Source organism: Mycobacterium sp. NPDC004974 (assembly GCF_053600815.1).
In genome coordinates, this window is the sequence record NZ_JBSGAQ010000012.1 from 109,344 (window position 1) to 204,944 (window position 95,601).

93 protein-coding genes, 2 pseudogenes and 1 riboswitch are annotated in these 95,601 nt (G+C 66.6%); of the genes and pseudogenes, 57 read left to right on the top strand and 38 right to left on the bottom strand.

What is annotated here, in order from left to right:
* The first annotated feature begins 115 nt into the window (after positions 1-115).
* Positions 116-2,044 (top strand): peptidase, encoded by a 1,929-nt coding sequence (locus ACWEFV_RS24020; RefSeq protein WP_450072010.1) that lies wholly within the window; start codon positions 116-118, stop codon positions 2,042-2,044.
* Positions 2,045-2,047: 3 nt separating this feature from the next.
* Here ACWEFV_RS24020 and ACWEFV_RS24025 read toward each other — a convergent pair whose 3' ends face one another.
* The 5 genes from ACWEFV_RS24025 to ACWEFV_RS24045 form a co-directional block, all read right to left on the bottom strand.
* A complete protein-coding gene (locus ACWEFV_RS24025; protein WP_450072011.1) occupies positions 2,048-2,893 on the bottom strand; it encodes a hypothetical protein in 846 nt (281 codons plus the stop codon).
* Positions 2,894-2,930: 37 nt separating this feature from the next.
* The gene (ppk2, locus tag ACWEFV_RS24030) at positions 2,931-3,788 is read right to left on the bottom strand and encodes a polyphosphate kinase 2 (protein ID WP_450072012.1); all 858 of its coding nucleotides are present in this window, start codon (positions 3,786-3,788) and stop codon (positions 2,931-2,933) included.
* Between the two features lie 73 nt (positions 3,789-3,861).
* Positions 3,862-5,391, bottom strand: a complete 1,530-nt coding sequence (locus ACWEFV_RS24035) for an aldehyde dehydrogenase family protein (protein WP_450072013.1) — start codon at positions 5,389-5,391, stop codon at positions 3,862-3,864.
* Between the two features lie 215 nt (positions 5,392-5,606).
* Positions 5,607-6,194, bottom strand: a complete 588-nt coding sequence (locus ACWEFV_RS24040; RefSeq protein WP_450072014.1) for a PA-phosphatase — start codon at positions 6,192-6,194, stop codon at positions 5,607-5,609.
* Complete coding sequence (locus ACWEFV_RS24045; protein WP_450072015.1) at positions 6,176-6,694, bottom strand: mycothiol transferase; 519 nt, start codon at positions 6,692-6,694, stop codon at positions 6,176-6,178. The genes ACWEFV_RS24040 and ACWEFV_RS24045 overlap by 19 nt, the downstream gene beginning before the upstream one ends.
* A gap of 55 nt (positions 6,695-6,749) precedes the next feature.
* On the opposite strand from ACWEFV_RS24045, the gene ACWEFV_RS24050 reads away from it, so the two are divergent.
* Both ACWEFV_RS24050 and ACWEFV_RS24055 read left to right on the top strand, forming a co-directional pair.
* Positions 6,750-8,273: a serine/threonine-protein kinase gene (locus tag ACWEFV_RS24050; RefSeq protein ID WP_450072016.1), complete on the top strand. Its 1,524-nt coding sequence runs from the start codon at positions 6,750-6,752 to the stop codon at positions 8,271-8,273.
* Complete coding sequence (locus ACWEFV_RS24055; RefSeq protein WP_450072017.1) at positions 8,273-8,764, top strand: hypothetical protein; 492 nt, start codon at positions 8,273-8,275, stop codon at positions 8,762-8,764. The genes ACWEFV_RS24050 and ACWEFV_RS24055 overlap by 1 nt, the downstream gene beginning before the upstream one ends.
* A 3-nt stretch (positions 8,765-8,767) precedes the next feature.
* On the opposite strand, the gene ACWEFV_RS24060 is transcribed toward ACWEFV_RS24055, so the two are convergent.
* Positions 8,768-9,160: a VOC family protein gene (locus ACWEFV_RS24060; protein WP_450072018.1), complete on the bottom strand. Its 393-nt coding sequence runs from the start codon at positions 9,158-9,160 to the stop codon at positions 8,768-8,770.
* A gap of 87 nt (positions 9,161-9,247) precedes the next feature.
* On the opposite strand from ACWEFV_RS24060, the gene ACWEFV_RS24065 reads away from it, so the two are divergent.
* Together ACWEFV_RS24065 and ACWEFV_RS24070 are read left to right on the top strand one after the other, a co-directional pair.
* The gene (locus ACWEFV_RS24065) at positions 9,248-10,981 is read left to right on the top strand and encodes an N-acyl-D-amino-acid deacylase family protein (protein WP_450072019.1); all 1,734 of its coding nucleotides are present in this window, start codon (positions 9,248-9,250) and stop codon (positions 10,979-10,981) included.
* 43 nt (positions 10,982-11,024) lie between these two features.
* Complete coding sequence (locus ACWEFV_RS24070; RefSeq protein WP_090516059.1) at positions 11,025-11,405, top strand: hypothetical protein; 381 nt, start codon at positions 11,025-11,027, stop codon at positions 11,403-11,405.
* Between the two features lie 136 nt (positions 11,406-11,541).
* Here ACWEFV_RS24070 and groL read toward each other — a convergent pair whose 3' ends face one another.
* Positions 11,542-13,164 carry a chaperonin GroEL gene (gene groL, locus ACWEFV_RS24075; protein ID WP_135458564.1) on the bottom strand — a complete coding sequence of 541 codons (1,623 nt, stop codon included), beginning with the start codon at positions 13,162-13,164 and terminating at the stop codon, positions 11,542-11,544.
* Between the two features lie 435 nt (positions 13,165-13,599).
* On the opposite strand from groL, the gene ACWEFV_RS24080 reads away from it, so the two are divergent.
* Entirely contained in the window at positions 13,600-15,351 is a 1,752-nt protein-coding gene (locus tag ACWEFV_RS24080) for an outer membrane protein assembly factor BamB family protein (RefSeq protein ID WP_450072020.1), read from the top strand.
* 5 nt (positions 15,352-15,356) lie between these two features.
* Here ACWEFV_RS24080 and ACWEFV_RS24085 read toward each other — a convergent pair whose 3' ends face one another.
* The 6 genes from ACWEFV_RS24085 to ACWEFV_RS24110 form a co-directional block, all read right to left on the bottom strand.
* Entirely contained in the window at positions 15,357-17,150 is a 1,794-nt protein-coding gene (locus tag ACWEFV_RS24085; protein ID WP_450072021.1) for an outer membrane protein assembly factor BamB family protein, read from the bottom strand.
* Positions 17,151-17,200: 50 nt separating this feature from the next.
* The gene (locus ACWEFV_RS24090; RefSeq protein ID WP_450072022.1) at positions 17,201-19,027 is read right to left on the bottom strand and encodes an outer membrane protein assembly factor BamB family protein; all 1,827 of its coding nucleotides are present in this window, start codon (positions 19,025-19,027) and stop codon (positions 17,201-17,203) included.
* 119 nt (positions 19,028-19,146) lie between these two features.
* Positions 19,147-19,947, bottom strand: a complete 801-nt coding sequence (locus tag ACWEFV_RS24095) for a polysaccharide deacetylase family protein (protein ID WP_450072023.1) — start codon at positions 19,945-19,947, stop codon at positions 19,147-19,149.
* Between the two features lie 72 nt (positions 19,948-20,019).
* A complete protein-coding gene (locus tag ACWEFV_RS24100) occupies positions 20,020-20,550 on the bottom strand; it encodes a hypothetical protein (protein ID WP_450072024.1) in 531 nt (176 codons plus the stop codon).
* Between the two features lie 10 nt (positions 20,551-20,560).
* Positions 20,561-21,391 carry an LLM class F420-dependent oxidoreductase gene (locus ACWEFV_RS24105; protein ID WP_135458578.1) on the bottom strand — a complete coding sequence of 277 codons (831 nt, stop codon included), beginning with the start codon at positions 21,389-21,391 and terminating at the stop codon, positions 20,561-20,563.
* The gene (locus tag ACWEFV_RS24110) at positions 21,388-21,945 is read right to left on the bottom strand and encodes a TetR/AcrR family transcriptional regulator (RefSeq protein ID WP_135458580.1); all 558 of its coding nucleotides are present in this window, start codon (positions 21,943-21,945) and stop codon (positions 21,388-21,390) included. The genes ACWEFV_RS24105 and ACWEFV_RS24110 overlap by 4 nt, the downstream gene beginning before the upstream one ends.
* Positions 21,946-22,061: 116 nt before the next feature.
* Here ACWEFV_RS24110 and ACWEFV_RS24115 point away from each other — a divergent pair, with 116 nt between their 5' ends.
* The 4 genes from ACWEFV_RS24115 (at position 22,062) to ACWEFV_RS24130 (ending at position 27,732) form a co-directional block, all read left to right on the top strand.
* Positions 22,062-22,979 (top strand): SDR family NAD(P)-dependent oxidoreductase, encoded by a 918-nt coding sequence (locus tag ACWEFV_RS24115; RefSeq protein WP_450072025.1) that lies wholly within the window; start codon positions 22,062-22,064, stop codon positions 22,977-22,979.
* A gap of 103 nt (positions 22,980-23,082) precedes the next feature.
* Positions 23,083-23,589 carry a cupin domain-containing protein gene (locus ACWEFV_RS24120; protein ID WP_450072026.1) on the top strand — a complete coding sequence of 169 codons (507 nt, stop codon included), beginning with the start codon at positions 23,083-23,085 and terminating at the stop codon, positions 23,587-23,589.
* A gap of 84 nt (positions 23,590-23,673) precedes the next feature.
* Entirely contained in the window at positions 23,674-25,380 is a 1,707-nt protein-coding gene (locus ACWEFV_RS24125; RefSeq protein WP_450072027.1) for a DEAD/DEAH box helicase, read from the top strand.
* A gap of 117 nt (positions 25,381-25,497) precedes the next feature.
* Positions 25,498-27,732: a DUF1214 domain-containing protein gene (locus tag ACWEFV_RS24130; protein ID WP_450072028.1), complete on the top strand. Its 2,235-nt coding sequence runs from the start codon at positions 25,498-25,500 to the stop codon at positions 27,730-27,732.
* A gap of 145 nt (positions 27,733-27,877) precedes the next feature.
* Here ACWEFV_RS24130 and ACWEFV_RS24135 read toward each other — a convergent pair whose 3' ends face one another.
* From ACWEFV_RS24135 to ACWEFV_RS24145, 3 genes are read right to left on the bottom strand one after another with little or no spacing between them, the layout of a single operon-like run.
* Positions 27,878-28,693, bottom strand: a complete 816-nt coding sequence (locus tag ACWEFV_RS24135; protein ID WP_135458591.1) for an HAD-IIA family hydrolase — start codon at positions 28,691-28,693, stop codon at positions 27,878-27,880.
* Positions 28,694-28,718: 25 nt separating this feature from the next.
* Positions 28,719-29,990 (bottom strand): amidohydrolase family protein, encoded by a 1,272-nt coding sequence (locus ACWEFV_RS24140; protein WP_450072029.1) that lies wholly within the window; start codon positions 29,988-29,990, stop codon positions 28,719-28,721.
* The gene (locus ACWEFV_RS24145) at positions 29,980-31,173 is read right to left on the bottom strand and encodes a diaminopropionate ammonia-lyase (RefSeq protein ID WP_450072030.1); all 1,194 of its coding nucleotides are present in this window, start codon (positions 31,171-31,173) and stop codon (positions 29,980-29,982) included. The genes ACWEFV_RS24140 and ACWEFV_RS24145 overlap by 11 nt, the downstream gene beginning before the upstream one ends.
* 87 nt (positions 31,174-31,260) lie before the next feature.
* Here ACWEFV_RS24145 and ACWEFV_RS24150 point away from each other — a divergent pair, with 87 nt between their 5' ends.
* The 3 genes from ACWEFV_RS24150 to ACWEFV_RS24160 all read left to right on the top strand — a co-directional run bounded on the left by ACWEFV_RS24150 (position 31,261) and on the right by ACWEFV_RS24160 (position 34,218).
* Positions 31,261-31,893: a GntR family transcriptional regulator gene (locus ACWEFV_RS24150; protein WP_450072031.1), complete on the top strand. Its 633-nt coding sequence runs from the start codon at positions 31,261-31,263 to the stop codon at positions 31,891-31,893.
* Positions 31,890-33,029 carry a histidinol-phosphate transaminase gene (gene hisC / locus ACWEFV_RS24155; protein WP_450072032.1) on the top strand — a complete coding sequence of 380 codons (1,140 nt, stop codon included), beginning with the start codon at positions 31,890-31,892 and terminating at the stop codon, positions 33,027-33,029. The genes ACWEFV_RS24150 and hisC overlap by 4 nt, the downstream gene beginning before the upstream one ends.
* A gap of 70 nt (positions 33,030-33,099) precedes the next feature.
* The gene (locus ACWEFV_RS24160) at positions 33,100-34,218 is read left to right on the top strand and encodes a pyridoxal phosphate-dependent aminotransferase (RefSeq protein ID WP_450072033.1); all 1,119 of its coding nucleotides are present in this window, start codon (positions 33,100-33,102) and stop codon (positions 34,216-34,218) included.
* A 24-nt stretch (positions 34,219-34,242) separates the two neighbouring features.
* Here the strand turns inward: ACWEFV_RS24160 and ACWEFV_RS24165 are convergent, their stop codons facing one another.
* Entirely contained in the window at positions 34,243-35,295 is a 1,053-nt protein-coding gene (locus tag ACWEFV_RS24165; protein ID WP_135458603.1) for an alpha/beta hydrolase family protein, read from the bottom strand.
* A gap of 246 nt (positions 35,296-35,541) precedes the next feature.
* Between ACWEFV_RS24165 and ACWEFV_RS24170 the strand changes: the two genes are divergently transcribed.
* Genes ACWEFV_RS24170 through ACWEFV_RS24195 form a run of 6 tightly spaced genes read left to right on the top strand, consistent with a single transcriptional unit; the run spans position 35,542 to position 42,128 of the window.
* The gene (locus ACWEFV_RS24170) at positions 35,542-37,023 is read left to right on the top strand and encodes a peptide ABC transporter substrate-binding protein (protein WP_450072034.1); all 1,482 of its coding nucleotides are present in this window, start codon (positions 35,542-35,544) and stop codon (positions 37,021-37,023) included.
* Positions 37,024-37,025: 2 nt separating this feature from the next.
* The gene (locus ACWEFV_RS24175; protein WP_124713630.1) at positions 37,026-37,949 is read left to right on the top strand and encodes an ABC transporter permease; all 924 of its coding nucleotides are present in this window, start codon (positions 37,026-37,028) and stop codon (positions 37,947-37,949) included.
* Positions 37,942-38,829, top strand: coding sequence for an ABC transporter permease (locus ACWEFV_RS24180; RefSeq protein ID WP_135458609.1), 888 nt, complete (start codon positions 37,942-37,944; stop codon positions 38,827-38,829). Before ACWEFV_RS24175 ends, ACWEFV_RS24180 begins: the two co-directional genes overlap by 8 nt.
* A complete protein-coding gene (locus ACWEFV_RS24185) occupies positions 38,826-39,830 on the top strand; it encodes an ABC transporter ATP-binding protein (protein ID WP_450072035.1) in 1,005 nt (334 codons plus the stop codon). Before ACWEFV_RS24180 ends, ACWEFV_RS24185 begins: the two co-directional genes overlap by 4 nt.
* Positions 39,820-40,872 carry an ABC transporter ATP-binding protein gene (locus tag ACWEFV_RS24190; RefSeq protein ID WP_450072036.1) on the top strand — a complete coding sequence of 351 codons (1,053 nt, stop codon included), beginning with the start codon at positions 39,820-39,822 and terminating at the stop codon, positions 40,870-40,872. The genes ACWEFV_RS24185 and ACWEFV_RS24190 overlap by 11 nt, the downstream gene beginning before the upstream one ends.
* The gene (locus ACWEFV_RS24195; RefSeq protein WP_135458615.1) at positions 40,869-42,128 is read left to right on the top strand and encodes a metal-dependent hydrolase family protein; all 1,260 of its coding nucleotides are present in this window, start codon (positions 40,869-40,871) and stop codon (positions 42,126-42,128) included. Before ACWEFV_RS24190 ends, ACWEFV_RS24195 begins: the two co-directional genes overlap by 4 nt.
* A gap of 49 nt (positions 42,129-42,177) precedes the next feature.
* Here the strand turns inward: ACWEFV_RS24195 and ACWEFV_RS24200 are convergent, their stop codons facing one another.
* A complete protein-coding gene (locus tag ACWEFV_RS24200; RefSeq protein WP_450072085.1) occupies positions 42,178-43,572 on the bottom strand; it encodes a PH domain-containing protein in 1,395 nt (464 codons plus the stop codon).
* Positions 43,573-43,652: 80 nt separating this feature from the next.
* Positions 43,653-44,147, bottom strand: a complete 495-nt coding sequence (locus tag ACWEFV_RS24205) for a PH domain-containing protein (protein ID WP_167857998.1) — start codon at positions 44,145-44,147, stop codon at positions 43,653-43,655.
* Between the two features lie 149 nt (positions 44,148-44,296).
* On the opposite strand from ACWEFV_RS24205, the gene ACWEFV_RS24210 reads away from it, so the two are divergent.
* The 5 genes from ACWEFV_RS24210 to ACWEFV_RS24230 are packed head-to-tail and all read left to right on the top strand — an operon-like array spanning position 44,297 to position 50,234.
* On the top strand, positions 44,297-45,220 hold the full coding sequence (locus ACWEFV_RS24210; protein ID WP_450072037.1) for an SDR family NAD(P)-dependent oxidoreductase: 924 nt from the start codon (positions 44,297-44,299) through the stop codon (positions 45,218-45,220).
* Positions 45,221-45,222: 2 nt separating this feature from the next.
* Positions 45,223-46,410 (top strand): molybdopterin molybdotransferase MoeA, encoded by a 1,188-nt coding sequence (gene moeA, locus ACWEFV_RS24215; RefSeq protein ID WP_450072038.1) that lies wholly within the window; start codon positions 45,223-45,225, stop codon positions 46,408-46,410.
* A 35-nt stretch (positions 46,411-46,445) separates the two neighbouring features.
* The gene (locus ACWEFV_RS24220; RefSeq protein ID WP_450072039.1) at positions 46,446-47,144 is read left to right on the top strand and encodes a phosphatidylserine decarboxylase; all 699 of its coding nucleotides are present in this window, start codon (positions 46,446-46,448) and stop codon (positions 47,142-47,144) included.
* On the top strand, positions 47,141-48,022 hold the full coding sequence (gene pssA / locus ACWEFV_RS24225; RefSeq protein WP_286175169.1) for a CDP-diacylglycerol--serine O-phosphatidyltransferase: 882 nt from the start codon (positions 47,141-47,143) through the stop codon (positions 48,020-48,022). The genes ACWEFV_RS24220 and pssA overlap by 4 nt, the downstream gene beginning before the upstream one ends.
* Position 48,023: 1 nt before the next feature.
* A complete protein-coding gene (locus tag ACWEFV_RS24230) occupies positions 48,024-50,234 on the top strand; it encodes an AAA family ATPase (RefSeq protein ID WP_450072040.1) in 2,211 nt (736 codons plus the stop codon).
* A gap of 409 nt (positions 50,235-50,643) precedes the next feature.
* On the opposite strand, the gene ACWEFV_RS24235 is transcribed toward ACWEFV_RS24230, so the two are convergent.
* On the bottom strand, positions 50,644-51,096 hold the full coding sequence (locus tag ACWEFV_RS24235) for an SRPBCC family protein (protein ID WP_450072041.1): 453 nt from the start codon (positions 51,094-51,096) through the stop codon (positions 50,644-50,646).
* A gap of 143 nt (positions 51,097-51,239) precedes the next feature.
* A complete protein-coding gene (locus ACWEFV_RS24240; protein WP_450072042.1) occupies positions 51,240-51,821 on the bottom strand; it encodes a TetR/AcrR family transcriptional regulator in 582 nt (193 codons plus the stop codon).
* Positions 51,822-51,842: 21 nt separating this feature from the next.
* Here ACWEFV_RS24240 and ACWEFV_RS24245 point away from each other — a divergent pair, with 21 nt between their 5' ends.
* From ACWEFV_RS24245 to ACWEFV_RS24255, 3 genes are read left to right on the top strand one after another with little or no spacing between them, the layout of a single operon-like run.
* On the top strand, positions 51,843-52,232 hold the full coding sequence (locus ACWEFV_RS24245; protein ID WP_450072043.1) for a hypothetical protein: 390 nt from the start codon (positions 51,843-51,845) through the stop codon (positions 52,230-52,232).
* The gene (locus tag ACWEFV_RS24250; protein WP_450072044.1) at positions 52,229-52,723 is read left to right on the top strand and encodes a hypothetical protein; all 495 of its coding nucleotides are present in this window, start codon (positions 52,229-52,231) and stop codon (positions 52,721-52,723) included. The genes ACWEFV_RS24245 and ACWEFV_RS24250 overlap by 4 nt, the downstream gene beginning before the upstream one ends.
* Before the next feature lie 60 nt (positions 52,724-52,783).
* Positions 52,784-53,233 carry a DUF1707 domain-containing protein gene (locus ACWEFV_RS24255; protein ID WP_450072045.1) on the top strand — a complete coding sequence of 150 codons (450 nt, stop codon included), beginning with the start codon at positions 52,784-52,786 and terminating at the stop codon, positions 53,231-53,233.
* Here the strand turns inward: ACWEFV_RS24255 and ACWEFV_RS24260 are convergent.
* The 3 genes and pseudogenes from ACWEFV_RS24260 to ACWEFV_RS24270 form a co-directional block, all read right to left on the bottom strand.
* Positions 53,200-53,765 (bottom strand): annotated as a pseudogene (locus ACWEFV_RS24260) (response regulator); the annotation flags it as partial. The gene ACWEFV_RS24255 and the pseudogene ACWEFV_RS24260 overlap by 34 nt on opposite strands.
* A 79-nt stretch (positions 53,766-53,844) precedes the next feature.
* Positions 53,845-54,714: a hypothetical protein gene (locus ACWEFV_RS24265; RefSeq protein ID WP_450072046.1), complete on the bottom strand. Its 870-nt coding sequence runs from the start codon at positions 54,712-54,714 to the stop codon at positions 53,845-53,847.
* 114 nt (positions 54,715-54,828) lie between these two features.
* Positions 54,829-56,253, bottom strand: coding sequence for an FAD-dependent oxidoreductase (locus tag ACWEFV_RS24270; RefSeq protein ID WP_450072047.1), 1,425 nt, complete (start codon positions 56,251-56,253; stop codon positions 54,829-54,831).
* A gap of 97 nt (positions 56,254-56,350) precedes the next feature.
* Here ACWEFV_RS24270 and ACWEFV_RS24275 point away from each other — a divergent pair, with 97 nt between their 5' ends.
* Genes ACWEFV_RS24275 through ACWEFV_RS24305 form a run of 7 tightly spaced genes read left to right on the top strand, consistent with a single transcriptional unit; the run spans position 56,351 to position 63,318 of the window.
* The gene (locus ACWEFV_RS24275; RefSeq protein ID WP_450072048.1) at positions 56,351-59,203 is read left to right on the top strand and encodes a Na+/H+ antiporter subunit A; all 2,853 of its coding nucleotides are present in this window, start codon (positions 56,351-56,353) and stop codon (positions 59,201-59,203) included.
* Complete coding sequence (locus tag ACWEFV_RS24280) at positions 59,200-59,661, top strand: Na(+)/H(+) antiporter subunit C (protein ID WP_135452265.1); 462 nt, start codon at positions 59,200-59,202, stop codon at positions 59,659-59,661. The genes ACWEFV_RS24275 and ACWEFV_RS24280 overlap by 4 nt, the downstream gene beginning before the upstream one ends.
* Positions 59,658-61,256, top strand: coding sequence for a Na+/H+ antiporter subunit D (locus ACWEFV_RS24285; RefSeq protein WP_450072049.1), 1,599 nt, complete (start codon positions 59,658-59,660; stop codon positions 61,254-61,256). The genes ACWEFV_RS24280 and ACWEFV_RS24285 overlap by 4 nt, the downstream gene beginning before the upstream one ends.
* Complete coding sequence (locus ACWEFV_RS24290) at positions 61,253-61,786, top strand: Na+/H+ antiporter subunit E (RefSeq protein WP_135452261.1); 534 nt, start codon at positions 61,253-61,255, stop codon at positions 61,784-61,786. Before ACWEFV_RS24285 ends, ACWEFV_RS24290 begins: the two co-directional genes overlap by 4 nt.
* Entirely contained in the window at positions 61,783-62,067 is a 285-nt protein-coding gene (locus ACWEFV_RS24295; protein WP_036442168.1) for a monovalent cation/H+ antiporter complex subunit F, read from the top strand. The genes ACWEFV_RS24290 and ACWEFV_RS24295 overlap by 4 nt, the downstream gene beginning before the upstream one ends.
* The gene (locus ACWEFV_RS24300) at positions 62,064-62,417 is read left to right on the top strand and encodes a monovalent cation/H(+) antiporter subunit G (RefSeq protein WP_135452259.1); all 354 of its coding nucleotides are present in this window, start codon (positions 62,064-62,066) and stop codon (positions 62,415-62,417) included. Before ACWEFV_RS24295 ends, ACWEFV_RS24300 begins: the two co-directional genes overlap by 4 nt.
* Positions 62,404-63,318 carry an SAM-dependent methyltransferase gene (locus ACWEFV_RS24305; RefSeq protein WP_450072050.1) on the top strand — a complete coding sequence of 305 codons (915 nt, stop codon included), beginning with the start codon at positions 62,404-62,406 and terminating at the stop codon, positions 63,316-63,318. Before ACWEFV_RS24300 ends, ACWEFV_RS24305 begins: the two co-directional genes overlap by 14 nt.
* Before the next feature lie 101 nt (positions 63,319-63,419).
* On the opposite strand, the gene ACWEFV_RS24310 is transcribed toward ACWEFV_RS24305, so the two are convergent.
* Positions 63,420-63,641 carry a hypothetical protein gene (locus ACWEFV_RS24310; protein ID WP_450072051.1) on the bottom strand — a complete coding sequence of 74 codons (222 nt, stop codon included), beginning with the start codon at positions 63,639-63,641 and terminating at the stop codon, positions 63,420-63,422.
* Positions 63,642-63,793: 152 nt separating this feature from the next.
* Here ACWEFV_RS24310 and ACWEFV_RS24315 point away from each other — a divergent pair, with 152 nt between their 5' ends.
* A complete protein-coding gene (locus ACWEFV_RS24315; protein ID WP_450072052.1) occupies positions 63,794-64,459 on the top strand; it encodes a phosphatase PAP2 family protein in 666 nt (221 codons plus the stop codon).
* Entirely contained in the window at positions 64,456-65,868 is a 1,413-nt protein-coding gene (locus tag ACWEFV_RS24320; protein WP_450072053.1) for an ATP-binding protein, read from the top strand. Before ACWEFV_RS24315 ends, ACWEFV_RS24320 begins: the two co-directional genes overlap by 4 nt.
* Here the strand turns inward: ACWEFV_RS24320 and ACWEFV_RS24325 are convergent.
* Together ACWEFV_RS24325 and ACWEFV_RS24330 are read right to left on the bottom strand one after the other, a co-directional pair.
* Positions 65,832-66,518: a response regulator transcription factor gene (locus ACWEFV_RS24325; protein ID WP_450072054.1), complete on the bottom strand. Its 687-nt coding sequence runs from the start codon at positions 66,516-66,518 to the stop codon at positions 65,832-65,834. The two genes, ACWEFV_RS24320 and ACWEFV_RS24325, sit on opposite strands and share 37 nt — an antisense overlap.
* 22 nt (positions 66,519-66,540) lie before the next feature.
* Positions 66,541-67,167 carry an LON peptidase substrate-binding domain-containing protein gene (locus tag ACWEFV_RS24330; protein ID WP_135452249.1) on the bottom strand — a complete coding sequence of 209 codons (627 nt, stop codon included), beginning with the start codon at positions 67,165-67,167 and terminating at the stop codon, positions 66,541-66,543.
* A gap of 61 nt (positions 67,168-67,228) precedes the next feature.
* Between ACWEFV_RS24330 and ACWEFV_RS24335 the strand changes: the two genes are divergently transcribed.
* Entirely contained in the window at positions 67,229-68,230 is a 1,002-nt protein-coding gene (locus tag ACWEFV_RS24335; RefSeq protein ID WP_450072055.1) for an Lrp/AsnC family transcriptional regulator, read from the top strand.
* On the opposite strand, the gene ACWEFV_RS24340 is transcribed toward ACWEFV_RS24335, so the two are convergent.
* Genes ACWEFV_RS24340 through ACWEFV_RS24360 form a run of 5 tightly spaced genes read right to left on the bottom strand, consistent with a single transcriptional unit; the run spans position 68,208 to position 71,311 of the window.
* The gene (locus ACWEFV_RS24340; RefSeq protein WP_450072056.1) at positions 68,208-68,636 is read right to left on the bottom strand and encodes a hypothetical protein; all 429 of its coding nucleotides are present in this window, start codon (positions 68,634-68,636) and stop codon (positions 68,208-68,210) included. The two genes, ACWEFV_RS24335 and ACWEFV_RS24340, sit on opposite strands and share 23 nt — an antisense overlap.
* A gap of 11 nt (positions 68,637-68,647) precedes the next feature.
* Positions 68,648-69,802, bottom strand: a complete 1,155-nt coding sequence (locus ACWEFV_RS24345) for a glutamate--cysteine ligase (RefSeq protein ID WP_167857708.1) — start codon at positions 69,800-69,802, stop codon at positions 68,648-68,650.
* Entirely contained in the window at positions 69,759-70,469 is a 711-nt protein-coding gene (sodC, locus tag ACWEFV_RS24350; RefSeq protein WP_135452242.1) for a superoxide dismutase[Cu-Zn], read from the bottom strand. The genes ACWEFV_RS24345 and sodC overlap by 44 nt, the downstream gene beginning before the upstream one ends.
* Positions 70,470-70,479: 10 nt before the next feature.
* The gene (locus ACWEFV_RS24355; protein WP_210115462.1) at positions 70,480-70,950 is read right to left on the bottom strand and encodes a LytR C-terminal domain-containing protein; all 471 of its coding nucleotides are present in this window, start codon (positions 70,948-70,950) and stop codon (positions 70,480-70,482) included.
* A gap of 49 nt (positions 70,951-70,999) precedes the next feature.
* A complete protein-coding gene (locus tag ACWEFV_RS24360; protein ID WP_036442184.1) occupies positions 71,000-71,311 on the bottom strand; it encodes a DUF3263 domain-containing protein in 312 nt (103 codons plus the stop codon).
* A gap of 138 nt (positions 71,312-71,449) precedes the next feature.
* On the opposite strand from ACWEFV_RS24360, the gene ACWEFV_RS24365 reads away from it, so the two are divergent.
* Genes ACWEFV_RS24365 through ACWEFV_RS24400 form a run of 8 tightly spaced genes read left to right on the top strand, consistent with a single transcriptional unit; the run spans position 71,450 to position 79,805 of the window.
* Positions 71,450-72,043, top strand: coding sequence for a peptide deformylase (locus ACWEFV_RS24365; protein ID WP_135452237.1), 594 nt, complete (start codon positions 71,450-71,452; stop codon positions 72,041-72,043).
* Positions 72,043-72,948 (top strand): N-acetylglutamate synthase, CG3035 family, encoded by a 906-nt coding sequence (locus ACWEFV_RS24370; RefSeq protein WP_450072057.1) that lies wholly within the window; start codon positions 72,043-72,045, stop codon positions 72,946-72,948. The genes ACWEFV_RS24365 and ACWEFV_RS24370 overlap by 1 nt, the downstream gene beginning before the upstream one ends.
* 17 nt (positions 72,949-72,965) lie before the next feature.
* Positions 72,966-73,778, top strand: a complete 813-nt coding sequence (locus tag ACWEFV_RS24375; protein ID WP_450072058.1) for an exodeoxyribonuclease III — start codon at positions 72,966-72,968, stop codon at positions 73,776-73,778.
* A gap of 45 nt (positions 73,779-73,823) precedes the next feature.
* The gene (locus tag ACWEFV_RS24380) at positions 73,824-75,392 is read left to right on the top strand and encodes an AAA family ATPase (protein WP_450072059.1); all 1,569 of its coding nucleotides are present in this window, start codon (positions 73,824-73,826) and stop codon (positions 75,390-75,392) included.
* A complete protein-coding gene (locus ACWEFV_RS24385) occupies positions 75,389-76,006 on the top strand; it encodes a hypothetical protein (RefSeq protein ID WP_450072060.1) in 618 nt (205 codons plus the stop codon). The genes ACWEFV_RS24380 and ACWEFV_RS24385 overlap by 4 nt, the downstream gene beginning before the upstream one ends.
* Entirely contained in the window at positions 76,003-77,868 is a 1,866-nt protein-coding gene (locus tag ACWEFV_RS24390; protein WP_450072061.1) for a hypothetical protein, read from the top strand. Before ACWEFV_RS24385 ends, ACWEFV_RS24390 begins: the two co-directional genes overlap by 4 nt.
* Complete coding sequence (locus tag ACWEFV_RS24395; RefSeq protein ID WP_450072062.1) at positions 77,858-78,496, top strand: hypothetical protein; 639 nt, start codon at positions 77,858-77,860, stop codon at positions 78,494-78,496. The genes ACWEFV_RS24390 and ACWEFV_RS24395 overlap by 11 nt, the downstream gene beginning before the upstream one ends.
* Positions 78,489-79,805: a CoF synthetase gene (locus ACWEFV_RS24400; protein WP_450072063.1), complete on the top strand. Its 1,317-nt coding sequence runs from the start codon at positions 78,489-78,491 to the stop codon at positions 79,803-79,805. Before ACWEFV_RS24395 ends, ACWEFV_RS24400 begins: the two co-directional genes overlap by 8 nt.
* Here ACWEFV_RS24400 and ACWEFV_RS24405 read toward each other — a convergent pair.
* Genes ACWEFV_RS24405 through ACWEFV_RS24420 form a run of 4 tightly spaced genes read right to left on the bottom strand, consistent with a single transcriptional unit; the run spans position 79,783 to position 83,864 of the window.
* Positions 79,783-80,520, bottom strand: a complete 738-nt coding sequence (locus ACWEFV_RS24405; RefSeq protein WP_135452220.1) for an LOG family protein — start codon at positions 80,518-80,520, stop codon at positions 79,783-79,785. The two genes, ACWEFV_RS24400 and ACWEFV_RS24405, sit on opposite strands and share 23 nt — an antisense overlap.
* The gene (locus tag ACWEFV_RS24410) at positions 80,517-81,158 is read right to left on the bottom strand and encodes a class I SAM-dependent methyltransferase (protein ID WP_450072064.1); all 642 of its coding nucleotides are present in this window, start codon (positions 81,156-81,158) and stop codon (positions 80,517-80,519) included. Before ACWEFV_RS24410 ends, ACWEFV_RS24405 begins: the two co-directional genes overlap by 4 nt.
* Positions 81,159-81,177: 19 nt before the next feature.
* Positions 81,178-82,053, bottom strand: a complete 876-nt coding sequence (locus ACWEFV_RS24415; protein WP_450072065.1) for an LppU/SCO3897 family protein — start codon at positions 82,051-82,053, stop codon at positions 81,178-81,180.
* A 53-nt stretch (positions 82,054-82,106) separates the two neighbouring features.
* The gene (locus ACWEFV_RS24420; protein ID WP_450072066.1) at positions 82,107-83,864 is read right to left on the bottom strand and encodes an MFS transporter; all 1,758 of its coding nucleotides are present in this window, start codon (positions 83,862-83,864) and stop codon (positions 82,107-82,109) included.
* Between the two features lie 205 nt (positions 83,865-84,069).
* Positions 84,070-84,179, top strand: a riboswitch (TPP riboswitch).
* Here ACWEFV_RS24420 and thiC point away from each other — a divergent pair.
* The 7 genes from thiC to ACWEFV_RS24455 all read left to right on the top strand — a co-directional run bounded on the left by thiC (position 84,170) and on the right by ACWEFV_RS24455 (position 90,536).
* Complete coding sequence (thiC, locus tag ACWEFV_RS24425) at positions 84,170-85,792, top strand: phosphomethylpyrimidine synthase ThiC (RefSeq protein WP_450072067.1); 1,623 nt, start codon at positions 84,170-84,172, stop codon at positions 85,790-85,792. It overlaps the preceding riboswitch by 10 nt.
* Before the next feature lie 7 nt (positions 85,793-85,799).
* Positions 85,800-86,636: a bifunctional hydroxymethylpyrimidine kinase/phosphomethylpyrimidine kinase gene (gene thiD, locus ACWEFV_RS24430; protein WP_450072068.1), complete on the top strand. Its 837-nt coding sequence runs from the start codon at positions 85,800-85,802 to the stop codon at positions 86,634-86,636.
* On the top strand, positions 86,633-87,259 hold the full coding sequence (locus ACWEFV_RS24435; protein ID WP_450072069.1) for an alpha/beta hydrolase family protein: 627 nt from the start codon (positions 86,633-86,635) through the stop codon (positions 87,257-87,259). Before thiD ends, ACWEFV_RS24435 begins: the two co-directional genes overlap by 4 nt.
* The gene (locus ACWEFV_RS24440; RefSeq protein ID WP_450072070.1) at positions 87,256-87,810 is read left to right on the top strand and encodes a septum formation family protein; all 555 of its coding nucleotides are present in this window, start codon (positions 87,256-87,258) and stop codon (positions 87,808-87,810) included. Before ACWEFV_RS24435 ends, ACWEFV_RS24440 begins: the two co-directional genes overlap by 4 nt.
* A gap of 46 nt (positions 87,811-87,856) precedes the next feature.
* Complete coding sequence (locus ACWEFV_RS24445; RefSeq protein ID WP_450072071.1) at positions 87,857-89,236, top strand: cytochrome P450; 1,380 nt, start codon at positions 87,857-87,859, stop codon at positions 89,234-89,236.
* Positions 89,233-89,502, top strand: a complete 270-nt coding sequence (locus tag ACWEFV_RS24450; RefSeq protein WP_135452210.1) for a DUF3303 domain-containing protein — start codon at positions 89,233-89,235, stop codon at positions 89,500-89,502. Before ACWEFV_RS24445 ends, ACWEFV_RS24450 begins: the two co-directional genes overlap by 4 nt.
* 107 nt (positions 89,503-89,609) lie before the next feature.
* Positions 89,610-90,536, top strand: coding sequence for a DUF5996 family protein (locus ACWEFV_RS24455; RefSeq protein WP_450072072.1), 927 nt, complete (start codon positions 89,610-89,612; stop codon positions 90,534-90,536).
* 18 nt (positions 90,537-90,554) lie between these two features.
* On the opposite strand, the gene ACWEFV_RS24460 is transcribed toward ACWEFV_RS24455, so the two are convergent.
* On the bottom strand, positions 90,555-90,845 hold the full coding sequence (locus ACWEFV_RS24460; protein ID WP_450072073.1) for a hypothetical protein: 291 nt from the start codon (positions 90,843-90,845) through the stop codon (positions 90,555-90,557).
* A gap of 164 nt (positions 90,846-91,009) precedes the next feature.
* Between ACWEFV_RS24460 and ACWEFV_RS24465 the strand changes: the two genes are divergently transcribed.
* The gene (locus ACWEFV_RS24465) at positions 91,010-92,494 is read left to right on the top strand and encodes a flavin-containing monooxygenase (protein ID WP_450072074.1); all 1,485 of its coding nucleotides are present in this window, start codon (positions 91,010-91,012) and stop codon (positions 92,492-92,494) included.
* Positions 92,495-92,510: 16 nt separating this feature from the next.
* A complete protein-coding gene (locus tag ACWEFV_RS24470) occupies positions 92,511-92,780 on the top strand; it encodes a hypothetical protein (protein ID WP_135452207.1) in 270 nt (89 codons plus the stop codon).
* Here ACWEFV_RS24470 and ACWEFV_RS24475 read toward each other — a convergent pair.
* On the bottom strand, positions 92,747-93,994 hold the full coding sequence (locus ACWEFV_RS24475) for a TetR/AcrR family transcriptional regulator (protein ID WP_450072075.1): 1,248 nt from the start codon (positions 93,992-93,994) through the stop codon (positions 92,747-92,749). The two genes, ACWEFV_RS24470 and ACWEFV_RS24475, sit on opposite strands and share 34 nt — an antisense overlap.
* Before the next feature lie 96 nt (positions 93,995-94,090).
* Here ACWEFV_RS24475 and ACWEFV_RS24480 point away from each other — a divergent pair.
* From ACWEFV_RS24480 to ACWEFV_RS24490, 3 genes and pseudogenes are all read left to right on the top strand, one after another.
* A pseudogene (locus ACWEFV_RS24480) lies at positions 94,091-94,316 on the top strand (hypothetical protein).
* Positions 94,317-94,327: 11 nt separating this feature from the next.
* Positions 94,328-94,654, top strand: coding sequence for a hypothetical protein (locus ACWEFV_RS24485; protein WP_450072076.1), 327 nt, complete (start codon positions 94,328-94,330; stop codon positions 94,652-94,654).
* Positions 94,655-94,696: 42 nt separating this feature from the next.
* The coding region (locus ACWEFV_RS24490) for a DUF222 domain-containing protein (RefSeq protein ID WP_450072077.1) at positions 94,697-95,601 on the top strand (905 nt) is incomplete at its 3' end.

Genomic DNA, 95,601 nt, shown 5'->3' on the forward strand with positions numbered 1-95,601 from the left:
GCTCACACCGTCGTGGGTAATCTGCCGGTCGGGCAGGAGGGGGTCGGTATGTGCTGCGCATCTGCCTGGTCCGCACTTGGGTAAGAACTCGGGAATCGCTACCAGGAGAAGATCTTTGAAATACCTGTCAGTACTCCTCACAGTTGTGCTGACCGCCCTGAGCGCCGGGCCGGCAATGGGTACGGCCACCGCCGATCCCACGCAGACGCGCTACTCCCTGGTGAACGGCTGCTACATGATCGATACGCCGACGGGCCCGCTGGCCCCAGCCTCCGGGCCGTATCGGATGCAGGCGACGGCGCTCGGCGAATACCTGCTTTACGGCCGGAACCGCGAGATCCTCAATGCTTTGCCGCCACAGTCGGTAGTTACGACGACGACGCCGACATGGACCTCCGTATGGCGCGTAGATGGTTCGGGCGCAACCGGATTCACCCTCACCAATACGGCCACCAGGACCAGTGGGCCCGTCACTTTCGTGCCCGCGACCGGCTGCGCGGACTACCCCGAAGCCAACGACGGAACCTCCGGCGCCCCGGGCCCGAGCGTCGGCCCGGACGGGTCGGTCGTGGGAACGATCGACCCGCATGTGCATGTCACCGCCTACGAATTCATGGGCGGCAATTTCCACTGCGGCCGCCCGTGGCATCCCTTGGGAGCACCGTTCGCGCTACCCGACTGTTCGCGGTACCGGACCGGAACCAATGGCCTGGTCGCCAGTTTCCTCGACTACGGCGAGCCGTTCAAAGCCTATGACAAGCGCGGCTGGCCGACCTTCCGTGACTGGCCGAAGCCGTACGTGCTCTCCACCGAGAACACCTACTGGACCAGTATTCAGCGGACCTGGAAGGCCGGTCTGCGCATGATGACCGTCGACCTGGTCGACAACGAGTCACTGTGCATGCTGATGACTGATCGCCGAAACCGTTGCGACGACATGGCTTCCGTGCGTACCCAGGCCGCAAGCCTGCGCGCCCTGCAGGACTACATCGACGCCCAGGCCGGCGGCCCCGGGCAGGGCTTCTTCCGCATCGTCACGGATCCCGCGACCGCGCGCCAGGTCGCGGCGTCCGGAAAACTCGCGGTGGTGATGGGCATGGAGCTGTCCGACCCCATGGGCTGCGGCGTGATCCTGGGCCAACCGAAATGCGGGCGAGCCAACGTCGACCGCTGGCTCACGGAACTGCGCAACCTCGGCGTCAGCAGCTTCTTCCCCATCCACAAATTCGACAACGCCTTCGGCGGCACCAAGATGGACCCCGAGGCCACCGGCCTGCTGGTGAACGCCGGCAACTTTCTGCAGACCGGCACATTCTGGAATGTCCAGTCCTGCACCGGTCCCGAGTCCGACAGCACTCAACTCTCGGTGCCGCTGGCCGGCAACGTCAACCAGTTCCTGGCCCGCCTCACCGGCCCCCTGACCGGAGGCGCGCCGCTACCGCTCTACGCCGCCGGACCACACTGCAATGTCCGCGGTCTCACCGACCTGGGCAGGTACCTGATCAACGCGATGATCGACCGGGGCTTTCTCCTTGAGGTCGATCACATGGACGAGGTCACCGCTGACCAGGTCATGACGATCGTCGAACAGCGTCAGTATCCCGGCGTCGTGTCCTCCCACAGCTGGGGCTCGACCCGCACCATCCAACGCGTCTATGCCGTAGGCGGTTTCGCCACGCCCTACGCCGGCGGCCCGGGCGGCACCATCGGAGCCTGGCGCCAGGCCCGTGCCATGTACCGGCCGAACGCCGATTTCGGCTTCGGCTTCGGCTCCGATTCGAATGGCCTTGCGCCACAGGGCGGACCGCTCGGCGCCGGCGTCGTCAATTACCCCTTCACCTCGCACGACGGCAAAGTGACCTTCGACCGGGAACGGTGGGGCGACCGCATTTTCGACATCAACGCCGATGGCACCGCGACCTACGGCAGCTACGCCGACTGGCTCGAAGCGATCCGCGTCCTCGCCGGCCCGGAGATGATGACCGACATGTTCCACGGCGCCGAGGTCTACCTGCGGCTGTGGGAACGCGTCCGGGGAGGCTAGACGTCAGTCGCGACGCCGCAATCCACCGAGCAGCGCCACGACGATCCCGAACACCACCAGCGCACCGCCGGCGGCCAGGGTCAGGTTGAGCCATTGGTGCAGGCTGGCGATGGCATGGCCGACCATGGCGTCGGCGATCTGCCGGATGTCCCCGCTGGTGTGGTTGAGCGCCTCGTTGAGATAGCGTCGGCCCACCTCCAAACCGGCCCAGCCGGCCGCACCCACCAGCAACGCGGAAATGCCCAGTGCAGCAAGGGTTTTACCGCGAGCGCGGGCGGCAGCCAACGTCAGCAGGGCGAAGACGCCCGCCAGAACCGTCACCCCGACACTGACCCACGGACCCCACACCGCCAGCGGACGCAAGATTCCGGGCCGCAGACTGTCCGGCGCCGTCGAGGCGATGGGGACCGTAAGCGTTTGCGGCACTTCGACACCGAAATCGGACAGGGATTTGCGGAAGGAGGCATCCGAGAGCATCGGGGCCAGGTCGATCACCCAGCTGCCGTTCTCGTTCCGGGACAACCGGTCGGTGAACATCCAGGTGTGCGCGAGTTGGTTGGCGAGGGCGAACTGCCCGGGGAAGTCCGGGCCGGTGGTGTAGGCCCCTGCCGCAGCGCGGATCCGCCGCGAGTCCACGTCCGCCCCGCTCTGCGCGGCCAGGGACTGCACCTGGGTGGTCAGTTCGCCGGCCACCGCCTGCTGCAGCTGCGGATCCTCGGCCGCGGCCGTGGCGAACGCCGAGTAGCCCTGCTGGTCGATGATGTTCTTCTGGACCCACGCCGACGGCACCGCGGCCGCCAGCAGGATCGTCGTCAGCACCCACAGGAACAGCGTCATGACGAATCGCACGCCGTCCTCCTAGTTCTCAGGCGGCGGCCGGAACTGCTCAGTCCGACAGGGCACGCCCCACGATCAGCGGATCGGCGTGGCCGACCACGTCAAAATCCTTGTTGTCGTAGTCGAACTTACCGAGCACATGACGCATGGCGTTGATGCGGGCGCGTTTCTTGTCGTTGCTCTTGACCACGGTCCAGGGCGCCATTTCGGTGTCGGTCCAGGCGAACATGTCTTCTTTGGCCGCGGTGTAGTCCTCCCACTTGTCCAGCGACGCGAGGTCGGTGGGTGAGAGTTTCCACTGCCGCACCGGGTCGACCTGGCGGATGGTGAACCGGGTGCGCTGTTCGGACTGCGTGACGGAGAACCACAGCTTGGTCAGGCTGATGCCGTCGTTGACCAGCATCTGCTCGAACAACGGGGCCTGGCGGATGAATTCGGCCTGCTGCTTGGGCGAGCAGTAACCCATCACGCGTTCCACCCCGGCGCGGTTGTACCAGGAGCGGTCGAATAGCACGATCTCACCGGCGGCGGGCAGGTGCTGCACGTAGCGCTGGAAGTACCACTGGGTGCGCTCTTTTTCGGTCGGCTTCTCCAAGGCGACGACGCGGGCCCCGCGGGGGTTCAGGTGCTCCATGAACCGCTTGATGGTGCCGCCCTTGCCTGCGGCGTCACGGCCTTCGAAGACGATGACGTGCCGCAACCCGTTGCCCTGACTCCACTTCTGCAGCTTCAGCAGTTCGATCTGCAGCAGGCGCTTCTGCTCCTCGTACTCCTGACGCGACATGCGGTCGGAGTACGGGTAGTTCTCCCGCCAGGTGTCGACGACCTCGCCGCTGGGTTCCAGCAACAACTCAGGGTCGTCATCGTCGTCGTCACGGACCGCGTAACCGGTGATGTCGAGAGTCACCGGCCGACGGTATCCACCCCGGCGAACACGAAGGTGTCGCCGGGGTGAACGCCCGGTAGGTCCTTACCCGGCCTTACTTGGACTTACGGCGCGGACGTGCCAATGCCAGCTTGGTCATCAGCTTGTTCATCCGGGCGGTCGCCTTCTCCGAGTTGTTGTAGTAGCTGCCGCCGGCACCCACGTTGGTGCGCGGCACCACCACGGTCTCCTGCTTGCAGAATTTGCGCACCCCGTCGAGGCCGCCGAAGCGGGCTCCGATGCCCGAGGTCTTCCAGCCGCCCATCGGGGCCGTGGTGCACATCAGGTTGGAGATGACGTCGTTGACGTTGACCGCACCGCAATCCAGCTGCAGCGCAATCGCCTTGGCCCGCTCGACATCCTTGGAGAACACCGCTGCGCTCAGCCCGTACGGGCTGTCGTTGGCCAGCCGGACGGCTTCCTCCACCGAGGACACCTTCATGATCGGCAGCGTCGGCCCGAAGGTCTCTTCGGTCATGCAGGCCATCGAGTGGTCGACGTCGACGAGCACGGTCGGTTCGAAGAAGCTGCCCCCGCCTTCGGTTCGCTTGCCTCCGGTCAGCGCCTTGGCGCCGGCGGCAACGGCCTCATTGACGTGGCGTTCCGTGATCGCCACCTGGCTCTCGTCGATCTGGGAGCCGAAGTGGTAGCCCTCGCCGGTGCCCATCTTGAGGTTCTCCACGGCCTTGACGGTGGCGGCGACGAACTGGTCGTAGACGGGGTCGAGCACATAGACCCGCTCGGTCGACACACAGGTCTGACCGGCGTTGAACATCGCACCCCACACCGCGGCGTTGGCGGCCAGCTCGACGTCGGCGTCTTCCAGCACGATCATCGGATCCTTGCCGCCGAGCTCCAGGCTGACCGGGGTCAGGCGCCGTGCGGCGCGCTCCATCACCTTGGCGCCCGTCGCGCTGGAGCCGGTGAACTGGATGTAGTCGGAGTTGTCGATGACGGCCTCGGACACCGCGCGCGCACCCTGAGCCAGGGCGAACACCTCGGGCGCGCCGGAATCCAGCCAGCCGCGCAGCAGCACCTCGGCGGTCAGCGGGGTGCGCTCCGACGGCTTGAGCAGCACCGCACATCCGGCGGCCAGCGCGCCGATGGCGTCCATCATGGCGTTGGCCACGGGGTAGTTCCACGGCGCGATGATCCCGATGACCGGACGCGGCCGGTAATGCACGGCGATCTTCTTGATGGACAAGAAGGGCAGCGGGGCCGGGCGGGAGTCCGGCGCCATCGCCTTCTCGACGACCTTGATGTAGTACGAGAGGATCATGATCAGCAGCGGGACCTCTTGTGCGGCGTCCATGGCCGACTTGCCGGTCTCGGCGATCAGGAGCTTCTCGATCTCGTCGCGGTGGTCCCCCAGCCACACCGCGTAGCGGGCCAGCACCTTGGCGCGGCCTTTGGCGCCGCGGGCCTCCCACTCCCTCTGAGCTTCCCGCAGCCCGGCCGCGATGCGCGGCACGTCGGCGGCGTCGGTCCAGGTCACCTGGCCCGCGACGGCACCGGTCGCGGGGTTGTGAATGGTGCCGGAACCCGTGAACTCTCCGGTCCGATCTACATCTGGCGTCGCTGTCATGCGGCCTATGTTAATCACCGTTTGTGACCCACGTCGCATTGGGGTTGACACCTGTCAAGTACAGCCTGCGATGGACTTTTCGCCGACCCTGCGCCCGGATCGCCCGAACGCCGGAATTTGCGATCTGAACGCAGGCTCGAGGCGATCTCGACGAGCCGCGCAGTGGGTGGCGGCCCCCATCGTCACCCACTGCGCAGCCCGCGACAGGTGATCGCTCAGCGAAGATCGGGCGAAGCGCCGTTCACCGGGTCGAATTGCCCCTGGCGGGCGAAGATCGCGGCGATACACACCACCGAAGTGCCCAGCAACACGCCGCCGACGGTGTCGGTGAAGTAGTGAAACGTCGTCGCCAAACCGAAGATGCCGAGCAGGACGACGATGACCGCGACCGCCAGCGCCCACAGTCGCATGTACGCCACCAGCACGAGCATCCCCGTCACCGTCACGAGGAACGTGGTGTGGCCGCTGGGATAGGCCAGCGCCCCCTCTTTCTCCCTGCCGAAGAGGGGCTTGATGAACCGCACGATGGTGATCGCCAGCAGCGGGCTCACCACCATGGCGACCGCCAGTCGCTTTCGCTGCTGCCGCACGGCCACGACGATGCCGATCACCAACGCGACAGCCACCAGGGGCGGATCGGTGAACAGGAGGAAGACGATCCTTCGCCGGCCCATCTCATGGCCGAGCGCCTGAAACCACTGGTCGATCGAAACCGGAGCGCCATGAACAGCCCAACCGAGCAGCACCATGCATGCCAGGGCGATCGGTGGCCACCACCGGGCAATCAAGGGATGATGCCGCACAGGTACGCCGCCTGGCCGAGGTGCTGAGCGCAATCGTCGACGATGCTGACCAGGCGCGCGCTCGCCGTCACCGGCGGATCCCACCGCGTATCGACGATGCGGCCGAGCTCCTCGGACGTCACACCGGCGATGTAGGCCAGCGTCACCTTGTGCACGGCGAGGTAGTAGCCCGCCAGCAGTTCGGCCGACGCGTGCACCTTCGCAACGTCTTCGGGGCTGTGCCCGTACCCGATGTCGTCGGCCGGCAGGTCGAGCCCGAAGCGATCCTTCCAGCCATCACGGATCCACACCTGCTCGATCCCGGCGATGTCACACAACTGCAGGTCCTGGCAACGGGCGCTGTGCCAGATGAGCCATGCGATGCTGTTGGCCTGCGGGGTGGGCCGGTAACTAGAGGCCTCCTCGGTCAACCCCTCGGTGAGATCGTCGACGTGCTCGATGAGCCTCGTGAATGCGTCGCGCAGCAATTCTCGGACGGCATCGGAATCAGCGGCAGCCATGGCCTCGACGCTACTCGCGAACCGCCTCGTCACCGTCCCGACTACGATCACGCACATGGCGTTGAATTCCGGCGACGTGTTCGCCGGGTACACGATTCAGCGTCTACTCGGCTCAGGCGGCATGGGCGAGGTGTATCTGGCGCAGCATCCGCGCCTCCCCCGCCAGGACGCCCTCAAAATCATGCCGGCCTCGCTGACCGGTGACGCCCAGTACCGCGACCGGTTCAACCGCGAGGCCGATATCGCCGCCTCGCTCTGGCATCCCCACATCGTCGGCCTGCATGATCGCGGCGAGTACGAGGGGCAGCTGTGGATCGCGATGGATTACGTCGACGGCACCGACGCCGCTCGACACGTGCGTGAGGGGCATCCCGGGGGCATGCCCCTGCCTGAGGCCGTCGAGATCGTCACCGCCATCGCCGAAGCACTCGACTACGCGCACGAGCGCCACCTGCTCCACCGCGATGTCAAGCCCGCCAACATCCTGCTGACCGGACCGGAAGCCGCTCGTCGCCGAATTCTGTTGGCCGACTTCGGCGTTGCCCGCCGGATCGACGACATCAGCGGGATCACCGCCACCAACATGGCCGTGGGCTCCATGGCCTACTCCGCCCCCGAGCAGCTACTGGGGCAGACGATGGACGGTCGGGCCGACCAATATGCCTTGGCCGCCAGCGCATTTCAGCTCCTGGCCGGGCACTCGCCGTTCTATCACTCCAATCCCGCCGTGGTCATCAGCAAGCAACTCAACGAGCTCCCGCCGAGCCTGCGCACCATTCGTCCGGAACTGGCCCACCTGGACGAGGTGATGCTCAAGGGCATGGCCAAGGACCGCGATGCCCGCTATACGCGGTGCAGCGATTTCGCGAAGGCACTCGCCGACGCCCGGGCGACCGCCCCCGTTACGCAGCGGCCTCCCGCGCCACAACCGGTACCACCACAACCGGTTTCGCCGCGGCCGGTCTCCGCCGAGCCCCCACGGATCATCGCCCCGACCTTCACCGCACCCGGCCCCCCGGTGGTCAATGCGCCGCACCACTCCCCCACCTGGTCGGGGCCCAGCCCGATCCCGCAACCGCGCATCCCTCAGAAGCGCAGCGCTGCAAGGGTTGTGGTGCCGACCGTGCTGGCGGTACTGCTGGTGTGCGCCCTCGGCTTCGCGACCAGCCAGTTCGTCCGCGCCACCCCAGCGCCGCGCAGCACGCCGTCGTGGCAGCCGTACGTCGAGGCCGCGCAGACTTTCGCGCTGCACACCGTGACCGTGAGCGCGGACACCGTCGACACCGATCTCGCGGCGATCATGGCCGGCGCCACCGACGAGTTCCGCGCCAACCTGAAGGACCAGGCGCCGCAGATCAAACGCAAGGCTCAGGAATTGGGCGTCAAGACCGACGGAACGGTCACCGGGGCCGGCGTCGAATTGTTGTTCTCCGATGAAGCGGTCGTGCTCGTCACCGTCGACACGAAGGTCACCGTCACGAGCAATCGGGTCGGCGTGGTTTCACTGCAACGGGTGCGGGTCACCGTCGAACATGTCGACGGCAGCTACAAGGCCTCGAAGCTGGAGTTCGTGAACTGATGGGAACTCGCACCCGAGGCTGGACGCTACTGGTCGTCGCCCTCGTCGTCGGCATCGTCGTGACCGTCGGCCTGGGTTCCTGGCAGCTGTCGGTCAAGAGCCGGCCGGCGCCGGCACCCATCGCCGACGACGACCATGCGCGCGAGCAGGTCACCGAGTTCGTGGGCACCAACGTGGTCAAGGTGCTCAGCTACACCCCCACGACCAGCCGGGCCGACATCGACGCGGTCACCGAACTGCTGACCGGCGCAGCGGTCGACGAGTACCGCAAGACGATCCGCACCAAGCCGGACAAGGTCACCCAGACCGCGACGGTCCGCAACACGGGCGTGGAGTCGTTGAAGGCCGACGAGGCCACGGTGGTGGCGTTCGTCGACCAGAAAACCGAGACCGCGGGTGGCGGGCAATCGACCAAGGATGCGTTGGCATACCGGGTCAGCCTCACCCGCGCCCACGGCGACTGGCTGATCTCGGAATTGGAACAGCTCTAGCGGCTACTGCGCTGCGGGTGCCGCCCCATGGAAGACCGCCTCGACATTGTTGCCGTCGGGATCGCGGACGAACGCGCCGAAGTAACCGGGGTGGTATTCGGGCCAGAGCCGCGGCGCATGCAGCGACTCGGCTCCCAGTTTCAGCGCGGCGTCGTAGAACGCCGCGACCGCGTCCACGCCTGCGGCCTGGAATGCCACGTGGATTTCCCGGTTGGGGCCCTTGGCATCGCCGGCGTTGACGTCGGCAATCCAGAAATCCGGCTTGCCGTCCATGCCATAGCCGACGACCATGCCGAAGTCGAGCTGCCGGGTGTAGCCCAGCACGCCCAGCACGGTGTCGTAGAACTCGGCGGACTTGGTGAAATCGGTGCAGTTGATGCCGAAGTGATCGATCACGTCCCGATCCTGGCATGGCCCACCGACATGCAACGAACTTTGGCGTACCCCATAGGCATACGCGCATCGTCGTCGTAAGTTAGTTAGATGAGCTATGACCTGTGCATCCGCGGCGGCACCATCGTCGACGGCCTCGGTGGCGACCCGTATGTGGGTGACGTCGCCGTGCGCGACGGCGTCATCGTCGAAGTGGGATCCGTGACCGGGACTGCCGAACGTGAGATCGACGCCACCGGTCTCTTGGTCACCCCGGGTTTCGTCGACCTGCACACCCACTACGACGGTCAGGCGATCTGGTCGGACCGGCTCAACCCGTCCTCGGCACACGGGGTCACCACGGCCGTGATGGGTAACTGCGGCGTCGGGTTCGCGCCGTGCCGCGCCGACGATCACGACGTACTGGTCGATGTGATGGCCGGCGTGGAGGACATCCCCGGGGTCGTCATGGTCGACGGTCTGCCCTGGACGTGGGAGACGTTCCCCGAATTCCTCGACGCGTTGGGGTCTCGCCAGCTCGATATCGATGTGGCGGCCTTCCTGCCGCACTCCCCGTTGCGGGTGTACGTGATGGGCCAGCGCGGCATAGATCGAGAGCCAGCGAACACGGAAGATCTGGCACTCATGCGCAAGCTTGCCGCCGAGGCCGTGAACTGCGGCGCGCTGGGATTCGCCTCGTCGAGGCTGACGATCCACAAGACCGAGAGCGGCAGGCCGATTCCCAGTTACGACGCCGGCTATGCCGAGATCGAGGCGATCGCCCGGGGCGTCGACGACGCCGGCGGCGGACTGATCCAGTTCGTGCCCGATCTGGTCGCAGGCGACTACGAACCGGCACTGCAGACGGTGTTCGACGTCGCGGCCGACGTGGGACTGCCCGTCACGTTCACGCTGGCGGTCGGCAATGCCGGGCCGCCGTTCTTCGAGGACGCGCTGCGCATGGTGGAGAAGGCCAATACGAACGCTGCTGCACCTGATCCCGTCGTGACCGCCCAGATCTTCCCCCGGCCGATCGGACTGGTCCTCGGTCTTGAGCTGTCCGGCAACCCGTTCGTCCTCTACCCGAGTTATCGCGAGATCGCCCACCTGCCGCTTGCCGAGCGGGTCGCGGAGATGCGTAAACCCGAAGTCCGCCAACGGATTCTGAGTGATTCGGCGGCCAGCGACGGGCATCCGCTGATGTTCGCGGTGCAGGCCTGGGACTACATGTATCCGTTGGGCGAGCAGCCCGACTACGAGCCCGACCCGTCGAACTCGATCGGTGCGCGGGCCCGGGCCCGCGACGTCGACCCTCTCGAGGAGGCTTACGACCGCCTGCTCGACGACGACGGGCACGCCATGCTGCTGGTCACGCTGGCCAATTTCCGCGACAACTCCCTCGACACCGTCGCCGAGTTGATCCGACGCGACGACGTCATACTCGGCCTCGGCGACGGTGGCGCGCATTACGGGATGATCTGCGACGCGAGTTTCCCCACCTACCTACTGACGCACTGGGTACGGGACCGTGGCAACGGCATGCTGAGCGTGGCGGATGCCGTCCGGGAACTGACCTCGGTACCCGCCAGGGTCGCCGGGCTCGCCGATCGCGGTCGAATTGCGTTGGGCTACAAGGCTGATCTCAATGTCATCGATCACGCGGCGCTGCGGTTGCACCGGCCGGTCGTCGCCTACGACCTGCCCGGCGGCGGGCGTCGCCTCGACCAGACCGCAGACGGCTACGTCGCGACTGTCGTGTCCGGTGAGATCATCGCCGAGAACGGTGTGCCGACCGAGGCGCGCCCCGGTCGTCTGGTCCGAGGCAAACAACCCGCACCCATGTGACAGGTCCGCCACGACGCGGCGCCAACAGAACTATTCTCACGTCATGAGCGTGAAAGTGGATCTCAACCAGCTGGCCGACAAGCTGGCGGACTACACGTTCGCCTACCTCGTCACGGTCGACGACAACTACCACGCACACACCGTCGCGGTGGAGCCACACCTGGTCAACGGCGTGATTCACGTCGGCCCGGTCGGAGGGCACACCCGTAGAAACCTCGCGTCCCACGAGCACGCGACGCTGGTCTGTCCGCCGCGTCAGCCCGGTGGGTATTCGTTGATCGTCGACGGGCGCGGGCAAGCGGGTACCGCCGGGGACGAGACGCATCAGATCGTGCCCAGCCGCGCGGTGCTGCATCGCAAGGCAGCGCAGCCCGGCCCGCCCGGTCAGTGCGACAGTGACTGCATCGTCCTCTCGGAGAACTGATCTCGACACAACACGTCGCCGCGCCGAGTGGCCAGTTATCTCACGCAGCTGGCCTCCGAGCGTGCAATAACCGGCCACTGGACACGAAAAGGCCCGACTCGCCAAGCGAGCCGGGCCTTCACGTAAAGAGCAGGACTTAGAAGTCCATACCGCCCATGCCACCGGTCGGGTCGGCCGCGGGGGCCGACTTCTCCGGCTTGTCGGCGACGACGGCCTCGGTGGTGAGGAACAGCGCCGCGATGGACGCCGCGTTCTGCAGCGCCGAGCGGGTGACCTTGACCGGGTCGGCAACGCCGGCGGCCAGCAGGTCCTCGTACTCACCGGTCGCGGCGTTCAGGCCGTGACCCGCGGGCAGGTTCGACACCTTCTCGGCGACGACGCCCGGCTCCAGACCACCGTTGAAGGCGATCTGCTTCAGCGGGGCCGACAGCGAGACGCGCACGATGTTGGCGCCAGTGGCCTCATCACCGGTGAGCGACAGCTCATCCAGAGACGGAGCCGACTGCAGCAGTGCCACGCCACCACCGGCGACGATGCCCTCTTCGACGGCAGCCTTGGCGTTACGCACGGCGTCCTCGATGCGGTGCTTGCGCTCCTTGAGCTCCACCTCGGTGGCAGCGCCGGCCTTGATCACCGCAACACCGCCGGCCAGCTTGGCCAGGCGCTCCTGCAGCTTCTCACGGTCGTAGTCGGAGTCGCTGTTCTCGATCTCGGCGCGGATCTGGGCGACACGGCCCTGGATCGCGTCGGCATCGCCGGCACCCTCGATGATGGTGGTCTCGTCCTTGGTGACGACGACCTTGCGCGCGGTGCCCAGCAGTGCGACATCGGCGGTCTCCAGCGAGAGGCCGACCTCTTCGCTGATGACCTGGCCACCGGTGAGGATGGCGATGTCCTGCAGCATGGCCTTGCGGCGGTCACCGAAGCCCGGAGCCTTGACGGCCACAGACTTGAAGGTGCCACGGATCTTGTTGACCACCAGGGTCGACAGGGCCTCGCCCTCGACGTCCTCGGCGATGATCAGCAGCGGCTTGCCGGACTGGATGACCTTCTCCAGCAGGGGCAGGAGGTCCTTGACGGTCGACACCTTGGAGCTGACCAGCAGGATGTAGGGATCCTCCAGGACGGCTTCCTGACGCTCGGCGTCGGTGACGAAGTAGCCCGAGATGTAGCCCTTGTCGAAGCGCATGCCCTCGGTGAGCTCCAGCTGGAGCCCGAAGGTGTTGCTCTCCTCGACGGTGATGACACCCTCGTTGCCGACCTTGTCCATGGCCTCGGCGATCAGGTCACCGATGGACTGGTCACCGGCGGAGATACCGGCGGTGGCAGCGATCTGCTCCTTGGTCTCCACCTCCTTGGCGCTCTTCAGCAGCGTCTCGGTGACCTTCTCCACGGCCTTCTCGATGCCGCGCTTCAGACCGAGCGGGTTGGCGCCGGCAGCGACGTTGCGCAGACCTTCGCGAACCAGGGCCTGGGCCAGAACGGTGGCGGTGGTGGTGCCGTCGCCAGCGACGTCGTCGGTCTTCTTGGCGACCTCTTTGACCAGCTCAGCGCCGATCTTCTCGTACGGGTCCTCCAGCTCGATCTCCTTGGCGATGGACACACCATCGTTGGTGATCGTGGGGGCGCCCCACTTCTTCTCCAGGACGACGTTGCGACCCTTGGGGCCCAGCGTCACCTTTACCGCGTCGGCGAGGGCGTTCAGACCCCGCTCGAGGCCGCGACGGGCCTCTTCGTCATACGCAATTGTCTTAGCCATTGCGAAGTGATTCCTCCGGATAGGGGATCGCACGTTCATTGGTCGGGTTCAGTGCCCGCGACGGACGACTGGGTGTGCTCCCGCAGGTGCGGCCCCGGTCTCACTGTCCCGACCTAGCACTCACTGATCGAGAGTGCCAACTGCATTCTTAGCACTCGACCAGGGTGAGTGCAAGGTTGTCGGGTGCTTGCTCCGGCTTCCCGCCTACGCCCGTGGCGAAACCCCTGCGGACCGCCCCGTCGCCACCCACATCAGCTACGCGTCGTATGGGCTCCCCGTCGCCGATTTCTACCTCAGGGCCGTTCCCGGCGCAGTCTGGCGACCCCTGGGTAGAAAACGGTGGCAGTCCACCGAGGATGACGTACCGACCGCCGCGATTTCCCGCCCTGATGTGGCCCGACGCTGTGGCAGAGTCTGGCCCGAGGGGGTAGCCGAGTGAGCGACGAGACGAGTACCGGCGACGACGAGCGCAGATCCACGGTGACACGGGTGGGCCGGTTGGCCATCGCACTGAGTGTGGGCCTGGCGTTGGGAGCAGTGGGCCTCGCCATCTATGCCTATGCGGCACGAGTTCCGTCCGGGCAAACCGCGACCTACCTGGCTCCGGCGGGCCACCTACTGCTCGTCTCGATGGTCGCCGCATGCGTTGTCGGCGCCGCCACAATCCTGCTCGGCCTGCGAGCCATCTCTGGCGTCACCGTCGGTGGCCGTTCATCGGCACTGCTCGCGGGAACCGTCGCGGCCGCGGCCTACGGCTTCATCGCCCTACAACCCGCGCAGCTCGCTTTGTTGATCTCGGGGCCGGGCGCGCGTCCCGTCGTATTGATCGCGCAGATCTCCTGGGTGGTCCTTGTGTGTGCGGCCCTGTTCCTGCTCGCCGGTGCCACGTCCGCATCTCCCGACTCTGCGCGCAGGCCCGGCCCGGCCGCGTCCGGCGGACTGGCCGCCACCGGCGTCGCCTTGGCCGCCGTGGCCGGCATCGCGGTGACGTCGGTCAGCGGGGTCGGCACATCCTCGGCGACCACGACCGATCGGGTGGCAATACCCGCCCTGCCCACGTCCGTCGGAACGAATGTGGCCTACACGGTGAAGGTCGACGCGCAGAGGGTCCTTCCGGCCGGGCCCGGATTCGTCAGCACCGCTGATGGCGCCGTCATCGGTTTCGACGGGACAACCGGCGCTCAACGCTGGCGCTTCCCGACCGCGGACCTTCCCAAGCGGTGCGGTGACGTGTCGTTGTGGTCGACCGGGATCGCCGATGACGCGGTGGTGATCGTGCAGTGCACTCGCCCGCCGAATGACCCCGCCCTCGACAGCTACACCAACGAGGGCCGGAATCACGTCGCCTTCCTGGTCGGCCTCGATGCCACGACGGGCGAGCAGCTGTGGATCAACGACAGCGACTGGCGCTTGCAGGGCCGGGCCAATGCCGACGGTGACATCCTGGCGGCGCTGAGTCCCGGCCAGATCGGCGCACTGGATCCGAGGACCGGAAAACCGTTGTGGGTCAAGGACCGTCCCGATGACGACGACTGCAGTCGCAGCAGCTACGACGCCGTGGGCGGCAGACTGATCTTCGTCGACGCCTGCGGCGACAAACTGCACGTGTATGACGCGGATGCCGAGAGCACGATCGACCTCAGTCAACAGCCCGGTTTTCCATCGGGTGACGTATCCACCGAGCTGGTCGCCGTCGACAAAGGCCTCGCCGTCATTCAGGCAGCGGGAGTCAGGATCATGGATGGCATCCTTCTCATCGTCGATACCCAGACGAAGGATGTGCAGATCGTGCCTGGACCCTACGCACGCGGACCAGAGTCCGAGGCACTGATTCCGGGGCCCGTCCTCGAAATCGACAGGGACGGAAGCGCGCAGACAGTCACCCTGTACGTCCCCGCAGAGCGGCGCAGCGTGCACGTCACGGGCTTGGAGCTGTTCAGAGATCCTGCTGCGCAACGCTGGGCTCGGGTCGGCGAGGAGTTCGTGACCGCGTCGGCCTATCAAGGGGATTTCGACGAAAAGGTGGCCACCGTATCGGTGGCCGGTGGGCAAGCCGCGCTGAAACCGAATCCGTGCGGCGACCGCACGAGTAGGGTCGTACCCGTTCCTGGAGCAGTACTGACGTTGTGCGCCAACGAGTCCGGTAACGGGTCGATCATCGGCTATGACGTACTCGGACTGCGCTGAGGGCGTTACCGAACGGCGGCGACGGCATCCGACGTGCCACATTCGACAAGTACCGACCCGGGCACCAGGGAAACCGTCGGGGCGACTTGCATGCGGCCGTCGCACGGGTTGGGCAGCGTTTCGGCCGGCCCCCGCTTGCCGATGATGCGCATCGGGACCGGATCACGCATCGTGCCGGGCGGCAGCGGCGCGAGTGGGGCGTCGGGCAGCAATGTCAGCCACTGGTCCCCGACCCGCGCCATCGCTCCCCAAGCCTCCTCGCGGCCTTGCCACGCCAACAGCAGGCCCGTGTCGATGGTGACGCCATCACGCAGGTCGTGAATTGAAACCGGTTGCAGCTCTTCATGACTCTTGCTCACAGGGGTCAGCATGAGCGATTCCGCATCGATGAATATGGCGTCCCGATGGTCGGGCACCCGGACGATCACCCGGCCCGCTGCGACATCGATGACCAGCGGCGAGCCCGCACCGGACACCAGCACACGGTCGCCTGACGTGGCATCGATCCTCAGGCTGGAGTTCGTCTGGATCTCGCTGGGCTGAATACCGAGCGACGAGGCGGTGATCACGCCACGCTGCTGCCCGGTCTGCGGATCGAGCACCTGTGTCACCACGTCGGGACCGTCATCGCAGGTGCGCATCAGGATGAAATTCTCGGTGGCACGAATCGACGTCTTGCAGTCACGAGCGAATGTCTTGGCCCACAACTCATTTCCGGTTCGTGCCGCCAGGGCGGTCCACTTCATGCCACCGGCCGGGTCTGGGCTGCTGGTCAATAGCACGCTGGACGACAGGGGATAGTCCTCGTCGAACACATCATGATCCACCCGCGTCCACAACAGCGCTCCAGTGGTGGCGTCGAGTGCGATCATCGCATCGGTGGGAATGTAGGCCTTCACCAGAACCACGCTGTCGGGCCCGATTCCAGTCGTCCGCAGTTCGCTGACGTTGAATCGGGGCACGCTGAACGTCCAGCGTCGCTCCCCTGTTGCGCCGTCGAAGCCCACGACGGTTTCCTGTCGGTACTCGGGGCCGTTCTCGACGTGTACCCAACCCGCGCCGCCGGGCCTGGAGTAGGTGGCCAGAGACGACACCTCGGCCCGGTAGGCAACCTTGCCGGTCAGTGTCTTCAGTGTGGGCGGATCGACGCGCTCGGCGGTCTCGTTGTGGAACGGTGAAGCTTTGGCCTGCACCAGCACTGGCACAACGCCGATCGCGGCGACGATGACGGCCGCTGCCGCGGCCACCCATCGGCTCACCGTGAGCGGGCGCGGTGCCGGGTGCGGCGGGTGACCGCGGCAGGCGAGAACGCACAGCAGAGCCAGCGCCGCCAGGGCCAGGCACGCGAACCACCAGGCGGCGCGCGCGACAGTGGTGACGGCGAACGGATCCAGCGCGAGTTGATCCTCTGCGGCGTCGCGGAAGGCGTTGGCGATGGTTCCCCGGCCCTGTGCCATCAATGCCGCCACGACGAGCACGCCGAGCGCCGGGCTGGAATAGGCCACGAACTTGGCCCGCCACCCTGCCGCCTGCCGGTATGCCCGCCCCACCACGAGATATAGGGCGACCAGCAGCACGACGCCCACGACGACGAATGTGGTCCGCCACAACACCGTCGTCAGCGACGAAAAGTCTTCCCCCAACGGCAGTTCCGGTGTGCGGTGCAGCCAACCCAACACAAGGCACACGACAGCGGCGATGAGCAGACCCAGCATCAGCCCGAGCAGCACAGCGGGTTGCCGATATGACTCTTTTTGCGTGCTGTCGATGACAGTTTCGTCGAGCTCCCCCGCGGTCACCTGTCAAACCTAACCCGTCCGGGAGTGGGCCCACCGCAAATGTTCACCGGTCATCGCAGCCCGACCAGTTGCCAACCGCAGTCCACGAGGAGGGCGCCGGGGATGGTCGTCACGGAAGGTGCCGTGTCGGGCAGATCGGGGTCCTCGCACGGATTGGTGAGCGTGCGCACCGCACCGGTGTCATCGATCAGGGTCAGCGGCGCATGGCTGTCGTCGGGTGCAGCCGTGGACGGCAGCAGTGTCGCCAACTCGGGTCCGACCCGTGCCCACTGTCCGCCGATGCCGAGCAGCCTCCGGGTCCCGATCCGGTCGGTGGGCAGCGTTCTTCCGCTCGGAAGATCGACGAGGATTTCAGGCGACGCGCGAGGGTCCGCTGATCTCAACCAGTCCGGAGGTATGAGCGCCGCCGACATGCTCTTGGGAATCGAATAGAAGGGGCGGCCGGACGCCAGATCGACCGCCCGGCCTACGCCGTCACGATGCGGGTCGGCGCTGTGGAAGTACAGGGTGGCGAACGTGCTGTCCGGGTCGGTGTACACCCAGACCTCGCCGTCCAAGCCACTCGCGCGACGATCAATGCCCAACTGCGACGCGGTGATCGAGCCTCGCCGCTGGCCGGTCTGCGGATCGAGCAGGTAGGCGACCTCGTCGTCGTAGGGTCCGGCGTCGCACCGCACCATGACGACGACGTCGCGGGCCACCCGGGGCTGGGCCCGGCAACCTTGCCGAACAGTCGTGGACCACAGGGTTTCCCCGGTCCGCGGTGACAACGCCGTCCAGTCGACTTCCGCGGGATTTCTCCAGCTTGAGATGCCTTCTGCGACCGCCTGTCCCATCAACACGACCTGCTCGGACAGCTGCGGCGTGTCTATCGGTCCGACCTGGAACTTGCGCTCCGTGTCGCCGTGCGAGACCCACAGCAATTCACCCGTCGTGGCATCGAGTCCGATCAGTGCGCCCGCGGTGCGGTATGACGCCTGCAGCACTGCCACGCTGTCGGGCCCGAACCCGGTGACAGCGAGGGCTTGGAGATAACCGTTTCCCGGCAGTTTGAACACCCACCGTCGTTGACCGGTGGCTCCGTCGTAGCCCTCGATCTGGGTATCGAAGCTGCCGCTGTGAATCCGGAGGAAACCGGCGCCGCCGGGGAACACCGTGACATTTCGGGTGTGCGGCAGATCAATCCGGTAGGCCACCTCCCCCGAGATCCGATCCGGCAGAGCGGAATCGATGCGAGCTGCGGTCGTGCTGTCGGGTGCCGCCCTGACCGTGTGCACCGCAAGTCCCACGAGGACGGCGAGGACAGTGACGATCGCGACCGGGAGGACGAGCCTCGGATTGGATGCGAGGGTCATCTCAGGTCGCGGCCGATCCTCGGCAAGTACATGCCCAGCCAGCCAGACGAACGCCAAGCTGAATACCGCCAGGCAGGCGCACCACCAGGCAACCCGCGCCACCGTGGTCACCTGCACAAGATCCAGTCCAGCCTGCTGCCATGAGGCGTCGTCGAAGATCTTCTTCGGCGTGCCCCGGTAGAGGTAGAGCAGGCCACCCAGTGCAACGATCAGCAGACCCGGTGCCACCCACATCCGCCACAGGGCACCGCGACTCGTCGAACGTGTGCGCCCTGATCGCGGCACGAACGTCGCGAGGACGAAACCCACAGCGACGCCGACGGCGATCGTGGTGTGCCACAACATTGCGGTGATCGCGGAGTGGTCTGTTTCGAACGGTGCCTCCGGGATCCGGTTGATCCAGGCATATGCGAGACACAGCGCCCCAGCAGTGGTGAACCCGAAGGTCAGACCGATGGGAACGCTGAAATGCGGATAGGTCTTGCGCCCGTCACCAGATGAATCCGCCCCCTCGATCCCCATGCGCCGAGATTAGTCAACGGCTGGGAACGATTGGCGGCGTTGGCCCTGTGAATGGCCAGTTGTGGCACGCGGAACGTGAAAATCCGTGACATAACTGGCCACTCGACGGGTAATGCTGACTACCCCGCAGCCCGCCCATTCGGCGACACGAACTGCCAGCCCGCCGCCTGCATGGCGGGGATCGCATCGGCGAAGCCGGCGTGGGTACCCGATTGCGGATGGTTCATGTGGGCGATGACGATCGACCCCGGGGCCGCATTCATGACGTTGGACCGCACGGCCGCGGCGGACGCCGTCGCACCGTTGTCCGCGTTGACGGTGAACCCCAATGGTTGCTCGCCGAGTTCGTGCACGATCTCGACGGCCACGTCGTCGTAATGTGCGGTGCCGGGACGGAACCAGGTCGGGGCCCGGCCGGTCAACGCGGTGAGCTTTTGATCGTTGCCCCACACCTCGCTCACCACTTCGTCGGCCGAGCGGGTCCCGGCGATGCCATAGGCAGAACGACCCGTCACCGACAGCGGCACATGCCGGGTGCCATGGTTCCCGATCTCGAACAACGGATTGCCGGCCAACTGCCGCGCCCGGTCCGGATTCCTGTCGATCCATCTCGAGTTGAGCATGAGCACCGCAGGCACACCGTTGCGTTGCAGGGTGTCGAGCAACGCGTCGTCGCAGGCACCGTCACAGGCGTCGAAAGTCAAGGCGATCTGACGGCCGGCCGCGGCGAACGACGTGGTTATTCCGGGCAGGGCCATCCCCCACTGTGTGGGCGCTCGTCGCTTGTTGGTCACCGCGACCGACGGCGGGTCGATCGCGTTCGGGTCGGCCTGAGCTGCGGGCACCCCGACACGCAATGCGTAGCCGGCGGCGATCGAACCGACCGCGGACGCCGCCAGGAACGTACGCCTGGTGATCACTCTGCCGACGGTAGGAGCGCTTCTTGATGATCGGCCGTCGATTAGCTGTGGGCTGGCTGGGGCCCTGCGTCGTCAGTGCCCTTGGGACAGCACGAACAGCTCAGTGCGATCGCCGTTGCGTGCCAACAACACGGTCTCACAGTCGGGAGGCGTACCCGCGTAGTTGTCGGTCAGAACATCAGCACCGTGCAGGGCACGGGTGCTGACCGCAAGCTGGGTTCGGGCATCGCAGTGAAATCTCGGCTTGCCGACGAAGTCCCGGTCCACGATCTCGTCATCGCAGGTGACACCGCGCAATGGCGGGAAATCCGGATTTGCTTGGGCAAGAGCTTGTTTCGCCGAATCGAAGCTCCCGACCACCGAGTACCGGCCTCGATAGAAGTCGGCCCCGGTGAACACTCGGGCCTGAGTCATATCCTCGAAGGCGAAGCCGTCGGGGATTCCGACATGACGCAGTTCCATCGCCTTCGCGGCCCCGTCGGCGTCGAGGTCATGGAGACCGAGATCATCGTCACCGAAGCCGAATACAGCGAAGACAACCACCGATGCCACGATCAACAGGCCCACACCGGATACCAGGACGGCGACCGCGATCAACGCCACCAACCACCAGTTACGCCCGATACTTCTGCACCTGTTCTGCGAACTCATCGAGCAGTCGTAGCGATTCATCCTTGCCGACGGACGGCAGGAACAGCCCTAGCTGGCCGAAGCCGAGATCCTCAGCGGCACGCCAATAGTCGGCCTTGATGGGTGCGCCGAACATCAGCAGCGGCACGTCGTAGTCCGCGCCCGCACGCAGTTGCCCGATTCGCTTGGCCAGCACATCGCGTGGCTGCGCGGTCGAGATCCAGCCCGCGCCGTGGCGGATCACCCGCTTGACGGTGGCGTCGGAGTTACCGCCGATGTAGATGGGCGGGTGCGGTTGCCGGACCGGCTTGGGGCGGCAGTAGGACGAATCGAAGTTGACGTACTTGCCGTGATATTCGGCGGGCTCGGTGGTCCACAGCGCCTTGACCGCCTCGATGCTCTCGTCGAGGCGGGCCCCACGGGTCTTGGGATCCGTGCCGTGGTCGCGCATCTCCTCGAGGTTCCAGCCGGCGCCGACGCCGAAGACGAACCGGCCGCCGGAGAGGAGGTCGATGCTCGCGGTTTCTTTGGCGGTGTGGATCGGATCGCGCTGGATGAGCAGGGCGACTCCGGTGACCAGTTCGATCGTGGTGGTCACCGCCGCCGCGGCGGCCAGCGTCACGAACGGGTCGAGGGTGTTGTAGTACCACGGCGGCAGCTCGCCGCCCTCCGGGTACGGGGACTCCCGGCTCGCCGGGATGTGGCTGTGCTCGGCGATGATGAGCGACGCGAACCCCCGCTCCTCGATCGCACGAGCAAGCGACACGGTGTCGATGGTGTCGTCGTCGACGAAGGTGGCGATGCCGAACTTCACTTGGCCGACGCTACTCCCGCGCGCAGCCCATCGAACACCACTGAGGTAACCCGCTCGGCCACGTCGTCGTTATAGGCCTGCATGGCCTGGCAGCCGACCAGGAGCGCCTTCACTTCGGCGACGGTGACGTCACCTCGTACCGTGCCCGCGCGTTGCGCGGCCGCCAGGAGGTCGCCGAGGACCGCGAGGTACTCGTCCTCGGCCTCGGGTACCACGTTCTTGACGTCGATGCCCAGACCGGCGAGGGCATCGACCAGTCCGCGGTCGGCGGCACCCCACTGCAGCACCATCGACCGCAGGAAGCTGAACAGCGCATCGGCCGGATCGTCCTCGGCCAGCAAGGTTCGCCCCTCCTCGACGACGCCGCGGATCCGCTCGGCGATCACCGCCTGGAACAACGCCTCCTTGGTCGGGAAGTGCCGGTAGACGGTTCCCGCGCCGACGCCCGCCCGACGCGCGATCTCATCGATGGGCACGGACAGTCCGTCGGCCGCGAATGTTTCGTAGGCGACCTCAAGCACCCGGGCCCGGTTCCGGGCCGCATCCGCACGCATTCGTCCACACCTCACAAATCGGTCAGCGGCAAACCATTGACAAAACGGGGCGCACGTTCCGTATATTCGTACACAACCGGAGCGTTCACTCCGTTTAGCCCTCCTAGGAGTCTCTCATGACCAAGTGGACCACCGCCGACATTCCGGACCAAAGCCGCCGCACGGCCGTCGTCACCGGCGCCAATACCGGCCTCGGACTCGAGACCGCCAAGGCCCTCGCCGCCAAGGGCGCCCACGTCGTCCTCGCCGTCCGCAACCTGGACAAGGGCGAGGCCGCCGTCGAGTGGATCTCGCGGTCGGTGCCGCAAGCCGATCTCGAACTGCAACGCCTCGACCTCGGGTCACTGGCGTCAGTGCGTGAGGCCGCCGCCGAGATCAAGGCAAAGCACGACACCATCGACCTGCTGATCAACAACGCCGGCGTCATGTACCCGCCGAAAGAGACCACAGCGGACGGGTTCGAGCTGCAGTTCGGCACCAACCACCTCGGCCACTTCGCACTGACCGGCCTGCTGCTCGACCGCCTACTGCCGGTTACCGGATCCAGGGTGGTCACGGTGAGCAGCATCGGGCATCGCATCCAGGCCGCAATCCATTTCGACGACCTGCAATGGGAACACAGCTACAGCCGCGTGGGCGCCTACGGTCAGTCCAAGTTGGCCAACCTGCTGTTCACCTACGAACTGCAGCGCCGCCTCACCGGCCGACACACCACCGCGCTCGCCGCGCACCCGGGCGGCTCGGACACCGAGTTGATGCGTCACCTGCCCGGCATCCTGCAAAGCGCGATCCCGCTGCTGCGTCCGCTGTTCCAGGACGCCGCGGCCGGCGCACTGCCGACGTTGCGGGCAGTCACCGATCCGGGCGCCCTCGGCGGCCAGTACTTCGGGCCGCACCTCACCACCCGCGGCTACCCGAAGGTCGTGCCGTCCAGTGACCAGTCCCATGACGTGGAGCTGCAGCGTCGACTGTGGGCGGTGTCGGAGGAACTCAGCGGCGTGACGTACCCACAGCTGCAGGACGCGCGCGCCTGAATTCTCGCCGCCGATTTCGACACCACGGCCGCTCCGACGCGACGCGGACGACCCTGGCGTCGATCTCGGCGCGAACAAGCTCGCCGCGGCTAGGCTGGCGCTCGTGTCGTTCTGGGATCCCAAGAATGTGCCCCCATATCCCCCGGCCCGCTACACCAGAGACGAGCCCGAAGTCAGCGCCCGGCTGAGACGGGGCGACGAACCGCCCGACTACGATTCCCTCGGCCTCGTCAAGTACCACTACCTGGCCAACCAGCAGCAGACCAACGGCGATTACGGCCTGTATCGCATCGACATCAGCCCGCAGGGCGGCGGGCCCGGCCCTCATTTTCACCGGGCCATGTCAGAGGCCTTCTTCGTCCTGTCGGGCACCGTCAAGCTCTACGACGGAAACGACTGGGTGGACGGCAACCAGGGCGACTTCCTGTATGTTCCACCGGGCGGAATCCACGGTTTCCGGAATGAGGCCGACGCGCCGACATCCCTGTTGATGTTGTTTGCTCCAGGCGCGCCGCGGGAGGCCTATTTCGAAGGGTTCGCCCAGTTGGCCGACCTCAACGACGAGGAACGCGCCGAGTGGTTCATCAAGAACGACAACTACTTCATCTGAACGACACGCCCGGCGCGCTCCTGCGGATATGCGCTGACGTAACACACTGGCCTAGAATGCTTTCCGACTGAGAGGAGTCCTAGGGTGCGGGCTGATGCAGCGCCCAGCACCCAGGCACTTCGGGGCTGGCAGCGCAAGGCGCTGGTGCGGTATTTGACTGCCAAGCCGCGGGATTACCTGGCGGTCGCCACGCCTGGCGCAGGTAAGACGACGTTTGCGCTGCGGATCGCGGCGGAGCTGCTCAACGACCGCACGGTCGACGCCATCACTGTGGTGGTGCCCACCGAGCATCTCAAGATCCAGTGGGCGGAGTCGGCGGCGCGTAACGGCATCGCGCTGGATCCGAAGTTCAGCAACTCCGACTCCCGGACCTCGGCCGAGTACCACGGCGTCGTCGTCACCTACGCCCAGGTGGCCAGCCACCCCACCCGGCACCGGGTGCGCACCGAGAACCACAAGACGCTCGTCATCTTCGATGAGATCCACCACGGCGGTGATTCGAAGAGCTGGGGCGACGCGATGCGCGAAGCCTTCGATGACGCGACGCGGCGGCTGTCACTCACCGGTACGCCGTTCCGCAGCGATGACAGCCCGATCCCGTTCGTCAACTACGAGCCCGACGAAGCCGGGTTCCAGCGCTCGCAGGCCGACCATGTGTACGGCTATTCCGACGCGCTGGCCGACGGCGTGGTCCGGCCCGTCGTGTTCCTGGCCTATTCGGGTGAGGCCCGCTGGCGTGACAGCGCCGGCGAGGAGCACGCGGCACGCCTCGGCGAGCCGCTGACCGCCGAGCACACCGCGCGGGCCTGGCGCACCGCGCTGAACCCGACGGGCGAGTGGATGCCGGCGGTCATCGCGGCCGCCGACAAGCGGTTGCAGCAGAAGCGTCAGCATGTGCCCGACGCCGGCGGCATGATCATCGCCACCAACCAGACCACCGCCCGCGCCTATGCCGATCTGCTGACGAAGATCACCGGCGAAGTGCCCACCGTGGTGCTCTCCGACGACCCGAGCGCGTCCGACCGGATCAGTCAGTACTCGGCAAGCACCAGCCGTTGGCTGGTCGCGGTCCGCATGGTGTCCGAGGGTGTCGACGTGCCGCGCCTGTCCGTCGGGGTGTACGCGACGAGTGCATCGACACCGCTGTTCTTCGCTCAGGCCATCGGCCGGTTCGTGCGGTCCCGCCGGGCCGGCGAGACGGCCAGCATCTTCTTGCCGTCGGTACCGAATCTGCTCCTGCTGGCCAGCGAGATGGAAGCCCAGCGCAACCACGTGCTGGGCAAGCCGCATCGGGAATCCGACGGGCTGGACGACGAGGCGCTCGAAGCCGCCGAGAAACGCAAGGACGAGAAGGGCGAGCTGGAGAACGGCTTCGAGTCCCTGGGCGCGGACGCCGAGTTGGACCAGGTCATCTTCGACGGCGCCTCGTTCGGCACCGCCACCCCGGCCGGCAGCGACGAGGAAGCCGACTACCTCGGTATCCCCGGTCTGCTCGACGCCTCGCAGATGCGAGACCTGTTGCGGCGCAGGCAGGATGAGCAACTCACCAAACGCACGGCCGAAGCGGCGGCATCGGGTGCTCCCCCACCACCGCGCACCACACACGGGCAGATCCGGGAATTGCGTCGTGAACTCAACACTTTGGTGACCATCGCCCATCACCGCACCGGCAAGCCGCACGGCTGGATCCACAACGAGCTTCGGCGCATCTGCGGCGGGCCGCCGGTGGCCGCGGCGACGACCGATCAGTTGAAGGCCCGTATCGAAGCCGTGCGGGATCTGAAGGCCTGACAGCCGCCCGCACGACAAAAAATCAGAGTCCCCCCAAACTCACCCGAGACCGAACTGGAACTTGTTACAGTCGGCCAATTGCGTTCTGTTGCAGCCAGAACAGTTGGGGGAGACGAGATGACGACGACATCCGCAACCGCTGGAGGCGCGCGATTCATCGGGCGGGTGGGTGCTCTCGCCGTCGCGTTGGGCATCGGTGTGGCGGTTGCCAACGGCAGCGCGATCGCGTCCGCCGGGACCGGTAGCCCGGACTCGTCCGGAACGTCATCAGGGGCGACCAACAATCCGAAATCAGATAGCTCGACCCCGAAGCGAGGTCCCCGCAAGCCGTCGCTCTCGGGCCCGGACAAGCTGGCCAAACGACTCGGCGAGGTGTCCGCCAAAGTGGAGTCGGCCCTTGGTAGCTCGAAGGCCGGTGAGCGCCGAACGTCGACAACGTCAACTGACCGCAAGACCGATGCCAAATCCGCCACGGCCGCCGAAGCCGTCGAGACCGCCATCGGCAATGTCCGGCAGAAGGTCTCCCGGGCCGTCGGCACGCCGGCCGATGCGCCCCGCAAGCGACCGGCCACGCTCGACACCAGGCCACCGGGCTCGATCGAGGACGAGGCCACCACACCCCTGGAATCGCTGACCGTCGTCACCAAGACTGTGACGAATGATGTTGTGAACAAGGTGATTCCGGTGTTGGCACCCCGCATCCAGGCGCCGCCCGCCCAGGCCGTACCCGAGTTGGTGGCTGACGTGACCCAGGGGCTCAAACTCAAACCACGCATCCCGGAATCTCCGGTGAGCCCGGTCCAGGACCTCAGCCTTGCGGCGCTGCTGGGCTGGTCGCGCCGCGACGGCCTGCAGGGCCCGTCGTTCGATCTCCTCGGCCGGTCGCGGGAAGGGCAACAGGTCGAGAGCACCGTCACCACGTCGCAGGTCACCGACGCGGCGACGAGCACGCTGGCCACCGAGGACCAGCTCGAGGCCGAGCGACAGGTCAGCCAGATCGTCAACACGCCATTCGTTCAGCTGGCCAAGGTGGTCCTGATGGCGGCGTGGTACGTCGAGGCGGCCAAGAACTTCGCGACCGTCGGCGGCCCCGACTTCACGAACCTGGCACAGCTCAACGAGGCCGCGACCGAGTACGCCAATCAGTCGGCGACCGAGTTCCTGCTGCTGAATTCGAACGATCCGAAGCTGCTGCTGCAGGTCAACCCGCCGCACAGTTGGAACGGGCAGAACGCCGGCGGCACCCGGATCTGGTACGACAACCCCGACACCGTCTATCGATTCACGGGTATCAACGGAGCCTCGACCTACAAGATCGAGGGGAAGGTCCAGGGATACGACCCGGCCGACCCGAGCACCCACCCCACTTCCGCCAACACCAATTTCAGTGTGCTGACCGGCATCAACGGCGTCACCGCGGCGAATCTCAACGGTGAGGAACTCAGCGTCAGGGACGACGGGACGTTCACCATCGTGGTGAGCCCGGACGCGGCGCCGGCCAACCCCGAGAAGGGGATGAACTACCTCCAGGCGCCGGCCAACTCAACCATCCTCGCCACCCGAAACACCTTGGGGGACTGGAATACCGAGACGCCCATGACACTGACCATCGAGAAGACCGCCGGGCCGCCCAGCAGCTTGTTCAGCCAGATCGGCGGGTTCGCCATCCCGGTCATCGGCGAGACGGTGGTGAAGAACCCGCTTCTGATGAGCCTGGTGTCGATCGTCCCGGCGTTCGACAGGGTGCCGCTGCTGTTGTCGTCCGCCGAGACCGCAATCCTGATGCTGGTCACCGGTATCAGCGGCGAGAACACCTACATGTCGGTTGCGACCGCGACCGGCCAGCCCAACACGCTGTCCCAGCCACAGCACAACGCCCAGTTCCTCTCCACGCAGTTGCAGAGCGCGGGTTACTTCCAGCTCAAAGACGACGAGGCGATGATCATCACCGTGGATCCCGGTGATGCGGAGTACTTCGTGGTGCCGGTGACCAACGACTGGACCATCACCAACGACACCCGCAACCAGCAGACCAGTCTCAACAACAGTCAGGCCATCAAGAACGCGGACGGCACGTACACGATCGTGGTGTCCAAGAACGATCCTGGCGTGGCGAACTGGGTGTCCACCGGCGGGCTGAACCAGGGCACCATCTCGATGCGGTTCCAGGGGGTGGACCCGGATTCCACCAACAACCCGACGGTGACGACGCGTGTGGTGAAGGCTTCTGAGGTCGCGGGCATCGTGAACGACCCGAATGATCCCAACTACAACCCCGAGCAGTTGAACTACGACCGCGCCCAGCAGATCGCCGAACGCCAGGCCGGGTACGACAGGCGCTACACGGTGTAGCGGGGCGCTCCTGCCCCCGACAACGCGCTCGCCGATTTCTACGTGAGCGTCGCGCGCGCCGAAAAGTACTACCCAGGTGTAGAAAACGACGCGGCGCCGACGCCGGGGACGGCTGCCAGGACGACTGCCAGGACTACCGGGACGGCTACAGCTCCAACAGTTCAGGAAGGTCAGCGACCGAATCGATGACGTAGTTGGGTTGCATCGCGAATTCGTCTGCGGCCCAACGGTCCAGCGTGGCCTGACGGAACTTGCCGGTACGCACCAGCACGCCTGCCATCCCCACCACCTGCGCGGCCAGCACGTCGTTGTTGAGGTCGTCGCCGATCATGTACATCTCTTCGGGGTCGACGCCGAGGCGGTTCGCGGCGGCCAGGAACCCTTCCGGGGCCGGCTTGCCGACGGCGGTGGCCTTGCGGCCCGAGGTCTCCTCCATGCCGGCCAGGTACATGCCGGTGTCCACCCGCAGTCCGTCGGTGGTGGTCCACGCGGTGCTGCGATGCATCGCCACGACCGGCACTCCCTGCGCCATCCAGTCGTAGACCCAACTCAGCGTGAGGTGGTTGTACTCCGGCCCGGCCCCGCCGAGCAGCACCACGTCGGGGGTGTCAGGTGCGGCCGGTCCGGTGAAGTCACTCGAGTAGACGACGTCGACGCCGGGCATGTCCTCACCGATCTGCCCGCTGTTGACCAGGAAACATCGGGCGCCGGGATAGCGGTCGCGCACGTACTCGGCGGTCAGCGCTGCCGCGGTGATGACTTCGTCGGCGGCGACGTCCATGCCGGCCGCGGTCAGCAGGTCGGCGATCTGCGCGCGGGTGCGGGTAGTGGTGTTGGTCAGGTAGGACCGGGCGATCTGATTCTCGGCCAGGACCCGCAGTGTCTGCGCCGCGCCGTCGATGGGCTGCCAGGAGGTGACCAGCACACCATCGATGTCGAACAGCACTCCACCGATAGCCATGCAGCGACAGTAAACGCCCGCGATTTCAGCGCAACTCGGGGCTGGCACCTTTCGCCGCGACGCCGCGTACGACGAGTGCGGCTGATTCGAGCACAGTGATGTCCCGGTGCGGATCGGCCGGATAGGCAACCAAGTCGGCGAAGCTCCCGACGGCCAGTCTCCCGCTTACCCCCGGCAGCCGTGCCGCCGCCGCTGCGGTCTCGGTCCCGGCGCGCAGCGCTTCGCCCGCGGACATACCGGACTGGGTGAGGAGGCGTAGTTCGGTGGGCAGGGCGTCGAAGGGTGTCCATCGCCAACCGGCGTCCGTACCCGCCACGATGGTGACACCCGCGTCGATGAGGTCCCGCGTGTCGAGCAGGTCGTTTCGTTGCCGACGGGTCCACACCTCGCGGATGGCGGCCGCGGCGGGAGCTCGGTCCAGCACGTAGTGGCCCACGCTGAGTGTGGATACCACCACTGCCTCATGGTCCACGAGTTCGCGTGCCACCTCGGCACGTATTCCGGCATCGATCCGCCCATCGCCGGGAGAGCGGAATTTCGCGTGCTCGATCACGCGAATGCCGACGGAGAGGACCTGCCGAATTGAGTTGGCACACAGGCAATGAGCAGTCACCGGAAGGTCGGCTGCTCGACTGGCCGCGATGATTCTCTCGAGCTCGGCTGTTGTGAACGCGGCATCCCAGGGATTCGATCCCGTGGTACCGCCACCAGAGGCCATGACCTTGATCTGGGTTGCCCCGGCAGCTGCGAATTTCTCCACGAGTTTCTCCAGTGCGAACCCGCCCGATGCTTCGCCGCCCATCCGCGCTGCGTGCCCTCCCGGCGGTGTCAGCGGCGCACCGGCCGGATAGAGCCGGGCTCGGTCTGACGCCGGCCACGCATCCCGGGCGATCTCGAAGATGAGCGGTGCGGGCCCACCACAATCGCGAGCTGTGGTCACCCCGACGCTGAGAAGCGATTCGAGTGCGTGACGTGCGTGCGCACGGCATTCGCCGTTGTCGACGGGGCCGGCCACGACGTCTGAATCGCCTTGGGCCGGCTCAGTGACGTGCACATGCATGTCGATGAACGACGGACCGGCGACGAGCTCACCGAGGTCGATCGTCGGCGCCGTCGGCCAACTCGACGGAGCACGATCACACCCCGGGCTGACTTCTTCGACAAGGCCGCCCCGCACCAGGATCGCGGCCGGTTCCGGGCGTGGTTGATCATGGCCTAGTCGGATGCGACGGCCGACGACAATGGCTTCCGCTACCGATCGAACCGCCGAACGGCCGTCTGCCGATTCACCCGGCATGGATCGTCTCGCCGCCGGGTTGGACCGTGTCCTCGTCGCCGGCGATGGTGGCGGCGTAGGCATCTGGATCCGCCGCCCCCTCGGTGTTCAAGATCAGGACATGGTCGTACACCTCGCCGGCTTCGGTGGCGCCGTCCCGGTGATGCCGGAAGTACGCCGTCGCGCCGGCAAGCGATGCCGCCCCGCTCTCACCTGACTCGACTCCTACGTCGGCCAACTCCCGCATGGCGATTCGGGCATCGTCGTCGTCGACCGTTATCGCGGCATCGATCGATCCGTAGAGCTCCCCCCATGCCAGCAGCGACGGAACACCGCAGTTGAGCCCCGCCATTATCGAACGATGTGGGCCCGGGACCTCAACCCGCTTGCCTTCGCGTAGCGATTTGGCAATGCAGTCGGCCCCTTGCGGTTCCACGGTCGCCAACAAGGTCCGGGGCCGGGATCGGAAATGGCGGGCGACCGCCGCGGCGAGAGCCCCCACGCCGGCCGGTGCAAAGACTGCGAGTGACTCGGCAGGCTGGACGCCGCCGGCATCGAGCTGCTGTTGGATTTCGGCCATGATGGTCGCGTAGCCCGCGATCACCGCCGCGGGGACATCCTCATAACCCGGCCATGACGTGTCCGAGATCAGCACGTAGTGGGGGTTTCTCTGGGCCTGGTCGGCGACGAACTGCACAGTGTCGTCGTATGAGGCGTACGCCACGACCACGTCGGCGCCTTCAGAGCGAATGGCGTCGATCCTTGGTCTGGAAATGGTGCTGGGCACATAGACGACAGCGCCGAGACCAAGATCGCGCGCTATCCGCGCGACAGCACGGCCATGGTTGCCATCGGTGGCACATGTCAACGTGAATTCGCGTCCGCTCACCCGTCGCCGGAGATGGGCGAAGCTGCCTGCCGGGGGCTTCCCACACAGCGCACTGAGTGTCAGGTTCACCGCCCACGAGGCCCCGAGGATCTTGAACGACGGCAGGCCGAAGCGCTCCTGCTCGTTCTTCACCCAGACGTTCTTGACGCCCATCGATTCCGCAAGCGTGGGGACATGAACCAGCTCAGTCGGCACATAGCCGGGCATTGTCGTGTGCCATCGACGGCAACCAGGCCAGTAGTCGTCCGGCGAAGCAGTCAGCGCCAGCTCGCGGATGACGGATGCCGACCGTGCTATCGGGGTTATCTCGACCACCAAATCCTCCATTGCCTACTGTATTCAGTCTACTGTTGCGGTACAGTACACACCCGAGGAGGGATTGCAATGGTCGTAGAGAGACATTTGCTCCGCGACGCCGTTCAGTCTGCGGTTCTGGACAAGTTGCTTCGCGGCGATTACCCCGTCGGCACGCGGATCAATGAAGTTCATCTGGCGGCAGAGCTCGGCGTAAGTCGCACACCGTTACGCGAGGCACTGTCTGCCCTCGCCAACGATGGCCTGATCGAAGCGCGCCCAAGCCGCGGATTCTGGCTGTCGCCGTTGACTGACACGGAGGTCCGGGAGACCTACCCCATCATCTCCGCGTTGGAGCAGTTCGCGTTGCGGACGTCCGATGCCGCCCAGCTCGCCGCGATCGCACCGCGGCTAGGTGACCACGCTCGCGATATTCAGCAATCGTCGAACGCTGTCGTGGCGCAGGCCGCCGATGACGAGTGGCACGACCTGCTGATGAGCGCCTGCCCGAACGGGCGCCTGAAACGCCTTATCTGCGACCAGAAATTGGTGGTGCACCGCTATGAGCACGCGTACCTCAGTGACCCCTCCGCCCTCGGGGAGTCAGCCGGACAGCACACACGTATCGCGGACGCGATAGCGGCAGGTGACATCGAGGAAGCCTGCCGCGAGCTGGACCGCAATTGGCTGACCGGGATGGAACGACTCATCGAGCGCATCAACGGCGGCGGCGCCGGGTGACAACCATCGGGACATCGCGACGACAGATTTCCATTCGGGACGACTTGGCGGGTTTGGCAACCTACACGGCAGCGTCTGCACTCAGCGGAGTTGTGCACCGTCTCAACAACAATGAGAGCCCGTACCCGCCGCCCGCCGACGTGTTGTCCAACATGCTCGCCGAGCTGAAACAAGCCCTCGAAAACGCGCACAGATACCCCGACACGACCGTTACCGGTCTACGGGAGTCGTTGGCCCGCTACGTTGGCCACGACATACAGCCCGCTGAGGTCTGGGCCGGCAACGGCTCCAACGAGGTGTTGCTTCAGCTGCTCCTCGCCTACGGTGGCCCCGGGCGCCGGATCTTGGGTTTCACCCCTGACTTCGGCATGCACCGGCAGCTGGCAGCCATCACGGGAAGTGAATGGCACGACGGGATGCGAGCAGACGACTTCACGTTGACTGCCGAGCACGCCCGCTCCGTCATCGCACGGGTGCGTCCCGACATCATCATGGTCTCGAATCCGAACAATCCCACCGGAATGCCGCTGCCGCCGGACACCATCGAGCAGCTCGTCGATGCGGCCCGGGACTCGATCGTTGTGATCGATGAGGCATATCACGAGTTCGCCCGCACACGGTCGGTCGTGCCACGCATCCACGAACATCAAAACCTGGTCGTCGCCCGGACACTGTCCAAAGCCTTTGCCCTCGCGGGCGTGCGAATCGGGTACATCGTCGCGGCGGAGGCTCGCATACGCGACCTACGCATGATGTCGTTGCCGTATCCGGTCAGCAGCCTCGCCGCGGCGACAGCGAAAGTCGCTCTCGCCCACGCCCCACGACTACTCGAGCGGATTCCGGCCATCCTCGACGAACGTGACTGGCTACGAGCAGAATTGGAAAGCCGAGGGTTCAGGACGGCCGACAGCGACGCGAACTTCCTTCTGTTCACCGGCATGACGTGCTCCGAGAGCCTTTTCGAAGATCTGGCGGCCGCCAAGATCGCCATCCGCAATGTCGGACCGGCAGGATGGCTGCGCGTCTCGATCGGCACGCCTGCAGACAACCGAGCCTTCCTGGCAGTTCTGGACCGCGCCAACCCCACCAGCGCGTCCTTCACCGATTCTGAGGAGCGCAACGATGATCACCGTTAGCCGCACAGTCAATGCCGTATCGCCTTCGGCCACAATGGTAGTCGCTGCCAGGTCGGCACAACTGCGAGCAATGGGACGACACGTGCTGTCGCTGGCCGCCGGCGAACCCGACTTCACGCCTCCCGATCATGTCCTCGAAGCAGCTACTGAAGCGTGCTCGGCACGCGCGACCCATCGCTACTCCGGATCATCAGGCCTGCCCGAGTTGAGGGCGGCGATGGCGAGCGCCATGGCCGGAGTGGCCGGCCCGGATGAGATCGTGGTGACCAACGGGGCCAAGCAGGCCGTATATATCGCCATGGCAGTGCTTCTCAACCCCGGCGACGAGGTCCTGATACCAACCCCGTACTGGACGACCTACCCAGAGGCCGCACGTCTGGTCGGGGCGGAACCGGTGTTCGTTCCCACCGATCCGGAAGGGAAGGTACTCGTCGAGTCCTTGGAGGCGGCCTGGACGGACCGCAGCCGCATCGTGGTGATCGGCTCGCCGTCCAATCCGACCGGCGCGGTGTACTCCGCCGAAGAACTCGGGGCGATTGCCGAGTGGGCCCTTCGCCGGGGTCTGACCGTGCTCAGTGACGAGGTCTACGAACACCTGATCTTCGATGGCCGCGAGTTTGCGACCATCCGCGAGGTCAGTCCGGAGATCGCGGCGGCCACCGTCACCGTGCACGCAGTCTCGAAGACTTATGGAATGACCGGCTGGCGAGTGGGTTGGCTGCACGCTCCCGGACCAATTGCCGCCGCGGCGGCAAAAGTGCAGTCGCACTTGACATCCAATGTCAGCAACATCGCCCAAGCGGCCGCGCTGGCCGCCCTACGGGGCGGACTTGAGCATGTTCCGGCCGCAGTGGCCGCGTTCACCCGTCGCCGCGACCTCATGCTGCAGGTGCTCGACGGACTGCCCGGTGTCCACACCGCTGAGCCCGCCGGCGCGTTCTACTGCTTCCCGGATGTCTCCGAGGTGCTGAGCAGAGGCGTCAACGGGCGTCAGTTCGCCGACAGCATCGAGTTCGCCACCTACCTTCTCGACGAACTCGGGATCGCCGTGGTCCCCGGCGAGGCCTTCGGCGCACCCGGCCATATTCGGCTCTCGTTCGCCGCCAGCGACCGCGACGTGGTGGACGCCATGTCGGGTCTCCAGCGGCTGCTCGGCGGTTGGAGTGACGAGACAGGCCACACCCACTGAAAGCAGTCCAGCGCACGCGGACTGCTAGACAACGTCTTTCAACCACCGGAGGATAAGGCCGGCGATCTGGTCTGAGTTGTCGTCCCACATGGACATGTGCGTGTTACCGGTGATGCCACTGGCAGGCAGGTCGATCCAGGTGACGTTGCCACCCGCCGCCTGCAGCCGGTCGGTGTACTCGCGGGTCGAGTTCCAGAGATCTCGCCACCCGGCGGCCGGCTCGTCATCGATGCGGTCACCCCAGATCACCAGGTGCGGAATGTGTTTGATCGGACTCAGATCAGTGCCGGCCGGGACCGCTGAACCGCTCGGTTCGACCGCGATGTGCGCGACCACGCGATCAGGGTTCCCCACGACGGTGGCGAATGCGTCCGGCCCGGAGGCACTGTGGGAGAGCAGAATGCCGCGACCGAGCCGCTCGAACAGCGCGTCATAAGCGGGCAACCGCAGATCGTCCGACAGCTTGTACCGCGGAATCACCTGTCGCATCGATTGATCGAACGCGTCGACCGGGAAGCGCGTTCCCGGATACGCCGTGCGGCTCCCCGGGTCCGTCGCGTACCCGCTGCCCGGCCCGATCCGGAAGATATCCCAGATCTCCGCCTTGGTGCGGAACAGGGGCTCGCTCGGATAGACCTCGGGATAGCGGGCCGACGGCGCTCGGCCGCCACCGACCGGGTCGCAGACGACCGTGTCGTATCCATCGCGCAGGAACCGCTCCTGCCAGCCCGCACGCCCGTCGGGCGTGCCTTCGTAGCACACCCCGGATAGTCCGCCGCCGGGCCAGAACACGACCGGGGCCTCGGTGCGCGGGTTGTCGAGTCTCACTTCGTGCGCGTACAGCTGCCCGATTTCGATGTCGCCGTTCGGATCAACGGTCGCCGCGGGCACGCCGGCCGCGGTGAACATCGGCCGGGTCGCCTCGCCGCGCACCGACAGCGATCGTCCGCCGACATGGAAGCCCGACATGCTGCGGACCCGCAGCGTCGCTGCCTCACTTCCGCAACCGGCCGCGGCCAAGGTGGATGCACCCACCATGCCGATCCCAGCGCCTTTCAGGAGCGTACGTCGTTGCATCGGTGCCCTTTCCATCGTTCGACAACCACCACGAATGCAGCCACACGGCCGTCCGCCGACCGGTGATCAAGTTCACCGAATCCCGCTGAAAGCCTTGACACGGGCCAAAATGTAGCACACTGTATTCAGAACACAGTAGCGGGAAAGAGGGCCATGCGACGACTCATAGGACTAGCGATCGCGGCGATCGCCATCAGTGCGACTGCATGTGGAAATGGAGGTTCCGGGGACGCGTCGAGCGGCAAGATGTCGGTCGCCATCCTGGAGCCTTCATCGCTGATGCCAGCAAACTATTCGGAGGTGTACGGCTCGCAGGTCGTGACGTCGCTGTTCACGCCGCTGGTGACGTTCGATCCAGGGAGCAATGAAACGAGACTCGGGGTCGCTTCCGAGATCAAGAGCGCCGACAGCCAGCACTGGGATGTGCGTATCGCCCCCGGCTGGACGTTCCACAACGGCGAACCGGTGACGGCTTCCTCATTCGTCGACGCGTGGAACTTCAACGCCAGCCGCGATGCGGCCCAGCTCAATTCATACGTGTTCAACAACATTCAGGGCTACGACGACGTCTCCGCAGGCTCAGCGACCGCGATGAGTGGTCTTCGCGTGATTGACGACAAGTCATTCCGGATCGACCTGAAAACACCCGACTCGCAGTTCGAGATCATGCTCGGCTACCCCGCCTTCTCACCTCTGCCGACAGCGGCCTTCAAGGATCCGAAAGCATTCGAGCGGGCGCCGATCGGTAACGGCCCCTTCAAGATGAACGGGGAATGGGTCCACGACCAAGAGATCCAGATGACCCGGTTCGACGAGTATGCCGGCACTCCGGCCAAGGCCTCGTCTCTGACCTACCGGATCTACCAGAGCTTCGACACCGCGTACAACGACCTGGTCTCCGGCGGCGTCGACATCGTGCCGGGGATTCCCGCATCGAAGGTCGACGAAGCGCGGCGAATCCTCGGCGGGAACTACGAGGAGTTCGGCAGCGGACGATTGGAGTACCTCGGATTCCCGCTCTCTTCATCGCAATTCGATTCCGCCGACGTTCGGCACGCCGTCTCGATGGCCATTGACCGGCAGACCGTCAGCAACGCCGTATTCGCGGGCACTCGCGAGCCCGCAACCGGCTACGTGCCCAGCCTCGTGCCGGGGGCAGCGGCAGACGCATGCGGCCAGACCTGCACGCACGATCCCGAGGCCGCCAGACGCCTCTTCGATCAAGCCGCGAACAACCGCATCCGTGATGGATTCTCGATCGCGTACAGCACCGACAGCCCCGACAATAAGCCCTGGGTCGAGGCTGTGGCCCGGCAACTGTCGGACAGTCTCGGTATTCAGGTCACGCCGAAGCCGTATCCAACCCTGGCGGTGGTACTCGAAAAGCTGGGCAACGGATCGGTCGACTCCGCGTTCAGAACTGCCTGGACCTTCTACTACCCCAGCATCGGGAACTATCTCGAGCCGGTCTTCGGTGCCAAATCTCCCGAGAACTTCTCCGGCTACCAAAACCCTTCCTTCGAAGAGAAATTGGCGAGCGCCAAAGGCTCCGCGTCGGCAGATCAAGCGCGCGACACCTACCTCCAGGCAGAGCAGATCGTGCTCAAGGACATGCCCTACGTCCCGCTGTGGACACAGCGGGTCCCGGTAGGTAGCTCCGAGCGCGTCACCGACGTGCACATGGACGCCTTCCGCAGGATCCATGTCGAAGACGTCGCGTTCAACTGATCATGGTCAAATACATCCTCGGTCGCGCGCTGCAAACGCTCGGTGTGGTGTTCGGCGGCACAATGGTGATCTTCGCTCTGGCCTTTGCACTGCCGACCAATCCGGCGGCCGCACTCGCCGGTGAACGAGCCGCGGATCCGGCCTTCGTCGCCGCCATCGAGAGCCGTTACCACCTCAACGAGCCGCTGTGGCGCCAGTACCTGTACTACGTGCAAGGGCTTCTGCATGGAGACTTCGGCCAGACCGTCACCGGCCAGCCGATCGCGCCCATGCTGGCCGAACGGCTCAGTGTCAGTGCACAACTCGCCGCCGTTGCGGTACTCATCGCGTGTGTCCTGGGGATCGGTGCCGGCATGCTGGCCAGCCTCAACCGCCACCGCACCATCGACCACATCGTCCGCGCAGCCACCCTGGCCGGATTGTCCATCCCGTTCTTCGTCATCGCGTTCGTTCTCCAACTCGTCGTCGGCGTAAAGCTCCAGTGGCTTCCCGTGTCGGGTCTGGAGGCCGGATGGAAGAGCTTCCTGTTGCCCGGATTCGTTCTGGCAGTTGCCTCGACGGCCTACATCACACGACTTACGCGATCGCAGCTCATCGAGCAGCTGGACGAGGACTACGTGCGGCTCGCCACGGCGAAGGGGCTCGGACGTTGGCGCGTCGTTCGGCATCACGCGTTGCGAAACAGCCTCATCCCGGTGGTGACGTTTGCCGGCATCGAGTTCGGAGCGCTGTTCGGCGGGGCGGTCATCGTCGAACTCATCTTCAACATCCCCGGCCTGGGACAGGCTCTCGCGCGCGCGATCTACCTCGGCGACAAACCGGCGGTGGTGGGCATCGTGACCGCGATCATCTTGGTCTACGCACTGATCAACCTGGCAATAGACGCCATCTACCTCCTCCTAGACCCGAGGATTCGTCATGCATAACCTCGACCTGTCCGCTCCGCCCGTCGAAGAGCCGGCAGGTGGACACCGACAGCGGTCCTGGACCCAGCTACGTCAGTCCCGGCAGGCGCAGATCGGAGCATTCCTCCTTCTGCTGATGATTGCCCTGGCCGTCATGCCCGGGCTGTTCGCGCCGTACAGCAGCAGCGACTGCTCGCTGAGCGAATCCCTGCTCTCCCCAAGTCCACAACATCTGCTCGGTACCGACCTGCAAGGTTGCGACGTTCTGACGCAATCGATCTACGGCACGAGGGCAAGTCTCACCGTCGGTCTGCTCGTCGCTCTGTTCACCGGACTTCTCGGCGGAGCAATTGGGGCCATCGCCGGCTACGCCGGCGGCTGGATCGACACCGTCCTGACCAAGATGACCGAGATCGCTCTGTCGATCCCGCTGCTCCTGAGCGCGAGCGTGCTCCTGACTCTGGTCGGAAACGGCGGCCTGGCCGCAGTGGTGATCGCGCTGACCCTCAGCGGCTGGCCCCCGGTTGCGCGGATCATGCGTGGGGCCGTGCTCGAGGTCCGGCATCGCGACTTCGTGCTGGCTGCCCGCGCGACGGGCGGAACCCACAGCCGGATCCTTGTGCATCACGTTCTGCGAAACAGCCTGGCGCCCTGGTTCGTTGTCGTGACCACGAACCTCGGACTCTTCATCACCTACGAGTCGATCGTCTCGATGCTCGGCGTAGGGCTCCAACCGCCGACCATCTCGTGGGGCCAGCTCATCTACGACGCTCAGAGCCGCTTCCTCGATGCGCCCCTGCCGCTTCTCGCACCAGCCGGATTTCTCACCGCCGCCGTCTTCGCCTTCATCCTGATCGGCGACTCGCTGCGCGACGCACTCGATCCCAAGGATGCGAAATGAACGCCAAATCGTCCAGTACGCCAGTCGTTTCACCCGAACAGCGCGGGAAATCACAACAACCAGCCCTGATCCTCGACAACCTGCGCGTGTCACTGCGCGACGGCACTCCCCTCCTGCGAGGGGTGGATCTCGAGGTCAAGGCCGGCGAGGGGCTTGCACTTCTCGGCGAGTCCGGTTCGGGAAAGAGCCTCACCGCCCAGGCGGTCATGGGGCTTCTGCCCAAAACCTGCACGGTCGAAGGCCGCATCGAATCAGATGGCCTCGACCTTCGCGGCCTCACCCCACGTCAGATGCAGTCCGTGCGTGGCGCTCGGATCGGTCTCGTCTTCCAGGACTCACTGTCGGCACTGAACCCGGTGCACCGTGTCGGTGCACAGATCGGTGAGGCACTTCGCATCCGGCAGGGACTGTCGCGCACACAGGCCCGAGAGCGCGCATTGGAACTCATGCGCCAAGTCCGCATCCCCGACGCAGAAGCCAGGTACCGAAGCTATCCGCACCAGTTCTCCGGCGGGATGCGCCAGCGGGTCGCCATCGCGATTGCCCTGGCGCAGTCGCCGCGGATCCTGATCGCCGACGAGCCCACCACCGCCCTCGACCCGACGGTGCAATTGCAGATTCTGCACCTGTTGAAGTCACTGCAGGAGCAACTCGGCATGGGCCTGATCCTCATCACCCACGACCTCAAAGCGGCGGCAGCGATCGCTGACCGGGTGGCTGTCATGTACGCGGGCCGCATCGTCGAGACTGGACCGACCCGGTCTCTGCTCGCGCGGCCACACCACCCGTACACCGCAGCCTTGCTACGCGCCATCCCCAGCCCGAACCGGCGCGCAGGGCAGCTCGATGTCCTGCCGGGAGGACCACCCGAACTCACCGCAGGGCTCACCGGATGCCCGTTCAGATTCCGCTGCAGCGAGGCCATCGAGATCTGCTCCACAACCGATCCCGAACTGAGTCCACGAGCCTCTGAGGGAGCGTGTGCGTGCCATGTCGAGTGAAACCCTTTCCAAGCCGGCGACAGAGCCGATGCTGAAATTGCGGGCTGTCCGACGCCACTACAAGGTCGCCCGCGGGTTGGGTCGTCACCAACTGCTCCGCGCCGTCGACGGTGTCGATCTCGAAGTGGTGCGCGGCGAGACCCTCGGTCTGGTCGGCGAATCCGGCTGTGGCAAATCAACGTTGAGCCGGCTCATCGTCGGTCTGGACCGCCCCACCGAAGGTGAGATCCATGTCGGCGGTACCGAGGTCGGCCAGGCCGATCGGCGAACCCGGCGGCAGCTGACGAAAACTGTCCAGATCGTCCTGCAGGATCCCTACACCTCGCTCAATCCCCGGATGAGCGTCGGCGCGATCATCGGCGAACCCCTTGTCGTGCACAAGCTCGGAGACAAGCAGTCGATCCATCGCCGGGTCTCGGAGATGCTTGACCTGGTGGGGCTTTCGGCCAAGGTCGCGAGCCGTTATCCACACGAGTTCTCGGGCGGCCAGCTTCAGCGGATCGGCATTGCGCGCGCACTCGCCGTCAATCCGTCGGTACTCGTCTGCGACGAGCCGGTATCGGCATTGGACGTCCTCGTCCAGGCCCAGATACTGAACCTGCTCGCCCTCGTGCGCGACGAACTCGACTTGACCTGTGTCTTCGTCGCCCACGATCTCGATGTCGTCCGCCAGATCAGTGACCGGATCGCGGTGATGTACCTCGGCAAGATCGTAGAGGTAGGTGATGTCGACACAGTCCTGACGACACCGCAGCACCCCTACACCCAGGCGCTGCTCGGTTCGGTCCCGACCTTGGACGCCGCCGGACGCGGACTGCCGACACCAACACTCATCGGTGACCCCCCGAGTCCGATCCAGCCCCCATCCGGCTGCTCGTTCGAGACGCGTTGCCCGGTGGCAGTCGACGAATGTCGGGTCCGGGCACCGTCTCTCGATCCCGTCGACGGTCACGCCCACCGCGTCTCGTGTCACCTCGTACCCAGCACACCTCGGCGCACGCCGACACACTCCCGGACCCATCAACAGGAAGGTAAGGAATGAATACAGTAGAAACCGAAACCCAATATGCGATACGGGCGAAGCGCGTTCTCGATCCGGAGCGGGACACGTATCTGGAGGATGCCGTTGTCGTCTTGAGCGGCGGCAAGATCGAGTCGGTAGTCGACACTCCCCCGCCCGGTGCCGTGGTCGTCGATCTCGGCGATCGCACGCTGCTGCCCGGTCTCATCGACTGCCACACACATATGCTGCTGCGGCCGGAGGACCAGGTATGGCCTCCTGCAATCCTTTTCAAGACCCAGGTGTACCGCATGATCGAAGGAGTGGCGGCCGCGGCGCGCGCGCTGGAGATCGGCATCACCAGCCAGCGCGACACCGACAACGAGCAGGTCTGGCACGGGGATACGGCCCTACGCGACGCGATCGCCGCCGGCACGGTTCCCGGCCCGCGGATGTGGGTTGCCACCGACGCGATCTCCATCACCGGCGGCGACATGAGGATCGACGACAAGGTCAATCCGGAGCTCAATCTGCCTGATGTCGCGGCGATGGCCGACTCACGGGACGCCTACATCGGCGAGGTTCGCCGCCAGATCAAGATCGGCGCCGACTGGATCAAGATCTACTGCACGAGCACTCGCAAAGATGTCGAGCCAGAGACGATGGAGCCGCTGCATCAGTTCGACATCGAGGATGTTCGAGCAATCGTCAAGGAGGCGAAGCGATTCCGTCGTGACGTCGCCGCGCACGCCTATGGCGGACACGGTGCGCAGGCGGCCATTCACGGCGGCGTGCGCACACTCGAGCACGGTCCACTGCTGCTTGAGGAAGACCTGCAGGCGATGCTCCAGATCGGCACCTACTGGGTACCGACGATGCAGACGTATTACAAGCGCCAGAACACCGATTTCGAGAAGCGCTTCGTCAAGCGACACGAAGGTGCGTTCAAACGAGGCCTCGAACTCGGTGTGAAGATCGCGTTCGGCACCGACATCGGGTCGTTCCCGCACGGGGAACAACTCGACGAGTTCGACTTGATGGTCGAATACGGCATGACGCCATTGCAGGCGATTCAGTCTGCCACCACCGTGGCGGCCGAAGTCCTGCGTCAGGACGGCAAGATCGGCTGCCTGCGGGCCGGCGCATATGCGGACCTGGTCGCCGTCGACGGGGATCCACTGCAGAACATCGCCGATCTGAAAGCGACGTGCTTCGTGATGAAGGAGGGGAAGGTCCACCGGGACGACGATCGGGTCACGACCGACGTCAAAGACCTCGCCTGGGTTCCGTCGCGCTAGCGGCAAAGCGGCCGGCACCGGCACGAATTGCGTGCCGGTGCCGGCCGCATCAACTCTCGACCCAACCGTTGTCGGCCACCCAGGGCGTAGCGGCCACCGCCACCGACCATGCCTGTTCGGCCGGCACGTCGAGCACCCGGTAGTGCTTCTCCCCCGCCGCCGTCGCGGCGATCAGGGTGGCCACCCCGGCGCGACGCTGAAAGAACGTCTGCCGCACCGTCCACCCGATGATCCCGGCGGTGTCCAGGTGATCGCGGCGGCGTTCCAGACTTCCGGCGCGAGCCACCAACCAGCCGTCGCGCACCAGGTGGCCGAGGGACCGCGACCGGTCCGCGGCCACCAGCCCCGAACACCCGACCAACAACACCCACAGCACCCAGGCCCACGCCGGCACCCCGACCAGGAGCATCCCCAACCCGACCACCGCGGGCAGCACGAGGGCACGAGTCCAGCGCCGGCGCATCGCCGCCGGTCCGTGGGTAACCAGCGGTGCTTCCACTACGCCGGGGTTGTGGACCAACTCGGCCAGCACTGATCTGGCGGTGGCCGCAGGGCACGGTGGCAGCAGGAGCGAGGACTCCCCCTCGCCACCGACGCCGGTCATCACCGCATCGAGGCGGGCACCACCGAAGGCACGGACCAGCAATGGCTCACGCAGTGTGCCGCCGCGCATCCGCCGCATGTCGTAGGTGTGTTCCCGCAGCCGCAGCAGGCCGTGCTGCAGGTGCAGTACGTCGGAATCTCTGCGCAGCACCAGATTCCCGTAGGTGAGCAAGGACCGCAACACCGAGAGCACCACCGAGGCCACCAGTACGACCACGACGCCGACCGCCACGCTGATCAGGACGCCCAGGCGTTCTGCGACCGCGATACCGGACTGGGCTATCGCCGAGTTTCGCAGTGCCACACCCACTCCGGCTTGATAGATCACCCCCGTCGCGGCGGCGATCATCGCCAGGCCGGTGAGGCTCAGCGGGCTGTAGCGCAGCCAGGACGGCTGCCACCGGGCCAGCTCCCGGCCCGCCGGAGCATCGGCGACCGGGACGGCATCGGCCAGCAGGATCGCGCGCAGCCTCGGCACCTGCTGCGCCTCGACCGCGTCCAGGGCGAACTGGGTGTCGCCCTTGGCTTCCTGGCCGGTGCTGATCCGCAGCACGGTCAGCCCGAGCAGCCGGTGCAGCAGCCGGGCATCAGTGGACACCGACCGGATCCGGTTGCGCGGCACCGAGAGCACCTTGCGCTGCAACAGCCCGGTGCGCAGTTGCACCTCGTCCGGTTCGATGCGGTAGCTGGTGGTGAACCACCGCGCCAGACCGACGGCGACGGTCAGGGCGATGGCCGCGATCGTCCACCCCGAGTTGCCGGTCGCCGAGCCCAGCACCACCGCGCCGATCAGCAGCGGAATCTGCTGCAGCACTTCATGAACCGGGTGGACCAGGAGCATACGCGGGCTCAGCCGGCGCCATGTCGGCTCGGTGGTCCGCTCGGCGGGCGGCGGCCCGATGGCCGGCTCAGCCGGCGGCGTCACGTGGCGTCCTGTTCACCGATCGCCGCGATGTCGGTCAGCTGCGCCACCACCCGCTCGGCGACGTCGTCATCGAGCGCCACGATCCGCACGGCCCCCGCCGAGGACGCCGTCGTCACCGTCACGTTGGCCAGGCCGAACAACCGGTCCAGCGGACCCCGGTAGGTGTCCACGGTCTGCACCCGGGAGATCGGCGCGATACGACGCTCCTGCACCAGCCACCCGGTGCGGGTGTACACCGCCGGCGTCCCGGACCCGACGTTGATGTCCCACCGGTGCACGCGGTAACGCCACATCGGCACCACCGCGATGAACAGCACCGCGCCCAGGACCGTGACGATCGCGGCCGCGCCGTGCAACCACAGCATCCGAGAGTCGATTGCGAACCAGATCAACTGCGCGAATGCCAGCACCGCCCACGGGACAGCTGCGCTCAACGCCCACACCAGTGGTGCCTTACGGCTCGGCGGCTGGGCCGGATCGATCAATTTCACCGGGCGAACACCGTCTTCCAGTCTGTTTCGTTCCACGCGGACAACGGGATCTGCGGCACGGTTGGACCGCCGGCGGGTTCCGCATGGCTCCCAGACTGCTATGGCGCCGGGGTGCCGTCCAGCACCCAGATTCCGTATGTTCAACACTCATGAGCGCCAATTCCAAATGGACCGAGGCCGACGTCCCCGATCAGTCCGGCCGGGTCGCGATCGTCACCGGCTCCAACACCGGTCTGGGCTACGAGACTGCCCGTGTGCTCGCCACCAGAGGCGCGCACGTCGTCATCGCGGTACGCAACCTGGACAAGGGCCGTCAGGCCGTCGACCAGATCACCGCCGCCGTACCGAAGGCCGACCTCAAACTGCAGCAGCTGGATGTGGGCTCGCTGGATTCGGTCCGGACCGCTGCCGACGAGCTCAAGGCCGCCTATCCGCGCATCGACCTGCTGATCAACAACGCAGGCGTGATGTACCCGCCGAAGCAGACCACCGTCGACGGTTTCGAGCTGCAGTTCGGCACGAACCACCTCGGCGCGTTCGCTCTGACCGGACTGCTGCTGGATCACCTGCTCCCGGTGGACGGATCGCGCGTCGTCGCGGTCGCCAGCATCGCCCACGACATCCAGGCCGGCATCCACTTCGACGACCTGCAGTGGGAACGCAGCTACAACCGCGTCGCCGCGTACGGGCAGTCCAAGCTGTCGAACCTGTTGTTCACCTACGAGCTGCAGCGGCGTCTGGCTGCCAAGAACGAGCCGACGATCGCCGTGGCCGCTCATCCTGGGATCTCGGACACCGAACTCACGCGGCACATCCCCGGCGCCGGGCTGCCGGGCGTCAGCAAGATCACCACCCTCCTCGTCAACAGCGCGCTGAAGGGCGCGCTGGCCACCTTGCGCGCCGCAACCGATCCCGGCGTGCGGGGCGGCCAGTACTACGGACCGGACGGGTTCCGGGAACTCCGCGGCTACCCGAAGCTCGTGACCTCCAGCAAGCAGTCGCATGACGAGGAGCTGCAGCGCCGGCTGTGGGCGGTGTCCGAAGAGCTCACCGGCGTCAGCTTCCCGGTGTGATGATGCGGACCGTCGAAGAACACCAGAAGGTGGTCGCGGGTCTGATCAAATCCCGCGCACCGCAAGATCTTCCGCTGAACGACGCGCTCGGACTGGTGCTGGCCACCGATGTCGTCGCCCCGCTCTCCCTGCCCGGCTTCGACAACTCCGCGATGGACGGCTACGCCGTCGTCGCCGATGACGTCGCGGACGCCACCGAGGACACCCCGGTGCGGTTGCCGGTCGCCGAGGACATCCCGGCCGGGCGCACGGACCCGCTGACGCTGCAGCCGGGAACCGCGCACCGCATCATGACCGGGGCTCCGCTGCCGTCCGGTGCCACCGCAGTGGTCCCGGTCGAGGCCACCGACGGGGCGACGGACACGGTGACGATCCGCGCGGCCGCCCGGGGTGGCCAGCACATCCGCCGTGCCGGTGAGGACGTCACCGCGGGGACGGCGGTGCTGCGCGCCGGTCAGGTGATCACCCCGGCCGCTCTCGGACTGGCCGCGGCGCTGGGACTGGCCACCTTGCCCGTGCTGCCGCCGCAACGCGTCATGGTGATGTCCACCGGCACCGAGCTCGTGGCTCCGGGCACCGAACTGCAACCGGGCCAGATCTACGAGTCGAATGCGGTGATGCTGGCCGCGGCGGTCCGCGACGCCGGCGCCCAGGCGACGATCGCCCCGATGTCCGCCGACGACGTCGACGCCTTCCGCGCCGCGCTGACCGCGCACGCCGGCGATGCCGATCTGATCATCACCACCGGCGGGGTGAGCGCGGGCGCGTACGAGGTGGTCAAGGACTCACTGTCGGATCAGGTGGAGTTCGTGAAGGTGGCGATGCAGCCCGGCATGCCGCAGGGCGCGGGCACCGTCGACGGAGTGCCGATCATCACGCTGCCCGGCAACCCGGTCAGCGCGCTGGTTTCTTTCGAGGTGTTCGTCCGTTCACCGTTACGTGCCGCGATGGGCCTCGCCGAACCCGACCGGCCGCGACGCACCGCACAGCTGACCGAAGATCTGACGTCGCCGCGCGGAAAACGGCAGTTCCGGCGGGGTGTGCTGACCGGAGATTCGGTGAGCAGCTACGGTCCGCCGGCCTCGCATCATCTGCGTTGGCTCGCCTCGGCGAACTGTCTGTTGGAGATCGGCGAGGACATCACCGAACTCACGGCCGGGTCGACGGTTCCCGTCTGGGACCTGAGCTAGCAATCCCGACGCCGCCCGCACGTAGAATCCTCCCGATGGCCAGACGCCCCGACCTCCAGTCCGGACCAGAACGCCTTGCGGCGCTGGTGCGATCCAGTGTTCCGCCGATGCATTCGGCGGGCCTACCGTTTGTCGGCGCCAGCCTCGCCGTCGCGGCCCTGGGCCGCAAGCACCGCTGGGTGCGACGGGCCGGCCTGCTGGCCGCCGGGGCGAACGCGGCGTTCTTCCGCCACCCGCCCCGGGTACCGCCGACCCGCCCCGGCGTCGTGGTCGCCCCCGCCGACGGGCTGGTGTGCCTGGTCGAAGAAGCGGCGCCGCCGTCGGAACTCGGCCTGCCCGATACCCCGCGGCCGCGGATCAGCATCTTCCTGTCGGTCCTCGACGCACATGTGCAACGGGCGCCGATCGGCGGTGACGTGGTGGCCGTGCAGCACCGCCCCGGGCGCTTCCATTCGGCCGAGCTCGAAGCCGCGAGCGAGGACAACGAACGCAACAGCGTCGTCATCCGCACCCCTGAGGGTGCCGAGGTGATCGCCGTGCAGATCGCCGGGCTCATCGCCCGGCGCATCGTGTGCGACGCGCACGTCGGCGACAAGCTCGACATCGGCGAGACCTACGGGTTGATCCGGTTCGGCTCCCGGCTGGACACCTACCTGCCTGCTGGTTCGAAACTGCTCGTCACCCGGAGCCAGCGGACGCTGGCCGGAGAAACCGTCCTGGCGGAGTTGCCATGATCAAACCCCGCATGCGACCCCCGTCGTTGATCAAGGGACGCATGAAACCGCCGCCGTTCAGCGTGCGGATGCTGCCCAGTGCCATGACGGTGGCCGCCATCTGCCTGGGCTTGTCGGCGATCAAGATGGCCCTCGACAACCGGCCCACCGAGTCGATGGCGTTCCTGGCGGTCGCAGCGATCCTCGACGCGCTCGACGGCCGGGTCGCGCGGATGCTCAATGCCACCTCCAAGATGGGCGAGGAGATCGACTCCCTGGCCGACGCGGTGAATTTCGGTGTCGCCCCGGCCCTCATCGTCTACGGCACCCTGCTGTCGCACTCGCGGGTCGGGTGGATCGTGGTGCTGCTCTACGCGGTGTGCATCGTGTTGCGGCTGGCCCGGTTCAACGCATTGCTCGACGTGGATCAGCCTGCGTACGAGAAGGAGTACTTCGTCGGGATGCCCGCCCCGGCGGGTGCGCTCGGCGCGATCGGACCGCTGGCGGCCAAGATGCAGTTCGGCGACGGTTGGTGGACCAGCGAGTGGGCCGTGTCGATCTGGATGATCGGCGTCTCGCTGCTGGTGGTCAGCCGGATCCCGATGCGCAAGATCCACACGTTCGCGGTGCCGCCGAACATGGTGGCGCCCTTGCTCGCCCTGGTCGCGATCGGCGTGGCGGCGTCCGTCTTCTACGGCTACATCGTGATCATGGTGATCATCGTGGCCTACGTGATCCACATCCCGTTCGCGGTACGCACCAAGAAGTGGGTGGCCAGCCACCCCGAATCATGGGACGACAAACCGCAACAGCGCCGTGCGACGCGGCGCGCGATTCGCCGGGCACAGCCGCACCGCCGGTCGATGGCCCGCCTGGGACTGCGGAAGCCGGGCCGCTGACATGTCGCAGCTCGAGGTCGATGATGATCACGCGCTCGGGCATCTGCGTCTGACGGCACGGCTGAACACCTCGGCACTCGACTCGCGTCGCGGGGTGGTCCGGCTGCATCCGGAGGCGATCGCCGCCCTGGGAATCCGCGAGTGGGACGCGATCTCGCTGACCGGGTCCCGCACCACCGCCGCAGTCGTCGGCATCGCCCCCGGCGGTACCCCGACCGGAACCGCCCTGCTCGACGACGTCACGTTGTCCAACGCCGGGGTGCGCGAAACCGCCACGGTGATCGTGGCGCCGGTGACGGTGTACGGCGCCAGGGCCGTCACGGTGAGCGGGTCGAGGCTGGCGACCGACTCGATTTCGTCGGCGACGCTGCGCCAGGCGCTGCTGGGCAAGGTGATGACGGTCGGCGACACGGTGTCGCTGCTGCCCCGCGATCTGGGGCCGGGAACGTCGACTTCGGCGGCCACTGCGGCGCTGGCGTCGTCGGTGGGCATCACCTGGACCTCGGAGCTGCTGACGGTAACGGGGGTCGATCCGTCCGGACCCGTGAGCATTCAACCGAATTCGGTGGTGTCGTGGGGATCGGGCCTCGAGCCGAGCACATCGGATTCCACCGGGGCGCACACGATCAGCCCCGCGCGCGCCGAGCCGGCGGTCAGCTTCGATGACCTCAAGGGCTCCCATACCCAGGCCCGCAAGCTCACCGAATGGCTCAAGCTGTCGCTCGATGAACCTCAACTTCTCGAAACCCTGGGCGCCACACCGAATCTCGGTGTTCTGGTAACCGGTCCCGCCGGCGTCGGCAAGGCAACGATGGTGCGGACGGTATGCGCCGAGCGGCGGTTGGTGGAACTCGACGGGCCGCAGGTGGGGGCACTGGCCGCCGACGACCGGTTGCGCCGGATATCCGATGCGGTCGCCACGGTGCGCGACGGTGGTGGGGTGCTGCTGATCTCCGACATCGACGCCCTGCTGCCGGCCTCCACAGACCGGGGCCCCGAACCGGTCGCGGCCCTGATCATCGCCGAACTACGTGAGGCCGTGGGAACCCGCGGCGTGGCGTTCATCGCGACGTCGGCCGTTCCGGTCGGGGTGGACCCCCGACTGCGGGCGCCCGATCTGTGTGACCGTGAGCTCGCCCTGACCCTGCCCGATGCCGCCACCCGCAAGGCGCTGCTGGAGGTGCTGCTGCGCGGCGTTCCGGCCGCCGAGTTGGATCTGGGTCAGATCGCGGACCGCACACCAGGTTTCGTGGTTGCGGATCTCGCCGCCCTGGTCCGAGAGGGCGCGCTGCGGGCCGCATCGCGGGCCAGCGCCGACGGCAACGAACCGGTCCTGTGGCAGGAGGACCTGGCCGGGGCGCTGACCGTGATCCGCCCGCTGTCGAGGTCCGCGACCGAAGAGGTGTCGGTCGGCTCGGTGACGCTCGACGACGTCGGCGACATGGTCGAGACCAAACAGGCCCTCACCGAGGCGGTGTTGTGGCCGCTGCAGCACCCTGACACGTTCCAGCGGCTCGGCGTGCAGCCACCGCGTGGTGTGCTGCTGTACGGCCCGCCCGGCTGTGGCAAGACCTTCGTGGTGCGGGCCCTGGCGAGTTCCGGGAAGCTCTCGGTGCACGCCGTCAAAGGTGCTGAGCTGATGGACAAGTGGGTCGGCTCATCCGAGAAGGCGGTGCGCGAACTGTTCGCCCGGGCGCGTGACTCGGCGCCGTCACTGGTGTTCCTCGACGAGATCGACGCGCTGGCGCCCCGGCGCGGGCAGAGCTTCGATTCCGGGGTGACCGACCGCGTGGTGGCCGCCCTGCTGACCGAACTCGACGGCATCGAACCGATGAACGACGTCGTCGTGCTGGGTGCGACGAACCGCCCCGACCTCATCGACCCCGCGCTGCTGCGGCCGGGACGGTTGGAGAAACTGGTGTTCGTCGAGCCGCCGGATGCCGATGCGCGCCGCGAAATCCTGCGCACCGCAGGCAAATCCATTCCGCTGGCCCCCGATGTCGACCTCGACGCCCTGGCTTCCGAGCTGGATGGCTACAGCGCGGCCGATTGCGCGGCGCTGCTGCGGGAGGCGGCCTTGACGGCGATGCGCCGGTCCATCGATGCCGCGGATGTCACCGCGGCCGATGTCGCCAAGGCTCGCGAGACCGTGCGGCCGTCATTGGATGCAGCGCAGGTGGAGTCCTTGCGGGAGTTCGCCGCGGGGCGCTGACACTGCGGAGCGCGGGTCCCCGCCCGCCTATCCCCACTCGCCCGGCCCCGCCGCGAGTCACGAGTGCCCCAGGCGTCACGGCGCCGAACCGCCCCCTCGATCTGCCCGCCTACGCGCGACAATCGAGCGACAATCGCCTCTTGAGCCGCTCACGCAACACCGTCCACGAATGCGGCAACCTCACCTGGCACTCGTTCCTCTGGAACCACGACAGCCTCACCTGTCCAGCGCCCGACTAAGAGCGACACTGTCGCTGATAGGCGGGCAAGCCGAAATCTGTGGCAGGCGAGGTGGAATGGGATCCGCGTGACGCGAGTAATGATCACTTTCGTGACGGAAGGTGCCACCGTGATGCAGGTGGCGATTGTCGCTCGATTGTCGCTCATAGGCGGGCACATCGACACCCGCTCTACTCGGCGATCGCCGCCAAGCGGTCGATCGATCCCTGCAGCTTGTCCGCGGTGGTCGCGCGTGCGCGCACCAGCCGCTTCTCATCGTTGAGCTGCGTCCAGTCGTAGGTGTGAGTGACCAGAGTTCGGTTGTCGCCCAACGGTTCCAGCTCCCAGCGCCAGAGATGGCCGGGCGGCTCTTTGCCGACTTCCGACGGCTGCCATGCGATACGCCGGCCCTCTTCGAACTCCACGACGCGGTTCTCGCGGTCGCCGCCCTGGCTGATCGTCATGACGAACATGTCGCCGGCCGCACGGACCCGCTGCCCGGAAGGCGCCACCGCCAAATTGTCATTGCCATCCCAGCGAGGCTGTTGGGACGGGTCGGCGATCAGCTCGAAGATCACCTCTGCCGGTGCGGCGATCTCGCGACTTGCTGCGACAACCCTTGAAGCGTCGGCCTTGTCATCCATGGCCCAGACGATACCCAGTTTCCTACGTTGCCGGCGTGACGAGTGTGCAGCCTGTCGCGACGAAATGCCCGAAATCCCCTCAAGAAAACACACATTCGTCACAGTGGCTCGTACAGGAGATCACCGGCGAAGACGAACACAATTCACCGAACCAGCAACTTCCGGATCGCCTCGGCCAGGTCCTCCTCCATCCACACCGGCAACTCGGCATCGTTGGCGTGGCGGCGCACCATCGCATAGGGCAGGTCGACGACGGCGCGTGCCATCGCATCCATCGTGCGCGCATCGTCGTTGCCGTAGATGCCGCGCGCCAGATCACGCAACCGCTCCCCCAGTGGCATGTTCATCGCCGCCAGCGTGGCGGTGAACTCCGCATCGGGGGCGCCGTCGAGCAGGTCACGGGGCCGGATGGTCAGCAGTAAGCGGGCATCTTCGGGGACCTCCCGGGCGAAGTCCACCGCAGCGACGCCCATCGCGACTGCCGCCTCCACCGCGTCGTCCGCGGTGGCCGCCATCGCGCGGGACTGAAACCGCTCCAGCGCCCGCAGCCAGGCCGCGGTCAACACCCCATTGCGATTGCCGAACCGGTGATACAGCGTGCCCGCCGGGGCCCCGCTGACCTTGGCAATCGCCGCAACGCTTGCAGCCCTTGGCCCTTCGGCGAGCACCAACGCCCGCGTGGCATCCAAGATTGCGTCGGTTTCATGCTTCCGCGGAGGCGCCATGATCTAGTACAGTCCTTCTATATGGAACGTTTACCCTATATCGACGAGCATGCCATAACCGTCGACGCCGACGCTGCTACGACATGGGCCGCCGTCCTGCGAACGATGTGCGGTGACCCCGCCGAACCGCGCGCCCCATTCGGATTCGCCATCGGTGAGTGCACGCCGCGCCAACGCCTGGTCCTCAAGGGCCGCCACCCCTTCTCGATCTACGAATGGGTCTTCGAGCTGGATGATCTCGGCCCACATCGCACGCGGGTGCGCTCTCAAACCTGGGCAGCCTTTCCGGGTATCCACGGCAAGATCTACCGCGCCCTGGTGATCGGCTCGGGCGGCCACGCGGTGGCGGTCCGCCATATACTCAAACGCATTGCGGGACAACTACGCCCGCGCCCGGACGTACTGGCGTGATCCTGAATTGGGGCGCCACGACCCAAGAGCGCAACGCCACTCTTCCGTGCGACGCCCTGACCCCGGCCACCGCACTCTCCGCCGACCGGGCGATCAGCATCGACGCGCCGCCGTCGACCGTGTTCGGCTGGCTCTGCCAGTTGCGCGTCGCGCCGTACAGCTACGACCTCATCGACAACTTCGGCCGGCGCAGTCCGCGCACGCGGAACGCCGAACTGACCCAGCTCCGAACCGGCCAACGCTTCATGCAGATTTTCACGCTGCGCTCATTCGCCGAAGACGAGCAAGTGACGTTGCAGTCCGGGAAGGTCGCGGTCACCTATGCCGTGCACCCCGAGGCCGCGGGCACCCGACTGCACGTGCGGGTGCGCTTCGGTGGTCCACGACCCCTGGGCTGGGTGATGGCCGTGGGCGACGTGGTGATGATGCGGAAACAGCTCCTCACCCTGCGCGACCTGGCCGAACAGGAAACAACCGACATTGCATCTTGACGCTGACAAGTTCCAGTGGGATAGTTCAACTTGTCACTGACTAGATTCACGGGAGTTGAGATGGCCGACACCGCCCTACACACCGTTGACACCGCCCGAGCCGGCGACCGGGAGCGTGAACGGACCGCCAACGACCTCGGCCAGGCCCTCACCCAGGGCTACCTGACCATGCCCGAGTACGAGGATCGGCTGCAGTCGACCTTCCAGGCGCAGACCACCCATGAACTGCGCGCGCTCGTCGCCGACCTACCCGTCAACCGCCTGCGGCGTCACGACCCGCGCCGCCGCGCCGCCCAACAGCGGGCAGCCCGGATGAGCGTCGGAATCCACGTGGCCGCCTACCTCGCCGGCTCCCTCCTGATGCTCGGCATCTGGCTGGCCGTCGGACTCGGCGGTGGTGGCTGGTACTTCTGGCCGGTCTGGCCGATCATGGGTTGGGGCATCGGCGTTGTGTCACACGCCATTCCGATTTGGGCTCACGGTTCGATGAGCCCGGCACGGATCGCATAGCGCGTCAGCGCCAGCCGATCCCGGAGGCCGAGTTTGGCCAGGATGTTGGTTCGGTGCCGATCCACTGTCTTGGCGCTGATGGTCAGCGTCGCGGCGATCTCCCGGGTCGAATAGCCCTCGGCGATCAACTTGAGCACCCCTCCTCCCGTGGCGTCAGGATGGTTTCGGGCAACTCGCCGCCCTGGCGTGACCGGTGCAGATAGTCGCGGATCAGCGCCGTCACCGCACCGGCGTACAGGAACGGCTCCCCGCGCATGGTCGCCCGGCAGGCCTCCAACAGGTCGCGGTCGGCCACGGACTTCAGCACATACCCGGACGCCCCGGCCTTGAGTGCCTCGAAAAAGTACTGTTCGTTGTCGTACATCGACAGGATCAGAATCCGCACGTGCGAATGCGTTCGGTTGATCTCACGGGCAGCCTGCAACCCGGTCATCCGCGGCATCGCGATGTCAAGGATCGCCAGGTCGACCGGCGTCGCGTCCAGAGCGGTCAGGGCCTCGTACCCGTCGGCAGCCTCGGTCACCGCGCTCAGTACCGCCCTGGCCTGGGGATACGTCTGGCTGCGGTACTTCTGAGGTGCGATTTCACCGAGGCTGTAGTCAGGGACAAAATCAGGCCGACTTTTGTCCCTCATTACAGTCTCGATGCCAGCCGCGGCTTCGCAGTGCTCGTTCGACTCGGGCGACGACGTCCGCGATGTTGTCCTCGGCGATCACGCGGATAACGATCCACCCCATGGCCTCCAGCTTGCGCAACGTCTTCTGGTCCTGCACATAGCGTTTGCGATCAGACTGATGGAACTTGCCGTCGTAGTTGACGCCGACTTTGAACTGTTCCCAGCCCATGTCCAAGATCGCGACGATGCGGCCCCGCCCCTCGATCACCATGATCTGGGTTTCGTCGGGCGGCATTCCGGCGTCAGTCAGTTGCAGGCGCAGCCATGTTTCCCGCGGCGAATCGGCACCCCGGTCGACCAGTGGCAGCGCGGCTTTCAACGCTCGAATCCCCCGGACGCTTGGATAGCGCTCGATGAGCGGGGTGACGTCGTCGACGGTAACCCGCAGGGTCCAGGCCAGTGCATCGATCCGTGCGACGGCCTCGTCGCGAGGGAAATGACGGCCCAGGTCGAAGACGGTGCGCGCCGGCGTGGTGACCGGCAGGCCCACGACCCGTTTGATCTCGTCGTCGGCAAGGGTCTCGTTGCGCACGACCAAACCCGCCGGCGGCCGGGTGTTGTTCCAGACGAGCTCGATGGGGATATCGGCGTCCACGTACGACGCCCCGTGCAGCGCCGACGCGGCGACGCCGGCAATAACTGCCCGACGGCCCGACCACAGCCACGCACCAATTGTCCGGTCGCGCAGCGTCGGTTCCCCTCGTGCATATACGTCCGGAAACAGCCTCTGGTAGTGGTGTCGAAGCTCGTTGCGCGTGACGAGTTGTTTGGCCAACGCCTCACTGCCGATCAACACCCCACCCATGGCGGAATGTTGGCACGCGGTACCGACACAACCCCGAGGCTGTAGTCAGGGACAAAATCAGGCCGCTTTCTGTCCCCCAATACAGTCTCGGCGCCAGCCCAACCCGTGAGGTGCCTACCCGGCAGCGGACATCCAGTGCGCGATCGCCGTACGCACCTCCGCCGCACGCGGCAACCGCTCACTGGCCCAGGCCACATAGCCGTCGGGCCGGACCAGCACCGCATCGGGAAGATCGGGGCGGTTGTCGATCGCCTGCACCACATCACAACCGGCGACGTCGACCGCCTCAGCCGTGACGAGCACGAACTTGCCGGCGCGAAGCAGCTCGTAGAGCCGGGTTCCGCCGCAGTCCACATCTGCCATCCGGCGTCCGACCAACCAGTCCTCGTCCTTCGACCGTGGATAGGCGATACCGATGCCGCTGAGCCGTTCGGCCACGAAGTGTCGGGCGGGAGGTATGCGCAACACCGTCCCCAACACGAGCACCCGCAGCCGCCGCGACGCCGCCGAACTCAGCACGATCTGGTTGAACGCATCGGTCAACCGAAGCACGCCTGCGCCGACCGGATGGCGCTCACGTTCGTAACTGTCCAACAGCCACGACGGCGCCCGCCCGTGCACCGCCAACGCAATCTTCCAGCCCAGGTTGAACGCATCGCCGAGTCCGGTGTTCATGCCCTGCCCGCCCAGCGGGGAATGCACATGTGCGGCGTCGCCGGCCAGAAACACCCGGCCCGAGCGGTAGTGCTGGGCCTGGCGCCGCTCGCTGAGGAACCGCGAACTCCACCGCATATCGCTCATGCCGAAGTCGTCGCCGGCGATGCGGTTGAACGCGTCGCGCATCTCGTCGAGCGTCACCGGTTCGTCCAGCGGCGCCTGTTCCCGCAGCCGGTCCCACGCGATGGCGCGGAACCAGCCGTCGCCGAACGGGACGAACAACACCACACCCTCGGTCCCGGTCCGGGCGAACAAGGTCTCCTCGGGCGGCGAGGCGAGCCGGACATCGGCCAGCAGGATGTGGGTCTCGTACTGTTTGCCGACGAAGTCGATCCCGACCAGTCGTCGCACCGCGCTGTGGGCCCCGTCGCAGCCGACGACGTACTCGGCGCCGAGGCTCTCCCCGTTTGCCAGCTCGACAGTGACACCGTCGCCGTCCTGTCGCAGTCCCACCACCTCGGCACCGCGGCGCACCTGCACGCCCAGTTCGGCGGCCCTCGCCTCCAGCACGTGCTCGGTGCCGCTCTGGGGAACGATCAACACCATTCCGAACCGGGTCGGCAGTTCCCGCAGATTCAGCGTGGCTCCGCCGGGCGGCGCCACCTCGTGCACCTCGACTCCGCGGCTCAGCAACTCATCGACGAGCCCGCGGCCGTCGAGCAGTTCCAGGGTCCGCGCATGCACGGCGAACGCCCGGGTGATGTTCGGCGTCGAGGTGCGTTCCTCCAGCACGGTGACCGGTGCGCCACCGAGCGCGAGCTCGCACGCCAGCATCAATCCGGTCGGACCGGCGCCGACCACCACGACCTCGCCAGGGGCCATCAGCCGATGCTAGCGATGACCCGCCACGTAGACTGCGTGTTAACCCAAAGCCCTAGCCATAAGGCTGACACCCCGACCCCAACCCGATCGGAGTGCCATGCTCGCCGTTCTGCTCGCCCACGCGGTTGCCACCGCGCTGGCGCCACTTCTGGTGGCCAAATGGGGCCGGCGAGCGTTCTACCCGTTGGCCTTGGTGCCGCTCGGCTCTCTGGCCTGGGTCGGCCTGAACTGGCCGAGCGACGACCGCGTCCCGACCGTGAGCATCCCGTGGGTGCACGAGTTGTCGATGGACATCACGCTGCGATTCGACTCGCTGGCGGCCATCATGAGCGTGCTGGTGCTGGCCATCGGGGCTCTCGTCCTCTTCTACTGCGGCGAGTACTTCCACCACCACGACGGGAAGACCGAGAAGCGGCTGCCCAGCTTCGCGGCCGAGCTCGTCGCCTTCTCCGGGTCCATGTTCGGCCTGGTGGTCAGCGACAACATGCTGGTTCTCTACATCTTCTGGGAAACCACCACGGTCCTGTCCTTCCTGTTGGTCGGCCACTACGCCGAGCGGGCCACCAGCCGGCGGGCGGCCACCCAGGCGTTGCTGGTCACCACGTTCGGCGGCCTGGCGATGCTGGTCGGCATCATCTTGCTGGGCAATCTGGCCGGCACCTATCTGCTGTCGGAGTTGATCGCGACTCCGCCGGGCGGCACCGCGGCCGCGATCGGGGTGGCGCTGATCCTGGTCGGCGCGCTGTCCAAATCGGCGATCGTGCCGATGCACTTCTGGCTGCCCGGCGCGATGGCCGCGCCCACCCCCGTCAGCGCGTATCTGCACGCCGCGGCGATGGTCAAGGCCGGTGTCTATCTGGTGGCGCGGATGACGCCGGGGTTTGCCGATACTCCGCTGTGGCGGCCCATGGTGGTGGGTCTCGGGCTGGCGACCATGCTGCTGGCCGGTTGGCGCGCGGTACGCGAGTACGACCTCAAATTGATCCTGGCGTTCGGCACCGTCAGCCAGCTGGGCCTGATCACCGTGATGGTGGGCGCCGGCGGCAGCGACATGATGCTGGCCGGGCTGGCGATGCTGTGTGCGCACGCGATGTTCAAAGCCGCGTTGTTCATGGTGGTCGGCGTCATCGACCACACCACCGGCACCCGCGACATCCGGCGCCTCGCGGGCTTGGGGCGCCAGAACCGGCCGCTGCTGATCATTGCCGCATGCGCCACCGCGAGCATGGCCGCGCTGCCGCCGTTCTTCGGGTTCGTCGCCAAGGAGGCCGACCTGGAGACCGTGCTGCACAGCCCGGCGCTCGGCTCCGCGGCTCCCTGGGTGCTGACCGGCATCGTGGTGGGCTCGGTGTTCACCACCATCTACAGCCTGCGCTTCATGTGGGGCGCGTTCGCCGCAAAGGGGCGATCGCAGCCCAGTACCCGGGTTGCCGAAATGCACCGTCCTTCAATCACTTTCCTGACCGCACCGGCGATCCTCGCCGCCGGGGGCCTGGTCTTCGGACTGTGGCCCGCCGGGATGGACGCGGTGCTCGACGAATACGCCAACACCATGCCCGGCGGCTCGGGCTACCACCTGGCACTGTGGCACGGGTTCGGCCTGCCGCTGCTGCTCTCGGCCGTCGTACTCGCCGTCGGCACCGTGGTGTTCTTCGGCCGGAACCGGTTGCCCCGCACCCGGTTTGCCTATCGACCACTGGGTAACGCCGACCGCATGTACGACGCGGTGATCCGCGGCCTGGACATCACCTCGGTGCGGCTGACCGGCGAGACCCAGCGAGGCTCGCTGCCGGCCACCCAGTCGGTGATCCTGTCGACGCTGGTGGTGCTGCCCATCGTGATGCTGGCGCTGGGCGCGAGGGACCGCCCGAATTTCGCGCTGTGGGATTCCCCGCTGCAGGTGGTGATCGGGTTGTTGATGCTGGCCGCCGCGATCGGCGCGACGGTGATGCGCAACCGACTGGCCGCGGTGCTGCTGGTCGGGGTGACCGGCTACGGCTGCGGCGCGATCTTCGCCTTCCACGGTGCACCCGATTTGGCGTTGACCCAATTCCTGGTCGAGACACTGGTTTTGGTGATCTTCGTGCTGGTCCTCCGGATCCTGCCGGCCGAGGCCGACGCCACCAACATCAACCGCCACCGGCTGCCGCGTGCCGCCCTGGCACTGGCGGTGGGCGCCGCAGTCACGACACTGGCGGTGTTCGCGATGGCCGCGCGCAACGGTGTGGGCATCGCCGAGCTGATCCCCGATGCGGCGTACTACCGCGGGCACGGCGCCAATGCGGTCAACGTGCTGCTGGTCGACATCCGCGCCTGGGACACCCTGGGCGAGGTGATGGTGTTGCTGGTCGCCGCGACCGGGGTGGCATCGCTGGTGTTCCGGCACCGGCGCTTCGGTGCCGCGCCGCGCGTCAGCACCGCCGTCGGGCAGCCCGACATCGGCCCCATCGGGGCGTACAGCCCGGCCGTCGGCGATGTCACCTGGCTGCGCGGCAGTGAGCTGCGCGATCCTCGACACCGCTCTCTGGTGCTGGAGGTGGCGACGCGCGTCATCTTCCCGCTCATCATGGTGCTCTCGGCGTACTTCTTCTTCGCCGGCCACAACACTCCCGGCGGTGGCTTCGCCGGCGGGTTGACCGCGGGCCTGGCGCTCGTGCTGCGGTACCTGGCCGGTGGCCGCTACGAGCTCGGCGAGACGCTGCCGCTGGACGCGGGCAAGATCCTCGGCACCGGGCTCGGCCTCTCGGCGGGAACGGCGGTCGCCTCAATCTTGTTGGGCGCGCCCGCATTGTCCTCGGCTGTCCTGCAGTTCGACGTGCCGGTGCTGGGTTCGGTCAAGATGGTGACCGCGTTGTTCTTCGATCTGGGGGTGTATCTCATCGTTGTCGGTTTGGTGCTCGACATCTTGCGCAGCCTCGGCGCCCGCGTGGATGCGGAGATGGCCCGATGACGACATTCCTGGTCCCGCTGATCATCATCGGCGGGCTCACCAGCACCGGCGTGTACCTGCTGCTCGAACGCAACCTGACCCGGATGTTGTTGGGGCTGTTGCTGATCGGCAATGCGGTCAACCTGTTGATCCTGACTGTCGGTGGCAAGTCGGGCAATCCACCGATCCGCGGGCGCACCAGCAACGGCGCCACCACCGACGCTGATCCGCTGGCCCAGGGCATGATCCTCACCGCGATCGTGATCAGCATGGGGCTCGCGGCATTCGTACTGGCACTGGCCTACCGCTCGTATCGCCTCACCACGGTCGAAGAGGTCAGCAACGATCCCGAGGACACGCGCGTGTCGCAGCAGTCGGGCACCGAGGAAGAAGAAGAGATTCCGCAACCCGACCCCAACCGCGACACCGACGCGCCCGACGAACTCGATGCGCTGCCGGGATTCGAGGGGTCGAAGTGAACGCCCAGGCTCTGATCCCGTTGCCGGTGCTGATCCCGGCGCTCGCCGCGGCGGCGACGCTCGTGGCCGGGCGCCGTCCCCAGTTGCAGCGCTTCATCACCCAATTCGCACTCACGGCGGTGGTCGCGGTGTGTGCAGCGCTGGTGTACCTGGCCGACCGGGACGGCACCCTGGTCCTGCACGTCGGCGGGTGGGGTCAGAGCGTGCCGGGCATGGGGCCGTTGGGCATCACCCTGGTGGTGGACCGGCTTTCGGCGCTGATGCTCGTGGTGTCGGCCATCGTGTTGCTGGCGGTGGTCGCGTACGCCATCGGGCAGGGTATCCGCGACGGCGACGAACGCCAGCCGGTGTCGATCTTCCTGCCCACCTATCTCGTGCTGTCGGCCGGTGTGTGTACCGCGTTCCTGGCGGGTGATCTGTTCAATCTGTTCGTCGGCTTCGAGGTGCTGCTGGCCGCGAGCTTCGTCCTGCTGACCATCGGCGCCAGCGAGGACCGTGTCCGTGCCGGCATCTCCTACGTGCTGGTGTCGATGGTGTCGTCGCTGATCTTCCTGATCGGCATCGCGCTGGTGTACGCGGCGACCGGGACGCTGAACATGGCCGAGCTGGCGTTACGCCTCGACGACATCCCGTCGGGCACCCGCACCGCGTTGTTCGCGGTGCTGCTGGTGGCGTTCGGCATCAAGGCCGCGGTCTTCCCGCTGTCGACGTGGCTGCCCGACTCCTACCCCACCGCGCCCGCGCCGGTCACCGCGGTGTTCGCCGGCTTGCTGACGAAGGTCGGTGTGTACGCGATCATCCGGGCCCATTCGCTGCTGTTCCCGGGCGGGGCGCTGGACAATGTGCTGCTGGTGGCGGGCCTGCTCACCATGATCATCGGCATCCTCGGTGCGATCGCCCAGAGCGACATCAAACGGCTGCTGTCCTTCACCCTCGTCAGCCACATCGGCTACATGGTGTTCGGTGTCGCACTGGCCAACCAGCTCGGCATGTCCGGCGCGATCTACTACGTGGCCCACCACATCGTCGTGCAGACGACGCTGTTCCTGGTCGTCGGTCTGATCGAACGGCAGGCCGGGGCGTCGACGTTGCAACGGCTGGGCGGGCTGGCCGCGGCCAGCCCGGTGCTGGCGTTCGTGTTCGTGGTGCCCGCGCTGAACCTCGGTGGCATCCCGCCGTTCTCGGGCTTCATCGGCAAGGTGGCGCTGCTCGAGGCGGGCGCCGCGAACGGTTCGCCACTGGCCTGGATCCTGGTGGCCGGCAGCGTGGTGACGAGCCTGCTGACGCTCTACGTGGTGGCACGGGTGTGGACGAAGGCGTTCTGGCGAGCCCGTGCCGACGCACCCGAAGGGCACCTGGCCGGGGCGGCACCGGCGGTGCTGCTCGACGACATCGAGGACATCAAGTTCGCCGATCGCGACAGCGTGGGCCGCATGCCGATGGGAATGTTGGCTCCGACAGGCGCTTTGATCGCGGTTGGGCTGGCGCTGACCGTGGCGGCCGGGCCGATCTTCTCCTACAGCGAGCGCGCCGCGGCCGAAGTGCTGGACCGTGGACAGTACATCTCGGCGGTGCTCGGGGGTGATGGGCGATGAGGTGGCTGCTGCTACGAGCCTGGATCTTGTGCTGGCTGATGCTCGTGTGGGTGCTGCTGTGGGGCAGCATCTCTGCGGCCAACATCGTGTCGGGCCTGGCGGTCGCCGTGGTGATCACGGTGTTGCTGCCGCTGCCCGCCGTCCCGGTGGAGGGGCGGGTACATCTGTTGTCGCTGCTGCGGTTGGTCATTCAGGTCGCCGTTTGGCTGGTGATGTCGTCGTTCCAGATGGCCTGGTTGGCGGTCAGACCGGGGCCGCTGCCGCTCAACGCCGTGTTACGGGCGCATCTGGCGATCAAGTCGGATCTGGTCCTGGCCCTCGGGGTCAACATCATCAACCTGACCCCGGGAACCATCGTGCTGGAGATCGATCAGACCCGGCGGCTGATCTATGTACACGTCGTCGACGTGGGTTCCGACAAGGCGATCAACCGGTTCCACAGCCAGATCACCACCCTGCAGCGGCTTTTGGTGGCGGCTTTCGAGCGCGAGTCGGACTGGCGCCCTGCGGCCAACAAGGAGGGCGCATGACAACCGTGTGGACGATCGCCGCGGTCATGTTGACGGCCGCCGCGGCGATCACGATGTTTCGCCTTTTGGCGGGGCCGAGCACCCTGGATCGGCTGGTCGCGTTGGACACCCTGGTGGCCGTCACGCTGTGCGGTATCGGGACCTGGGCGGCGTACAGCCTTGACACCACGGTGACCTACAGCTTGACGGCGCTGGCGTTGATCAGCTTCGTCGGTTCGGTGAGCGTGGCGCGGTTCCGCGTGCCCGATACCGATGAACCGCGGCGGAAGTGGGTGCCATGAACATCCTCGACATCGTCACCGCCGTCCTGATCCTGGCCGGGTCGACGCTGGCCTTGACCGCCGCGATCGGCATCGTGCGGTTCGGCGACACCATGTCGCGGATGCATTCGGCGACCAAGCCCCAGGTGCTCGGGCTGCTCTTGGTGCTGGCCGGTGCGGCGATCCGGCTCCGGGGCCACGCCGATGTCGGCATGTTGATCCTCACCGGTTTGTTCACGCTGATCACCGCCCCGGTGATCGCCAACCGCGTCGGGCAACTGGCCTACCGCGAGCAGCGCAACCGGGAGAATCTGCTGACCCGCGACGAGATGGCGGAGTTCGGGGAGACTGACAGTGATGGCCAGAACTAACGACGACAGCTGGGACATCACCGAGAGCGTGGGTGCCACCGCGCTCGGGGTGGCGATGGCCCGAGCCGACGAGACCGCCGCTGAATCTCCGTTGTTCACCGACCCGTATGCGCGGATGTTTCTCGACGCCGCGGCCGCACGGGGCTGGCGCCCGCCCACCGGCGCGATGGCCCAGCGGATTCGCGCCATCGGCAATTACGCCGCGTCCCGGACCAAATGGTTCGACGAGTTCTTCCTCGCCGCCGGCGCGTCGGGTATCCGCCAGTCGGTGATCCTGGCGGCCGGCCTGGATGCCCGAGCCTGGCGGTTGCCCTGGATCCACGACAGCGTGGTGTTCGAGATCGACCAACCGCAGGTGCTGCAGTTCAAGGAGGAAGTCCTGGCGGCGCACCGGGCTGCGCCCAAGGCCCGGCATGTCGCCGTCGGGGTCGACCTGCGCCAGGATTGGCCGAAGGCATTGCGGGATGCAGGTTTCGACGCCACCGAGCCGACGGCGTGGTCCGTCGAAGGCTTGCTCCCCTACCTGCCGGCCGAAGCGCAGGACCTGCTGTTCGAGCGCATCACCGAACTGTCGGCACGGGACAGCCGGATCGCGGTCGAGTCGTTCAGCGCCGGGTTCTTCTCCGAAGATCAGCTGGCCCGCCGCCGTGAGCTCATCGAGAAGATGCGTGCCGAGGCCGCCGAGGCCGGCGACGACATGCCGGATCCGGAGCAGCTGTGGTTCATCGAGGATCGCGCCCACGTCCCCGATTGGCTCAGCGAACACTGCTGGGACGTGGCGGCCCTGCCGGCCGACGACCTGATGGCGCGCTACCACCGCACCCTGCCCGCCGATACCACCGAGGGCACCATGTCCACGGAGTTCGTCGAGGGCATCCTGGCCGAAACCTATTCTGGATGACGGAGATTCGACAACCGGAGAACCGCATCGAGCTGATCGACGGCCGTGCGCTCGACCGGCTCGGCAGCGAGGCCTTCGTTCCGGAGTAGCCCCCGACGGCGCTACTTGTGCGGAGCCTTCACCTTCGGGGAGGCGAATGGAGTCTCCGGTGCGGTCGGCGGGGTGGTCACGGTCGTGGTGCTGCTGAACTGCAAGGCGGAGTCAGTTGTACCCGTCTTGGCGCCGTCGATGACGGTTACCGCGCCGAGCAGCGCCATGGCACCTATCCCGGTGACGGCGGCCAACAACTTCATCCGGTGATACGGCTTCTGTAGCGGGGGCATCGAACATCTCCTCGTAAGGTCCGCGGCGTGATCACCGCAGCGATGCCACAGAGTGACAGGTCGTCGATGAGAAAACGCTGATAAAGATCGTGATCACCGTGCTTCTCAGCGCCGCCTCAGCAACGCCTGGGCACCGTGGGACGGTGAATGCGATGCGGCGCGTGACGTGGCAGGTCCAGATGGCGGTTGTTCTGCTCAGCGGATTCGTCGGATTGGGGTTCATCTCCTGGTCGTCCCACTCCGGCACCGCAGTAGACCATCGTGTCCTCGACTGGGTCGTTACGCAGCGCAATGCATGGCTGACCGGCGTTGCCGCGGTGATCACCGATCTGGGTAGTCCCGCCGCTGTCGCGCTGATCGCGGTCGGTGCCGCGGCGCTGATCTGGTTCCGGACGCGCCTGGCCCGACCCGCGATCGTGGTGGTGGCCACCGTTGGGCTCGCATCGGTGGCAAGCACCTTGGGCAAAGCAGTGGTGAGGTCCAACCGGCCGCCGTCCGCAGTTCAACTGCTGGCCGAGACCGACCATTCGTTCCCCTCCGGACACGTCACCGGAACGGCGGCGCTCCTCGGCATCCTCGCGGTTGTCGTCGGCGCACGTACTGGGCACACAGTCGGGTTACTCGTGTGCGGCGCTTTCGCGACGCTCGTGGTCGCGGCGACACGGCTCTACCTGGGCGTGCACTGGCTCGCCGATGTCAGCGGCGGGTTTCTGCTGGGTTCGGCGGCCGTACTGCTCGGCTGGGCTTTCCTGGCGAGGCCGGCCGACGACACCCCGGAGATCGGAGAGGACGCGGTGCAGCTCAGACTGTCGAGATGACGTCGGCTTCGGGTACTGGCCGTCAGCGGCTGCGGATCCGGCCGTGGCCACGACAGTGGGGTATCGCGACCCGGTCGGCCCTCGTCGCGGCCACGGTGGTGCTGATGGCGCTCGTGGTCGCGGGCGCGGGCCTGACGGTGCTGCTGTACCGCTACCTGATCTCGGGGATCGACGAGGCTGCGGCGACGCAGCTGCATGACATCACCACCGCACTCAGGGCCGAGTCCCCCGCCGCCTTCGACAGCTCCCTGCTCGATACCGATCAGCGGGTTGTCGCGATCCAGATAATCGCCAACGACAACACCGTCGTCCTCAGTTCCACCGATGCACCGAGCACGCCGCTGGTGCCGGTGACCGCCGTCGGCGCCAAGCCGACCCGGCTGGCCGGCAATTCGGTTCCCAACGACGATCTCAGGATCATCGGCCGGACGGTCGATACGCCCCACGGGCGTTACACGATCTTGGTTGCCGGCAGCAGTGAACTCGCCGAATCCACGGTCCAGACCGTCGCGCTGCTGTTGTGCGGATCAGCGCCGCTGGTCATCGCCGTCGTGGCGATGGTCACCTACCTGCTGGTGAAGCGGTCTCTGCGATCGGTCGACGCGATCCGCGCCCGGGTCGCCGAGATCAGCACATCCGACCTGGCCGAGCGCGTGCCTCGACCCGACAGCCACGATGAGATCGCCGCGCTCGCCGACACGATGAATGCCATGCTGGCCCGCCTGGAAACCGGCCACAACGCGCAGCGCCAGTTCGTCGGGGATGCTTCCCATGAGCTGCGCAGCCCGTTGACCACGATCATCTCCGCGCTGGACGTCGCCCAGGTACACCCCGGGTTGCTCGACCAGGACCTGCTCGAAACCACACTGATGCCCGAGGCTCAGCGGATGCAGTCGCTGATCGATGATCTGTTGCTGCTGGCCCGAGCCGATGAGCGCGGTCTGAAACTCCGCCTGGAAGAGCTGGACCTCCGGCCGGTCATCCAGGCCGAGGCCGACCGGTTACGGCGCGGAACCCACCTGACCGTGCACACCGACGTTGGTGAAGCCCGGATGTCAGGTGACACCCAGGCTCTCTCACGGGTGCTGCGAAATCTGACCGACAACGCCGCGCGTCACGCGCGTTCATGCATCGACATCGACCTGCACCAGGTGGACAGCACCGTCATGCTGACTGTCGCCGACGACGGGCCGGGCATCCCAGAGGCCGACCGCCTGCGGGTGTTCGCCCGGTTCGTCCGGCTGGACTCCGATCGTTCCCGCAATGGCGGCGGGACGGGACTCGGCTTGGCGATCGTTTCTGAAATCGTTGCCGCACATGGCGGTACGGTCACCGTGGACGACCGGGCCGGAGGCGGCACCGTCGTCCGTGTTCAATTGCCTCGGCTCTCTTCCGATTCGAGCCGGTAGCCGACTCCCCGCACAGTGTGAATGCTGTTGGTACCGAACGGTGCATCGATCTTGAGGCGAACGTATCGCACATAGACTTCGACGACGTTGTGTGGCCCCACGTAGTGGGCATCCCATACGTTCCGCAGGATGTCAGCCTTGGTCACCACCGTGTCCTTGTTCCGCATCAGGTACTGCAACAGGCAGAATTCCTTGGGCGTCAGTTCAATTGGAACATCGCCGCGGGCGACGGTCTTGCGGGCCGGATCGAGCGACAGCGATCCCGCGGTGATGACGGCCGGCCGCTGAGGTGCGCCCCGGCGCTGCAGTGCCCGCATCCTGGCCGCCAGCACATTGAACTTGAACGGTTTGGTGAGGTAGTCATCGGCTCCCAGATCGAACGCGTCGGTCTCGTCGAATTCACCGTCTTTGGCCGTCAGCATCAGCACCGGAGTCCACACCTGCTGCGCCCGGATCCGCCTCAGCACCTCGTAGCCGCTCATGCCCGGGAGCATGATGTCGAGCAGGATCACATCGAAGTCGTCCTCCACGGCCAGATGCGCCCCGTCCACACCGTTGTCCGCCACCACGACCACGCAGCCCTCGGCCCGCAACCCCAGGCTCAGCGTCTTGGTGAGCCCGGGCTCATCGTCGACGATCAACACTCTCATCTCGTGACCAATTGTCCGCTCGCTACTGCGAAAGCTGGAACTCGACCATCGCGGTAACGGTGTCCACGGCCTCGCTGAGCACCTCGAGCCGGGCCGCTTCCGACGGCGCCGCCAGCAGTGAATAACGGTCAGCCTGTCCCATGGGTAACCGACTGGCCAAGGCGTACAAGCGGTTCTCCGGATCGACGCCGGCCGACTCCACGATCTCGCGGCTGCGGATCGACGTGCCGCGAGCCTCCCCGATCCGGTCGAGCAGTGCCACCATCCGGTCTTCGACGTCGCTGATGCGGGCGGCATCCGCCTGGCCGCCGGGTTCGTCGGGCCAGAGTTCGATCTCGGCACGTGGATACGGATCGTCGTCGAGCCAGCGCTGCACCCGGATTCGATCACTCATCACACACAGCAGCCGGTACTTGCCGACACCGAATTCCTGGCAGTCCACGATCAAGGCCCGCGCCCCGACATCGCACCGGCGGTCACCGCCACCCACCTCACGGCCGGCCGAGATCAGCACCACCCCGAACGACGGCTCCGACATGGCCAAACAGTCGCCCACCATCGCCACGTAGCGCGGTTCGAAAATCCGCAGCGGCAGTTCCTGGCCAGGCAGCATGGCCACTTCGAGAGGAAACATCGGTGAGACCGTCATGAGGCCAGGATCGTCCTCGCCCTTGGGTTGGTCAATGCGCATCAGCCGGTAACCTCGGATGATGCCACCGTCAGCGGAGCTTGAGGCAGCCCGCACGCTGCTGTCCGACCCGGGCTACACCGACCTCGACGCGGTCGACCGCCAACTGATCGAATTGCTGCAGGCCGATGGCCGTATTCCCTACGCGGAGCTGGCCCGTCGCGCCGGCATCACGGAAAAGGCTGCGCGCCGCCGTGTTTCGCGACTGTTGGATGAGGGCTACATGACCATCGCCGCCATCACCGATCCGGCGGTGCTGGGGTTCGGCTCGCTGGGCCTGGCTCTGCTGACCGTCGACGGATCCCGCACACCGGTCGAGCTCGCCGCCGAGCTCGCCTTGTTGGGCGAAGCCGATTACGTGACGGCCACGACGGGCCCGTACGGGGTGGTGCTGGAATTGGTCTGCACCGACGCCCGTGAACTTCATGATGTCGCCTTCGGCAAGATCGCGACGCTGCCCGGGGTGCGTTCGGTCGAACTGCTCCCTTACCTGCGGCTGCACTATCAGCAGGCCCGGCTGTCCGGCGTGCTCGCCGACGGCGCGGTGCGGCCGCGCCCGCTCGATGACATCGACCGCGCGATCCTGACGCGCCTCGCCGTCGACGGCCGCGCGGCCTTCCGCGACTTCGCTTCCGCGCTGGGCCTGTCCGAGACCACCATCCGGGTCCGGTACAACCGGATGGTGGAGACGGGCGCGGCCCGGGTGATGTGCATCGCCAATCCGTTGCGGCTCGGCTACCGCCACAGCAGCTGGGTGGCGATCCGCACCGACGGACGGGCCGGCGCCCAGAAGGTGGCCGAGGCGCTGACCCGCGTGGAAACTGTGTCGTACGTGGCGCTGACCGCCGGTCGTTGGGATGTCGTGGCCGAGGTGGTGACCGCCCGCGGTGAAGATCTGCTCGACGTGCTCGACGAGCGCATCCGAGGCCTGGACGGTGTCACCGCGATGCAGGCCTGGCCTTATATCGCAGTGCACTACAAGGCAATTCATCCCAGAGATGTCAGCCAGGCACCTTTTTGTTGATCGCCTCTACCACGGTCGAATTCCGATCGGCCAGCACGCACATGGCTCCGATGAACGAGGTCCACAGGAACGGATTCTTCTGCATGCCCGCGTAGCCGTTCTTCGCCAGCAACTCGACCATGCCGAGCTGGGTGGCCTCGTCCATCGACGCGTACTCCCGGCAGGTGGTCGACATCCCGTTGGGTGGCGGGGTGCTGGCCCCGCCACTGGTCCCGCCACCGGTCCTGGGGGACGGGAAGGCCGGGGCCGAGGGCGCCGCCGTGTAGCTGGGCCGGGTTCTGGTGGTCGTCGTGGTGGAGATCCCGGTCTGATCGGGATCACCCATCGGCGTTCCGGCGGTGACGGTGCTGCAACCCGAGAGGGCGAAGCCCGCCACCACAATCCCCGCCATGATCCGCAGTCGCATAGCGCTCATCCTCACAGTTGGAGTTCGCCGACCAGGGCGTCGACGACTTCGCGGAGGTCGCCGTCGTTCTCCTCGGCCACCCGGCGCTGCCGTTGATACGAGGCGCCGCCGCGGTAGATGTCGGTGACAGAGGCGAGCTCGTCCGAGCATCCCAGTGACTTTGCCACCGGCTCAAGGTGATTCAGCAATTCGTCGAGATCTTCGGTGACCAGCCGCTCGTTGCTGTCCGCGTCCAGGATGATCACGGCGTCCAGTCCGTAGCGGGCCGCACGCCATTTGTTCTCCTGCACATGCCAGGGCGGCATGGTCGGCAACTGCTCGCCCGCATCGAGCCTGCGGTCCAGATCGACGATCAGGCAGTGGGTCAGCGCGACGAGCGCACCGAGCTCACGGACGTTGGACACCCCGTCGAAGATCCGCACCTCGACGGTGCCGAGGTGCGGCGACGGCCTGATGTCCCAACGAATCTCGTTGAGATGATCGATGATGCCGGTCTTCTTCTGATCGTGGACGAAACCCTCGAACTCGGGCCAGGTCTGGAATTGGAACGGCAGGCCGGCAGTGGGCAACTGCTGGAACATCATCGCCCGGTTGCTCGCGTACCCGGTGTCCTCACCGTCCCAGAACGGTGAGGATGCCGACAGCGCCAACAGATGCGGGTACTGGTTGAGCAGCGACGAGATGATCGGCATGACCTTGTGCGCCGAGGAGATCCCGACGTGCACGTGCACACCCCAGATCAGCATCTGGCGGCCCCACCATTGGGTGCGTTTGATCAGCTCGGCGTACCGCGGCGCGTCGGTGAGCTGTTGCGCGGACCATTTCGCAAACGGATGGGTACCCGCGCAGAACAGTTCCATGCCGCGGTCGTGCACGATCTTGCGCACGGGACCGAGCGTGCCGCGCAGGTCGTCCATCGCCTCACCGGTGTTCTCACAGATCCCGGTGACGATCTCGATGGTGTTGCGCAGCAACTCCTTGTGCACGTGTGGGCTCTCGCCGACCTCGGCGATCACCTCGGCGGCGCCGTTGCTCAGATCACGACTGTCGGCGTCGACGAGAGCGAACTCCCATTCGACGCCGACAGTGGGCCGGGGCGACCCGGCGAAATCGATACGGCTGTCAGCCGGCGCCGATAACACCGCATGCCACTCGACTGCCGGCATCGCCGGTGGCCAAGGTCGCGGGGTCGGGGCCGGGTGCGCCGCCGATCACCTGCTGGTACTTCTCCGGCGGGATGTTGGCGAAGTTGTCCGACTTCTCATGGATCATGATGGCGGTCTTCGAGCCGGCCAGCAGATCCTCGGCGGTGAACGCGTCGGTGGTGGTCACCAGCTTGCCCGAGCCGTCGGCGCGGATCTGCAACGAGCTCAGGTCACCGCTGGAGGGGTGACCGGAGTGACCGGGCACCTGGAAGTGGCCCCCGGCGGAGTTGAAGTCGCCGGGCGCGCCGCCGGTCGGGGCCACCGAGTTGGCCTCACACTTGCCGACCGAGTGGATGTGCAGACCATGGAATCCCGGAGCCAGCTTGCCCGGAGTGGTGGTCTCGACGGTGACGGTGGCGAAACCGTCGGCGAACTGGAATTCGGCGGTTGCCACGGCAGTCCCGTCGGCGGTCTTGAGATCCGCGGTGAGGGTCTCTCCGCCGCTGGTGGCCGGTGCACCGTGCCCGCCGCCCTGCTCACCGGGAGCGGCCGAGGGCGACGGCGATCCGGTCCAGATCGCCGGGGTGGTGCCGGGCGTGTCGGACGGCACCTGTCCGGGCGGACTGCAGGCGCTCAGCGCGACAACGGGGGCAGCGAACAGTATGGCAACACTGACGGGCTTCAGCATGGCCCAAAGCCTAGCCGGTGACTACCACGATCACGCCCGGTGGTTGCTCCAGAAGTTCCGGGCGCCGGGGTTCGACGGGCGCCTGGATCGCCTTGCCCACGGCGTCGGCGGCTTCCTTCTCACCCGGAGTCTCACCGAAGAACACCGTGGTGCCGGCAACACCTTCCAACGCCAGGTTGCCGGTCTCGGTGACATTCCAGTGCGCCTCGCGCAGCCGGTTGGCCGTGGTCTCGGCCGCACCGGGGACTTCGGAGATGTTGTACACGCGCACGTCGGCCTTGACCTCTGGTGCGGGTGCGGCCTTTGCCGAGGTCTTCGTCGTGGTCGTCGCGGTGGTCGTGGCCACGGACGACGACTGATCCGAAGAGTCGTCGCCTGAGCCGATCGCCTGGAAACCGACCAGCAGGAACACGACCCCGAGGAACAACAGCACCATCACCATGGCACGCAGGGGCAACCCGGAGGAGTCTCGCTGATTCATCGCCACCACTGTATCGAGCGAACCGCCCGATCCCTCACCCCGTGACCTTTTAGGTGCTGATATCGAAGCCGAGCCGCCGCGCAGCCCGCGCCTTCTGACGGCTGGCCCGCATCCGCCGCAGCCGCTTGACCAGCATCGGGTCGGCAGCCAGCGCCTCGGGACGGTCCACCAACGCGTTCAGCACCTGGTAGTACCGCGTAGCCGACATCGAGAAGAGCTCTTTGATCGCGTCTTCCTTGCTTCCGGCGTACTTCCACCATTGGCGTTCGAAGGCCAAAATATCGTGCTCGCGCCGGGTGAGCCCATCGCTCAGATCAGAGTCGTCCCCGGATTGCTCAGTCCGCGCCATGGCGCCGTCCATATTGCTCCCTGGACCCTTCCGACACGTGAGAAATAACATCGCTGTGGTTCGGCGATTATTCAACCACGGCTTGCTGGGTCTGGGTGACACATAAACCCGCGAGTCGGCTCCGGAAGGACTTCCGCCTAAGATTCCCCGGTGGCTGTCGTACCAATTTGCATCGTCGGGGATCCCGTTCTGCACACGCCGACCGAGCCGGTGCCGGTCGGCCCGGACGGTTCGCTGCCCGCGGACCTGCCCGAACTCATCCAGACCATGTTCGACACCATGGACGCTGCGAACGGGGTTGGCTTGGCCGCCAACCAGATCGGCGTGGCCAAGCGGTTGTTCGTCTATGACTGTGCCCCGACGCGGGGCCAAGTCACGCGCCGCCGCGGGGTCGTCATCAACCCGGTGCTGGAGACGTCCGAGGTTCCCGAGACGATGCCCGACCCCGACGATGACGAGGAAGGCTGCCTGTCGGTGCCGGGCGAGAATTTCCCGACCGGCCGGGCCGACTGGGCGCGGGTCACCGGGCTGGACGCCGACGGTTCACCGGTCACTCTCGAGGGCACCGACTTGTTTGCCCGGATGCTCCAGCACGAGACCGGACACCTCGACGGATTTCTCTACATCGACCGTCTGGTGGGCCGCTACGCGAGGGCGGCCAAGAAGTCCGTCAAGCGCAACGGATGGGGTGTACCCGGCCTGTCCTGGATGCCCGGCGAGGTTCCCGACCCGTTCGGTCACTGATGCCGGCATTGCCCGCGCTCGGGTCCCGGGTCAGCCTGCGTTACCAGCTGCCCGCCGGGTCGGCCAAGCCACTGACCGACGTCATCGGCCATGTGGAGCGCCTGGAGCCGACGGTGCTGATCCGCACCAAGGACGGCGAGCTCGTCGAAATCTCTCCTGCCGACATCGTGAGCGTGCGTGAGTTGTCGCACGCACCGGTGCGGGCCTCCGAAATCCGCGCGCTCGAACACGCGGCGGCGCTGGCCTGGCCCGGCGTCGAACAGCAATGGCTGGGCGGTTGGCTGCTGCGTGCCGGGCGCGGTGTCACCAGCCGCGCCAATTCGGCGATCCCACTGGGCGTGTCGGCGCAGATCGCCGATCTGTCCGCGGTGCGCGACTGGTACCGCGAACGTGACCTGCCGGCCTGGCTGGCCCTGCCGGAGCGGCTACTGCCGATACGCACCCCCGGCATCAAGCCGGCACGGGTCATGGTGCGTGAGTTGCCGGGTGCACAGCCCCCGGCGTCGGGTGTCACGCTGGCACAGCAACCGGACGCACAGTGGCTGCGGATCTATGAACGCGAGGTCCCCGGCGACGTGCTGACCGCCGTGGTCGACGGAGAGCTGATCTTCGCGACGGTGCCCGACTGCGCGGTCGGTCGCGGCGCGGTGACGAGCGCTCCGGACGGCACGGCCTGGCTGGGCATCTCGTCGGTGCGCGTCTCCCCCGCCCATCGCAGGCAGGGCCATGCCCGGGCGGTGTGTGAAGCGCTGTTGGGCTGGGGCGCCGAGGCAGGTGCCCGGCGGGCCTACGTCCAGGTGGAGGTGGACAACCACCCGGCCATCGCGCTGTACACCGCACTGGGATTCCGGCTGCATCACCAAACCCGCTATGTCGCGGCCGAGGACATCCTCGGTTCGCGCTGACCGTAACCTCTAACCTCATGCGCCTGGCCACCTGGAACGTCAATTCGATCCGAACCCGAGTGGACCGCGTGGTCGACTGGCTGGAGCGCGCCGACGTCGACGTGCTGGCCATGCAGGAAACCAAGTGCACCGACGCACAGTTCCCGATGATGCCGTTCGCGGCGCTCGGCTACGAGGTCGCACACATCGGGCTCAGCCAGTGGAACGGCGTGGCCATCGCCTCCCGGGTCGGCCTCGACGACATCGAGATCGGGTTCCCGGGACAGCCGGCGTGGAGCAGCAAACCCGAGGAGGAGGCCACGGCCGAGGCTCGCGCACTGGGAGCGACCTGCGGCGGGGTGCGGGTGTGGAGCCTGTATGTGCCCAACGGTCGTACGCTGGCCGATCCGCACTACGCCTACAAGCTGGATTGGCTTGCCGCGCTGCGGGATACCGCCGCCGGCTGGCTGCAAGCGGATCCGGAGCAGCCCATCGCGCTGGTCGGCGACTGGAACATCGCCCCCCAGGATGAGGACGTCTGGGACATGGCCGCCTTCGACGGCAGCACGCACGTGTCCGAGCCCGAGCGCGCGGCCTTCCAGGCCATGAACGACGCCCAATTCACCGATGTGGTGCGGTCTTTCACACCAGGTCCCGGGATCTACACCTACTGGGATTACACCCAGCTGGCTTTCCAGAAACGCCGCGGCATGCGCATCGACTTCATCCTCGGCTCCCCCGGCCTCGCCTCGCGGGTCACGAACGCCGAGATCGTGAAGGATGAACGCCGCCCCAAGAAGGGCACCACCGCACCCAGCGACCATGCGCCGGTACTGATCGACCTCAGCTGAGCAGCCGCCGGGGCGGTTAGCATTGGCGCGACGGGGAGGGGCCAGATGACGACCAGGTGGAGCGCGGTATCCAAATCGCCGACGTTGCCCGTGGACCACGCGCCGGCCGCCGGCCTCACTGCCGCAGACCTGTTCACCCCGCCCGCCGCTCCTGCGGTCACTCTCGACGAGAAGCTGCGCCGCGCCTACTTCTGGCTGATCAACAAGGCCGTCATCTCCCCGTTCTACGACGTCGAATTCGGCTCGGACACCACGGTCAACTATCCGCTCGGTGATGCGGGCGCTTCCCTGAGCCTGCCGAAACAACCCGCCTATTCCTCCAATGTTCTTGTCCCGCTGCTGACTTTCGCTGTGGGCGGAAGGTGCCTGCTGATCGGCGGTCCGGGCCGCGGCAAGACCACCCTGGCGGTGCTGATGGGGGTTCTCGCGGGGGCGGCGCCCGCCGATGTGCGCCGCCACGTCCAGCAGGGCCAGCCGCAGTTGACCGTGGGTGACCTGGTCGGGATTCCGCTGCCACGCGATCTGGTGCAGGCCGGGAGCCTGGCGGAGATCACCATCGCCTGGAAGAGCTGGCTGACCGCGCCGGTCAAGATCGTCGACGAATACAACCGGATTCCGACCAAGACCCAGTCCGCGCTGCTGACCATGGTCGCCGAGGGATACGTCGAAAGCCATGACCAGATGCACCTGACCACACCCGAACACGGTGTGCAGAGCTGGTTTTTCACCGCCAACGACGACGGCGGCGGTGGCACCTTCCCGGTGATCCAGGCTCTGCGCGATCGGATCGACGTGACAGTCCAGGCGTTCGGGTTCAACAGCCGGTTCCTCGACGAGCTGGTGAGCCGGGTGGAGGCCGGTGACCGCCCGGAGGACAACGTGCCCGCCGAGTTGGTGTTCGCCACTGCCGAGCAGGCAGCGATGGTCGAGAAGATCCGTGCCATCCCGGTGCCCACCGATGTGCGCCGCCAGTTGGAGTTCTTCGTCAGCCATTTCGAGTTCGTCCAGCATGGCGGCCGGCGCTTCGAGTACCGGACCAAGGATGTGGTGGCCACCGCCGGCATCGAGGTCGAACAGATCATCGACGCCAACTCCGGCGCCGATCTGCAGGTGGACCTCGGCGCACAGACCGTCAACGGGGTGTCGGTGCGCTCACTGCAGAACCTGGTGCTCTACGCCAAGGCGCTGGCCTGGTTCCGCGGCAACGTCTCCGTCACGCTCGAGGATGTGCGGGCCATGGTGCCGTTCGCCTTGCGCGGCAAGCTGTTACCGAACACCGCCCATCCTCGGTTCGACACCGGCGCGGACCGGGAACTGGCGTCAGACCCGGCAAGTTGGCTGACCGACCTGTTCGACACCTCGTGCCGTCAGTTCGTCGCGCTGGCACGCGAGGGCGAGGACCCGGTGGCCGAGCTGCTCGCCGAGTTCGGCCGCGGGCTCGACGGCTTGGAGACACTCGAGGTGTCGCGGCGCCTCACCACGATCGAGGCCCGGATCTCGGCGGTCTCCGCCGTCGGCAAGATCTACGGCCGGGATTTCGATGATCTGGTCGCGTTGAAGTATCTCTACCAACGGTATTCGAACTATCTGCACTGGCTGGAGAGCGGCCGGTGATTGCCCGGGTGTATCACCAGGTCAACCTCGACCTACCCGCGGCGGATACCGACCTTCCGGTGATGGCCGGTCTCGATCTGGCCCTGTCGGCCGACAATGTGGCCCGCTTCGGCGGGGATCCACGCCGGTACCGCCGTGCACTGAGCGGCATCTCCGCGGCGCCGGAGGCGATGTTCAACGTCGCCGCGGTGGCTGCCTGGCGGGCCGGGGTGCTGGGGATCCGCGCCGACGCATTGTCCCGATTGGAGCTGTTGGGAACCGATCTCGCGGCGTCGGTGCTGGGTCTGCCGGTCGATGCGGTCGTCCCCTTCGCCGAAGGGCAAGCGGTCGACCGCTTCTACTGGCCGCTGCGCGGACCGGGCCAATTGATCGCGCGGATCGGCGGTTTCACCGGGCTCGGCGGCAGGTGGGATCATCCGCCCACCGCTCCCACGCCGCGTGGACCGGGCCGTTGGACGGTGGACGTCGGCGTGCAGCGCTGGCAGATCGACGCCGACGTATTCGGCCACGTACTGTCCTCGGCACCCGTCGACGGTCACTCGGCCGACGGATCACGCACGGCGCAGCTGGTGGTACGCCCGACTTCCTATCTGGCCGAGATCTGGCCGGCATGACCGGACGGGCACCGACCGACACCGAGCTGGTCGCCTGGGGGGCCGCCCTTGAGTTGTGGGGCGTGCAACTGCATCCGCCGGATATGGTGCAGGACAGCGCAACCGGTACGTTCGCCTGGTTCTCCTTCCCACCGTCGATCTCGATCGACCTCGACGAGTTGACTCGTCAGGGCGCGCAGCACCACCTGGTGAGCGTCTTCGCTCACGAGATCGGTCATCACGTGTTGTCCCCGAGCACCCGCATCGTGTCGTTCAAGCTGATGCAACAGATGGCCCGCGCGATTGTGGCGAGCGATCCGCGCCGGGCCATTCCCGTCACCAGCACGGCCCAGCGGCTGTCCAATCTGTGGTCGGATCTACTCATCAACGACCGGGTGGTCCGGATGCAGCGCCGCCGGCACCCTGGTGCCGAACCGGACATGATCGCGTTGTGGCGCACACTGACCGCGCGGGAGCCGGTGTCGAACGCGGCCTGGTGGGTACTCATGCGGGCCTACGAGTTGTTGTGGTCACTGCCGTCGAACACGTTGTGCCCCAATGACCCTCCTGCGGTTCCCGAATCGGCGCGGGAGGAGGCCCGGGCCCGCCAGCACATCGACCCGGCCACACTCGACGTATCGATGGTCCGCGAGGATCTGCAGGAGAAGGAACGCATCCACCGGGCCGCGGCGCTGCGGGTACGCGCCATCCAGGACGAACTGCTGCTGAGCCAGCCGGTGCAACCCGTCGCCGACGCCGAGTACGTGGCGCAGGCGGTCCGCACCTTCGGGGCGGACCCAGTGGGTGGGGCTCTGACCTTCGGCATGGTGCTTGTGCCCTACCTGGTGCTGGAATCCATGGTCTCCGACGGCGCCGGCCTGCCCGGCGGTGGATGCGCCGAACAGGGTGGGCCGCCGGCCACCGCAGCCGAACTCGCGCAGGTGCTGGCCGATCCGCGGCTCGACGAGACCCCGGTGCACCCCGCAGCGGCCGCCATCGGTGCACCGTCGCAGGACGCGCCGCCGGGCCAACAGTACGGCGTCGCACAGACATTGGCCCTCTTCGCCGGATCCGATCCGAACGCCGTGATGCTCGCCTGGTACGAGGCGCAGGCCCGGCCCTGGGTCCAATCGCTTCGGCAGTCCGGCCGGGGCGTCGCCGACCAGGGGATCCCTGGACCGTTGGAGACGTGGGAGCTCGGCGACGACATCGCCGAACTCGACTGGCCGGCAACCCTTGCCGCCAACCCCGTGGTGGTTCCCGGGGTGACGACGCGGCGCCGCACGTACCTGCCCGACGATCCGGTCGCCACCACCGAAGCGGTGACACTGGATCTCTACATCGACTCGTCCGGTTCGATGCCGCGCCCAGAGCGGGGATCCCCGGCCGTGCTGGCCGGCATGATTCTCGTGCTGTCGGTGCTCAAAGGCGGTGGGCGGGTTCGGGTCACGTCATGGTCGGGCCGCGGCCAGGTCGCCGGCGACAGCGTGTACACCCGCGATCGGTTGGAGATCATGCGCCAGCTGACGACGTTCTTCGGCGGCAGCACGGTGTTTCCCCTCGATCTGCTGGCGCACCGGTATCCGCCCGGTGACGATGCCCGCGATGAGCAGCGCCACCTGGTGGTGTTGTCCGACGACGGCTTGAGGTCGCTGTTCGGCGCCGGCCAGGAAGAGTACGCCTGGGTTGCCGCCGCGGTGCGGCGCCAACTCGATACCGCCACCCTGCTGGTCCAGGACCGGCGGCGTTCGGTGGCCGGCCCGGCCGCCGAGGCCGGCTACTCGGTGGACTATCTGGACAACATGTCCGACGCGCCGGCGGTTTGCGCGCGGCTGGCCGCGCACATCGCCGGGTATCGGCGGGAGGTGTCGCATGGCCGATGAAGCAAGTCGGGAATCCGGCAGAGAACTGGCGAACTGGTTCGCCGAGGGATTGGACGAGCAGGCGGTGTGGTCGAGCCTGCGGCCCGGCCCGACGGTGGATGAGGTCGCCGCACGGCTGGCGAGCACACCCCAACCGTTTCTCGCCGACACCGTCGACGTGGTGGCACTCGCCTGCGACGTGTTCAACCACACCGGCTGCGCAGCCGCCGCTCAGCGCATCGCCGAACGGGGGTCGCCGGCCTCCCGGCGCGGCGCTGCCATCGGATTGTGGTTGTTCGCCAGTACGGATCTCACCGGCCCGTTCAGCACGCCACTCGATGAACGGAGGGCTGCGACCGCCTTGTTGGCGTTGGCATTTCGGGTGCCACCCCTGGTGGACCCCGGCCGCTGGCTCAGCGATGCGGAACGCCGGGACGAAGCGGTGCGGACGTTCCTGCTCTGGGACGGCCTGCTGCCGCACGGCGAGGACGCGGCACAGGCCCGCTCACTGTTCGAGATGCGTGATTCGGTGCGCCGCGAAGGTGCGCTGGCTCAGGCGCTGGCCGATCACGAACATCGAATGGCGGTGCAACGCCGCCTGGCTGACGCCAAGGCCAAAGAAGCTGCGGCACGGTACAACAGTGAGTGACGATCCGCTGCGGCTCGACGACTACGTTCCGTTCGGCCAGGTGGCGCTGACTGACGAACAGCGCTGGCCGGGCCTGTCGGCGGCCGGGCGGGTGCGGCTGGCCGGTCTCGAGCAGCATCGTCTCGCGCCGGCCTGGTGTCACCGGGTGGGGCACCGGCTCTCCCCCGCCCAACAGCAGGCCGCCACGCGGCAACTGCCCCTTGATGATTGGCTGCCACGGCATCTCGCGCTGGCCCGCACCCTGCCGGCCTACCGTCACCGGACGGGCCCGCTGGACACCCTCGCCGACTTCCCGTTGATCGGCCGCGAAGACCTCGTCGATGACATCGCGGCGTTCGTCCCGCCCGGCGCCGACCTGAGCCGGATATTGCACGGCACGAGTTCGGGCAGCACCGGCGCCGCCCTGGTCATGCCGGACGACCCGGACGAGCTCGCTCGCGGTTTCCACTGGCTACGAGGGCTGGTGGGCGCGGACTGGGAACCCGTGGAGCATCGGGTGGCATTGGCACAGACGGTGTTTCAGCGGCAGGCGTTCACCTATGCTTCGGTGATCCCAGGCTTCGGTGAGGCCCTGATCGCGCGGCTGAACCTGCATCCCGCCGCGTGGGCAGGCGGCGGGATGCAGCGGGATGCGTATCTGCGGCACACCGATCCGCAGGTGATCAGCGGGACGCCCACCTCACTGGAGGTGCTGCTGGAGCCTGCGCTCGCGTCCACATTGCGGCCATTGGCGCTGATCTCCGGGGCGATGACCCTGACCCTCCCGCTGCGCCGGGCACTTGAGGCGGCCTACGACTGCCCGGTCCTGGACGTCTACGGCTTGCACGAGACCCGGCCCATCGCGGTCAGCGATGACGGCGGGCCGTTCGTGGTGGCCGAACGGCGCGTGCATGTCGAGGTCTTGGCGGGCGAGGTCGTGGTGACATGCGGGGAGAACCAGTTTCTGCCACTGGTCCGCTACCGCACCGGCGACTACGCGCGGCTCGTCACCCATCATGGCCGTCGGGCGCTGACCGATCTGGAAGGCAGAGAGGCAACGGTTTTCGTGTCGGCGACGGGCGATGCGGTGCCCTGCGTCGATCTCACCCAGCAGTTGCAGGCCGCCGGGGCCCGCGGGTGGAGCGTCGACCAGGACGCGGAGGGCCGCGTCGCGGCGGTGATCGCGTCCGGTGACCGGCAGCGGGTCACCGAGTCGCTGGCCCTGCTGTTGGGACGCCCCGTCGAGGTCACCCGGGTGACGACGCTGGCCGAGTTGGGTCCCGGCAAGCCGCGTCGCTACTCTTCGGCTATCGCGCCGACGCGGCGATGAGTTCGACGGCTTCGGCCACACTGTCGGTGCAATGGAGCAGGGCCAAGTCGGGTTCGGAGATCTTTCCTTCGCGCAGAACCGTGTTGCGGATCCAGTCGATCAGGCCCGACCAGTAGTCGACGCCCAGCAGGATGATCGGAAACTCGGTCACCTTGCGGGTCTGCACCAGCGTCAGCGCCTCGAACAGTTCGTCGAGGGTGCCGAATCCGCCCGGCAGGCACACGAACGCCTGCGCGTATTTGACGAACATGGTCTTGCGGACGAAGAAATAGCGGAAGTTGATGCCGAGGTCGACCCAGTGGTTGAGGCGCTGCTCGAAGGGCAGTTCGATACCGAGTCCGACGGAGTAGCCGCCGGACTCGCTGGCGCCGCGGTTGACCGCCTCCATCGAGCCCGGACCGCCCCCGGTGATCACCGCGTAGCCCGCTTCCACCAGCGCGATGCCCAGTTCCTCGCCCAACCGGTACTCCGGCGAATGCGGTTCCGTCCGCGCCGATCCGAAAACTGTGACAGCCCTCGGCATCTCGGCGAGGGCGTCAAAACCCTCGACGAACTCGCCCTGGATGCGCATCACTCGCCACGGATCGGTGTGCACCCAATCGGTGTGGCCGTGCCGGTCCAGCAGGCGCTGGTCGGCGGTCGAGGTGGCACAGCGGTCACGACGCAGTTGCACCGAACCACGAATTTGGAACTGGGTGTCGTCGTTCTCGCTCACCTCGGCTTGACCCCCACGGTGATGACGTCGGAGATCGGCGTCCACACCGGCCGGTGCACCCGGTGCTGTTCGGCGACGGTGAATCCGGCCGCCTCGAACAGCGCGCGCATCTCCTTCTCGGTGGGGCTGTGGGCGGGCGCACCCAGGTCGGCCGACAGCGCGTGCAGCGGCAGGAACTCCCGACGGGGACTCATCGTCGTCACCGCCACCATGCCGCCGGGTGCGATTACGCGATAGAACTCCGCGAGCGCGGCGGGCTGGTCGAAGAAGTGGAATGCCGATGTCGTCACCACCGCGTCCAGGAAGCCGTCTTGGAAGGGCAACTCCTCGGCAGGGGCCGACTTCCACCGCACGCGGTCCGAACGCCTGCGCGCCTGGGCGAGCATGCCGTCGGACATGTCCAGGCCGTACACCTCATCGGGTTGCAGTTCTCGCTGGATGCGGTCGGCCAGGATGCCGGTACCGCAGGCGATGTCGGCGATCTCCCTGGCGCCGTGCTGCTGCAGTTGCGCGATCACCTCGTCCTGAGCGGGCCGGTACACCCACCGCTGGAGGCAGCCCTGGTCGTACGCCGGGGCGGCGAAGCTCCAGAATCGCGTGATGGCCTCGTTGAATCCGCGGCGCTGCGTGGTGGTCACGCGCCCGAGTCTAGGTCGGCTACGACGGCGCCTCCACGCAGTAGACCCGCGCCGGCTCGGGGAAGGCCACCGCCCGCCCGGCGGAACCGCACACGGCGGTGTCCGTTGACCCGTCAACCCGCTTGACGATCTTGATGGCAGCGTCCGGGTCGGAGCATTCCACCGGGGTGACGAGCTTGGTCTCTTCGTTGATGTCGAAGCACTGGCCCTTGTCGACATCCAGGATGAAGCAGTAGGTGAGGGACTCGTTCATCAGCACGGAGTAGTCCGAGTCGGCCCGTTTGCCGTCCGGGCATGTCGCGGATCCGCCACCTTTGGACACCAACTCATAGACGGCCTCCGGGCTGCTGCAGCCGACCGGGGTGAGGTTCATGTCCGCCACGGCGTACTGATCGCCGGAGATGCAATCCCCCACCGCCAAGCCACCAGAGCCGCCCGACTTCGAGGACCCGGAACTTGAGCCGGAGCTCGACGTGCGCGACCCCGAACTCGAATCTGACCCCGACGTGCGTGCCGCCATCCGCGCCGCGAATCCCAACAGGCCGAGCACCAGCAGGATCACACCGATCACGATCATCACCGTGCCGGACTTCTTGGGTGGCGCACCGTAGACCTGCGGCGGGGCCGGTGGATAGCCGGGCTGCTGCGGATAGCCCTGTTGCGGATAACCCGGCTGCGGGTACCCCTGTTGCGGATAGCCCGGTTGCGGATAACCCGGCTGCGGATATGCGCCCGGCGGGTACCCGGGCTGGTCGCTCGGCTTCGACGATGACGAACGCCGAACCAGGCCGAGGATGAGCAGCAGCAGCCCCAACCCAGGGATCAGCAGCGCGCCGAGGAGATAGCCCGCGGAATATGCGGCGCTTCCGGCGGCGGCCAACGTGTGAGCGACCATGGCGGGGAGTATTCCATGACCAGCGGCCAAAAAACGTTTGCCGAGAGGGCCCCTCAGGCCTCGTTGTCGGCCCCGGCCTCGGTCCCATAGCGGCCCGCGCTGAACATCGACGCCACGGCACCGATCACCATCATCACGGCCGCGGCGGTGAACACCACCGTCAGGCCGGAATGGAACGGCTCGGTGATCAGCTGCGGGAAGAACGTCTGCCCGGTGATCACGTCCGCGTTCACGCCCGGCTGGTGCAGCGCGTCGGACGGCGCGAGCAATTCGGCCATCGGGTTGTAGCCCAGGAAGGCCGCGAACAGGCTGCCGACCGGGGGCAGGTTCGCCACATCATGGGCCACCGAGGCCGAAACCCCTTGCTGCGTCAGGCCGCTGGTCAACGCCGCGGGCAACGTGTTGGCCAGCCCGACGATCATCAGCGAGAAGAAGATGCCGATCGACAGCGAGTTGCCGGCGTTGAAGAAGGTGGACCGCACGCCCGAGGCCGCACCGCGCTGATCGGCCGGCACGCTCGACATGATGGCCGCGGTGTTGGGGGCGGTGAAGATGCCGCCGCCCAGGCCGTTGAGGAACACCAGGATGGCGAACACCCAGTAGTCGAAGTTGACCGGAATCATCAGCAGCGCCACGAAGGTGGCCGCCATCAGCAGCATGCCGCCGACGGTCAGCGGCCGCGCGCCGATGCGGTCGGAGAGCGATCCGGCGATCGGCGCGGCGACCAGGAACCCGATGGTGACCGGCAACAGGTAGATGCCGGCCCACAGCGGGGTGGACTCGAAGCTGTAGCCGTGCAGCGGCAGCCAGATGCCCTGCAACCAGATGATGAGCATGAACTGCAGCCCGCCGCGGCCTACCGAGGACATCAGCCCGGCGAGATTACCCATTCCGAACGCGGCCGATTTGAACAACCGGACGTCGACCATGGGCGACGACACCTTGAGCTCGACGATGCAGAACGCAACGAGCAGCAGCAGTCCGATCGCGATGGAGCCCAGCACCCACGGGCTGGTCCAGCCCGTGGTCGAGTCACCGTAGGGCTGGATGCCGTAGGTGATGCCGATCAGCAGCACCGTCAGGCCCAGCCCGAAGGTCAGCGTGCCGGCCCAGTCGAGCCGTCCGGCGGTGCGGACACCGAGTTCTTTGAGTGAGCGGTAGCTCCAGATGGTGCCGATGATGCCGATCGGGACACCCACCCAGAAGATGGCCTTCCAGTGCCACTCGGACAGGAAGCCGCCGATCAGCAGGCCGAGGAACGACCCGGCAACGGCGGCCACCATGTTCGTGCCCAGCGCCATCCCGCGCTGGTTGGCCGGGAAGGCATCGGTGAGGATGGCCGACGACGACGCCATCAGCATGGCACCGCCGACACCCTGAACGACGCGCCAGCCGATCAGCCAGACCGCGCCGCCACCGAGCTGGAACGGGTCGAAGGACAGCGCGATCGCGGCCAGGGTGAAGACCACGAAGCCGAGGTTGTAGATGCGGACCCGGCCGTACATGTCACCCAGACGCCCGAACGGCACGACGAGCACCGCGGTCACCACCAGGTAGCCCATCAACATCCACAGCAGGTAGCTGACGTTGCCGGGGGCGAGCGGGTTCAGCCCGATGCCGCGGAAGATCGCCGGCAGCGAGATCAACACGATCGAGGCGTTGATGGAGGCCAGCAGGATGCCCAACGTGGTGTTGGACAGCACCACCCACTTGTAGAACGGGTGATCGTGGTCCATCCGTTTGCGCCGGTCGGCGGTCTCGGCCTGTGCGGCGTCGACGTCGCCCGACGCGTTCGTCATCTCAGTCGTCATTCCGTCTTCGCTCTAGTAGCAATCGAGGGGGCTGCGAGGCCCAACATGTTCAAAACACATATATTAGCTATGCAAATCAAGCGGGGGCAACCCGAAGGCGCCCAGCCTGGCGGACTCGCCGGTTTCCACCCCAGCGTCGCGCCGCCACGCTCAACACGGCCCAGACGTAGAAAGCGGCACCCGGTCTGCGCTAGGTTGGGCCCTGCAAACCACACGCGGGAGTGCGCACGAGCGCACTGAGAGGACGGGTAGGCCCGTCGACCGTACGAACCTGACCGGGTAATGCCGGCGTAGGGAGATGAAAAATGAGTGATGTTCTTGTCGACCCTTCTGTGACCACCGGTCCGATCACCGGAAGCACCAAGGTCCATCGCGAGATCAACCATGACGGCACGACGATGCGCGTGCCGTTTCGCCGGGTGAACCTCACCAACGGCGAGCATCTGGACCTGTACGACACGTCGGGTCCGTACACCGACGACGCCGCGGTAATCGACCTGAACGCCGGCCTAGCGGCCCGGCCTGCGGTGCACAGAGACCGCGGCACCCAGCTGCAGCGGGCCCGCGCCGGGGAGATCACCGCCGAAATGGCGTATATCGCTGAGCGCGAAGGCGTTTCGGCTGATCTGGTGCGTGACGAGGTAGCCCGGGGCCGCGCGGTCATCCCGGCCAACCACAACCACCCCGAGGCCGAGCCGATGATCATCGGCAAGGCGTTCGGCGTGAAAGTCAATGCCAATATCGGCAATTCGGCCGTCACCTCATCGATCGGCGAGGAGGTCGACAAGATGGTGTGGGCGACCCGGTGGGGTGCTGACACCATCATGGACCTGTCCACCGGCAAGGACATCCACCAGACACGGGAGTGGATCCTGCGCAACTCCCCGGTCCCGGTCGGGACCGTGCCGATCTACCAAGCCCTGGAAAAGGTCAACGGCGACCCCACCAAGTTGACGTGGGAGATGTACCGCGACACCGTGATCGAGCAGTGCGAGCAGGGTGTCGACTACATGACCGTGCACGCCGGGGTGCTGCTGCGCTACATCCCGCTGACGGTCAAGCGCGTCACCGGCATCGTGTCCCGCGGCGGGTCGATCATGGCCGCCTGGTGCCTGGCACATCACACCGAGTCGTTCCTGTACACCCACTTCGATGAACTCTGCGAGATCCTGGCCCGCTACGACGTGACGTTCTCGCTCGGCGACGGGCTGCGGCCCGGGTCGATCGCCGACGCCAACGACGAGGCCCAGTTCGCCGAGCTGCGCACCCTGGGTGAGCTCACCAAGATCGCGAAATCCCATGGCGTGCAGGTGATGATCGAGGGGCCGGGCCACGTTCCGATGCACAAGATCGTGGAGAACGTGCGGCTCGAAGAGGAATGGTGCGAGGAGGCGCCGTTCTACACGCTGGGACCGCTGACCACCGACATCGCCCCGGCCTACGACCACATCACCTCGGCGATCGGCGCGGCCATCATCGCCCAGGCCGGCACCGCGATGCTGTGTTACGTCACCCCCAAGGAACACCTGGGCCTGCCCGACCGCAAGGACGTAAAGGACGGCGTGATCGCCTACAAGATCGCCGCGCACGCCGGCGACCTCGCCAAGGGGCACCCGCGCGCCCAGCAACGCGACGACGCGCTCTCGAAGGCGCGCTTCGAGTTCCGCTGGCACGACCAGTTCGCTCTGTCCCTCGATCCCGACACCGCGCGTGAGTTCCACGACGAGACGCTGCCCGCCGAACCGGCCAAGACCGCACACTTCTGCTCGATGTGTGGCCCCAAGTTCTGTTCGATGCGCATCACGCAGGACATCCGGGATGCCTACCCGGACGGGGTCGCCCCCGAGGACATCCAGCGCGGCATGGCCGAGAAATCCCAGGAGTTCGCCGACCACGGCAACCGCGTCTATCTACCCTTGACCACGTGAGGCCGAAGTGAACTTCCTGCCCTTGACCCCCGCGGGCGACACCCCGCTGCGGGTGATGACCATCGCCGGGTCCGATTCCGGCGGTGGTGCCGGGATCCAGGCCGACATGCGGACCTTCGCCATGCTCGGCCTGCACGGCTGCGTCGCGGTCACCGCGGTGACCGTGCAGAACTCGGTCGGTGTCAAGGGTTTCCACGAGATCCCGCTCGACATCGTCTCCGATCAGATCTCGGCGGTGACCTCCGATATCGGGATCCAGGCCGCCAAGACCGGGATGTTGGCCTCCTCGGAGATCATCACCACGATCGCCGAGACCTGGCGCATGGAGGGACTGTCCGGAACCGTTCCCTTGGTCGTCGACCCGGTGTGCGCATCGATGCACGGCGATCCGCTGCTGCACCACAGCGCACTGGACGCGCTGCGCACCGAACTGTTCCCGCTGGCCACGCTGGTCACCCCGAACCTCGACGAGGTCCGGTTGCTGGTCGACATCGAGGTCGTCGACCAAGCCTCGCAACGAGACGCGGCACGCGCCCTGCACGCGCTGGGTCCGCAGTGGGCACTGGTCAAGGGTGGGCACCTGCGCTCGTCGGCAGCCAGCCCGGATCTGCTGTTCGACGGCACGGAGTTCCACGAGTTCGCCGCGCCGCGGATCGACACCGGAAATGACCACGGTGCCGGCGATACCCTCGCCGCTGCGACGGCTTGCGCTCTGGCACATGGTTATTCAGTTCCCCAGGCTGTGGAGTTCGGCAAGGCCTGGGTGACCGAGTGCATCCGCGCGGCATATCCGCTGGGGCACGGCCACGGCCCGGTGAACGCGCTGTTCCGGTTGCAGCGATGAACCTGGAGGCGATCGCGGGCGTCGCGCACGAGCCCGAAGGGCAGGCGCAGGGCGTCGTCGTCCTCACCCACGGGGCGGGCGGTAATCGCGACTCGGCGATGCTGGTCAAGCTCTGCGACGAGTGGGCCTCCCGCGGCTGGCTGGCCGTCCGCTACAACCTGCCCTACCGCCGTCGCCGACCCAAGGGACCGCCGTCGGGATCGGCAGCGGGAGACCAGGAAGGCATCGTCGAGGCGATCGCCCTGGCCCGCAGCCTCACCGACGGCCCCGTGATCGCGGGTGGACATTCCTACGGCGGGCGCATGACCTCGATGGTGGCCGCCGACGGGGCCGGTCCGGACGTCTTGACGCTGTTCTCCTACCCACTGCATCCGCCGGGCAAGCCGGAACGCGCCCGCACCGAGCATCTGTCCCGCATCACGGTGCCGACGGTATTCACCCACGGCACGTCCGATCCGTTCGGCACGATCGACGAGCTCACCGCCGCCGCGGCGTTGGTGAGTGGACCGACCGAACTCGTCGTCATCGACGGTGCCCGCCACGACCTCGGATCCAAGCGCCTGGATGTACCCGCCCTTGCGGTGGATGGGGCGTTACGCGCTGTCGATATCGTCGAGCCATGACCTTCGCTCCTGGTCCGCCCGGTCCCTCCGGCCCGCAGGGCCACAACTACCCGCCACCGCCTCCGCAGCCGTATTCCACCGGTCCCGACCAGTTCTCGGCTCAGCCGAAGAAATCCTCGGCGCCCAAGTGGGCGCTGTTGGGTGTCGTGCTGCTGGTGGCCGTCATGGTCGCCGCGGGTGCGGTGTTCTACCTCGCGCGGGACCGCGGCGCCACCGAGGCCAGTCAGGTCCGCTCGGGTGATTGTCTGACCGAGATCCCCGACAGCAGCCGCGTGCTGTACGTCAAGACGGTGAATTGCGACCAGCCGCACAAGGGTGAGGTGTTCGCCGTGCTGCCGCTGCCCGACGGGGATTTCCCCGGCGATGCCACGGTGGTCACGTACGCCGACAAGTGCGCGCCGGCACTGACCCAGCACGCCCCCGGCGCAAGCGCGGAATCCGGTATCCAACTGTTCGTCCTGTACCCGACCGCGGACTCCTGGCAACGCGGCGACCGCACCGTGACGTGCATTGCTACCAGCAAGAATCCCCGCAGCGGCAAAATAGAGTAACGCGCTACTCTAGGCCGCTCACCCCGTGCGGTCGGACACTCGACACATGGTCGAGATCGATACGCGGGCCGCCACGGCCACCCTGCCGCTCGCACCGCGCAATCCCCTGTCCTATCGACAAACGATCAAGGCGATGCGGTCCTTCATCGAAGGACATCAGCGGCTCCGCGACGCGGGCGGACCCGTAAGCCGGATGGTGCTGGGCCCGCGGTGGCTGATCCCCCCGGTCCTGTTGGTCACGTCCCCGCAGGGAGCGCGCGACGTTCTCGGCCGCCGCGATTCGGTCGCCGATCGCGGCGGCGCCCTCAACATGGTCGAGCTACGTCGACTGATGGGCGGCAACCTGCTGAATCTGCCGCATGAGCGCTGGCTGCCGCGACGGCGAACGCTCCAGCCGATGTTCACCAAGCACAGCGTTCCGCGGTATGCGGGGCATATGGCCGCCGCAGCACACACGATCGCGGACGGCTGGCGCGACGGGGAGACGGTCGATCTGGATGTCGCGTGCCGGGCACTCACGCTGCGGGCGCTGGGCCGCTCGGTGTTCGGGCTCGATCTCGACGAGCGCGCCGACGATGTGGGCCCGTCGCTGCGTACCGCGTTGTCCTGGATCTCCGATCGGGCGGTTCGGCCGGTCAACTTCCCGCAGTGGGTGCCCACCGGCGGACAGCGTCGCGCCAAGGCGGCCAATGCCCGCCTGCACCGGCTGGCCGCCGAGATCCTCGCCGCGGTGCGCGACGATCCCGATCGGGACGCACCGCTCGTGCGCGCGCTCATCGAGGCCCGTGACCCGGATACCGGCCGACAGCTGACCGACGACGAAATCTGCGATGAACTGGTGCTTTTCATGCTCGCCGGGCATGACACCACGTCGACGACGCTGTGCTACTCGCTGTGGGCGCTGGGCCGCGATCCCGACCTGCAGTCCCGGCTGTACGACGAAGTCGCCGCGCTGGGTGATCGCACGCTGGCGCCCGACGACGTGCCGCAACTCGAACGCACCGTGCGGGTGCTGCACGAAGCGCTGCGGCTGTGCCCGCCCGGCGCCGGCACGCCCCGGATGCTCAACGAGGAGATGAGCGTCGACGGCTACCGCGCCGAGGCCGGCACGATGGCGATGGTCAATTTCTATGTCATGCACCGTGACCCGGCATTGTGGGACGATCCGCTGACCTTCGACCCGGAGCGGTTCACGCCCGAACGCTCGGCAGACAGAAACCGTTGGCAATACCTGCCTTTCGGCGGCGGCCCGCGGTCCTGCGTCGGCGATCACTTCGCCATGCTGGAGGCCACGCTGGCACTGGCGACCATCGTGCGCGAGGTTTCCGTGACCTCGCTGAATGACAACTTCCCGGTGGAGACCCCCTTCACCGTCATCGCCGCCGAGCCGATCCCGGCCCGCATCACAAGAAGGAGTACGCCATGAAGTTCATCGTGCACTGGACCCAGTCGCAGGCGAACTATCGAGATGCGGTCGAGAAGTTCAAGAAGACCGCCGGCCAGGTTCCCGAAGGAGCGACCATGCTCGGCCGTTGGTGGGGCATGAACGGCCAAGGCTTCGCCATCGTGGAGACCAACGACGCCAAGACCATGTTCGAGTCCGTCGCGGAGTGGAGCGAGTACCTCACGTTCGACGTCACTCCCTGCGTGGAGGACGCCGAGGCCGGCGAGGTGATCGCCAAGCTGTTCTGACGGCTTCGCCAGTACTGTCTTTCCGCCGGTGCGCCAACCGGCACGCAGCTATGCTCGCGGTGCCGCATGCCGAGCGGCGGTGCGGCGGGAAGGCAGGTGGCTGGCCCATGAGCACTCTGACCGATGATCCCTGGCCCGCGCTGCGGGTGTCGGACTGGGAATCCACCCGCGACACCCTTCACATGTGGACGCAGATCGTCGGAAAGATTCGCCTGACGTACTCGCCTTTGCTCAACCACTGGTGGGAGGTGACCCTGTATGTGAGTCCGCGCGGCCTGACCACGTCGTCGATTCCGTATCGAGACCGGTTGTTCGACATGGAGTTCGATTTCATCGACCATGTGCTTGCCATCCGCACCAGCGACGGCGCACGGGGCACAGTCGCGCTGGCCCCGAAATCGGTCGCGGAGTTCTACACCGAAACCCTTTCCGCACTGGAACAATTGGGCATCGAGGCGCGCATTCACGCCCGGCCCAACGAGGTCGATCCCGCTATCCCGTTCGCCGAAGATCACCAGCACGCGTCCTACGACCCGCATGCCGCCAATCTATTCTGGCGCCAACTGGTGCAGGCGCACCGGGTGATCAGCGACTTCCGGGCACATTTCATCGGCAAGGTGAGCCCCGTGCACTTCTTCTGGGGCTCATTCGACCTGGCGTGCACCAGATTCTCCGGGCGTCGCGCGCCCGAGCACCCAGGCGGCGCCCCCAACTGCCCCAATAGCGTGATGGTGGAAGGTTATTCGCACGAGTTGAGCAGTTGCGGTTTCTGGCCGGGCGGTGGCGAGGAAGGCGCGTTCTACGCCTACGCCTATCCCGAACCGGAAGGATTCGCCGCCCACCCCGTCGGCCCCGATGCCGCGTACTACAACAAGGACTTCCGGCAATTCCTGCTGCCCTACGAGGCGGTGCGGACGTCCGCCGATCCCGACCGTGCGCTGATGGAGTTCCTCCAGACCACCTACGTCGCCGCGGCCGACCTTGCCGACTGGGACCGCGCGAGCCTCGAGTGTGATCCGTTGCGCTGGAGCTGATGACGCGGCCGCCGGGCCTCAGTCACCGGCTTCGGCACATTCGACCGACACCCAGACGGTTGGTGCGGCGGCAGTGTCGATATTGGTGACGCTGCACTCGGACAGTGGAACGTCGGCATCGCCGCTCACCCAGTTGATTCCGACGTTGTAGCCCTGGGAACGCAGGTTCTTGATCGTGGTGCTGGCGGGCTCAGAGCCCGCTTCGGGCACGCCCGTGGGGTCGGCGACGGCGACCGGCGCCAGGGCAACCGGTACCGCGGCACTCGCGATGATGAACAACTGCACAAAGATTCGCGGCGTGGATGCCATGGCGATCCTCCTAGGCGTCGGACTCCAAGTCCCTGGACACAGAGGATTTTCCCACCAAAGACGCAGGCGAAATCAATATTCACGAACCCGGTATTGAAAATCGCGGACCACAGCGAACGCCGGCCTCGACAAAGTACCCGGTACCTGCGGTACTGTATTCCAGCATGAGCCCGGGGGAATACGAGGCAATCATCGTCGGCGCCGGCTTCGCCGGCATCGGCGCCGCCATCCAGCTCAAACGGCTGGGCATCGAGAACTTCGTGATCCTGGATCGCGAGGATGACCTCGGCGGCACCTGGTACGTCAACCACTACCCCGGCCTGGCCGTCGACGTGCCCACCACCACCTACTCGTACTTCTTCGAACCGAATCCGAACTGGTCACGACTGTTCTCCACCGGCGCCGAGATCAAGCGCTACGCCGACGACGTCGCCGACAAGTACGACGTGCGCCGCCACATCCGGTTCGATACAACCGTCGAGGGCGCGCGCTGGGATGAAGAGTCCTCGCGCTGGCGGGTGGCCCTGGCCGGCGGCGAGGCGCTGACCGCGCAGTTCCTGTTCACCGCGACCGGCTTCCTGTCCCAGCCGCACACTCCCGACATCCCCGGGGTCGCTGACTTCACGGGCGACGTCATCCACACCACGGACTGGGATGAGAGCTACCGGCCCGACGGCCGCCGGATCGCGATCATCGGCACGGGCGCCACCGCCGTGCAGCTCATCCCGGAGTTGGCCCGCCACGCCGCAGACCTGACCGTCTACCAGCGCACCCCGATCTGGGTCGTGCCCAAGATCGACCTGAAGTTCCCGCCGCGGGTACGCCGCCTGTTCGCCCGTGTGCCGGCCGCCCAACGGGTGATCCGCACCGTCACCGACGCCATCTACGCGTTCATGGTCGACACCGCGGTGCTCAAGCACCGGTACTTCCGCCGGTTCAACATCGCCGCGGCCGACCTGGCCAAGCTGCACCGGTTCGCCTCGATCCGCGACCCGGAGCTGCGCCGCAAGCTGACCCCGGACTACGACTTCGGCTGCAAGCGCCCGACGTTCTCCAACGGCTACTACCGCACATTCACCAAACCGAACGTGCACCTGCAGGCCGATGGCATCGAACGCATCGAAGCGGACGGCATCGTCAACGCCGACGGCAGCAGGACGAACATCGACACGCTGGTGCTGGCCACCGGGTTCGATCTGTGGGACGCCAACTTCCCGGCCATCGAGGTGATCGGGCGCGACGGCCGCAACCTCGGAAAGTGGTGGCGGGAGACCCGGTTCCAGGCCTACCAGGGTGTCTCGATGCCGTACTTCCCGAACTACCTGAGCCTGGCCAGTCCGTACGCCTTCCTGGGGCTGAACTTCTTCAACACGATGGAGTATCAGATGCGCTTGATGGACCGCCTGTTCGGCGAGGTCAAGCGCCGGAAGGCGACCACATTCGAGGTCACCGAGGAGGCCAACAGCCGGTATCTGGACCGGATGACCGAAGCGCTGGGCGACTCGTTGTTCACCCTCGGAAACTGCGCATCGGCACGGTCGTACTATTTCAATCCGAGCGGCGAGGCAACGCTGCTCCGGCCGATGACGACCCGCCGGGCCGTCGCCGAAGCTTCACGATTCCCGTTGAGCGACTACACATTTGCCTGATCAGAGAGGATCACACATGGCAGAGGGCAAGAACTCCAAGCTGGTCAAGCTGGTCGGCCTCAGCGTGGCCGGCGCCGGCGTCTCACATTTCGTGAAGCCGCAGCTGTTCGAGTCGATCACCAAGCCGGCGTTCCCCAAGGACACGCAGAAGCACATCTACACCAACGGCGGCATCGAGACCGCGATCGGTCTGGGCCTGCTGCTTCCCAAGACCCGCAAGCTGGCGAAGATCGGCACGCTCGGCTACGTGGCCTACCTGGCCGGCAACGCCGTCCGTAACCGGTAGCGGCCCAGCAGAGTCAGATCGATCAGGACGGCGACGACGGCTCGGGCCTGCTCTGAATTCTGATAGTTCATGAGCCGGCCCAAGTCGATCACCAAGGCCATCGCCGCATGAACTGCGAAGCGCGCCTGCCCCGCACTCCACCCCGGACGTACCGGCATGACGATCTCGACCCACGATTCCACGGCCGCACGTTGCAGGTCGCGCAGGATCTTCTGGTCGGCGGGCGTCATGCTCAGGCGTTCGGTGTAGTAGACGTAGTCGAGCTCCGGGCGGTCGAACGATCGGGCCACATAGTCGTCGATGAGGGTGCTCAGCGCCTGTTCGGGGTCCGTCGCCGCACCGAGGACGTCCGACATGTCCGCCGACAACCGGTCGGCGGCACGCCGGAACCCGGCGGCCAGGATGTCGGATTTGCCGGAGAAATACCGGTAGATCCCCGAGGCGGGCATGCCGACGGCGGCAGCGATGTCCTCCATCGTGGTGTCGCGGTAGCCGTTCTGGTTGAACAGCCGCATCGATTCGGTCAGCAGCGCTTCGTATTTCGTCGTGTTCGTGGCCGCGGGGGGCGTCGGCACGGGGTCGGTCGGGTTCGGAAACTCGGGCAGTTCGGCGGCCAGCACGGTGTCGCAGATATCGGCGAGCAGCTCGCGGATCTGACCGGCGGGCAGTTTGGACCGATGATCGACGACGCTGCCGATCACACCGAGCACCGCCGTCGACAGGGTCCAGCGGGCCCGCGAGCTGAGTTCAGGCCGCAGTTCCATCAGCGGCCGGTGGATCCGGCGGTGCACCGTATGTACCTGCGCATCCAGGGTGCTCTGATCGTCGCCGCGCAGATAACGCGCCTCCCAGCGGTACAGCCCACCGGATTCGCGGTTGACCAACGCGGTGTCGCTGAGCGCCGCGACGAGTCTGCGCAACTGCTCACGCGGGTCCCCGTCGGCCTCTTCGGCGAACGCCGTCGCGTCGACGAGTTGCTGGCCGAGGTTGAGTACGGCGTCGCGAAACAATTCGTACTTGCTCGAATAGTGCCGGTACAACGCGGCCGCCGAGATCCCGACCCGCGAGGCAATGGCCTCCATGCTCACGCCGTGGTATCCGAGCGCGCTGAAGGACTCCGCCGAGGCCCGCGCTATCTGGGCCTTTCGGTCTTTCGGACGGCGTCGCACACCACTGGCACCGCTGTCGATCGACCGGGGCGAGATGCGCGCCATTCCGTCACACTAACGGACCGAACAGCCGGGTCAAAATGGTAGTTCGGCAGAGAATAGCCATTAACATAGACGGCAATAAGTTCGAACGGGGGTTGCGTGCTTGTCAGGTTGCGGAGGTTGCTGGCCTACCGCGTCGCGCTCGGCGAACTGATCGTCGTAGCTGTGGTGCTGGGTGTGCCATATCTGCTGATCGGCACCTTCTGGTCCGGCACGCACACCGACCACCTGAAAGAGATGGGCGGCCTCGACGCAGTGGTGTCCTTTCTGGGGGCGATCGGTCTCGTGGCCGGTGTTGTTGTTCACCGACGTATGCATGACATGAAGGGGGGAACGGTGAGTTTTCGCGCCGTCTACATCGGAATCGCCGGAGCAGTGGTGTTGGGCATCGGGCTGTACCTGTTGAGCCTGCCGATCTACCTCGACGACTTCGACAAGTTCGGCATGCAGATCCCCTGCGGCTCCGGGTACGGCGCACACCTCGTTCAAGCCACCGCCGCCGGCCAGGAGTACGCGGACAAGTGCGGGTCGGCCCTGACGATGCGCCGGTTGTGGACCATCCCGGTCGCCGCGCTCGGGGCGCTGGCGTTGGTCGCGGTGTTGTTCCGCGCCGCAACGTCTTCGGCGCACGAGACACTGCTGCCCAATCGCGACACGGCCTAGCGCCCTGGTAGTCACCGTTCGGCCGGATTTGTCGGTGGTCGAATGTATGTTCGAGTTATGGAGGCGGGTGCGGTCCAGGCGGTAGCGGCATTGCGGGCCGCTTACGACGCGTTCGCCGCCTGCGATTATGGGTCGCTGACCCGAGCCGAGCTGATCGCGGTGCTCGACGAATACGAGGCACTGACCTGCCAGATGCCCGCCGTAGTGCATCGACTGCTGGCCCAACTGCAAGCCGACACCACCCCGCGCGAGATGGGCGCCAAGACGTGGAACGAGGTGCTGCGCATCCGCTGGCGACTGTCCACCACCGAGGCCGGCCGCCGTTTGGGTGAGGCAGCCGAACTGGGGCCGCGGCGTGCCCTGACCGGTGAACCCCTGGCCCCGGTCCTGCCCGCGGTCGCCGCCGCGGTTGAAGCCGGCCTGATCAACGCCGACCACGTCAAAGTGCTGCGCGACGCGATCAACCGACTCCCCGGATTCCTCGACCCCACCACCGGCCAACAGTTCGAAGCCGACCTGGTCCGCGTCGCGGTCGGGGTCGGCCCCAAAGAACTCAAAGACACCGCCGAACTGCGATTGTTCCTGCTCGATCAGGACGGACCCGAACCCGACGACACCGAACGCGCCCACAAACGAGCGGTGTGCGTCAGTAAGCAGGGCCGCGACGCGATGACCGGTCTGACGGCCAACCTCACCCCCGAAGCCGCCGCCGTATGGGAAGTCCTGTTCGCCAAATTCGCCGCCCCAGGCATGTGCAACCCCGACGACGACGAGCCCTGCACCACAGGTACCCCCACCCAAGCCCAGATCGACAACGATCACCGCAGTCTGGCCCAACGCCAACACGACGCTCTCCTGGTCATCGGACGAATCGCGTTGATGAGCGGCGACCTCGGCCAACTCAACGGGCTACCCGTCGCGGTGATCATCCGCACCACCCTGCAAGA

Bases quoted from the DNA above. Each gene is read 5' to 3' on its own strand.
- ACWEFV_RS24035 (WP_450072013.1), bottom strand. From the start codon at position 5,391: ATGACAGCGACGCCAGATGTAGATCGGACCGGAGAGTTCACGGGTTCC.
- ACWEFV_RS24045 (WP_450072015.1), bottom strand. From the start codon at position 6,694: ATGGCTGCCGCTGATTCCGATGCCGTCCGAGAATTGCTGCGCGACGCA.
- ACWEFV_RS24050 (WP_450072016.1), top strand. From the start codon at position 6,750: ATGGCGTTGAATTCCGGCGACGTGTTCGCCGGGTACACGATTCAGCGT.
- ACWEFV_RS24055 (WP_450072017.1), top strand. From the start codon at position 8,273: ATGGGAACTCGCACCCGAGGCTGGACGCTACTGGTCGTCGCCCTCGTC.
- ACWEFV_RS24065 (WP_450072019.1), top strand. From the start codon at position 9,248: ATGAGCTATGACCTGTGCATCCGCGGCGGCACCATCGTCGACGGCCTC.
- ACWEFV_RS24070 (WP_090516059.1), top strand. From the start codon at position 11,025: ATGAGCGTGAAAGTGGATCTCAACCAGCTGGCCGACAAGCTGGCGGAC.
- groL (WP_135458564.1), bottom strand. From the start codon at position 13,164: ATGGCTAAGACAATTGCGTATGACGAAGAGGCCCGTCGCGGCCTCGAG.
- ACWEFV_RS24090 (WP_450072022.1), bottom strand. From the start codon at position 19,027: ATGGGGATCGAGGGGGCGGATTCATCTGGTGACGGGCGCAAGACCTAT.
- ACWEFV_RS24110 (WP_135458580.1), bottom strand. From the start codon at position 21,945: ATGCGTGCGGATGCGGCCCGGAACCGGGCCCGGGTGCTTGAGGTCGCC.
- ACWEFV_RS24115 (WP_450072025.1), top strand. From the start codon at position 22,062: ATGACCAAGTGGACCACCGCCGACATTCCGGACCAAAGCCGCCGCACG.
- ACWEFV_RS24130 (WP_450072028.1), top strand. From the start codon at position 25,498: ATGACGACGACATCCGCAACCGCTGGAGGCGCGCGATTCATCGGGCGG.
- ACWEFV_RS24135 (WP_135458591.1), bottom strand. From the start codon at position 28,693: ATGGCTATCGGTGGAGTGCTGTTCGACATCGATGGTGTGCTGGTCACC.
- ACWEFV_RS24140 (WP_450072029.1), bottom strand. From the start codon at position 29,990: ATGCCGGGTGAATCGGCAGACGGCCGTTCGGCGGTTCGATCGGTAGCG.
- ACWEFV_RS24160 (WP_450072033.1), top strand. From the start codon at position 33,100: ATGGGACGACACGTGCTGTCGCTGGCCGCCGGCGAACCCGACTTCACG.
- ACWEFV_RS24165 (WP_135458603.1), bottom strand. From the start codon at position 35,295: ATGCAACGACGTACGCTCCTGAAAGGCGCTGGGATCGGCATGGTGGGT.
- ACWEFV_RS24170 (WP_450072034.1), top strand. From the start codon at position 35,542: ATGTCGGTCGCCATCCTGGAGCCTTCATCGCTGATGCCAGCAAACTAT.
- ACWEFV_RS24175 (WP_124713630.1), top strand. From the start codon at position 37,026: ATGGTCAAATACATCCTCGGTCGCGCGCTGCAAACGCTCGGTGTGGTG.
- ACWEFV_RS24180 (WP_135458609.1), top strand. From the start codon at position 37,942: ATGCATAACCTCGACCTGTCCGCTCCGCCCGTCGAAGAGCCGGCAGGT.
- ACWEFV_RS24185 (WP_450072035.1), top strand. From the start codon at position 38,826: ATGAACGCCAAATCGTCCAGTACGCCAGTCGTTTCACCCGAACAGCGC.
- ACWEFV_RS24190 (WP_450072036.1), top strand. From the start codon at position 39,820: ATGTCGAGTGAAACCCTTTCCAAGCCGGCGACAGAGCCGATGCTGAAA.
- ACWEFV_RS24195 (WP_135458615.1), top strand. From the start codon at position 40,869: ATGAATACAGTAGAAACCGAAACCCAATATGCGATACGGGCGAAGCGC.
- ACWEFV_RS24200 (WP_450072085.1), bottom strand. From the start codon at position 43,572: ATGCTCCTGGTCCACCCGGTTCATGAAGTGCTGCAGCAGATTCCGCTG.
- ACWEFV_RS24210 (WP_450072037.1), top strand. From the start codon at position 44,297: ATGAGCGCCAATTCCAAATGGACCGAGGCCGACGTCCCCGATCAGTCC.
- moeA (WP_450072038.1), top strand. From the start codon at position 45,223: ATGCGGACCGTCGAAGAACACCAGAAGGTGGTCGCGGGTCTGATCAAA.
- ACWEFV_RS24220 (WP_450072039.1), top strand. From the start codon at position 46,446: ATGGCCAGACGCCCCGACCTCCAGTCCGGACCAGAACGCCTTGCGGCG.
- pssA (WP_286175169.1), top strand. From the start codon at position 47,141: ATGATCAAACCCCGCATGCGACCCCCGTCGTTGATCAAGGGACGCATG.
- ACWEFV_RS24230 (WP_450072040.1), top strand. From the start codon at position 48,024: ATGTCGCAGCTCGAGGTCGATGATGATCACGCGCTCGGGCATCTGCGT.
- ACWEFV_RS24235 (WP_450072041.1), bottom strand. From the start codon at position 51,096: ATGGATGACAAGGCCGACGCTTCAAGGGTTGTCGCAGCAAGTCGCGAG.
- ACWEFV_RS24240 (WP_450072042.1), bottom strand. From the start codon at position 51,821: ATGGCGCCTCCGCGGAAGCATGAAACCGACGCAATCTTGGATGCCACG.
- ACWEFV_RS24245 (WP_450072043.1), top strand. From the start codon at position 51,843: ATGGAACGTTTACCCTATATCGACGAGCATGCCATAACCGTCGACGCC.
- ACWEFV_RS24255 (WP_450072045.1), top strand. From the start codon at position 52,784: ATGGCCGACACCGCCCTACACACCGTTGACACCGCCCGAGCCGGCGAC.
- ACWEFV_RS24265 (WP_450072046.1), bottom strand. From the start codon at position 54,714: ATGGGTGGGGTGTTGATCGGCAGTGAGGCGTTGGCCAAACAACTCGTC.
- ACWEFV_RS24270 (WP_450072047.1), bottom strand. From the start codon at position 56,253: ATGGCCCCTGGCGAGGTCGTGGTGGTCGGCGCCGGTCCGACCGGATTG.
- ACWEFV_RS24275 (WP_450072048.1), top strand. From the start codon at position 56,351: ATGCTCGCCGTTCTGCTCGCCCACGCGGTTGCCACCGCGCTGGCGCCA.
- ACWEFV_RS24280 (WP_135452265.1), top strand. From the start codon at position 59,200: ATGACGACATTCCTGGTCCCGCTGATCATCATCGGCGGGCTCACCAGC.
- ACWEFV_RS24290 (WP_135452261.1), top strand. From the start codon at position 61,253: ATGAGGTGGCTGCTGCTACGAGCCTGGATCTTGTGCTGGCTGATGCTC.
- ACWEFV_RS24295 (WP_036442168.1), top strand. From the start codon at position 61,783: ATGACAACCGTGTGGACGATCGCCGCGGTCATGTTGACGGCCGCCGCG.
- ACWEFV_RS24300 (WP_135452259.1), top strand. From the start codon at position 62,064: ATGAACATCCTCGACATCGTCACCGCCGTCCTGATCCTGGCCGGGTCG.
- ACWEFV_RS24305 (WP_450072050.1), top strand. From the start codon at position 62,404: ATGGCCAGAACTAACGACGACAGCTGGGACATCACCGAGAGCGTGGGT.
- ACWEFV_RS24310 (WP_450072051.1), bottom strand. From the start codon at position 63,641: ATGCCCCCGCTACAGAAGCCGTATCACCGGATGAAGTTGTTGGCCGCC.
- ACWEFV_RS24315 (WP_450072052.1), top strand. From the start codon at position 63,794: ATGCGGCGCGTGACGTGGCAGGTCCAGATGGCGGTTGTTCTGCTCAGC.
- ACWEFV_RS24320 (WP_450072053.1), top strand. From the start codon at position 64,456: ATGACGTCGGCTTCGGGTACTGGCCGTCAGCGGCTGCGGATCCGGCCG.
- ACWEFV_RS24325 (WP_450072054.1), bottom strand. From the start codon at position 66,518: ATGAGAGTGTTGATCGTCGACGATGAGCCCGGGCTCACCAAGACGCTG.
- ACWEFV_RS24330 (WP_135452249.1), bottom strand. From the start codon at position 67,167: ATGACGGTCTCACCGATGTTTCCTCTCGAAGTGGCCATGCTGCCTGGC.
- ACWEFV_RS24335 (WP_450072055.1), top strand. From the start codon at position 67,229: ATGCCACCGTCAGCGGAGCTTGAGGCAGCCCGCACGCTGCTGTCCGAC.
- ACWEFV_RS24340 (WP_450072056.1), bottom strand. From the start codon at position 68,636: ATGCGACTGCGGATCATGGCGGGGATTGTGGTGGCGGGCTTCGCCCTC.
- ACWEFV_RS24345 (WP_167857708.1), bottom strand. From the start codon at position 69,802: ATGCCGGCAGTCGAGTGGCATGCGGTGTTATCGGCGCCGGCTGACAGC.
- sodC (WP_135452242.1), bottom strand. From the start codon at position 70,469: ATGCTGAAGCCCGTCAGTGTTGCCATACTGTTCGCTGCCCCCGTTGTC.
- ACWEFV_RS24355 (WP_210115462.1), bottom strand. From the start codon at position 70,950: ATGAATCAGCGAGACTCCTCCGGGTTGCCCCTGCGTGCCATGGTGATG.
- ACWEFV_RS24360 (WP_036442184.1), bottom strand. From the start codon at position 71,311: ATGGACGGCGCCATGGCGCGGACTGAGCAATCCGGGGACGACTCTGAT.
- ACWEFV_RS24370 (WP_450072057.1), top strand. From the start codon at position 72,043: ATGCCGGCATTGCCCGCGCTCGGGTCCCGGGTCAGCCTGCGTTACCAG.
- ACWEFV_RS24375 (WP_450072058.1), top strand. From the start codon at position 72,966: ATGCGCCTGGCCACCTGGAACGTCAATTCGATCCGAACCCGAGTGGAC.
- ACWEFV_RS24380 (WP_450072059.1), top strand. From the start codon at position 73,824: ATGACGACCAGGTGGAGCGCGGTATCCAAATCGCCGACGTTGCCCGTG.
- ACWEFV_RS24390 (WP_450072061.1), top strand. From the start codon at position 76,003: ATGACCGGACGGGCACCGACCGACACCGAGCTGGTCGCCTGGGGGGCC.
- ACWEFV_RS24395 (WP_450072062.1), top strand. From the start codon at position 77,858: ATGGCCGATGAAGCAAGTCGGGAATCCGGCAGAGAACTGGCGAACTGG.
- ACWEFV_RS24415 (WP_450072065.1), bottom strand. From the start codon at position 82,053: ATGGTCGCTCACACGTTGGCCGCCGCCGGAAGCGCCGCATATTCCGCG.
- ACWEFV_RS24420 (WP_450072066.1), bottom strand. From the start codon at position 83,864: ATGACGACTGAGATGACGAACGCGTCGGGCGACGTCGACGCCGCACAG.
- thiC (WP_450072067.1), top strand. From the start codon at position 84,170: ATGAGTGATGTTCTTGTCGACCCTTCTGTGACCACCGGTCCGATCACC.
- ACWEFV_RS24435 (WP_450072069.1), top strand. From the start codon at position 86,633: ATGAACCTGGAGGCGATCGCGGGCGTCGCGCACGAGCCCGAAGGGCAG.
- ACWEFV_RS24440 (WP_450072070.1), top strand. From the start codon at position 87,256: ATGACCTTCGCTCCTGGTCCGCCCGGTCCCTCCGGCCCGCAGGGCCAC.
- ACWEFV_RS24445 (WP_450072071.1), top strand. From the start codon at position 87,857: ATGGTCGAGATCGATACGCGGGCCGCCACGGCCACCCTGCCGCTCGCA.
- ACWEFV_RS24450 (WP_135452210.1), top strand. From the start codon at position 89,233: ATGAAGTTCATCGTGCACTGGACCCAGTCGCAGGCGAACTATCGAGAT.
- ACWEFV_RS24455 (WP_450072072.1), top strand. From the start codon at position 89,610: ATGAGCACTCTGACCGATGATCCCTGGCCCGCGCTGCGGGTGTCGGAC.
- ACWEFV_RS24460 (WP_450072073.1), bottom strand. From the start codon at position 90,845: ATGGCATCCACGCCGCGAATCTTTGTGCAGTTGTTCATCATCGCGAGT.
- ACWEFV_RS24465 (WP_450072074.1), top strand. From the start codon at position 91,010: ATGAGCCCGGGGGAATACGAGGCAATCATCGTCGGCGCCGGCTTCGCC.
- ACWEFV_RS24470 (WP_135452207.1), top strand. From the start codon at position 92,511: ATGGCAGAGGGCAAGAACTCCAAGCTGGTCAAGCTGGTCGGCCTCAGC.
- ACWEFV_RS24475 (WP_450072075.1), bottom strand. From the start codon at position 93,994: ATGGCGCGCATCTCGCCCCGGTCGATCGACAGCGGTGCCAGTGGTGTG.